Origin of the sequence: Solwaraspora sp. WMMB762, assembly GCF_049179115.1 — a bacterium.
Lineage (GTDB): Bacteria > Actinomycetota > Actinomycetes > Mycobacteriales > Micromonosporaceae > Micromonospora_E.
In genome coordinates this window covers 4713422-4828764 of record NZ_JBMHMD010000001.1, presented here as the reverse complement: position 1 = coordinate 4828764, position 115343 = coordinate 4713422, and the positions used below count along the sequence as shown (strand labels likewise).

Genomic DNA, 115343 nt, shown 5'->3' with positions numbered 1-115343 from the left:
AAAACAGGATCATGATGCCGCCGACGGCGGCGCCGAAGCGGATTCCATGACGCTTCGGATTGTTGCGGGCCCGGGTGTGCACCGACGGCACGACCGGAGGACTCGTCTCCGTCCTGGTCACCATCAGCTCACCTCCCGGGTGTCTCGCCTTTCAAGACGTCATCTTGTAATTGGCAGGAGCGACTGTCAAGGGTAGGACACACACTTGTTACACCCCGGTACGAGCCGTTTTCCCTGCTCACGGGTCGGTGACCCGCCCCGCCCGTACGGTCCGCTTCGCCGCAACCCGGGTACGGGCGCCTGCCGGCCGGGTTACGCTCCGGATCGTCCGCGCCTGCAGGGGGGAGGTCCGCGTCCCGTGCGCCCGATCCGCCGTGACGATCAGGGTCCCGCCGTGGCCGAGATCCGCTCCATCCTGGTCAACCTGGAGCTGCTCGAGCCAACCCCGGGGGCCGACGTCTTCGACGCCCGCACCGAGCACGCCGTACGCGCCTTCCAGCAGCTCCGTGGCCTGAGCATCGACGGCCGGGTGGGCGCGGAGACCTGGCGGGCGCTGGACGCCGCCCGCTGGCGGCTCGGTGACCGGGCGCTCTACCACTCGATACCGCAGCCGCTTGTCGGCGAGGACGTCCGGGCGTTGCAGGAACGACTGCTGGAGATGGGCTACGACGTGGGCCGCGCCGACGGGGTGTACGGCGGGCGCACCGCCCGCTCGGTCACCCAGTTCCAGCGGGAGGTGGGACTGACCGCCGACGGCAGCTGCGGGCCGTACACCATGCATGCGATGCGTCGGCTGGGCCGCAAGGTGGTCGGCGGGCGCCCGCAGTGGCTGCGGGAAGCGGACGCGTTCCGCGAGTCCGGCCCCAACCTGGTGGGCAAGACGATCGTCATCGACCCTGGTCACGGGGGACCCGATCCCGGTGTGGTGGTCACCGACAGCGGCCGGCGCTGGTCCGAGGCGGAGCTGGCGTACGACCTCGCCGCCCGGTTGGAGGGGCGGCTGGCGGCAGCCGGGATGCGGGTGCATCTCACCCGGGGTCCGGCCACCACCACGGTGCTCAGCGACCCGGCGCGCACCCAGCTGGCCAACGACATCGGCGCGGACCTGTTCATCTCGCTGCACGTCGACGGGCACGCCAACCCGGCCGCCGACGGGGTGGCCACCTACCATTACGGCACCGGCAACGGGGTCACCTCGACGGTCGGCGAGCGGCTCGCCGGGCTGGTGCAGCGGGAGATCGCGGTGCGTACCGGCCTGCGCGACTGCCGCATCCACGCGAAGAGCTGGGAGTTGCTACGGCTGACCCGGATGCCGGCGGTACGGGTGGACGTTGGCTATCTGACCTGCTCGGCCGACCGGGCCCGGCTGATCCGGCCCGGGTTCCGTGACCAGGTGGCCGAGGCGCTGGTCGCCGCGGTGCAGCGGATGTACTACCCGGTGGAGCTGGACGTGCCGACCGGGTCGATCGACGTGCACACGCTACGGGCGGTGGTCGACGCGACGGCGGAGGCCTGAACCTCGACGGTCAGTTCGTCACCGCGCGGGTGGCCGGGCGCAGCAGGCTCTCCGGAGTCATCGAGCCGAGCAGCTTCTCCAGGGCGTACTCGACGTCCGACTTCCACGACAACGCGGTCCGCAACTCCAGCCGCAGCCGGGGGAACCGGGGGTGCTGCCGGACCGTCTTGAAGCCGACCGACAGGTAGAAGTCGGCTGGGGCGAGACAGCCCCGACCGGCCGTCTCCTCCGGGTCGGCGGTGGCGTCACCGAACGCCTCGATCGCCTTGATGCCCCGTTTGGTGAGATCCCGGGCCACGCCCTGCACCAGCATCCGCCCGAGGCCACCGCCAGCGAACGGCTGCACCACGTGCGCCGTGGTCAGCAGGACCGCGTCGGCGGAGACCGGGGACGTCGGGAACGCCATCGACCTCGGCAGGTAGGCCGGCGGCGCGTACATCACGAAGCCGGCCGGCATGCCGTCGACGTAGGCGAGCTTGCCGCAGGAACCCCACTCCAGGAGGGTCTGGGAGACCCACGCCTCCTTCTCCAGCGCCGGGTCGCCGGAGGTGCGGGCGCGGTCGGCCGCCACCGGATCGAGCTCCCAGAAGACACACCGCCGGCAGGATCTGGGTAGCTCCTCCAGCGTGTCCAGCGTCAGACTGACCAGACGTCGCGACATTGGCGATCCCCCACCACCGAACCGGTCAAGCGTTGAAACCCGCCGAGCTTCACCACGCGCCGTCTCCTGTCCCCAACGAGCGATCGTACGCCGCAACCTCGCGTCAGGGGAGAGGTCGGGCGTCCGGTCGCTGTCTTCGCAGGCCAATCCGGGTTCGCTGGTCCGACATGTGGTCGGTGTGGTAATGCCCACGCCGGGCGGCGACACGCCGGACTACCATCAGACGATCAGTGCGTGTCGCGGCCCGACCCGGCACCACCGGTGCGACGCATCTCGAGGTGAGGGCATGACCGGCACGACGCTCGACGACTACACCGACCGCTATGCCCGCCGGGTCCGGGGGATGACCGCCTCGGAGATCCGGGCGCTGTTCGCCGTCGCCAGTCGGCCGGAGGTGGTGTCGCTCGCTGGCGGAGCCCCGTACGTCGCCGCGCTGCCGCTGGACGCGGTCGGTGAGATGCTCGGCCGACTCGCCGCCGAGACCGGGACCTCGACCCTGCAGTACGGCATCGGCCAGGGCACCCTCGACCTGCGGGAACGGATCTGCGAAGTGATGTCGCTGTCCGGGATCGACGTCTCGTCCGGGGCCTCCCCCGAGGACGTGGTGGTGACCGTCGGCGGGCAGCAGGCCCTCGATCTGGTCGCCCGGCTCTTCCTGGACCCGGGCGACGTGGTCCTCGCCGAGGGCCCCACCTACGTCGGCGCCCTCGGCGTGTTCCAGGCGGCGCAGGCCCAGGTGGTGCACGTGCCGATGGACGCCGACGGGCTGATCCCCGAGGCGCTGGAGCAGGCGATCACCGACGTGGCCCGGTCCGGCCGACGGGCGAAGTTCCTCTACACCATTCCGACGTTCCAGAACCCGGCCGGCGTGACGCTGACCGACGAGCGCCGCGACCGGGTACTCGACATCTGCGAACGCGCCGGCCTGCTGGTCGTCGAGGACGACCCGTACGGCCAGTTGAGCTTCGACGGTGAAGCGCCGGCGCCGCTGCGGGCCCGGCGCCGGCACGGTGTCTTCTACCTGAGCACCTTCTCCAAGACCTTCGCGCCAGGGCTGCGGGTCGGTTGGATTCTCGCTCCGCACGCGGTACGCGAGAAGCTGGTCATCGCGAGTGAGGCGCAGATCCTCTGCCCCAGTGCCTACGCCCAGGCCGCAGTCGCCACCTACCTGGCCACCATGCCGTGGCGGGAGCAGCTCAAGACGTACCGGGAGGTCTACCGGGAGCGGCGGGACGCGCTGCTGTCCGCGCTGACCGACCTGATGCCGGCCGGGACGACCTGGACCCGACCGAGCGGCGGCCTGTTCGTCTGGGCGTCGCTGCCGGACGGGTTGGACGCCAAAGCCATGGTCCCCCGGGCCATCGCCGCCCGGGTGGCCTACGTTCCCGGCACCGGCTTCTACGCTGACGGCTCCGGGGCCGGCAACATGCGGCTCAACTTCTCCTACCCCCCGCCGGAGCGGATCCGGGAAGGCGTCCGGCGGCTGGCCGGTGTGATGGAGCGGGAGTCGGCGATGCGTGAGGTCTTCGGACCGGTCACCGGCGGATCCGGCCGACGTCAGCGCCCCGGCGCTGACGCGCCCGGGCCTGACTTGGCATGATTCGGGCATGAGCCCAGCGCTGGACCCCACCGCAACCGCATCCTCGTCGTCGTCCGCCGCCCCGGATCTGCGCGTGCTCGTGCTCGCCGGCGGGTTGTCGTACGAGCGGGACGTCTCGCTGAAGTCCGGTCGCCGGGTGCTGGACGCGCTCCGCTCGGTCGGCGTCGAGGCCGAGATGCGCGACGCCGACGTCTCGCTGATTCCAGCACTGCGCTCCGATCCGCCGGACGCGGTGGTCATCGCGCTGCACGGGGCGACCGGTGAGGACGGCTCGCTGCGCGGCGTACTGGATCTTTGCGGCGTGCCGTACATCGGCTGCGACGCCCGCGCCGCCCGCCTGGCCTGGGACAAGCCGTCGGCCAAGGCGGTGCTGCGCGAGGCGGGCATCCCGACCCCGGACTGGGTCGCGCTGCCCCACGACCGGTTCTCCGAACTGGGTGCGGTCGCCGTGCTGGAGCGGATCGTCGAACGGCTCGGCCTGCCGCTGATGGTCAAGCCGGCGCAGGGCGGCTCCGGGCTGGGCGCGGCGGTGGTACGCGAGGCGGCGGAACTCTCCGCAGCGATGGTCGGCTGCTTCGCGTACGACTCGACGGCGTTGGTGGAGCGGTACGTCACCGGGATGGACGTCGCCGTATCGGTCGTCGACCGGGGCGCCGGACCGGAGGCGCTACCGGCCGTCGAGATCGTGCCACGCAACGGCGTCTACGACTATGCTGCCCGCTACACCGCCGGACTGACGACCTGGCACGCGCCGGCCCGGCTGGACGAGCCTGCTGCCGAGCAGGTGGCGGCGACCGCCGTTGCCGCTCACCGGGCACTCGGGCTGCGGGACCTCTCCCGCGTCGACATGATCGTCGACCCCGACGGCCGGCCGCACGTCCTGGAGGTCAACGTCTCACCCGGGATGACCGAGACCTCGCTCTTGCCGCTGGCGGTCCAGGCTGGCGGACTGGACCTCGGCGAACTGCTCGCCACGCTGGTGGTCCGGGCCGCGGCCCGACCGTACGACCCGGCAAACTGATCACCTGGCGCTGCCGGTCGGCGACGCCGTCGCCGAATCGCCCGCAGCCGGGACTTCGGGCCCGTCCTGGTCCGTAGCGCCCTCCGGGTCCGGGTCGTCGTCCTTCTTCGCCTCGGTACCGGCCCCCGCGGCGGCGCTGTCGTCGGCGGGGGCAGCGGCATCCTCGGCGTCGGCCGGGTCGGCAGCAAGAGGTTCCCCCGGCTGGGTCGTAGCGACGTCGCTGGCGAGTTCGCCGAGATCAGCAGCTGGTTCGATGCTCTCCATCGGCACCACGAGCTCGGCCACGCCCGGTCCTGCATCGTCGACCTCGTCGAAGTCGTCGACGCTGACCGGATGGCTCGCCTGCTCGGTGAGGTTCGACGGTGCCCGCCACTGAATCCGCGGCGGCTCAGCGAGCTGACGACCGCCGAACTCCGCCAGCCACGCGGCGACCAGCGCCAGGTTCTCCCGCCAGCGTGACTCGGAGATCGGCGGCAGGATGCTGTCCCACAGGGAGAGGAACGTGCCACGCAGCTGCAGCTGCCCGTACGGCCGAGCCAGGAACCACAGGTGCAGGTGCGCCGAGCCGTCCCCCCATCGGTTCACGTGAACCCGGGCCACGCCGTCGAGCGACCGGATCGCCCGCTCGAGCCGGACGGTCATCACGCCAAGTTCGGCCGCGAGCAGGTTCGGCAGATCGCCGAGGTCGAAGTGGGACCGGGACTCCAGGATGAGGACCATCGGTAGCCCGGTCGGGCGGTCCATCGCGCGGACCCGCCAGCGTTCGCTGACCCAGATGTACGCGTCGTCCGGGGCGGAGCAGGACGAGCACTCCGCCGTGCCCTCACCCTTGCGAGGCGGTTCGACGTCAACCGGGTCGTCGAGTCGCTTGACCCGCAGGTCGCCCTCGAAGGGGAAGGATGGCCATCGCGCGAAGTCGGGAACCGAGGCAGGGGTGTCTGGCACGACGCTGACCCTAACCGAGTCTGCGCCGCCTGTCGTTCCCCGTTTCGGCCGGCCCGCAACTCTCATCCGGAGGGACGACCGGTCTCTGGTCAGCAGCCGGCCACGGCCCGCCGTCCCCGTTTTCCACAGGAGTTATCCACAGGGCGACAGCCCGGTCTACCCGCTGTTTCACGTGAAACGAGGCACCCTGTGGAAAACGCCTGTGGAAAACGCCCGGCCCCGTACCGGATCGATCCCGGGACACCCGGGACCCGCCCGGTCGGCGGCGGATTCACCTTGGTGCCTCCGGTGGCCCGGTCTTCTCAACGATCCATCGGCCGAGTGGTAACCGGGCTCGGCGAGCCGTTTGGCGCCGCCCGAAACAGCCGTAGGTCGGCCCTCGGGGCGGGCCGGGCGAGACCGTCGTTCCGGTTCCACGTGGAACATCTCCACCGGGCGGGTGCCTCCACCGGCCCCACCGGGCAGCTACCGGGCCGGGTGGCGGCCCCCACCGGCCCACCGTTTCACGTGAAACGAACCGCGCGGTCGCCTCCGCCCGGCCGACCGGCGAGAAGCGGGTGCCGGCTCCGGGTGGACTGCCGGCGAGGGTGGACCGGCCGGCAAGGGCGGGGTCCGGGGCGTTGCAGCGGCGCGGGCAGGGACCGCAGGAACAAGGGCTGGTGTTTCACGTGAAACACCAGCCCTTGCGAGGACATGCCATCTGCCGGGCCGGCGGACCGGCCCGGCAGATCAGTCGACGGCCCCAGAGGAGTCATCCCCGTCGCCCACTCCGATGATCCCGACGATCCGCTCCAGGTCGTCTACCGTGGCGAACTCGATCGTGATCTTGCCCTTGCTCCGCCCGATGTCGACCTTGACCCGGGTGTCGAATCGGTCGGACAAGCGATCGGCGAGATCGGTGAGGGCCGGGGCGTGGGCCTTCGGGCGTCGCTGCGGACTGGCCGTACGCTTCGCCGAGTCCTCGGTTCCGGCGAGTGCCACCAGTTCCTCGGTGGCCCGGACCGAGAGCCCTTCGGCGACGATGCGTAGCGCTAGGGCGTCCTGGGCGTCGGAATCGTCGAGGCTGAGCAGCGCCCGGGCGTGACCGGCCGACAGCACTCCGGCGGCCACCCTCCGCTGCACCTGAGCCGGCAGATTCAACAGCCGGATCGTGTTGGAGATCTGCGGCCGGCTCCGGCCGATGCGCCTGGCGAGTTCTTCGTGGGTCGCCCCGAACTCGTCGAGCAACTGCTGGTACGCGGCCGCCTCCTCGAGCGGGTTGAGGTTGGCCCGGTGGATGTTCTCCAGCAGCGCGTCCCGGAGCATCGCGTCGTCCCTGGTGTCCCGGACGATCGCGGGGATGGACTCCCGGCCGATCGCCTGCGCGGCACGCCAGCGGCGTTCCCCCATCACCAGCTCGTACTGCTCACCGTCGTCCAGCTGTCGTACGACGATCGGCTGCAGGAACCCGACCTGCTCGATCGAGACCTTCAGCTCCTCGAGCGCCTCGTCGTCGAAGACCTGCCGGGGCTGCTTCGGGTTCGGCACGATCGCGGCGACCGGCAGCTCCGCGAACCGGGCACCGGGCACCGGCGACAGATCGGCGGGCAGCGGCGCAGCCGGTTCCGTCGCGACGGCAGCAGAGGTGCCGACGCTGCCGGAGACGGCTGCGGTGGCCGGTGACGGGGTCACCGGCGCCGAGGCCGGCTGTGCGGCACCCGGCTGAACCGGAGCGGTGGTGGGGATGAGGGCACCGAGCCCGCGCCCAAGCCCGCCCTTCGGACGGTTCTTCATGCCCTGCCTCCCGCTCCAACCACCGTGTCAGACATTGCGACCGACCCGAGCGACACCGCGCTCGGCGATTTCCTGGGCCGCCTCGAAGTAGCTTGTTGCACCCCGCGATCCGGGATCGTAGGTCATCACCGACTGGCCGTAGCTCGGTGCCTCCGAGACCCGGACGTTGCGGGGGATGACCGACTGGAGCACCTTGTCCCCGAAGTGGTTGCGCACGTCCTGCTCGACGGCGTCAGCCAGCCGGGTCCGGCGGTCGTACATCGTGAGCAGGATGGTGGAGACGTCCAGCGTCGGGTTGAGATGCTGCCGGACCAGGTTGATGTTGTTGATCAACTGGTTTAGTCCTTCCAGCGCGTAGTACTCGCACTGGATCGGGATCAGCACCTCTTGCGCGGCGACCAGCGCGTTGACCGTCAGCAGACCCAACGACGGTGGGCAGTCGATGAACACGTAGTCCAGCTCGACCGGGTACGCCGTGATGGCTCGGGACAGCCGGGACTCCCGGGCCACCACGGAGACCAGCTCGATCTCGGCCCCGGCCAGATCGATCGTCGCGGGAACGCACCAGAGGTCTGGTATCCCCTCGACCGGCTGCGCCACCTCGGTCAGCGGGACGTTGTCGATCAGGCAGTCGTAGACGTCCGGTACGCCTGCGTGGTGCGGGACGTTGAGTCCGGTCGAGGCGTTGCCCTGTGGGTCGAGGTCGACAACCATCACCCGGTTCCCGTGCAGCGCCAGGGCCACCGCGAGATTCACCGTAGTGGTCGTCTTACCGACGCCCCCCTTCTGGTTGGCCACGCACATCACCCGGGTCCGGTCCGGCCGGGGCATGGTCACCTCGCCGCTGGGGTTCAGAATCTGCACGGCGCGCAAAGCCTCCATTGCCAAGGGGGGATCATCCTCTTCCCGATTCGGTGTTTCACGTGAAACGTACGGCTCGTCGGCGGCCGGGGAGGTCGGGTTGGGCGCCGGTTGCTCCGGCGTCGGGGGTGCGGCACCGACCGACGTGTCCGCTACGAGCGGCACGCCGGCCCGGGTCGGGTCGCCCGGCGTTGCGGGCACCGGCGTTGTGGGCACCGGCACCGTCGTGGGCGGCTGAGGTGCCCCACTGACCGGCACCGCCCCGCCCTCCGGCCAACCCGGGTGGTACGCCGTTTCACGTGAAACCAACGTGGGGTCGCCGACACCGTGGCGCTCGCCGGTCAACCGCGGATCCTCGTAACTACCGTTGTCATGCACCGTGTCATCCCTGCCCGCGTTGGATGGATCGGCACCGCCAGCGCTCACGACCGCGCTTCGGGCGTGGCGTGCGGACCGGCACGGGGCGGCAGGAGTCGTGCAACTTCGCGTTGCCGCCCGGTCCAGACTATCGACGCGCGGTCAGCCTACGGGGATCAGGGCCGGTGTGGCCACGGCCGACTGTCCGACGTGTCGCAGCCTTCACGTCGTTCCACTCCGCCATCAGGGCGGGTTCGGCAGTCACCCCCGGGTCCGCCGCGACGAACGCGGCCGTACTCGGTCGCCGCGTTCCGAGCGGCGTCGACCACCCGCCCCGGGCACCGGAGCGGACCGCTCGATCTCCACCACGGTGGTCGGCGGGTCGAGCCATCGTTCGCCGCAGCGACGCAGCACCGGATCACCGCCACCCGACCGAACCACCGCCGATCGGTGCTCGGTGATCTCCGCCCCGGCCGAATCGCCCTTCATGGCGAGTAGCCGCCCACCGGGCTCGACCAGCGGTAGACACCAGCCGGCCAGCCGGTCGAGTGGGGCCACCGCCCGCGCGGTGACCACCGGTGCCGCACCGTCGGGGAAATCCCGGCGCAGTTCCTCGGCCCGGCCACGCAGCACGTCGACCCGGTCGGTGAGGCCAAGGACCGACACCGCCTCGACGAGAAAAGCGGTACGCCGGGCCAACGGCTCAACCAGGATGACGCTGAGATCCGGCCGCGCCACGGCCAGGACCAGCCCGGGTAGACCGGCCCCGGATCCGACGTCCAGCACCGTCGCTCCGTCGGGCACGAGTTCGCCGACGACCGCGCAGTTCAGCAGGTGCCGTTCCCAGAGCCGGGGCACCTCGCGCGGCCCGATGAGTCCACGGAGCAGTCCTTCCGAGGCCAGCAGGCCGGCGTACCGGACCGCTAGCCGCAGCTGCTCGGCACCGAAAATCTCGCGGGCGGACTCGGGGGGCGACGCCAGCGTGGCCGGTCCTGACGGAACGGGCGCTCCCGACGGAACCGGCCCGGACGGGTTCCCGTCCGGGCCGGTAGCCACCCGATCAGTCTGCTCGGGCAGATCGGTCATCGTGCTCAGTCGGCCGGCCGGACGACAATGCGCCGGGTCGGTTCGACACCCTCGGACTCGCTCAGCACGCCGTCGAGCGCATTCACCACGTCGTGTACGCACTTGCGCTCGAAGGCGGACATCGGCTCCAGCCGCACCGGCTCGCCGTACTCCTTGACCTTCTCCACCGCGTTCTTCGCCACCGCGGCCAACTCCTTGCGCCGGTTGTTCCGGTAACCGCCGACGTCCAGCAGTAGCCGGCTGGGCGATCCGGTCTGCCGGAAGACCGCGAGCCTGGTCAGCTCCTGGAGCGCCTCCAGGGTCGCACCCCGCTGCCCGACCAGGGCACTGAGCTGCCCGCCGACCACCTCCACCACGGGACGGCCGCCGGAGACCAGCTCGTCGATGTCGCCGTCGTAGTCGAGGATGTCCAGCAGTCCCTCGACGTAGTCGGCGGCGATTTCGCTCTGCTGGAACAGGTCGTTGTCGGTGGCGGCGGAAGCGGGCGCTGACGCGTCCTTGCCGGCCGCGTCCTCGTCAGCCTCGTCGGTGCCCGCGTCGTCGGCGTCACCGGGACGGTCGTCGGCGCTGTCGGCGGCCCGGGCCGGGACAACCTCCTCGTCGACAGACGGGTCGGCACTGGGCAGGCTGGTATCGGTCACGGTGTCATCTCCGTACTCGCTCGGCGGAACCGGTCGGTCCGCTGGTTACCGAGGACCGGCGGACGGGCGCCGTGCCCTCGGGAGGTCTACGTTGCCGCCGTTGCGGCTGTGCGGGACGCCCCGCCGGCCACCGGGAAACGCCCGCCAGCAGGAGCCGGCCGCCGGGACGCCTGCCCGGTCAACCCGGACGCTTCGCCGGCCGCCGCTTCTTCGGGTTGACCGGCTTGGCACCAGGCTTGGGCTTGAGACCCTCGCGGACCGGGGCCGGCTCCGGGGCAGCGGCCTCGGCACCGTTGCCGCGTCGGGCGAAGACACCGGCCGACTTGGGCTTGGCGTCGGTCGTGCCGGGCTTGCGTGACTGGCCGGCACCGGACTTCGCCGCCGGCCGGCCGGCCGATTTCGACGTCGAGGTCGACTTCGTAGCGGGCTTCCCCTTGCCGGCCGGCATCGGCGGCGGCGGGAACTTGCGCAGTACCCACTGCTGCTGGCCGAGGGTGACCATGTTGTTCACCACCCAGTAGATGATGACGCCGATCGGGAAGATCGCGCCGGAGATGAGCAGCGAGGCCGGGATGCCGTAGAGCATCAGCCGCTGGATCATCTTCTGCTGCGGGTCCTCCGCCCAGCCGGTCTTGAGGATCATCTGTCGGCTGGTCAGGTAGGTGGTCACGATCATGACGATCACCAGGATCCCGGCGATCACCTTGACCGTGGTGCCGCTGGCACCCATCGCCGCCAGCTCGTCGGCCGTCGAGCCGAACCGCCCGGCGATCGGCGCGGTGAACAGACTGGCCCGGGAGGCATCGTAGAACTGGTCCGCGGTCCAGCCGTACAGGTCGACGTTGCGGGTCTGCTCCGGGTTGAGCCGGCGCAGGATGTGGAACAGGCCGAGGAAGACCGGGATCTGCAGGAACATCGGAAGGCAACCCATCAGCGGGTTGGCCTTCTCCTTCCGGTACAGCTCCATCATTTCCTTCTGGAGCGTCTCCCGGTCACCCTTGTGCTTCTCCTGCAGCTCCTTGACCTTCGGCTGCAGCGCCTGCATGGCCCGCTGTGACTTGATCTGCTTGACGAAGACCGGGAAGAGGATCACCCGGACCGTGACCACCAGGAAGATGATGGCCAGGATCCACGACCAGTTGGTGCCGAGCACCTCGGTCGACGGCACACCGATCCGGTCCCAGGCCGAGTGCCAGAACAGGAGGATCCACGAGATGGCCCAGTAGATCCAGTCGAGACTCAATTCGGGACTCCAGTCGCATCGGCACGGCGGCCGCCCGGCATCGGTACCGGGTCATATCCACCGGGGTGGAAGGGATGACAGCGCAGCAGGCGCCAACCCGCCAACAGCACCCCCCGAAGTGCTCCGCGCCGGGCGATCGCCTCCTGGGCGTACGCGCTGCACGACGGGTAGAACCGACAGCGGGCCGGCAGAGCCGGGCTTATCCAACGACGGTACGCGACGATCGCACCTGTCAGCAGGCGGCCACCCGGTGTCGCGGGGCGAGGTAGGTCGTCGGAGGCGGTCATCGGGCGTCCCCCGCTCTGGCCCGGGTCCGGGGTCCGGTGCGCGGCACGCCGGACGGGCGATCACCGGAGGTGCCGCGGGAACGGCGGTCGGCGGCGCGGACCGCGGCGGACAGCGCGGCGTCAAGGTCGACGGCCAGCCCTGCCGAGGAGGCTCCGGCGGCCGGCGGGAGGGCCCGGACGACCAGCAGGGCACCGCCCGGTAACGCTGCCAGCCGGGACCGGACAAGGTGTCGGAGCCGACGACGCACCCGGTTGCGGGTCACCGCGTTGCCGACCGCCTTGGAGACGATGAAGCCGGCCCGGGCACCGGAGCCACCGGTCGGCCCCGGTTGGTCGCCCGGCACCGCAGACGGCAGCAACAGGTGTACGACGAGCGAGCCACGGCCGGCCCGCCGACCCATGCGTACGACCTCGGTGAAGTCGGCACGATTCCGTACGCGCTCAGCGGCGGCCAGCATGGCGGTTAGATCTCCACGACGCCCGCGAAGACCATCAGGCGGACAGGCGGGCGCGGCCCTTGGCGCGGCGGGTGGAGAGGATGGCACGGCCGGCACGCGTACGCATCCGCAGCCGGAAGCCGTGGGTCTTGGCACGCCGGCGGTTGTTCGGCTGGAAGGTGCGCTTGCTCACGTCAGACTCTCCGTCAGGTGTGGCTCCCGGCCGGCGGCCCGGAGTCAGATGATCAGACCGGCTGTCGGTCAGGCCGGCGGTTGGTCAGATCCGGCCGTTGGTCGGGCCGGCGGTTGGTCAGAACCGGCGGTGCAGATCTGATCCGGCCCGTTGGTCAGGCGACGGTGCAGGTCTGCGCCAGCGCGTCGTGAGGGCACAACGCACCCGACTAGCTTATCAGAGGGGACCAGCGCCGACGGCTGGCCCGCCGCCGGCCACCGCCGGTGATCCGGCCGTGGAGCGACGCGGCCAGTGCCGCTACACGGTTTTCACCGGAACCGACAACGGGGACCGGCGACCGCCGGTTGAACGGTTGTGGACAACGCTGTTAGCGTGCCCGATTGCCGGTCAAGCATCAGGCAGCACCTGGCACCGCTTCATCGGTACGAACCAGGCAGCCGGGCCGGTCGCCCGCGACGGTGATCGACACCGGGCGCCGAGCCGGCAGGGGGCAGGTTCGGCGGACGACGGGGAGCCGCGGTCAGCAGTACACACAGGTTGTGGATAACTTGTGGATGACGGTCAGTTCAGCGGCCCGCAGCATGGCTCGTCGTACCTGTTCGAGAGCGGGACCGATCCCGACCGGCGGCCGACACAGAGACAGTGCCGGCGGCCGGGTACTCGGATGCGATGGGGGTGGCGCTACGGTGGCCGAGACGATAGACCTCGGCGCGGTCTGGTTGGCGACCACGGACGAGCTGGCGGACGAGATCGTCTCCGCCCAGCAGCGGGCCTATCTGCGGCTCACCCGGCTGCGCGCCATCGTCGAGGACACCGCGCTGTTGTCCGTACCCGACGCGTTCACCCGCGACGTCATCGAATCGCGACTGCGCCCGGCGATCACCGAGGCGCTGTCGCGGCGGCTCGGCCGACCGATCCAGGTGGCGGTCACCGTCCGTCCGCCGGAGGACGGTCAGGGTCGACCGGTCGGCACGGTGTACGGCACCGCGACCGTCGAGACCCGGCTGCACCACCCGGACGAGCCCGACCCACGGCTGGGCCCGCCCCCGCCCGGACCGGACCATCGCGACACCGACAACCACCGCTGGGACCGCGAGGGCATTGCCGGACCCGAGGCGCCGGAGCCGGTCAGCGGCGTGCCGGACACGCCCGACGGACCCCGTGCGCCGGAGCACCGCGTCGGCGTACCCGAGGCATTGGACGGCGCCACCGGCCGGCTGCCGGTGGTGCCGGCGGCCCGGACCGGCGACCAGGGCGCGCTCTTCGGTGACGACTACGCCGCCGGACCGCCAGGTCCGCAACGGCTCGACCACGACCTCGAACCGCCCGCGCAGCAACGCCCGGCCCGGCCGCCGACCGACTACCGCCCACCGGACCAACGGTACGGCGGCGTCGGCGACAGCCTGCCGACCAGCCCGCCCGACAGCGGCCCGGGGCGGGGTGGGCTGGACCACCGCGGCACCGGCCGGGACGACCGCCGGCTGACCGGACCGGGGGTGGACACCGGCGGAAACCGGCTCAACCCGAAGTACATGTTCGAGACGTTCGTCATCGGCTCCTCGAACCGGTTCGCGCACGCCGCGTCGGTCGCGGTGGCCGAGTCACCGGCGAAGGCGTACAACCCACTGTTCATCTACGGCAGCTCGGGGCTGGGCAAGACTCACCTGCTACACGCCATCGGTCACTACGCCACCACCCTCGGACACGCCCGGTCGGTGCGGTACGTGTCGACCGAAGAGTTCACCAACGACTTCATCAACTCGCTGCGTGATGACAAGACCAGCGCCTTCCAGCGCCGCTACCGTGACGTGGACATCCTCCTGATCGACGACATCCAGTTCCTGGAGAACCGGGAGCGGACCCAGGAGGAGTTCTTCCACACCTTCAACACGCTGCACAACGCGAACAAGCAGATCGTGATCACCTCGGACCGGTCACCGAAGCAGCTCGCCACCCTGGAGGATCGGCTGCGGACCCGCTTCGAGTGGGGGCTGCTCGCCGACATCCAGCCGCCCGACCTGGAGACCCGGATCGCCATCCTGCAGAAGAAGGCGGCCCAGGAGCGGCTGTACGCGCCCCCGGACGTGCTGGAGTTCATCGCGTCCCGGATCGCCAACTCGATCCGGGAGCTGGAGGGCGCGTTGATCCGGGTCACCGCATTCGCCAGTCTCACCCGGTCACCGGTCGAGCTGAGCCTGGCCGAGGAGGTCCTGCGGGACTTCATCCCGGACGGCGCCGGCCCGGAGATCACCGCCGACCAGATCATGGTGGCCACCGCCGACTACTTCGGGGTCAGCCTGGAGGACCTGCGCGGTCACTCACGTTCCCGGGTGCTGGTCAACGCCCGCCAGGTCGCCATGTACCTGTGTCGCGAGCTGACCGACCTGTCGCTGCCCCGGATCGGACAGGCGTTCGGTGGCCGGGACCACACCACGGTGATGCACGCCGACCGCAAGATCCGGCAGCAGATGGCGGAACGCCGGTCCCTCTACAACCAGATCGCCGAGCTGACCAACCGGATCAAGCAGATCGCCTGACGGCCCGCCGATCCGGCGGCCGGGCCGTGCGCCAAGCCGTGCGCCGGTCCGTGCGCCCTTTCGTGCGCCGTTGATCCGGCGGATCACTCACAGGTTCATCCACAGGTTTTCCACCGCGGCCGCTGCCGGACGGTGGATGACACCTGCATCCCGCCCGCCCGGTTGTCCACAGGCTGTGGACAACTATTGGGGAAACCGCTGTGGACAATCACTCTCAGTCACAGCTTGTCCACAGGCCCGCCACCTCCTGTGGGGATCCTGTTGAAGGTTCTGGGGACGACGGACCGGCATGGTGCCGGCACCTTGTCCACAGCTGGGGACGAACCCTCGGGATAACCGGTGGACAACCGGTGGATAACTCGGCACGGCTGTGGGCAGCCGGGCAGCCTGTGGATAACAACCCCGGTTGTACCCAGCCCTCTCCACAGGTAATCCACCGCCATCGAACCCACCTGACCTGCGTAAACGCGAGATGTCCACAGAGTGCACAGCCCCGATGAAGACGATGAGATTTATCTTCTAGACAACAAAAACCAATCACCGGCGTTGGGGATAGGTGTGGATGCAGCCGACCCGCCGCACCTGCCGGTCCGGTCAACCGGCAGAAGTCCGGGGCCGGACGCACGGGCCCGGCGGTCTGGCCTATCGTTCGGTGAGGTCCGTCGACCGATGACGGTCGAGCCGCCCAGGGACCGCCTCGGGTCCGGCACCACCGAAGATCGTTCGATCGAGTCGACGCGGAGGCACGGCATGAAGTGCGGAGGCATGGGATGAAGTTCCGGGTGGAGCGCGATGCGCTCGCCGACGCGGTGGCCTGGACGGCCAAGAGCCTGCCGAACCGGCCGTCGGTGCCGGTGCTGGCCGGCGCGATGCTCCGGGTCACCGACGGTTCCCTGCAGGTCTCAGGATTCGACTACGAGGTTTCCAGCCAGGTGACCGTCGACGTGCAGGGTGATGCCGACGGCTCGGCCCTGGTCTCCGGTCGGCTGCTCGCCGAGATCACCAAGTCGCTTCCGGCCAAGCCGGTCGACATCGCGGCGGTCGGTGCGCATCTGGAGCTGGTCTGCGGCAGCGCCCGGTTCACCCTGCCGACCATGCCGGTGGAGGACTATCCGACCCTGCCCGAGATGCCGGCCAGCGCCGGCCGGGTCGACGCCCCGACGTTCGCCGCCGCGGTCGCCCAGGTCGCGGTGGCCGCTGGCCGCGACGAGACGCTGCCGATGATGACCGGGGTCCGGGTCGAGCTGGAGGGCAGCCGGCTCGCCATGCTCGCCACCGACCGGTACCGGCTGGCCATCCGGGAGATCGACTGGCAGCCGGACGATCCGGAGATCAGCCTGAACGCGCTGGTGCCCGCCCGCACCCTGGCCGACACAGCCAAGACGCTCGGGCCGATCGGCGGCGAGGTCACCATCGCGTTGGCGCACGGCGGGGCCGGCGAAGGCATGATCGGGTTTGCCGGCGGCACCCGCCGGACCACCAGCCGGCTGCTGGACGGTGCCAACTACCCGCCGGTCCGGTCGCTCTTCCCGAGCAGCCACAACGCCGAGGCCCGGGTGGCCGTGAGCACTCTCGTCGAGGTGGTACGCCGGGTCGCCCTGGTCGCCGAGCGCACCACCCCGGTGCTGCTCAGTTTCAGCGCGGACGGGCTCGTGGTGGAGGCCGGCAACACCGAGGAGGCGCGGGCCAGCGAGGCGATGGAGGCCGCGTTCACCGGTGAGCCGCTGACCATCGGGTTCAACCCGCAGTACCTGATCGACGGCCTGCAGAACCTCGGCTCGGCCACGGCGGTGTTCACCTTCGTCGACGCGTTCAAGCCCGCGGTGATCTCACCGGCCGGCGAGGACGATCAGATCATCCCCGGCTACCGCTATCTGATCATGCCGATCCGGGTAACCCGGTAACACCGGGACACCCGGTGGGCGACGATCGGGCAGCGACGAAGGGGGCACACCGTGCAGTTGGGCATCATCGGCCTGGGCCGGATGGGCGGCAACATGCGGGACCGGCTACGCGACGCCGGTCACCAGGCGTACGGCTATGACCGGGACCCGGCGGTCAGCGACGTTGCCAGCCTCGCCGAGCTGGTCGACCGGCTCGGCGCCCCGCGGGCCGTCTGGATGATGGTCCCGGCCCAGGTGACGTCGTCGGTCGTCGATGAGCTGTGCGGCCTGCTCGACGCCGGCGATCTGGTGATCGACGGCGGCAACTCGCGGTTCAGCGACGACGGGCCGCGCGCGGCCCGGCTGGCCGAGCACGGCGTCGGCTACCTCGACGTCGGGGTGTCCGGCGGGGTGTGGGGCCGGCAGGCCGGGTACGGGCTGATGGTCGGCGGCGACGCCGAGCACGTCCAGCGGATGATGCCGATCTTCGAGACGCTCAAGCCGCCGGCGGAGCACGGCTTCGTGCACGCCGGCCCGGTCGGTGCCGGACACTACGCGAAGATGGTGCACAACGGCGTGGAGTACGCGTTGATGCACGCCTACGCCGAGGGCTACGAGCTGATGCTGCAGAGCGAGTTGATCACCGACGTGCCCGGGGTGATCAAGTCCTGGCGCGACGGCACCGTGGTCCGGTCCTGGCTGCTGGATCTGCTGGACGCCGCGCTCGACGAGGACCCGCAACTGGCGGCGCTGCGGGGGTACGCCGAGGACACCGGCGAAGGGCGCTGGACGGTCGACGAGGCGATCCGGCTCGGGGTGCCGATGAACGTGATCGCGGCCTCGCTGTTCGCCCGGTTCACCTCACGGCAGGACGACTCCCCGGCGATGAAGGCGGTCGCCGCCCTGCGCAACCAGTTCGGCGGACACGCCGTGCAGTCCAGCCCCTGACCTCCGTGTACGTCCGCCGTCTCGAACTGATCGATTTCCGCTCGTACCAGCGGGTCGAGCTTACCTTCGAACCGGGTGGCAGCGTGCTGGTCGGGCCGAACGGGGTCGGCAAGACCAACCTCGTCGAGGCGCTCGGCTACCTGGCGACGCTGGGTAGCCACCGGGTCGCCACCGACGCGCCGCTGGTCCGGGTCGGCGCCGACTCGGCGATCATCCGCTGCCTGGTCGTGCACGACCAACGGGAGCTGCTGGTCGAACTGGAGATCGTGCCGGGTCGGGCCAACCGGGCCAGGCTGGGCCGGTCGCCGACCCGCCGGGCGCGGGAGGTCATCGGTGCGCTGCGGCTGGTGCTGTTCGCCCCCGAGGATCTGGAGATCGTCCGGGGCGACCCGGCCGAACGCCGCCGCTACCTGGACGAGCTGCTGGTCACCCGGCTGCCCCGGTTCGCCGGCGTACGGGCCGACTACGACCGGGTGGTCAAGCAGCGCAACGCGTTGCTGCGCAGCGCGTACCTGGCCCGCAAGACCGGAGGTGACCGGGGCGGTGACCTGAGCACGCTGGACGTCTGGGACGCCCATCTGGCCCGGCACGGAGCCGAGCTGCTCGCCGGCCGGTTGGAGCTGGTCACCGCACTGGCCCCGCACGTGGCCAAGGCGTACGACGCGGTGGCGGCCACCAGCGCGGCGGCCGGCATCAGCTACCGGCCGTCGATCGATCTGCCGGATGCCGGGACGGTGCCGCCGGCGGCGGACCGGTCCGCGCTGGAGTCAGCGCTGCTGGCCGCGCTCGGCGAGGCCCGCCGCAGTGAGGTCGACCGCGGCGTCACCCTGGTCGGCCCGCACCGCGACGACCTGCATCTGACGATCGGCAGCCTGCCGGTGAAGGGGTACGCCAGCCACGGCGAATCCTGGTCCTGCGCGCTGGCGCTGCGGCTGGCCGCGTACGACCTGCTCCGCACGGAAGGCATCGAGCCGGTCCTGGTCCTCGACGACGTGTTCGCCGAACTGGACAGCGGCCGCCGGGAACGACTCGCCGAGTTGGTCGCCGGGGCCAGCCAACTGCTGGTGACCTGCGCGGTGGCCGAGGACGTCCCGGTAGCGTTGCGCGGGGCACGCTTCGAGGTCAGCCGTGGGGAGGTACGCCATGTCGGATGAGCCGCAGCACGGTGAGCCGGCGCAGGCTGCCGACCAGCCGCCGATCCTGCCCCCGCCGTCGACCGGTCCGCAGCTGGCCAGGGCGGTGCTGGACGCGGCCCGCGCCCGTCGGGAGGCGAACCGGCCCCGCCGCCGGACCGGTGGCGGCAGCGACGCGGGGGGAGCCGGGTCGGGCGGCCGACGACTGCGCGGCTACTCGGGCCCAGGGCCGGACCCCCGCGATCCCCAACTGTTCGGCGACGTGCTGGCCCGGCTGGTCAAGGCGCGCGGCTGGCAACGGCCGGCCGCCGAGGCGACCGTCTTCGGTGCCTGGGAACGGGTGGTCGGGCCGGAGGTGGCCAAGCACAGCCGCCCGGTCAAGTTGGAGAACGGCGAGTTGACGGTCGAGGCGGAGTCGACCGCGTGGGCGACCCAGCTACGTCTGCTCGCCCGCTCGTTGCTGCGCCAGATCGCCGCCGAGGTCGGGCACAACGTGGTGACGAAACTGCACATCCACGGCCCGGCCGCGCCGTCCTGGTCGAAGGGTCCGCGGCGGGTCCGCGGTCGTGGCCCGCGCGACACGTACGGTTGATCCCACCCGGCCGGCCCGCTCCCTGGCCGCCGCCGGCCGCCCGGAAGACGCCGGCCGCCCGGGATCAGGCTTCCGCGTCGGCGTAGACGGCGAAGCCGCGGTCGGCGCAGCGGCGGTAGAAGCGGGACAGCACCGCCAGCTCCGACCGGGGGAAGCTCCACTGCGGCGCGTCACCGGCGTCGTCGCGTAGCGCGTCGAGCCGGCTGTCCAGCCAGCGCAGCTGCTGTTCGGCGAGCCGGGCCCCGGCGAGGGCGTCACGCAGCACCGCCCCGACCGTGTCGAAGGTGACGGTGTCGCCGTACCGGTCGTGGCCGTCGACGAACCGCTCCAGGCCGCCGGCGATCCAGGCACAGCCGTCCGGGTCGATCACCGGGTCCTCGTCCTCGGCGGCCGCCTCGGTGGCGTACAGCACTCCGGTCAGCCCCAGCAGCAGGTCCACCAGCTCGGTGTAGGCGGTGGCCCGGACACTGCCGGTCTTCGCGATGTAACCGGCGAGCGCGGCGGTCGGCGCCGCGACGTCGGCCTGCTCCGCCAGCTTGTCGAAGTCGACGAACTCGGCCGGTGCGACCGGTTCGTAGAACTCGCCGACCCGTGGCCATTGCACCGCGACGTTGTCCAGCCCCATCGCAAGCGTCACCCTTCTCCAGCTGGTGGCCCGGGTCGGGTGCGCATCCGCGATGCTGCTGCCCGGTGCGAGCCTGTGCGGTAGCGGCACTGTAGCGGCATCCGGGTAGTCGTTTCACCTTCAGGTGGCCCGGCGGGCCGCGTGACCGACGGCGCGGTGCCCCGTGGCCGTCCGAATGACGGATCTGGTGCGTGTGGGGGTGGTCGCGGTGGGTGGGGTGCGGCCGGCTACGAACCTCTCAGCCGCTTTACGGGGGTGCCGCGTCCCGGTTATGTCGGCTCGGCACAGTAGGATCGGAGACAGAGACGAGGGAGACCCGCGCGGCGCGACGATCCGGAGCCCGCCCGGCAGGATCACCGACGAGGTGACCGCCGGCAGCCGTGATCGCCGGACCGTACGGGGCCCAGCCGTTCGTGATCCGCGGGTCCGCTGCGGCGTACGGCGCGTTTCGCCACCCGTCGGCGATCCACCCGGAAGATGCGGGTTGTCGGCCATGGTGCCGGTTCGCGTCCGCCCGCCGTCGGAAGATCCGCCGAACCCCGCGTCCCTGTGCCGTCGCGGCCCAGGTGTGCGAGAAAGTGGCTGAGGGTGTCAGCGCAGAACAACCAGGAGTACGGCGCCGAGTCGATCACCGTGCTGGAGGGTCTCGAGGCGGTCCGCAAGCGACCGGGCATGTACATCGGTTCGACCGGTGAGCGCGGCCTGCACCACCTGGTCTGGGAGGTCGTGGACAACGCGGTCGACGAGGCGCTGGCCGGGCACTGCGACACCATCGAGGTGGTGCTGCTCGCCGACGGCGGGGTGCGGGTCACCGACAACGGCCGCGGTTTCCCGGTGGACCTGCATCCGAAGCTGAAAAAGCCGGGTGTCGAGGTCGCCCTGACCGTGCTGCACGCCGGCGGCAAGTTCGACGGTAAGGCGTACGCGGTCTCCGGTGGCCTGCACGGGGTCGGCGTCTCGGTGGTCAACGCGCTCTCCGTGAAGATGGAGGTCGAGATCCACAAGGCCGGCCACGTCTGGCGGCAGCAGTACGCCAACTCGAAGCCGACGCCGCTGGACAAGGGCGAGACGACGAACCGGACCGGGTCCGCGGTCGCCTTCTGGCCGGATCCGTCGATCTTCGAGACCACCGAGTACGCGTTCGAGACGATCTACCGCCGCCTGCAGGAGATGGCCTTCCTCAACCGTGGGCTGACCATTCAGCTGCGCGACGAGCGGGTGGCCGACGACGACGGAAAGCACCGCGAGGTCACTTTCTGCTACAAGGGTGGTATTTCGGACTTCGTCCGCCACCTCAACGCCTCGAAGAACCCGATCCACAAGAGCGTGGTCGAGTTCGGCGCGGAGGAGGAGGGCATGTCGGTCGAGATCGCCATGCAGTGGAACGAATCGTACGGCGAGTCGGTCTACACCTTCGCCAACACCATCAACACCCACGAGGGCGGCACCCACGAGGAGGGCTTCCGGTCCGCGTTGACCAGCGTGGTCAACAAGTACGCCATGGACAAGAAGCTGCTCAAGGGCGACGAGAAGCTCTCCGGCGAGGACATCCGGGAAGGGCTCGCCGCGATTATCTCGGTCAAGCTGGCCAACCCGCAGTTCGAGGGCCAGACCAAGACCAAGCTGGGCAACACCCCGGTGAAGAGCTTCGTGCAGCGGGTCTGCAACGAGTGGCTCGTCGACTGGCTGGACCGTAACCCGGCCGAGGGCAAGATGATCATCACGAAGGCCACCCAGGCGGCCCGTGCCCGGATCGCCGCCCAGCAGGCCCGCAAGCTGGCTCGGCGCAAGTCGTTGCTGGAGTCCGGGTCGATGCCGGGCAAGCTGGCCGACTGCCAGTCCACCGACCCGCGCGAGTCGGAGGTCTTCATCGTCGAGGGCGACTCGGCCGGCGGCTCGGCCAAGCAGGGGCGGGATCCGCGTACCCAGGCGATCCTGCCGATCCGGGGCAAGATCCTCAACGTGGAGAAGGCCCGGATCGACCGGGTGCTGAAGAACAACGAGGTCCAGGCGCTGATCACCGCGCTGGGCACCGGCATCCACGACGATTTCGACATCGAGAAGCTGCGCTACCACAAGATCGTGCTGATGGCCGACGCGGACGTGGACGGCCAGCACATCCAGACGCTGCTGCTGACCCTGCTGTTCCGGTTCATGCGTCCGCTGGTCGAGTTGGGCCACGTCTACCTCGCAGCCCCGCCGCTGTACAAGATCAAGTGGAACCGGAAGGGCGACGACGCCCAGTACGCGTACTCCGACCGGGAACGCGACGGACTGATCGTGCTGCGCCAGCAGAAGAAGCCGAACGCCAAGCCGGACGACATCCAGCGCTTCAAGGGCCTGGGCGAGATGAACTACCCCGAGCTGTGGGAGACGACGATGAACCCGGCGACGCGTACGCTGCGTCAGGTGACTCTGGACGACGCAGCAACCGCCGACGAGCTGTTCAGCGTTCTGATGGGTGAGGACGTCGAGGCGAGGCGCTCCTTCATCCAGCGCAACGCCAAGGACGTCCGCTTCCTGGACATCTAGCCCCCCGCGCGGCCGGGCGACCCCCGAACCGGGGCCGGCCCGGCCGCGTCATCAGCAACTTCGCCAGCTTCCACAGCCGTTGTCCAGCACCGGTATGACGGTTTTAAAGGTTGATAAGGGTTAACTGTGACGGATACTCCCGAGTCCTTCGGCAGCGAGCCGGATCCCGTGGCAGCCGCCGCGGCCGCGGTCGCCCGCCACGATCGCATCGAGCCGGTCGGGCTGGAAGTCGAGATGCAGCGTTCGTACCTCGACTACGCGATGAGCGTGATCGTCGGGCGCGCGTTGCCGGACGTACGGGACGGGCTCAAGCCCGTACACCGCAAGATCCTCTACGCCATGTTCGACTCGGGCTACCGGCCGGACCGGGGCTACGTCAAGTGCTCCCGGGTCGTCGGTGACGTGATGGGCCAGTTCCACCCGCACGGCGACTCGGCCATCTACGACGCGCTGGTCCGGATGGCGCAGCCCTGGTCGCTGCGGTACCCGCTGGTCGACGGCAACGGCAACTTCGGCTCCCCGGGCAACGATCCGGCAGCCGCGATGCGCTACACAGAGTGCAAGCTCGACCCGCTGGCGATGGAGATGCTCCGGGACATCGACGAGGATACCGTCGACTTCCAGGACAACTACGACGGGCGGGCCAAGGAACCGGTGATCCTGCCGGCCCGGATCCCCAACCTGCTGATAAACGGCTCCGAGGGCATCGCCGTCGGCATGGCCACCAAGATCCCGCCGCACAACCTGCGGGAGATCGCGGCGGCGGTGCAGTGGTGCCTGGAGAATCCGGAGGTCGACGAGGCCACCACGCTCGAGGCGTTGATCGAGATCGTCAAGGGCCCGGACTTCCCGACCGCCGGTCTGATCGTCGGCACCACCCCGATCCAGGACGCCTACCGCACCGGTCGCGGGTCGATCCGGATGCGGGCCGTGGTCGAGGTCGAGGAGGACAAGAAGGGCCGGACCTCGCTGGTCGTCACCGAACTGCCGTACCAGGTCAACCCGGACAACCTCGCCGAGCGGGTCGCCGAGCTGATCAAGGAAGGCAAGATCGGCGGGATCGCCGACATCCGCGACGAGTCGTCCGGGCGTACCGGCATGCGGCTGGTGCTGGTGCTCAAGCGCGACGCCGTCGCCAAGGTGGTGCTCAACAACCTCTACAAGCACACCCAGTTGCAGGAGACGTTCGGCGCCAACATGCTGGCCCTGGTCGACGGGGTGCCGCGCACGCTGAACCTGGCGCAGTTCATCCGGTTCTACGTCGAGCACCAGATCGACGTGATCCGGCGGCGCACCGCGTACCGGCTGCGCAAGGCCGAGGAGCGGGCGCACATCCTGCGCGGTCTGGTCAAGGCGCTGGACATGCTCGACGAGGTGATCGCCCTGATCCGGCGGTCGCCGACGGTCGAGGACTCCCGGCAGGGCCTGATGCGGCTGCTCGACGTCGACGAGATCCAGGCCACCGCGATCCTGGACATGCAGCTGCGCCGGCTGGCCGCCCTCGAACGGCAGAAGATCATCGACGAGCTCGCCCGGATCGAGTTGGAGATCACCGACCTCAAGGACATTCTGGCCAAGCCCGAGCGGCAGCGGCGGATCGTCTCGGAGGAGCTCGGCGAAATCGTCGCCAAGTGGGGCGACGAGCGGCGGACGAAGATCGTGCCGTTCGACGGCGAGGTCTCGATGGAGGACCTGATCGCCCGCGAGGACGTGGTGGTCACCATCACCCGCACCGGGTACGCCAAGCGGACCAAGGTCGACCTCTACCGCTCGCAGCGCCGGGGCGGCAAGGGCGTCAGCGGTGCGACGCTGCGCCAGGACGACATCGTCAGCCACTTCTTCATCGCGTCCACCCATGACTGGATGCTGTTCTTCACCAACAAGGGCCGGGTCTACCGGGCGAAGGCGTACGAGTTGCCGGAGGCGTCGCGTACCGCCCGGGGCCAGCACGTGGCCAACCTGCTGGCCTTCCAGCCGGACGAACACATCGCCCAGGTCATCCGGATCCCGAACTACCAGGTGGCGCCCTACCTGGTGCTGGCGACCCGCAACGGCCTGGTCAAGAAGACCCGGCTGGAGGAGTTCGACTCCAACCGCTCCGGTGGCATCATCGGCATCAACCTGCGGGACGCCGACGAACTGGTCGGGGCGGCTCTCGCTGGCGGGGCCGACGACCTGCTGCTGGTCTCCAAGAACGCCCAGGCGATCCGGTTCACCGCGACCGACGAGGCGCTGCGTCCGATGGGGCGGGCTACGTCGGGGGTGATCGGGATGCGGTTCACCGATACCGACGAGCTGCTCGCCATGGCGGTCGTCCGGGAGGGGATGGACCTGGATGTTTTGGTCGCCACCAATGGCGGGTACGCGAAACGTACTCCGATCGAGGAGTATCCGGTGCAGGGCCGGGGAGGCAAGGGCGTGCTGACTGCCAAGATCACCGAGCGCCGTGGTGGTCTTGTCGGCGCGGTCGTCATCAGTCCGGACGACGAGCTCTTCGCGATCACCAGCAACGGTGGCGTGATCCGGACTCCGGTGAAGCCTGTACGACGTACCCGGGACCGGAACACAATGGGGGTCAAGCTCATGGACCTCCCAGACGGCGTGACCATCGTGGCCATTGCTCGCAATGCCGACGAGCCTGACGAACAGGACTAGTTGATGACGGAGACCCAGGCGAAGTCGGGGGGAACAGGATCCTCGGCGGCTCCGGTCGACGAGGAATCCGCCGCCGGAGGCACATCAACGGCCACCGGCCGCGCCGCTGTCGGCCGGGCCAGCGTGCCCGGTGATTCGCCGTCGCCTAAGTTCACCCGGGCGCCAGGGATGCCTCCCCCGCCCGACAGACCCGCCGACGACTCAGCCGGTGGCACCGGCGACTCCGCCGACGGTTCGACCCGCGCCGGCGGCACCGGCGACAGCGCCACTCAGCTCGGCGGCATCTCCGCCTCTTCCGGAAGGTCGGCACCTCCTGTGACGTCGGCACCTCCTGTTTCATCCGCTCCGCCGGCCAGCTCCGGCAGCGGATTCACCGGTGGAGCGCTCGGCGCCACCGCGGCAAGTGGCACCCGACCGGGCGGTGGGCTCGGACCCACCGGGCAGTTCGGCACCATCGGCGGCACGGCCCGGGTGGGTACGGCCACCCCCGGCTCGCGGACCGGGTTGGGTTCACCGACCGTACGCACGATCGGTGGTGCCGGTGCCGGCGTTGGCGCGGTCGGCGCGGCGCGGGTCGGCCCGGACGGTGCCCGGACCGCACGACCCGGGGTCAGCTCGGCTGCCTCGCGAGGGCCGCGTCGAGCTCGACTGAACCTGAAGCGGATCGACCCCTGGTCGGTCATGAAGTTCTCGTTCGCGGTCTCGCTGGTGCTGTTCATCGTGGTGATCGTCGCGACCTCGGTGCTCTACCTGGCGCTCGACGCGATGGGCGTGTTCCAGAGCGTCAACGCCAGCCTCGGTGACCTGATCGGCACCGGTGCCGGGGACGGTCCGAGCCTGCGGATCACCGCCCAGGGCGTGATCGGCACGGCGGCGCTGTTCGGGCTGATCAACGTGGTGCTCTACACCGCGCTGGCGACGCTCGGCGCGTTCATCTACAACGTCTGCGCCGACCTGGTCGGTGGGATCGAACTGACCCTGGCCGAGCGGGACTGACCTGGCCCACGCAGGGAAGTGGAGGACGGCCGGGCGGGTCGATACCCATTGGCCCCGGCCGTCCGCGATCCGGTAGTCTCCCCCATGGTCCGGCGCTCCGTTCGCCGGACGCCGGTGGCTTTCGCCCCGAGTTGGGGTGTAGGGCACGGGTGCGGTAACCTTGCTCGTCGCGTACGGGGCTATAGCTCAGTCGGTTAGAGCGCAGAGCTGATAACTCTGAGGTCGCTGGTTCGATTCCAGCTAGCCCCACTCCACGACAGTCGAGCGTAAGGGGACACGCCCCATGGTCAAGAAGATCCTCATCATCGCCGGCGTCATCGGCGTAGCCGCGCTGATCGCCAAGAAGGTCAAGGAAACCAGCGACGAGCGTGCCCTCTGGCATGAGGCGACCACCGCTCCTGACCTCCGCTGATCCACTCCTTTTCCCCGGACTGCGGTCGGCACCGCTGCGACGGGGACCGCTCGGGGCCATAGCTCAACTGGCAGAGCACTGCCTTTGCAAGGCAGGGGTTAGGGGTTCGAGTCCCCTTGGCTCCACACCTCGGTCGCCAGCATTGCAAGCAGGCGATCGCACCAGGCGGCGAATGGGGCACGAGCGTCGCGCCGTGGATGGACACGGTTACTCAAGATGACCACGCCGTAGCCACGGCTGGGCTCGAGCCACACCCGGTTGCCGACGAAACCAGAGCAGCCGTAGCCGTCCGCTCCGGCGACCGGCCCGCCCAGGCCTCTGGTCGGAGTGAGCCACCAGCCCAAGCCGAACCGCTCGGTGTCCCGGCCGGCAGCCCAGCACGACCGGGCCGCCGCATGCAGGTCCGGGCTTACGGCCTGCCCGGCCAGCCAGCTCCGCGCCGCCGAACTGACCAGCTGCAGCGTGCCGAACGCGCCGGCGTGCCCGGCGACACCGCCCATCGTCCAGGCGTTCTCGTCGTGGACCTCTCCGACGATGAGTCGCCGACGCCACGGGCAGTGTTCGGTGGCGGCGGCGCGGCCGGGGGCCCGCCCCATGTGCAGCCCGGTCCGGCGTCGGGCAAGCACGGTCAGCGATTCGTCAGCGAGATCCTCGACCATCGCACCGAGCAGTAGAAAGCCCAGGTCGCTGTAGACCACTCCCGGCTGGTCCGCCAGTTCGGTGCGTAGCGCCGCGTCCACGACCGCCGCGCGTCCGGTGAGGGTCCGGAAGAAGGGAACGGCGGCGGGTAGTCCGGACCGGTGACTGAGCAGGTCAGCGACGGTGGCCCCGCCGACCGGTCGGCCGACCGCCCGGTGCCAGCATTCAGCGAGCGGCTGTTCCAGTGCCAACCGACCGTCGGCCACCAGACTGAGAACTTCAGGCAGCGTGACCAGCGTCTTGGTGAGGCTCGCCAGGTCCCACCACTCGTCGGCAGCCGCCGGCCGGCCGACCGACAGGTCGGCGACGCCGTGCACCGCTCGGGCCAGTACGCCCTGCCGGTCGAAGACGCACACCGCGACGGCGGGCATCGGAGCGGCCCGCGCCAGCGCGGTTACCTGCTCCGCGAGGGACGTCACGGCGCTATGTTATTCACTGCCGAGGCGTCCCGACTGTGGTCGTCTGGCGTCTCGGTACTGTGACAGCCCTAGTCGCCGGTTTCTGGTGGCATCCGAGGAGCGCCCGTGCATCTGGAGGACTTGACAGGTCGGCAGGTCGCCGTCTGGGGTACTGGCCGGGAGGCGATCGCCGCCGCCGAGGCCATCGCCCCGTACGGTCCCGCACGGATGATCGCGGTACAGGACCGGACGACCTTCCTCGCCACCGGTTGGGACGGCCGACTCGCCGAGATCGCGCCGCTGTACGAGGGAGAGGCGGCCCACGACCAGCTCCGCTCGATCGACGTGATCGTCCGGTCGCCGATCATCGGCCAGACGCATCCCTGGATCGTGGAGCACCGTGCCCGGGGCGGGGTGGTGACCGGCGGCACCGCTCTGTGGATGGCCGACCACGCCACGCGTACCGTCGGGGTCACCGGTAGCAAGGGCAAGAGCACGACGACGACGCTGATCCACCAGATGTTGGCGGCGGTCGGTCGGCAGGCCACCCTCGGCGGAAACATCGGAGTGGCGGCGCTCGCCCTGCCCGAGTCGGAGCGGTACGTGCTGGAACTGAGCGTCTACCAGTGTGCCGACCTTGAGGACTCGCCCCGGGTGGTCGCGTTGACTTCGCTGTTTCAGGAGCATCTCGACTGGTCGGGCAGTGAGAGTGGCTACTACCGCGACAAGCTCAACGTGGCGATGCACGGTGCCGAGGTGGTCGTCTACAACGGCCAGGACGAGCGGCTGGCCGCCGAGCTGCACCAGTTGGGTGCCGGTCTCGAGCTGCCGCTGGTCGCTGGAAACCGGCCGGACTCGTTCCATGTGACCGAGCATCCCGACGGCCGGCGCTGGGTTTTCCTGGCCGGCGAGCCGCTGTTCCCACGCGACTTGTTCGCGCCGGTCGGGCGGCACAACGAGGGCAACCTCTGCGTGGCACTGGCCGCGGTGCAGGGGGAAGGCGTCGACTGCCTGACCCACCGCGACGACCTGGCCCGTGCCGTCGGGGAGTATGCGCCGCTGACGTACCGGATGACCGAACTGCCTGACCCGTCCGGGCTCACTTTTGTGGACGACTCACTGTCGACCATTCCGCAGTCGGCGATGTACGCGATCGAGGCATACGCGGACCGCCCGCTGACCGTGATCGTCGGCGGAAGTCTGGACCGGGCGGTGGACTACACCCCGCTGCGGGACTACCTGGAGCAGCGCAAGATCACGGCGACGTTGATCGGCCTGCCGGACAACGGTGACGTGATCCTCGACCTGCTGCGCGACCTGCCGGGCATCACCACATTGTCCACCGGCGATCTGGTGCACGCCGTGCGGTTGAGCCGCGAGGTCACCCCGGCGGGCGGCGTGGTGCTGCTGTCCCCCGCAGCACCCAGCTACGGACGGTACGACAACTGGGAACACAAGTCGCGGGTGTTCCGCGAGGCGATTCAGTCCACGGCGGCGTAGAGCAGTTGCATGGAGCGGATCGCCGAGCGGACCTCCTGCAGCACCTCGAACGTGTCGGCGGGCTGCACCCACCGGCTGGTCGCGGTCGCGAACCCGATCGTCTCGATCGTGGCACCGTAGCCGAGGCCGAGCACCCGTACCGCGTCACAGTGCTGGAAAGGCACGAACATGTCGGTCGTGACCAGCAGCAGCCGGGCGTCGCGGGCGGCTCCGGGCAGGAGTTCGGCCCACCCGACGAACGTGTCGGCCGTGTTGGCGCGCATCCCCGGCCGGGTCGACGGCGCGGCGAGTACCGACACCGGCGGCCGAACGTCGACATGCTCCCGTACCCACCAGCCGTCGCCGTCCCGGCAACTGGTTGGTTCACCGAGGCCGAACTCGCGGCGTAGCGATTCCGCCACCGCGTCGCCTTCGGTGGGACACGGCCGCAGCCCCAGCTCGCGGGTTGTCTCGGCCTGACCCACGAGCGGCCGGGTGCTGCCCAGCCCGGCCACGGCCGACACGCCGATTCCATCCCGCAGGACCGTCGTCGCGGCCAGGTGGGCCCGGGCCAGCATGGTACGGACTCCGCCGCCGAGGACGAGGACGTGGTCGTACCGTCGCTCCGCAGGCGTCGCGCAGTCGGCCAGGCCGAGGGCGGCGGTGGTCCGCCTGATCAGCGCGTCGAGTTCCGGCTCGAACTTCTCGCCGACCGCCTGGTGCCGTTCCTTCCCCTTGCGGTAGTCCCATCGGCTGGAGAAACGCGCGGCGTCGGCGAGCCGGTCGCCGAGCGGGGCGGCAGCCGGCAGCCGAAATCCGAACGCGGCCAGCAGGGCGGTCATCGCGGCCGAGCCCAGCCACCCGGCGATTCCCTCGGCCACACTGGCCCGGTCGTCGCCCGACCGGCACGACGGCAGAGGCGCGCGGGCGAAGTCGCTGGTCATCGTACGGCTGCGGGCGCGGAGACGGCCTGGTACAGCCGCATCATGGACAGCAGCCCGGAGCGGATCTCCTGCAGGTAGCGGTCCGGGTTGGTGGCGCCGGGCGCGAGCGGCACGCTCACCGCGCCAGGGTCGAAGCCGATGGTGTCGATTCCGCAGCCGTACCGCAGTGCCAGCATGCGCAGGGCGTCGGCGTGTTGAAACGGCACGTAGATCGGGGAGGTGACCACCAAGATCCGGTCGGTGGCGCGTAGGTCGACCCGCCGGGCCCAGAACTCGTAGGTGTCCGGGGTGTTGGCCCGGCGGGTGGCCGGTTCGCTGGACGGTGCGGCGAGCACCCGGACCGCCGTACCGGCCGGTGACCGGTAGGTGCGCATCGACCAGGAGCTGTGGTCGACCGGGCCGTCCGACGATTCGCGCTGCCCGGGTCCGTCGAGGCGGAACGCGGACCGCACCCCGGCGTCCATCGCGTCCACCTCGTACCCGCTGTCCGCGAGTCCGGGCAGTTCCCGTTCCGCCGTGGTCAGCGGCCGGAAACTGCCCAGCGCGGCCAGTTCGGCAACGGCGACCGCACCCTGATGGATCAGCCGCGCGGCGTACTCGGTGCGCTGCAGGCAGGCCCGGCCCAGGCCGCCGAGGACGAGCAGATGGTCGTACTCCCGGTGGGCCGGCAGCCGCGGCTCGACCAGTTGGAGGGCGGTTGCCGCGTCGGTCACCAACTGGGCGGTCGCCCGGTTGAAGTGGGGGGGTCTGACCTGGTCGCGTTCCACCCCGGCGGCCTTCTTCCGAAAGTCCCAGTGCTTACCGGAGAAGCCGTCCAACCAGGTCAGCAGCGGGCCGACGGCGGCGGCCGGCAGGGTGCCGCCGAACCTGTCGACGAGTGCCCGTATCGGCTCAGCGGACACCCAGGTCTCGATCTCGGCGGCGACCGTATCCGGCTGGAAGTTTGGCTCGCAGGCGGGAAGTGGGACGGGTGCGAAGCCGGACATGAATCCTCCACGCGGCATCGGGCGAGGCGCTCGGTCGCCACCGATAATAGGTGTCCCAGGGCGGCGTCTGGCCGCAGCCGAATCGCCGCGTCCGGAAGGTGAACTCAGTGGACATCGACCGGCGACTGAGCCGGTTCGGCTGATCGCCGGTCCGTCAGTAGACGTTGAACGTAGACGTCACCTGGGAGGTCGGCGGTCCATGACCGAGATCGATGTTCTCCGTGAACTCTGCTCCGACGTCCGTCGGAAGAGGATCCCCGTCAACGAGGCGTTGGTCGCTCGGATCGAGCATGACGTGGCGGCGTACCGCGACCGCCTGCGCGTCGCGCCAACCCAGTTGCCGCCGGCGGAGCTGAGGACGGCTCTGCGGCTGACCGGCTGGTTGATCTACGAGACGTCGCTGATGCTGCTGTGGAACGTTCCAGCCGAGATCGATGGGCTGTCGGAGCAGGCGCGGCGGGCGGCTGAGGCTGACGCGGCGCTGATCATCCGGCTCGCTACCGCCGCCAGATCGCTGCCGTGGCCGGAGTTCGCCCCCCGTGCCCTGGGCGCCATCCGGGCCCTGGCGCTGGTCAGGTCGAAGTGGAACGACTATGACGGCGCGTGGCTGCTGCACGAGGAAGTACGAACAAAGCATCAGTCGTACCGGGACAGTCTCGGCGCCGACCCGGCGGATGCGCGCCTGGTCCTCGACCTCGACGAAGTCCTGCTGCAACTGGCTCTCGCCGAGACCGGCACCGCCTGCCGGACCGCTGAACAGACGATCGGCCGTTGGCTCGAGAACTGGGGCGGCGCGGACGTGGCGACCGAGCGGCGGGAGGCCGACCGCTGGGTGCCCCGGATGTTCCGGCAGCTCTCCGACGGTGCCGAGGTCGGGAGGCGGGCGTTGGACATCGCCGACCGGATCTACCAGGAGTACGGATTCGTGGAGACGATCACCGAGGACCGGCTCATTCTGCGCACCGGGTTCCGCAACCCGGCGATCATGACGTGCCGGGCGTTGCTGTTGATGTACTCGCTCTGTCCGGCGATGCAGCGTCTCGGCATGCGGCCGCGCGGCTACGACACCTGGCCGGACTTCATGTCCTCGGTACGCCAGCGGTTCCACGAGACACTGGCGTACCTGGTTCGCCCGGCCATGCAGGCCGACGGCACCCTCGCCCCGCTGCTCGACGACCACGCCCGCACGATCGTGCAGTTCTGCCTGCACTTGGCGCTGTTGACCGCTTCGGAGACGCTCGAGGAGCCGCTGGTCGTGGATGACACGCTGACGCTGCACCGGCTCGACGACGAGGCCGCCCTGGCCATGTCGCGCTGGCTGGCGGAACCGGCCGGCGGCGACGGCAGGGTACGCGGCGACGCGAGCGTCGTCGGCTCCGCGTCGATGCCTCATTTCATCCGCTCGGTCGAGGCGTGCCGGGACGACGCCGGCGCGACCGCCAACTATCAACAGTGGCGACGGGACTGGACCGTGCTCGACCGGTACGGCCCGGGCCGCTGGACCAGCGTCGAAGCGCTGCTGGACCGGGATCCGGACGGCGGAATCTGGTGAACCGGCTTGCCCTGCTGATCGGCTCCGACCATGGCGGCCTGCGCGGTGTGCGGCACGATCTCGCCGCGATGACGCAGGCTCTGCGGGTACGCGGGTTCGACGTGCGTGAGTGCCCGCCGGCAGCGGCGACGAGGGCCGGGATCCTCGCCGCGTACGAAGGGATCATCGCCGACGCCGGGCCGGGCGACGCGGTCGTCGTCTACTACTCCGGCCACGGCGGCTCGACCGAGCCACCACAGACCGAGCCACCACAGCCCGAGCCACCACAGCCCGGGCCATCACGAACCAGACCTTCCCAGACCGAGCCGTCGTGGCCGGCCGATCTGCAGTACATCGTGCCGACCGACTACGACCAGTCGACCGCCGACGACTTCCGGGGCGTGACCGCCGCAGAGTTGTCCGTCCTGCAGTCCCGGCTGGTCGCGGTGACCCGCAACGTCACGGTGATCCTCGACTGCTGCCACTCCGGGCTGATGTCCCGCGACGTGAACCTGCGGCTGCGGGCGCTGCGCGGACCGGCACCGTACGCCTGGGTCCGCGCCCACCTCGACCGGATCCAGCTGCGTACCGATCTGCTGCCCGTCGAGAGCAACCCGCACGCGGTCCGCATCGTGGCCTGCGCACCCGGTCAGCGCGCGTTCGAACGTCCGGACAACGACGGGCTCTGGCGTGGCGTCCTTACCGCACAGCTGTGCCGGGCCCTCGCCGAGGCCGGCGACGCGCCGGTGACCTGGTCCGGGCTGCTCGACCAGATTCGCTACCGGGTGACCGGGCTGATGTTCGAGCAGCGTCCCGAGGCGGAGGGTCCGGCCGACCGGTTGCTGTTCAGCACCGAGCGCGCGGACCTGCTGAATTCCCTGCCGGTGACGCCGCTGGACGTGCCCGGCCGGGTCCGGCTGGACGCCGCCGCCCTGCTGCGGGTCCAGCACGGCGACGAGTTCATGATCATGCCGCCAGGTCGGGCAGCCGACGACCGGGCGCACCGGGTCGGCGATCTGACGATCGACCACGTGGCGCAGACGTCGGTCGCGGGCACGGTGAGCTTCGCCGCCGACTGGTCGGCGGTGCCGGCGGGGGCGCGGGCGGTACGCACCAGGGTGACCGCGCCGCAGATCACGGTGCGGGTGCCGACCGGCGACCCGCGCGGCGGGCAGGTGCTGGCGGCGCTGGAGTCGACGGTGCTGGCCCGCCCGGCCCGGCGCGGCGCCGAGTGGACGGCCGAGATCCGGTTCGACGACTCCGGCGGGGTGGTGCTCCGTGACCGGATCGGGCCGCTGCATCCGCCGTACCCGGATGACGCCCGGGGGTACGCCGACCTCGCCCGCGCGGTGCTGATCCACGCCCAGGCGACCCAGCTGCGGCGACTGATCGGTGACCCGTCCTACCCGCTGGGCACCGAGGTCACGGTGGACTGGGGCCTGGTCGTGGACGGTGCCGAGCACCCGCCGCCGCCCGCCGGTAGTCCGCTGACCCCGGCCAGCCGGATCTACGTGACCGTCCACAACCGGGGTGACCTGCCGGTGTACGTGTCGATGCTGGACATCGGGCTGTCCGGACGGGTCTCGCTGCTGATGCGGGGCACCCCGAGTGGCCGTCTGCTACCGCCACGATCCGGCTACACGTACGGCCGCGACGACGTTCGGCGGGAGCTGACCGGGGTAGGGCTGGCCTGGCCGACCGGACTTGACCCGGCGCATGCCCGGACCGAAACGATCCTGGTGGTGCTCAGCTCCGCGCCGCAGAGCCTCGCCGCGCTGGAGCAGCCCGAGATCGTCCAGACCCGGGAACCCGATCGCGGTCCCCGCCCGCCCGACCGTGATCACCGCGCACCCGTTGGCGGTTCCCGGCTGCGGGACCTGATCGACCAGATCGCCACCGGCGGCTCCCGCGAGATCGATCCGAATTGGCCGGACGGGGTGCGGTACGAGATCCACGGCATCGACTTCGAGATGACACCGAGTGTGGAGGAGCGCCCACGATGATGACCCCGCAGGAGCTGCGCGACCTGTGCACCGCGCTGCGAGCCAAGAAGCGCCGCACCGACAGCGAGCTGGTCGACCGGATCGAGGCGGACGTCCAGGCGTACCGCGACATCCTGGCCGCCCGGGCGACCCAGCTGCCGCCCGCCGAGCTGGCCGAGCGGCTCCCGCTGATGGGCTGGCTGATCTACGAGACGAGTTGGGACTGCGTCCAGCGGATCGAGGCGTCGTTCGACAGCGACGTCACCGCGCCGGATGTCCGACGACGGAGCGAGGCGGAGTTCGCCCTGGTCCGACGGATCACGGACGGTGCCCGTGGACTCCCGTGGCCGGAGTTCGCCCCACGGGCTCTCGGTGCGCTGCGCGCCCTCGCGCTGGCCGAGTCCAAGCGGGACACGGAGCGCGGCTACGACGTAGCCTGGACGTTGCACGCCGAGGCCCAGAAGAGGTACGTCGAGTTCCGCGACAGTCTCGGCGCCGGCGAGGACACCCAGCTGTTGCGGCTCCAGTTGGACGAGGTGTTCCTCCAGCTGGCGCTCGCCGAGACCGGCACGGCCTGCCGTACCGCCGAGCGGGTGATCGCCCGCTGGTCGGATCCGTCCGACGAGCCGGCGGCGTCGGGCCGGTCACCCGCCGAGGAGCGGCGGTGGATTCAGCGAATGTTCCGCGAGCTGACCGACGGCGTCGCCGTCGGGGAGCGGGCGATCGAGACGGCCGACCAGATCCGGAAAGAGTTCGGGTTCGCCGAGCAGGTCGACGAGCACCGGCTCACCCGGCACACCGCGTTGCAGAACCCGGGGATCATGACGGCCCGGGCGGCGTCGCTGCTGCTGGCGATCCGGCCGGCGATGCAGCGCTACGGCCGCAGCCAGCCACCGGAGTTCGCTTCCTGGGAGCTGTGGGAGAAGGACCTGCTGGACCGGTTCACCCGGGCGTACGCGGCCATCGAGAAGGACGTGCCGGGTGAATCGAAGATGGACGAAGGCTTCCAGCGGCAGCTGGTGCACGTCCGACTCAACCTGGCGCTGCTCAAACCCGGGTTCGACCTTCCGTCACGGCGGACCGACGGCCCGGCCTGTCTCGCGCTCAACCCGCTCGACGACGCAGCCGTGGAGGCCATGTCCAGCTGGCTCGGTGGCCCGAGCGGGTCCGGTCGCGAACGGGCGCTCGGCGCGGCGACCATGCCGATGTTCATCTGGTCGTTGATCCGGTGTCGGGGACTGGGACCGGCCGACCAGGGCTATCAGACCTGGCGGATCCGGTGGTTCTCGCTGGATCAGCACGCCAAGGAGCCGGGTCGCCTCGACCGGGTGCGCTGGGCGCTGGAGCAGGCCCGACGGCTGGCGGACGACGAGGACAGCTGAGAAACGTTCATTGCACGTACGCGCTGAGCAGCGCCCAGCCGGACTCCGGGGTGCCCGCCCGGATCTCGGCCAGCTGGGCGTCGCGCAGCGCGACGTCGATGGAGACCGGTTCGGGGGATCGAGCGGCGCGCACCATCGCGGCGGCGATCCGGCCGGTGCCGGCGTCGTCGACGCTGTCGATCCCGGCCACCACGCACCGGGCACCCCCGGTCAGCAGCGCCATCACCAGGCTCAGCGGCTCGGCGCGTTGATCGTTGCGGACCAGTCCGACGTGGCACGACGCCATCAGGACCGACTCCGGCCAGCGCAGCCCGAGCGCCCGGGCCGCCGACAGCCGCTCGCCGGGCAGGGCCAGATACTGGCCGAAGCCCTGGCCGCCGCCGTGCGCGGCGATGTGCAGGAACTGCCAGCGGCCGCGCCGTCGCAACGCGTCCGCGAACCGGCCGCCGTACGGGGCCGGGACGCCGCCGTCGTCCAGATTGCAGCTGCTGAGCGCGACGCCGACAGTCTCCGGCGGCGGCAGACCCCACGCCGCCCGCTCCTGTGCAATGTCGAGGTCGGAAAGGCGCTGTCCGTCGATCTCCACCGGCTCGTCGGAGCCGACCAGGCGGACCAGAGCGGCACCGGAGACCGGCGGTGGCAGCTCACGGGACAGGCAGGTGAGCACCGGGCTCTGCGAGATGACGGCGCGCTCGACCAGCCGGGTGCCGGGGCCGGTCCACAGAGCGGCCCACGGGACGAGGCTCAGCCACGAGTGCGCCGAGATCAGCAGCTGGGCGGGCGCGTCGACGGTGCAGCCGGGCAGGATCTCCTCGGTCAACCGTGGCGGCAGGACCTTGCCGGCCAGTGCCCGGAAGTCGAGCAGACCGTCGTCGCGCAGACCCGCCACCGGCGGGTCGACGACGTCCCGGCCACCGGTCAGCTGGCCGACCCGGGCGTGCTCGAACAGGACCCGAAAATCGTCTCCCGGATCGAACCGGTCGAAAGTCATCCGGCCACCCGGCTCGATGAGCGTGCGGAAGAACGCCGGGACCGCCAGATTGTCGGTCAGCTCGACATAGTCGAGGGCGTACCGCGGCCCGATCTCGCGGACGACTTCGTCCAGGTCGGTGGGCGGCGGGAACACGGTGTCGGCGAGCATCGGCGAGACGGCGTCCTCCAGGTCCTTACGCAGCGCGTCCAGCTGCGTCTGGCGGCGGTACGCCGTGCTGGTCATGACACCGGGGCTGGGGTTTTCGACATCGAGGATCTGGGTCAGCAGGTTTTTGATCAGCGGATTGTCGTCGAAGGTCAGCCCGTCGCGGACCCGCGCGGCGAAACCGGTCGACTTCGCGGACAGCGCCGCCCGGAGCCCGAGCCCGGCGGCCCGATCGGTGCCTATCCGGTGGGCCAGCAGACAGACGTCGGCGTAGACCCGGTGGAACGCCTCGGCCAGCGGTGCCCGGGACCGGGCGATGACCCGCCAGCGCGCCCGGACCCGCTCGGCGGCGTCCAGCGCCCGCAACGCCAGGTCCGCCGCCCGGTCGAGGTCGCCACCGGGGCGGACGAGGTGCTCGGCGGCGGCGAGCAGCAGCGACAGTTCGCGTACGCTCTGGTGGTCCACGCCGTCGTGGCTGCTGACGTCTGCGGCGTCGCGTCCGGCGTCCAGCAGGTCGATGGCGGCGGCGAAGCACTCGCCGGCCCGGTCGCTGCCAGGATCGGCGTACCAGGAGACCAACGCCTCGATGAACTCGAACCGGTAGCGGGTGGGGAACGCCTTGGCCCGGTCACCTTCCCAGTACGGGCGCAGCTCCCTCAGTTGGCGCAGGAACGGCCGGGGGTCGCCCTGCTCGATGTGGGTCGCGCCGAGTTCGTACTGGTAGTGCGCGATGTGCGGCTCGGCGCCGGTGCCGTACAGGTCCTGCGGTGAGCGGCGGGCCAGGTCGCGGGCCGCCTGGATGCGGCCGTCCAGTCGTAGGTCGCGGGCGGCGTGGTAGCGGTTGAACGCGCCCAGGGTCAGGTCCCGGTCGAGCCGGCGCAGACCGGGCCGGGTCTGGTTTTCCTCGAGCAGGCTAAGCGATCGGGCGTGCATGTCGACTGCGGTGAACTCGCTGGTCAGTGCGGTGCCGACCAGCTCGCAGTACCGGACGAGAACCGCGGCGTGATCCCAGGCCTGTGCCCGCTCCGCCCAGCCTGCGTCCCCGGTCGCCAACTTGATGTGCCGGTGCAGCGCGAGGTCGAACAGGGTGCTGCCGTCGACCCCGGTCAGCGCCTCCGCCTCGCGCATCCGGACGATGCCCACGGCGGTGTCGGCGGCGGCGGCGAGCGTCAGCAGGTCGTCACGTCGCATGATCCGCCGCACCGCGACGTCGTGTCCTTCGAGGTCACGCATTGGTGACGACCTTCGCCAGGTTTCGCAGCGCCAGGTAGTCGTGGCAGCCCACCACCCGGGTGGCCGACTGCTGCGCCTGGGCGATGCGGTGGTCCTTCGAACGCTCGCCGTCGGTGTGGCAGTCGGGACTGGCCCAGATCAGCACCTTGGCGAGGGCTGCGAGCCGCTGGACCTGCCGGATCAGCGGTGCCATCTCGGCGTGTTCGAGCCCGTCCGAGCCGAAGACCACGATCGCCGAGCGGACGACGTCGGTGCCACCCCAGCGTCGCAGGAAACCGTTCAGCGCGTCGCCGAGCGTCGTGCCGCCGGACCAGCCGGTGCGCACCCGCCCGGCGGCGGGCAACGCGTCCCGGGGGCGGAGCCCGCGCATCGACCGGGTGAGGCGGGTGTGGTCGGTGCCGACAGCGAAGACCTCGGTGGTACGCGGATTCGCAGCCAGCGCGGCGGCCGCGAACCGCAGCAGCATGTCACTGTACGGACTCATCGACGCGCTGACGTCGACGAGCAGGAGCAGCCGGCGGGTGCGTGCCGCCGGGCGGCGATGGCGTAGCCGTACCAGCTCGCCGCCGGTGCGTAGCATGAGCCGCATCGTCCGGGCCGGATCGATCGGGCCGGTCCGGGTCGAGCGGCGGTGCATAGTGCGTCGGGTGGGCATCGGCCGCAGCAGGTCGACCCAGGTCGCCACCTCCCGCAGCTCATCCTTGGTCAGGTCGTCGAAGTCACGGCTGGCCAGCCGACTGGTGTTGCCGGCCCCGCCGCCAGCGGCCCGCGGCGACGGTACGTCGGCCCTCTGTGGTGCCGGTTCGCTGGTAGCCGGCCGGCCGTCGGTTGGGCGGGACTGGGCTGGGACCAGCGCCGGTCGAGTGTGACCGACGCCGTCCGGCGGGGTGCCGAACCAATCGCGGTACACGATGTCGAAGACGGGTACGTCGGTCCGGTCGCGGCACAGAGCCACCCGCAGCGGCCAGTACGGTTGCGCGTCGGCGGCGACCCCCCAGTGCCCCAGCGCCTCGGCGGCGGCGACGACCCGGTCGACGCTGACGGCCAACCCGGCGGTTCGCAGCGCCTCGGCGAACCGGACCAGGAGGGCCAGCGGGTCGGCGGTCATCGGACGTTCCGTTGACTCGCCAGCACCCGACGTACCTGCGCTTCGTCGTCGTGGTGCTTGACCAGTGTGCAGATCGCCGCGTCCGCTGCCGGGTCGTCCGGCGTGGCGGCGCCGAGCCGGTGTATCGCCCGCGCGTAGTCGATCGTCTCGGCCAGGCTGGGCTGCTTGGCCAGGTCCAGCCGACGGAGCTGGGCCATGATCTCGGTGATGGCGATGGCCAGGTCCGGCGCGAGTCCTGCTACGTGCCGGTGGAGGATACGAGCCTCCAGCTCGGGACCGGGATGGTCGATCCAGTGGTAGAAGCAGCGCCGTTTGATGGCGTCGTGCGGCTCCCGGGTGCGGTTGGAGGTGAGGACCACGAACGGCGCGACCTCCGCGCGGACCGTCCCCAGCTCCGGGATGGTGACCTCGTACTTGTCCAGCACCTGGAGCAGCAGGGCCTCGAAGTCCTCCTCGGCCCGGTCGACCTCGTCGATGAGCAGCACCGCCGGTCCGTTCCGCAACGCCCGCAGGATCGGTCGCGCGACCAGGTACTTCTCGTCCCACAGCTCGGGCAGCCGGTCGGTGTGGTCACCGGTCCCGGCCGCGCGCAGCGCCAGCATCTGGGCCGCGAAGTTCCAGTCGTAGAGGACCTGGCTGGCGTCCAGACCCGGATAACACTGGACTCGTTCGATCGGTCGATCGAGGACGGCAGCCATCGCCTCGGCGAACGCGGTCTTCCCGACCCCCGGCGCACCTTCTAGCAGCAGCGGCCGGTTTCCGTGAAAAGCGAGGAAGGCGGCTGCCGCCAACCCGGTGCCGGCCAGATAGCCGGCGCGTTGGTCCAACTGCGCGACGAGATGCGTAGCGTCTCCGAACGTCATTCGGTCCCCATTTCCACGCAGCCGAGTCCGGTCGATGTCCAACACTGACGGACGGGGCGGGTGTCGGTGGCTGGGCGGTACCGCCCAGCCACCGACACCCGCTGGCTGCCGCCTGCGGCAGCCAGTCCACGAACGGATCAGTCGACGACGACCTCGCATTCGTTCGGGTGGCCGGTCAGCCAGGATCGGATGGTGTCGTTGCCGGTGTTGCCGTAGCAGGCGTCGAGCTGCGCGCCGCTGGTCTCGGCCATGTTGATCCCGCCGAAGATGGTGTCGGGTCCGTCCCCGCCGTAGATGTCGTCGTTGTCCTCGTTGCCGCGCAGGGTGTCGCCCCCGACCTGGCCGTAGATGGTGTCGTCGCCGGTGCCACCCCAGATCTCGTCGGCACCGCCGGTCACCACGACGCCAAGGCCCTCACCCCACAGGAAGTCGTCCCCGCCCTCCCCGAAGATGCGGTCCGCGCCCTGACCACCGTAGACCGCGTCCACCCCGCCACCGGCGCAGATGACGTCGTTGCCGCCCCGGCCGTCGATGATGTCGCTGCCGGACGAGCCACGGATCACGTCCCGTCCGCTCGTCCCGTTGATCGTGCCGGAGCCGCTGACGGTCACCGGCTCGCCGTCACAGGTGTGGGTGGCGGCGGCCGGCCCGACCGGACCGACCACCGCGACCGCCGTTCCTCCTTCTGCTCTGCCGGTCGCGCCGTCCGGGACCGGCGTCATCAGGATCGGAACGGCGGTCACGGTTGGCTCAGCGCCGTGTCACGGCCGGATTGCCGACAGAGGTCTTGCCGCCGGCGGCGGTCCCGCGCAGCCTGTTCCTGCCGGAGAGGGACGAGCCCGTTTCTGCCGGAGAGGCAGGTGAGCAGCGGTGCGTTCGTCAGGGCCGGGGCGGCAAGGTCCGGATTGCCGGATCGTGGTAGCCGCCGCCGGTTACGGCAAGACCACCGCGCTGCGCCGCTGGGTTCCGCCGTCGGGCGCCCACTGGTGGCGTGGGCCGGAGGCGACGCCGCAACGGCTGGCCGACGAGATCCGGGCGGTCGTCGACGACCGCCCGCTGATCGTCGACGACCTGCCCCGGCTGTCCGCCGGGGCGGTGCAGGCCCTGGCCGCGGACGAGGCGGCCCGGGTGGCGGGGGCGCAGCGGGACCGCGCCGGGCTGGCCGACGCGTTGGAGTTGCGCGCCGCCGCAGAGACCGATCCCGCCCGGGTACGCGACGCGCTGCGCGAGGCGTACGCGATCTGGACCGGTGCCGGGGCGGAGGTGGAGGCGGCCCGCCTCCTTGTCGCCCTCGGTCAGCTGCCGGCCGCCAGCACCGACGACCGGCTCGGCGGGCTGTTGGCGGCGGAGCGGCTGGCAGCGGCCGGCGCTCGGGCGGACCGGCCGGCGAGCCTGGCCGCGACCTACGCCCGGCCGACCTCCGGTGCCGGCCCGACCGCCGCCGGTGAAGTCGTCGTCCGGGCACTGGGCCGGTTCGAGGTCCGGCTCTCCGGACGACCCGTGCCGGTTTCGCAGTGGCAGTCCCGCAAGGCCCGGGACCTGCTCCGGATCCTGGTGGCTAGACGCGGCCGACCGGTACCCCGCAGCGAGTTGAGTGAGCTGCTGTGGCCGGCGGACGACCCGGAACGCACCGGACACCGGCTGTCGGTGCTGCTGTCCATCGTCCGCGCCGTCCTTGACCCGGCGAAGGACTTCGGTCCCGACTGGTTCATCGTCGCTGATCAGGGCAGCATCGCCCTGGACCTGACGACGGTGCGGGTCGACGTGGAGGATTTCCTGGCACAGGTGGCCCACGGCCGCCGGCTCCTGGAGCGGGGGATGACGGTGCCGGCACGGGCGATGTTCCTCGCCGCCGACCGGGAGTACCGCGCGGACGTGTTCGAGGACGAACCGTACGACGACTGGTCCCGTCCGATGCGGGAGGAGGTGCGGGCGGCGTACCTGAGTCTGCTGCGCATGCTGGCCCGGACCAGTCGGACTGTAGCCGGACCGGCCGCCGCGACCGGCTACCTGCTGCGGGTGCTGGAGCGGGACCCGTACGACGAGCCGGCCCACTGCGCGCTGGTCCGTGCCCTGGTCGCGGCGGGCCAGCACGGCGAGGCCCGCCGCGCCTTCGACCGGTACGCCGAGGCGATGCGGGCGATCGGGGTACGGCCACCGGACCGGACCCTGCTGGTGCCGGCCCGGCCGCAGCCCCGCGTCGCTCACTGAGAATGTGGGACGGACTCAGTGGAACGTGGGATGAAGCAGGATGCCGTAGCTGGTCAGTTCGCCTTTCCCGTCGTCCTCGTGCCCGTCGTCGTACCTGTCGTGCCGTAGCGGATCCGTTCCGGCGCCCCGATCGGCCCGTCCCCCGGCGAGGTTCAGCAGCGGGTCGGGGACGAGCGCGGTGAGGAACAGTACGCGCCCTGGCCGCGGACTGAGGCACCGACGCCGTACACCCGCTGGTCGGTGCCGGAGCCGTCGACGATGGCCGTCTTCGGCCAGGCGTCGTCGGTCGCGGTAGTCGCGGTCAGTCGGGCACCGAGCGAGCCGTCGACCGCGGTCGGCCGTTTGCAGATCGCGTACGCGACGACCCGGGTCGGCGTGTTGCCGCCGGCGTGCACCCGGACCCGGCGCAGATCCCGGTCGGGTGCCACCTCGTCGACGTACGACAGGTCGACGTCGGCGTCGACCCGGAAACCGGTGCCGGTGACCTGCGTCCGGTCGGGGCAGGTGGCGGTGGCGGTGGTGCCGTCGACGGCGGTGGCCACCGTACGTTGCGGCGGGTCGGACGAGACGTCGCAGACGGCGTACGCGGACACCGACCAGGCGCTGTCGTGACCGGTTCGGGCGGCGGCCGAGACGGTAACCGACGACAGCGTCTGGTCAGGGGCCATCGCGGTAAGGACGACGCCACCGGCACCACCGATGATCCGGGCACCCGCCCCGTAGACCGACTGCCCGGGGTCAGGGCAGTGCACGGTCACGGTCTTCACCCCGCTGTGGTCGTGGCTGCTGGCGAGCACGGCCAGGTCCGGCAGCCCGCCCGGCCGGGCCGCTGCCGCCGGGTTTCCAGTCCCGCCGGTCACCGCCGTGCCGGTCAGCGTGACCGCCGTGGCTGACAGGGCGGCCATCCGCCGCCGCCACACCCTGCTGATCATGTTGCGCTCCTCGTGATCGGATCTCCGCTCGGGCGTGCCCATGGTGCGGAAATCCGTCACGGTGGCGTCATGGTGAATGACCGGTCCCTGATCCGGCCGTGACCCTGTGCTGCCAACCTGCTCGCCACCGCCGGCATCCCGGCGATACACAGAGGAGAGCAGTCATGAGGAAGCGACGTGCCCCGATCATCGCGGTGCTGGTCCTGCTGGCGTTCGGCGGTGTGCTGCTGAAGCAGCTGCCGGCGACCGCACGGTCCGCAGCCCAGCCGCTGAAGGTGGACGCAGCCGCAGAAGTGGACGCAGCCTACGCGGCCGACGGCGACGGTCCGGCGGCCTGCAACGGGGGTGCCCAGATCGCGAGCCTGGTCCGCCTGAACGACACACCGGTATCCGTCGCGGAGACCGCCAATCCGGTGCCGTTGCCCGGCGCGGCGGTGCCGTTCGTGGTGCCGGCCGGAAACAGCGCCCAGGTCCTGGTGACCTTCGACGCCGAGGCGCGTCTGACCGGGCAGCCCAACGCCACCCAGGCCTGCCGGCGGGTGGGCCAGGGGAACCACGTGGTGTCCGTGGTCTGGCAGGTGGTCGACCAGGCAGGGGCGAGCGTACTGACCGGGTTGATCGACGACTACCAGTTGACGGTCCAGCTCAGCGCCTGAGCCGTGCGGCCCGACGACGACCTGGGACGGGACAGCTGTGCCCACCGCGCGGTTGAGCGCAGTGGGCACAGCTGTGCGGTGTGGGAGTTTGTTGACCGTCAGCGCTCCCGGTTCGGGTAGCGGCGACGTTGGGTCAGGTGGACGAGAATCACTCCGCCGACAATCAGCACCAGGCCGACGACCAGGAAGTTCATCGTGTTAGCACCGGTCAGTGCCAGCGGACTGTCTGACTCGTCAGTGTTGACGTCGTTGGCAAGGTTGTCCACGGCTGGTGCATTGATTCCACCGCCGGCGGCAGTCGGGCTCGGGTCCGCGCTCGGCTGTGCGGTCGGCTCCGGGGTCGGATCGGCTTCCTTTTCCTCTTCGGCAGCGGTCTCAGTCGGCTCCGGCGTGGGCTCGGCGTCCTGCGTCGGCGGTGCCGGATCGTCGGTGACCTCCGCCTCGGGGCTGGCCGGCGCCGGTGGTTCCTCGGCTGGGGGCTCCTCGGCCGGGGGCTCCTCCGCTGGGGGTTCGTCGGCCGGTGGTTCCTCAGCCGGTGGTTCCTCGGCCGGCGGTTCCTCAGCGGGTGGTTCCTCAGCTGGAGGCTCTTCGGCTGGGGGCTCCTCGGCCGGTGGTTCCTCGGCCGGGGGCTCCTCCGCTGGGGGTTCCTCGGCTCCGCCGGCTCGCACCTCGATACGGACGGCGTCGATCGCCGGAGTCTGGTTGGCCCGCTGCATCATCGGGATCCGGTGCGATCCGTCACCGGCCCACGATGCGCACTGGGCGATTCCCTCCTGAGGCAGCCCGGGCACCTGGATGGTGACCACGTCCGGCTCGGCACCGCCGCCACCGTCCTCGGTCGCGACGAAGAAGGCCGGCACCGGCTCCGGGTCGAGTGCCTCGGTGGTACTGGTCAGCATTCGGCAGGCGGTGTGGAAGTGGCCGCGGGTCAGCCCGTCTCCGGTCAGCAGTGCGGACTCCACGTAGTACCCGCCCTGAGCCGCCGGCAGGAAGCGGTCCCGGACCAGATTGCGGGTGCTGACCCGTAGTTGGAACGGTTCGCCGACGCCGACCGATTCCGGCGACTCGGTGATCAGCAGCGTCGGGTTCTGCTCTGCCGCACCGACCTCGCCGAACGCCGTCGAGACGCAGCGGCTGCCCACCTGGAAACCGTCGTGCGGCTCCAACGAGCTGTCGTCACATCCGGTACCGAGCACATCGAGTCCGTTGACCTGCTCGCTGGCCTTGCGATCCGTTCCAGCACTGGAGATCTGGCTGACAGCGATCAGGACCCCGAAGGCGGACAGGGTCGCGACCGCGATGACGGCGCGGCGCGCCCGTCCGCCCTTCGCAGGTCTGGCGGCGCGTCTGTGAGCCGGTTGTCCCATGTGCACACCTTCCGAATGCTCACCGTACTGGGATGTCTGTATTAGGCTCGGGCACGACGGTGCCGGCGGGGGGGTTACCGGGAGCGGACGACTGGTCGTCCCGGGCCATACGCATACGTTAGGGAGCGGTTCAATCAAGAATCAACTTCAGCGCCAGAAATGATGATTTCTTGAGCCGCAAGTAAAGAAAACTTATGGCACCGGCCTTGAACGCTCGACATCAGCCGTTCGGCTGATGTCGATGTAGTGACTGTCGGTAGTGGCCGGATGTCACCGGCGGTCGTCATGCAGTAGCTTCTTCTGCACCTTACCCATCGCGTTGCGTGGCAGGTCGTCCACGATGCGCACTTCGCGTGGCCGCTTGTGGGTGGAGAGTTCGGTGGCCACGAAGTCGATCAGCGACTGCGGGGACACACCCTCGGCAACCACGTACGCGACGACCCGTTGCCCGAGGTCGGCGTCGGGTGCGCCGATGACCGCCGCCTCGCGTACCGCCGGATGGGTCAGCAGCACGTTCTCCACCTCGCCGGCACCGATCCGGTAACCACCGCTCTTGATCAGGTCGGTGGAGGCGCGGCCGACGATACGGTGCCAGCCGGTCCGGTCGATCGCCGCGACGTCGCCGGTGCGGAACCAGCCGTCCGGGGTGAAGTCGCCGCGCCCGGCGGCGCCGAGGTAGCCGTCGAACACCATCGGGCCGCGAACCTGCAGCTCGCCGATGGTCTCGCCGTCCGCCGGCAACTGCTCGCCGTCCTCACTGGCCAGCCGGGTGTGTACGCCGGCGAGCGGCGTACCGACCCAGCCGGGTCGCCGCTCGCCGTCGGCGCGGCTGCTGACCGTGATCAATGTTTCGGTCATTCCGTACCGTTCGACCGGTGCCTGCCCGGTGAGCTCGGCCAGGGTGTGGAAGACCGGGGCGGGCAGGGCCGCCGAACCGGAGACGAGGAGCCGGGCGGCGCGCAACGCCCGGGCGGAGGGCCGGTCGGCGCAGATCCGGGACCAGATCGTCGGTACGCCGAAGTACAGCGTGCCACCGGCGGCGGCGTACGCCCCAGGGGTGGGCCGGCCGGTGTGCACCAGCCGGCAGCCGACGCGTAGCGCGCCGATGACGCCGAGCACCAGGCCGTGTACGTGGAACAGCGGCAGGCCGTGGACCAGGGTGTCGTCCGGCGTCCATGCCCAGGCCTCGGCGAGGGCGTCGAGGTCGGCGGCGATGTTGGCGCTGGTCACCGGTACACCTTTCGGCGCGCCGGTGGTGCCGCTGGTGTAGAGGATCAGCGCGGGGGTGTCGGGTCCGCCGGCCAGACGCTGGCCGGGCCCGCCCCGGGCGGAGCCACCCTGGCCGGAGCCGGCCAGGTCCGAGTCGCCCCGGTCGGGGCCGCCCCCGACCGGCCTCGTCGGGTCGGGGCCAAGCAGGAGCTGAGCGCCGGAGTCGCGCAGGATGTGACCGCGTTCGACCGGACCGGCGTCCGGCGGTACGGGGACCAGTGTGGTGCCGGCCAGCAGGCAACCGGTGAGCGCGACGACCGTGTCGAGGCTGGCCGTGGCGTCGACCGCGACGGTGTCGGCGCCGGCGATCTGCCTGGCGACGGCGGTCGCGGCTTCGAGCAGGTCGTCGCCGGACATCGACTGGTCGCCGACGGTGACCGCCGCCGGCCGGCCGGTCAGTCGCGTGGGGTTCAGCAACGCCATCTTCCCGACTCTCCTCCTGCCGGTGGGCGGACCGGCTCCGGACCATTGTCGGCTCTGTGGTTGCGCGGTGCCGAACCACGGTGGCCCGGAGTCTGCCGACGCTGGATCGAGCTGGCCGTCCCCCTCCTCAGCCCCGGTGGCCCAGCCAAACAAGCGGTTGACCAAACGGATGACTGATGCGTAAGCGGTTCGTGTGGGTCGGCCGCCGATTGTTCGTGATCTTTGGCCCGTTCGGTGTTGGTCTTTGTGATCCGGGTCACCATGCCGTCGAATGCTCTTGTTTCAGGGCGGTACGGTGACGGGCCGGGGTTCTTGAGGAGCTGGGATTCCCGGTGACAGGGCGATTCGTGGGGGTCGGAAAATATGCGTTCCAGCAAGCAGTTGTGTGCTATTTCTGCGATATCAATAGGGTTGTCCCTGACCGGCTGTGGCCTCATCGGTGCTGGTGGAGTCAACAGCGAAGCGGAGCGCGACGAGTTTGTGCAGGCGTTGACCGACGCGGGCTACGCGGGTCTCGGCGAGCCGGTCGATGTGGACGGGCAGTGGAAGGTGCAGGCCGACATGGCCTTCACGAAGTGCTATCTCTGGCTGGAATGGGACGGGGAGGCTTTCTTCGTTTCGCACGCGACGGGAAACGGGGCCCCGGTGACTCCTGAAGGACGCGACGACCTGCCGAACCCGGAGCCCACCGCCGCACTGGACCTGGTGAACGAGAGCCCTGCCGGCCAGGACCGTGGATCGCGGGTCTGCTGATGGAGACGACCGCGAATCCATCAAGGACTGCGATCCGATACCGGGCGGCGGCCGTACTCGCCGCGGCCGCGCTCGGTCTGCTCGCCGGCTGCGGCGGCGGCCCGGCCGACGACGAAGGCCAGGCCGCGCCGACGGAGGCCGCTGCGGACGCCACCGTGACCGCGTCGGCGGAGCCGTCACCGTCCGCATCGCCCGAGCCGGTGTCGTTCGCCGAGGGCGACGCGGCGGTCGCCCGCAGCACCCTCGCCCCCGGCGCGGTGTTCGCCCAAACTTTGACCGATGAGGAGATCGTCGTCTACAGCGTCACCATCGACGGCGCGGTGACCGAGAACTGGCGGTTCACCCCCAAGGTGTACGCCGACCATCCTGTCCAGGACGTGCTGAGCAGCCTGCTGCGGCAGGAGGACTTCACCCCCGACTACCGGCAGCTGGTGGTGGTCCGCAAGGAACGCGCCGAACCGATCGGCTTCGAAACCCGGGTAGGGCTGCACTCGCTGGACGGATCCTTCACCGACCTGTCCGGCTACGGCGAGTCCGTACCGGACAAGGCCGTGCAGTCCCAGCCGGCCGTACACCACGGCACCGGGCGGCTCTGGTACTGGCAGTACCAGAACCGTGCGACCCGACTGATGTCGGTCGGGCTGGACGGTGAGGACCGTCGCCACGAGGAGCAGATCCAGGCGAAGATGCCCCGTACGGTCGTCGGCCAGCCGTTCTACTTCCCCGACTCGGACGTGCCGGTGCCCACCTACGAGGACGGCAAGGTTCTGGTGGTCACCCCGGACGGGACCGTCGGCGCCAAGTACGTCCTGGCCGGGGCCGGTGCGCAGATCGGCGACCCGTACCAGATCGCCGAGGCGCCCAAGTTCGAGTCGCCCGGCTACGAGTTGGTCAGCTGGATCGACGATGAGACCCTGCTGGCCACCGGCCAGGACCAGATCTACCGGCTCACCATCACCGGCCAGCGGCTCGCCGAGCAGCCCTTGATCGCCGAGCAGACGCCGCCCTGGCGGCGGGCGATCGGGCAGCTCGGGTTGGACCCGTCGGCGGAGCGGATCCTGTTCACCACCGGGTCCGCCGAGGACCCGGACGTGACCGAGTTCCACGTTGTCGCCTCGACCGGTGGTGACCCGGAACCGGTCGCCCTGGTTGGCCAGGGCGCCGGGCAGTTCGGCGACCAGCTGATCGGATGGGCACCTTGACCGGTGGAGATCAACGTGAGCTGCGGGAGATCTACGTGAGCTGCGGCGGGAGGGTCAGGCAGTGAATCCTCGGCCGTTCTTCATCCGACTCGGCCCGAGCCGCTGGTGGTACGTTGCCGGGCTGGCGCTCTGGGTGGCCGGCTTCGTCGGACTGTTCGGGTACGGGTACACGGCGAAGTCGCAGCGCGACGCCGCCGCCGTGGACCTGTCCCGGGCAGCGATCGACGACACCGTCACCGTCCAGGTCGCCGACGGCGGCGAGTACGGCGTCTGGCTGGAGACCATCGCCGGGGCCGACCGCCCCGACGCGGTCCAGCGGCTGATCGACGCCGCCCCGCCCCGGCTGATCGAGGTAGAGGTGACGACGGCCGACGGCGAGCCGGTGCTGGTCGGGCCGGCCTACGGTTACGACCACCGGGTGACGACCGGGGCGGCGCAGTTGCTCGGCTGGAGCGTCGGCGAGATGGCGCTCGCCCCGGGCGAGTACCGGGTGGCGCTGGCTGACGCCGAGCGGTACGCCGGTGACGGCGTGGCCGGGTTCGCGGTCGGCCCACTGCCGCCCGAGCCGGATGGACGGGCCGCCGTCGCAGGGTTGGTCGGCCCGGCTGCCGGACTGCTGGTCTGCCTCGTCACCCTGATCCTCCGGCAGCGGGCGACCAGCCGGGCGGCCCGACCATGACCGTGAGTGCATGACCCGTGAGTGACCAGATGGGTAGGGGGCGACGTCGATGGACCCGGACAAGCCGCTTCAGTCGTTGAGCGAGTCCGAGCTCAGCAGCGCCCGGTGGGGCGGGCGGGCCGGTGCCGAGCAGGAGACGTACCGGCGTGAGCAGGAACGCCAGCGGCATGAAGATCAACGGCGGCTGGAGGAGAGACAGCGGTCCAGCGGCGGACGCCGGCTGGGTGCCGGCCCGGCCAGCGGCATCGGCATCGGCTGGCTGTGGGATCTGTTCCTGCTGGCGTTGCCGGTGATCGTGCTGGTCGCGGTCGTCGTGGGGCTGGCCCGGGGCACCACCTGGCTGGCTGAGGAGTCGTTGCTGGCACCACTGTTCCCCGCACCGGGTGACAGCCCGGCCCGCTACCTGCTGTCGGTGGTGACCCTGCTGATCCTGGTCCCGGGCAGCTTGGGCGTGCTGGCCGCGCGGCTGCAGCCGACCCCGCTGCGACTGCCGGCGCGGATCATCCTGATGCCGGCGGCGGTGCTGCTGGTGCCGGTGGTCTGCTACGTCACTCAGGTGACCGCCACCGCCGACCTGATCCGGCTGCCGTCATGACGAGCGCCGTACTGAATCTCGTCAACCGGGTACGCCTACCGCTGCGCGGGCTGCTCACCGCCGGATCGGCGGCCGGCGGTGGACTGCTGCTGGTGCTCGGGTCGGTGCTGCCCTGGGTCGCCGGTCCGGACGCTGGCGCGGTCACCTATGGCGCGGTGGAGACCGCCACCGAGGGGTCGGCGCTGGGCTCGCGGGCCGGACTCTCCGGCGGGGACGCGTTCGTGACCCTGCTGGCCGGGCTCGTCGCGCTGGTCGTCGCCGGGTGGTACGGCCTGGGCCGGGCGCGCAGGTGGCAGCAGGTGACGGTGGCCGGGGCGGGCCTGCTGGCCCTCGCCTGGGCAGTGCTGAACCACGCCGAGATCGGCGATGTCGCCGGACCGGACGGTGACCGACTGGACATCGGCCCGGGTGTCGGCGTCTACGTCGCGCTGTTCGGGGCGTTGCTCGTCCTCGTCGCGGCCGGGACGGCACCCCGCGACGTCGAGCACGACCTGCGGGTACTGGCCCGCCGTGCTGAGCGGTTGGCTCAGCGCGGCCTGGGCTTCGAGGCGATCGAGAAGCAGCAGCAGCTGTTGCGTCGGGCCCGCCGTCGTCCGGGCTGGCAGGATCCGCGGCTCACCTTCGAGGCGTTGTTCCTGGCCCGGCTGTATCTGGCCGTCGGCCATGTGGACCGGGCGGTCCAGCTGGTGCACGACGTGATGGGTGACGCGCAGCGCCGGTTCGCCGACGACGAGGAGGGCCTGGCGGCGGCGACGGCGGAGGCGTCCGACCTCATCGGGGAGGCGAATGCCCAGCTCGCCGCCGTGCAACAGTTCGCCCACCAGCAGTACGGCTACCCGCCGCCCCGGTGAGGCGTGGTCGACCAGTCATGTTGACCTGTTCGTGGCAGTCTGGTCGGTGATCGGGATCAGTTCGTCGAAGCGGGGAGGCCGGCAGTGCGGCAGCAGGTTCACTTCATCACTGTGGCCACCGCCGACCTGGCCGCCGCGCGGCGCTTCTACCGGGACGGGTTGGGCTGGCGTCCGACGCTCGACGTACCCGGCGAGATCATCTTCTTTCAGATCGGTCCGGGCCTGATGCTCGGCCTGTTCGATGCGGACGCCTTCGGCCGGGACATCGGCCCGGCTGCGGCGGTGGTGACCCGGCCGGGCGGCTTCACGCTGGCGCACAACGTGCCGACGCCGGACGACGTCGACCGGGTGCTGGCCGAGGCGCGGGCGGCTGGCGGGACGGTCCTCAAGCCGGGCCAGCGGGCCGAGTTCGGTGGGTACCACGGGCACTTCGCCGACCCGAACGGCACGGTCTGGGAGGTCGCCTGCAACCCGGGCTGGTGGGTAGAGCCGGATGGCACCGTCGTGCTCGGCCCGGTCGCCCCGGACAACCCGGTCGCCCCGGACAACCCGGTCGACCAGATCAACTAGCTAGGGCTCTCTTCTGACTGCTACCGGTCAGTTCTGAAACACGCTGTCTGATTCCTGCCACAAATGTTCGGCGCTGGGTCCGGAAACTCGCGTGGCTTGTATTTCGGATGTATTTCGCGATGCTATGGGATAAATGAGACGTAAAATCTCTGATTCTCTGTGGCGCTCCCTGCTCACATGATGTCGAAGCGTTTGGTGAAGTTGGATCCAATGATTCTGGTGGACAGCTACCCAGCTCAAGCGGCGGGTTTCGCGAGTGTCCGTGATCAGTCATTTTACTTCCGTTGTGATCAATGGAAATTTGCCAATACGCTGCTAGCGCCCAGATGGGTACCAAGACAAGGGAGGGTCTCTTGAAATCCACACTGCGCTGGTCGGCAATGGCCGGCCTGGCACTCACGCTGGTGGTCACCGGCGCGCCGGCCGCCCAGGCGGAGTCGTCGCCGTTCAAGTCGGACGGCAACACGAGCGCCATCGCCCGCACCCTCGACGGCCGGGCGATCACCAACGCGAAGATCGCGAAGGAGGTCAGCGACTACTGGACCGAGGAGCGGATGGCGTCTGCCGTCGATCTGACGTTCGCGAGGTCGGCGAAGGGCACCGAGTCGACTGAGCGGGTGGCCAAGCCCGACGGGCCGGCGGGTGCGGTGGCACCGGTCGCGCCGAGCATCGGCACCGGCGGCGACGTCGGGATGCTGCTCAACGAGTCGCAGGCCGTCGGCAAGGTCTACTTCACCACCCCCACCGGGGGCAGGGCTTCCTGCTCGGCGAGCACCGTCGCCAGCGGCAAGCGGCGGCTGGTGGTGACCGCCGGTCACTGCGTGCACCAGGGCCCCGGCGGGCAGTGGTACAGCAACTGGCAGTTCGTCCCGCGGTACCGCAACGGCTCGCGGCCGTACGGCACCTTCGTGGCGTACAGCCTCAACACCCGTACCGCCTGGATCAACAGCGGCAGCTACGCCGAGGACATGGGCATCGCCATCATGAACAACGGTGGCACCTACGGCCTGAAGGTCGTCGACACCGTCGGCGGCCACGGACTGCGCTGGAACTACAGCTACAGCGTTTCGGTCACCGCCCTCGGCTACCCGTCCAACCTGGGCGGTGGTGAGAGCCAGTACTACTGCCAGGGCACCACGTGGAACGCCGGTGGCCAGCAGATTCGGATGTACTGCAACATGACGTACGGTTCCAGCGGTGGACCCTGGCTGCAGGAGTACAACGACTCGACCGGCTACGGGTACATCAACAGCGTGGTCAGCCACGGTGACAACCCGGGCAACGGTCAGTTCGACGGCCCGTACTTCGACAACGACATCAAGAGCCTGTACGACTACGCCGAAGGCCTTTCACCGGCCTGATCCGTCCCGTCCACCTGATCTGTCCCGCCAAAAGGTAGCCTCGGCCGATCCGGCCGGGGCTACCTGCACTGTCAGTTTGCGGGCCGCTGTCAATTCGCTGATTGCATACCCGCCTCGACATTCGCCGCGAGGGAGCGTGGAAGACGATCCTGACCTGTCCAGGATCAGCCCGTGTCGTGGGCGCTCCGTAACATGGGTGGCTGACCAACCCCCCGAGCGTGAGGACAGCCGTGGAGTTCGACGACCTGGAGTGGTTGCGACGCAACGACCCGGGCTGGCGGTTGCTCCGGGCCGACCATGCTGCGCTGGTACTGGCATTTCTCGGCCGGGTGTTCGTCGAGGAGAACATCCGGTCGATCTCCGCCACAGAGCTGGCCGGCCGACTCACCGACGATCTGCAGGCGCTCAACGACCGGCTCGGCGAAGGCACCTTCCCCCGCAGCGCGAAGGCGTACCTGGACGACTGGGCCCAGCCTGAGGTCGGCTGGCTGCGCAAGTACTACCCGCCCGGCTCCGACGAGGTCTTCTTTGACGCCACCCCGGCGGTCGAGCGGGCCCTGGCCTGGGTGCAGTCGCTGCGTGGGCGGGCCTTCGTCGGCACCGAGTCGCGCCTCAACATCGTGCTGGAGTTGCTGCGCCAGATGGTTTTCGGCGCCGAGACCGACCCGGACGTACGGCTGACCGAGCTGTACGCCCGGCGCGCCGAGATCGACGCCGAGATCGAGCGGGTCAATGCCGGCGAGGTGGAGTTGCTGGAGCCGGCTGCCCAGCGCGACCGATACCAGCAGTTCGTCACTACCGCCCGTGGCCTGCTCGGTGACTTCCGCGAGGTGGAGGCGAACTTCCGGGCACTGGACCGGTCGCTGCGCGAGCAGATCGCCACCTGGAACGGGTCGAAGGGTGACCTGCTGGACGAGGTGGTCGGCAGCCGGCACAGCATCGCCGAATCCGACCAGGGTCGCACCTTCCACGCCTTCTACGACTTCCTGCTCTCCCCGCAGCGGCAGGAGGAGTTCAGCGACCTGCTGGCCAAGGTGCAGCAGCTCGACGCGATCGGTGATCCGGATCCCCGGATGCGGCGCATCCACTACGACTGGCTGGACGCGGCCGAACGCACCCAGGCCACCGTACGGATGCTCTCCGAGCAGCTGCGTCGGTTCCTCGACGACCAGGTCTGGCTGGAGAACCGCCGGGTGATGGATCTCCTGCGCAGCATCGAGTCGCACGCGATCGCGCTGCGCGACCAGCCACTCGGCGGGTTGCGCCACGACATCGACGCCAACGCGCCGCAGATCACCCTGCCGATGGAACGGCCGCTCTACCGGCCCCGGGCCAAGCAGGCGCTGCGCAGCGACGCGGACGGCGACACCGGCCCGGTCACCCTCGACGTCTCGGCGCTGTTCGACCAGGTGTACGTCGACCCGACCCGGCTGCGTGGCACGGTACGCGGGGAACTGGCCGGCGCGTCCCAGGTCTCGTTGCCCGACCTGCTGGCCCGGCACCCGCTGGAGCAGGGCCTGGCCGAGCTGGTCACCTACCTGTCGTTGCGGGATCCGGAGTTCGACGTGCTCTTCGACGAGCAGCGGCAGGAACAGGTGCGCTGGCGTGACGACGACGGCCGGTTGCGGTCGGCCGTACTGCCGGCGGTGTCCTTTGTCCGCGGCGGTGCCGGCCCCGTCGCCAGGGAGGTGATCGAGCGTTGACCGCCGCTACCAGACCGACCGAGCCGAACCTGTCGCTGGCCGTCACCCAGCTGATGAAGGGGGTGCTCTACCGCGACGCCCACCCGGTGCCCTGGCAGCACCTGACGCAACTGCAGGCCCAGGTGCGTGACTACGTTGCGGTGATCGGGCTGACCGTCGTCGTCGACGAGGCCGAGGGGTACGCGTACCTGCGCTCCCGCGACGAGGACCCGGACGACGCGCAGGCGTCGGCGATCCCCCGGCTGATCCCCCGGCGGTCGCTGTCGTTCCACGTCAGCCTGCTGCTGGCGCTGCTGCGCAAGAAGCTCGCCGAGTTCGACGCCGACAACGCCGACACCCGGCTGGTGTTGACCCGCCAGCAGATCATCGACATGCTCGCGACGTTCCTGCCGACGTCGGTGAGCGAGGCCCGGCTGGTCGATCAGATCGATGCCCATCTGGGCAAGGTGGTCGATCTGGGCTTCCTGCGGAAGGTCAAGGACGGCGACGCCAGCTACGAGGTGCGGCGCATTCTGAAGGCGTACGTGGACGGGCAGTGGCTGGCCGACTTCGACGCCCGGCTGGCCGAGTACGCCGCCGAACTCACCGGCGCTCGGTCTGACGCGCCGGGTGGCGACGCGCCTGGTGCCGGCTCCGGTGCGGAGGAAGAGAGATGACCGACACCACGGCAGACGACGCTTCGGCACCGCCGCCCGTCGGGTTCCGGCTGCAGCGGCTGGAGGTCCGCAACTGGGGCACCTTTGACGGCCGGGTCTGGACGTTGCGGCCCGGCGGTGCGAACGCGCTGCTCACCGGCGACATCGGCTCCGGCAAGTCGACCATCGTGGACGCGATCACCACCCTGCTGCTGCCGGCGCACAAGATCTCGTACAACAAGGCGGCCGGGGCGGAGATGCGGGAGCGGTCGCTGCGCTCGTACATGCTCGGCTACTACAAGTCGGAGCGTGACGAGGCCACCGGGGCGTCCCGGCCGGTCGGGCTGCGCGGCACCGACAGCTATTCGGTGCTGCTGGGGGTCTTCGCCGATCAGAGCACCGGGGCGACAGTGACACTGGCCCAGGTGTTCTGGATGCGGGAGGGCAACGCCGGCCAGCCGGACCGGTTCTTCGTCGTCGCCAACGTCGATCTCACCGTCGCGGAGCATTTCGTCAACTTCGGCCCGGAGATCACCGCGTTGCGCAAGCGGCTGCGCGCCGCCGGGGCCAAGCTCTACGACCACTTCCCCGAGTACGGCAAGGACTTCCGCCGCCGCCTCGGCATCGCCTCCGACCAGGCGATGGACCTGTTCCACCAGACGGTGTCGATGAAGGCGGTCGGTGACCTCAACGATTTCGTCCGCAACCACATGCTGGAGCCGTTCGACGCCGGGGACTGGATCCGGCGGCTGGTCGCCCACTTCGAGGATCTGACCAGGGCACACTCGGCCGTGGTCCGGGCCCGTGAGCAGTTGGCCGACCTGCGTCCGCTGCTGGACGCCTGCGACCAGTACGACTCGCACGGCCGACAGGTCGACAAGTTGGCGGCGCACCGGGCGGCCCTGCCGTACTTCTGCGCCCGCGGCAAGGTCGAGCTGCTCGACACCCGGATCGCCACCCACGGCAAGGAGCGCGACGAGCAGCAGGCGGCGCTGACCGGGGTGATCGACGAGTTGGCGGAACGCCGCGCCGAGCACCGCCGCCTCGACCTGGAGCGGGCCGGGCACGGCGGCGACCGGATCGCCGATCTGCAACGCCAGATCGGCGAGCAGGAGCGGGTACGCGGCGAGCGCCGCAAGCGGTTCGACCGGTACAACCTGCTGCTGACCGAGGCCGGGCTGCCGGAGATCGACGCGATCGAGCAGTTCACCGCCCGCCGCGATCAGGTCGCCGAGGCGTCGACCGTCGGCGATCGGGCCCAGGCCGATGCGCAGAACGCGTTCACCGACGCCGAGGTACGGGTGCGGGAGCTGGGCGGGCAGGCCGAGGAGGTCAACGCCGAGCTGCGCAGCCTGCGTGAGCGGCGCAGCAACATTCCGCGCCGCAACCTGGAGCTGCGGTCGGCGATCTGCACGGCGCTGCGGCTGCCCGAGTCGGAGTTGCCGTTCGCCGGCGAGCTGATCCAGGTGCGGGCGGCGGAGACCCAATGGGAGGGCGCCGCCGAGCGGGTGTTGCGCGGGTTCGCGTTGTCGTTGCTGGTGCCGGACGTGCACTATCCGGCGGTCGCCGACTGGGTGGACAACCATCACCTGTCCGGCCGGCTGGTCTACTACCGGGTGCCGGCGTCCGTGCCACGTCAGCCGCAGCAGCCGTACGGTGACCGGCCGCTGTCGGCGAAGCTGGAGGTCAAGGAGTCGCCGCTGCGCGGCTGGCTGACCCGGGAACTGCAGCGGCGGGCCGGCTACGAGTGCGTCGACTCGGTGACCGAGTTCCGCCGGGCCGAACGAGCGGTGACCAGGGCGGGGCAGATCAAGGACACCGGTGGCCGGCATGAGAAGGACGACCGGTCCCGGATCGACGACCGCAGCACGTACGTTCTTGGCTGGAGCGTGCAGCAGAAGATCGAGGCGCTGCTGGCCAAGGCGTTGCAGGTCACCCAGGAGCACCGGGCGGCGGCAGCGGAGCGGGATCAGCTGCGCGGCCAGCTCGACCGGCTGTCCCGCCAGCGTGACACGCTGAGCAAACTGGTCGAGTTCGTCGACGCCACCGAGATCGACTGGCAGTCGGCGGCAACCCGGATCGGGCAGCTGACCCGGGAAAAGCAGCGGCTGGAGTCCGCCTCGGGTGAGCTGGCCCGGCTGACCGCCGAGCTGGACCGGGTCGACGCCCGGATCACGGTCCTGGAATCGGACCGCCAGACACTGAACAGCCGGATCGGCAAGATCGGCGGGCAGATCGAGCGCGACGAGTTGGCCCGACGGCAGGCCGCCGAGCTGCTGGCCGAGCCGGGTTACGCCGCCGCCACGCCGGTGTTCGACGCGCTGACCGTCCTGGTCGGATCGTCGGTGCCGGGCAGTCCGGAGGAGTACGACAGGCTCGGTGCCGAGCTGGATCGCGACCTGGCCGGACGCAGGGACGACGCCGCCCGTCGTCAGCAGCAGGCCAGCACCCGGGCGGCCAGCCGGATGGCCGACTTCCGCAGCAAGTATCCGTTGGACACCGCGGAGCTGGACAACTCGATCGAGTCGGCCGGCGAGTACCGGGCGATGCGGGACCGGCTGGTGCAGGACGACCTGCCGCGCTTCGAGGCCGAGTTCAAGACGTACCTGAACACCAACACCATCCGCGACATCGCCAGCTTCCACTCGCAGTTGCGCAAGCAGGCCGACCTGATCCAGGAGCGGATCGACACCATCAACAAGTCGCTGGTGGGCATCGACTACAACGCCGGCCGCTACATCAAGCTGGGCGGCAACCCGACGCCGAACGTGGAGATCCGGCAGTTCCGCACCGACCTGCGGGCCTGCACCGACAACTCGCTCGGCGCGGACGACTCCGACCAGTACTCGGAGCAGAAGTTCCTGCAGGTCAAGCAGATCATCGAGCGGTTCCAGGGGCGGGAGGGCCTGACCGAGGTCGACAAGGTGTGGGCGCGGCGGGTCACTGACGTGCGTAACTGGTTCGTCTTCTCGGCGACTGAACGCTACCGCGAGGACGACAGCGAGTACGAGACGTACACCGACTCGGGTGGCAAGTCCGGCGGGCAGAAGGAGAAACTGGCGTACACGATCCTCGCCGCGTCCCTGGCGTACCAGTTCAAACTGGACACGGCGGGCGGGACCGGCGCGGGCACCTTCCGGTTCGTGGTGATCGACGAAGCGTTCGGACGCGGCTCCGACGAGTCCACGCGGTTCGCCCTGATGCTGTTCGACCGGATCGGGTTGCAGCTGCTCATCGTCACCCCGTTGCAGAAGATCCACGTCATCGAGCCGCACGTGTCGGCGGTTGGTTTCGTCGACAACCCGAAGGGCAGCTACTCGCGGCTGCAGAGCCTGACCATCGACGAATATCATGCACGCCGGCAGGATCACGAGCGGGTCGGCGGGTGAGCCGGCGAGCGGCGGCGGCCTGGAGCAGCTTCGACGACGTACGGCAGAAGCTGCGTCGGCGCTGGACGGCGGGCGAGTTCCTGCGGGCGCTGGCCCGGGGCGAGCCGTGGCAGCCGGTGGCGCTGCCGCTGCGGGCACCGACCTCGGCGGAGCTGGCGGCCGACTTCGGTGCCGCGCAGGACTGGCTCAGCCGGTGGCGGCAAATCGACGACACGCTGGTCCGGCTGGAGTGGAAGACCATCGGCGGTCGGGTGATCGGCACCAACACGGTGCCCGCCAAGGTGGTGATCGAGCGGGCGGAGCAGCTGTGGCGGCTGCTGCGAGTGGCCGGCGAGGTCGAGCGGTTCACGGTGCTGCTCGACCGGACCCACCGGGCCGCGCCCGCGCTCGCCGGTTGGGTCGCGGACCATCCGATGAAGGCGTTGGCGCAGGCCGACCGGTGGGACCGGCTGGTCGACACGGTGCGTTGGATCGAGCGGTACGGCGGACCGGACCGCTACCTGCGGCAGGTCGACGTGCCCGGAGTGGACACCAAGTTCATCGAGCAGCATCGCGGGGTGCTGGCCGAGTTGCTGGACCGGCAGCTGCCGCCGGAGCGGGTGGCTGCCGAGCATCCACCGAGCCGGTTCGTGCAGCGCTACCGGCTGCGCGGCAAACCGGCGTACGTGCGGCTCCGCTCGCTCGACGCGACCCCGCCGGCCGGGCTGGCGCCGTACCGGGAGCTGACCGTGCGGGCCGAGGAGTTGGCCGCCGTCCCGATCGCCGCGACCCGGGTGTTCGTCGTGGAGAACGAGATCACGTACCTGGCGTTGCCGCCGGTCGACGGCGCTCTCGCCATCCTCGGCGGCGGGTACGCGGCGAGCGCGCTGGGCGCGGTGCCCTGGCTGGCCGATCGTGAGCTGGTCTACTGGGGTGACATCGACACCCACGGCTTCGCGATCCTGGACCGGCTGCGGGCGGTGTTTCCGCAGGCGCGCTCGATGTTGATGGACCGGGCGACCCTGCTGGCGCACCGGCCGCACTGGGGCCGGGAGGCGAGTCCGGTCAACGCCGTCCTGCCGGCGTTGACACCGGACGAGTCGGCGCTGTACGCCGATCTGGTCGCCGACGCCTTCGGCCCGGCGGTACGCCTGGAGCAGGAACGGATCCGCTTCGGCCAGGTCGAGCAGGCACTGCTGTCCGAAGCAGACTGAACAGGGGGCACCTCGGCGGCCTGGGCCAGCCTGGTCCCGGTTGAGCTGGACCCTCAGTCGACGACCCCGAGCCACCGTAGCTCAGCGGCGATCGCATCGACCTCGTGCAGACTGCCGTCGGCAACCGCGAGCATGAACGCCTCGGCCCGGTCGACATCGACGTCCGGGATCGGGGTCCCGGTGTTGAGGTTGATGAAGACCAGCGCGGCGGCCCACGCCAGGCGTTTGTTGCCGTCGACGAGTGCGTGGTTGCCGCAGATCGAGTGCAGCAGGCTGGCCGCTTTGCCCGCGAGGTCGGGGTAGGCCTCCTGCCCGAAGACGATCGTGCTCGGTCGGGCGGCGGCGGAGGCGAGCAGCCCGTAGTCGCGGACCTTGGCTGGGGTGCCGAAGACGATCGAGCCGATCTCCAGCAGGTCTTCGACGTCGAGGTAGACGGTCACTGGGCCAGTCGGTCGAGCAGCTCCCGGTGGCGCTCGGCTACATCTGCGGCCAACCCACGCACCTTGGACCGCTTGCTGTGCCTGGCGACGTACTCCTCGATCGCGACGACGATGGTGGCGTTGGCCGACCGGTGCTCGGTCTCAGCGATCTGCTTGAGCTGCGCGTGCAGCTCGTCCGGCAGGTTGACTGTGGTAACCATAGGAAAATCATACGACTTCCAAGTGCCACCCGGTCACGCTCTGGCCGGTGACCTGGAGTGGATCAACCGGGTGGTGTGGTCGAGTCGGATGATCGGGTCGGAAATGCACCAGATGGCGGGACTTACCGTGCGTACCCGGCCGGTGATTGAATCGACGGACTGTCAGTGGTGCCGGGCCGGGGAGCAGTGGTGGACGTCTTCGATGTACGCGACAAGCTCATCGAGGACTACAAGGAGTTCACGTCCAGCTTCGTCGACCCCCGCGACCCGAAGATCGCCGAACACATCGCGGAGTTGACCGCCCAGGGCTACCAGTGGCCGGCACCGTTCCTGTCGCTCAATCCCAACTTCGCCTCCGGTGGCAGGGTCGACGAGCTGGTCCGGCAGGGCCTGCTGCACCCCGACAACGAGCGGATCTTCCGGATCAAGCGCCAGCCGGACGACCCGGGGGCGCGGCCGCTGCGGCTGCACCAGCACCAGCGGGAAGCGATCGAGATCGCCCGGGACCGGCACAGCTACGTGCTGACTACCGGCACCGGTTCCGGCAAGAGCCTGTCGTACATCGTGCCGATCGTCGACCGGGTGCTGCGGGCCAAGGCCGACGGCACCTACCGGCCCGGGGTGAAGGCGATCATCGTCTATCCGATGAACGCGCTGGCCAACAGCCAGCTCAACGAGCTGACGAAGTTTCTCAGCTGGGGCCTGCCGGGCGGGACCCCGCCGGTGCGGTTCGCCCGCTACACCGGGCAGGAGAACACCGAGGAGCGGCGGCGGATCCTCGCCGACCCGCCGGACATCCTGCTCACCAACTACGTGATGCTGGAGCTGGTGCTGACCCGGCACGCCGAACGCGGCCCGTTGACCCGGGCCGCCCGGGGCCTGTGGTTCCTGGTCCTCGACGAGCTGCACACCTATCGCGGCCGGCAGGGTGCCGACGTGGCGTTCCTGGTCCGCCGGGCCCGGGACGCCTTCGCCGCACCGCAGGTGCAGTGCGTCGGCACCTCGGCGACGATGGCCTCCGACACCACCGGCGCCGACCAGCGGATCAAGGTGGCCGAGGTGGCGAGCCGGCTGTTCGGCACCACCGTCGAACCCGGCCACGTGATCGTCGAGACGCTGGAGCGGGCCACCGGAGCACCGGCCGGCAGCGGACCGGCCACCGGAGCGCCGGCAGGCACCGGCGCGGACCCCGCCGGTCTGCGTGACCGGGTCCTGCGGTGGGCCGCCGTCGAGCCGCCACGGCCGGACGTCGACGGGTTGCGCAACGATCCGTTGGCGGCGTGGGTCGAGGGTGCGTTCGGGGTGGAGCCCGACCCGGTCACCGGCCGGCCGGTGCGGCTGCGCCGGCCCCGGACGGTGCCGCAGGCCGCGGACCTGCTCGCCGAGCTGACCGGGGTGCCGGGCCGGGAGTGCGCCACCGCGATCGAGGCGGTACTGGCCGCCGGTGCGGGGCTCGACGACCCGGGGACCGGGCGGCCGTTCTTCGCGTTCCGGCTGCACCAGTTCTTGTCAAAGGGCGACAACGTCTACACCACGATCGAGCCGCCGTCGGTGCGGCATGTGACCAGCCGCTACCAGGCGCTCTCCCCGACCAGCATGGTCGACCAGTCGAAGGCGCTGGTGCCGTTGGCCTTCTGCCGCGAATGCGGCCAGGACTATCTGATCGTCCGGCGCGCCGACCACGGCTTCGAGGCGGGCAGCGAGGTGGAGTCGGCCACCGGTGACGCCGGCTACCTCTACATCAGCGACGATCAGCCGTGGCCGGCGGATCTCGACACGGTGCTCAGCGACGCCCGGCTGCCGTACTCGTGGACGCTGCTGGCCGACGACGGGCGCACCATCGTGGCCCCGACGAAGGAACGCCACCTGCCGGAGCTGGTGCATCTCGACCCGATGGGCACCGAGCAGGCACCGGGGCAGGGGGTGCCGGCGGCCTGGATCTCGTCGCCGTTCCGGTTCTGCCTGCGCTGCCAGGTGTCCTACGAACGCCAGCGCGGCAAGGACTTCGCCCAGCTGGCGAAGCTGTCCGTGGAGGGCCGCAGTTCGGCGTTGTCGGTGGTCGGGGCGAGCGTGGTACGCGCGTTGCGGGCCGCCCCGCAGTTGCCGGCGGAGGCCCGCAAGCTGCTCGCCTTCGTCGACAACCGGCAGGACGCCTCGCTGCAGGCCGGGCACTTCAACGACTTCGTCCAGGTGGTGCAGTTGCGCGGTGCGCTGTACCGGGCGGTGGCGGCGGCCCCGGACGGGTTGACCCACGAGCGGGTGGCGCAGCAGGTCACCGAGGCGCTGCGGCTGGAGCTGGGGCAGTTTGCCCGGACCCCGGAGGTGCGGTACGGCAAGGACGAGATTTGGCGGGCGCTGCGCGAGGTGGTCAACTACCGGCTCTACCTCGATCTGGAACGCGGCTGGCGGGTCACCATGCCGAACCTGGAGCAGACCGGTCTGCTGCGGATCGGCTACCGCTACCTCGACGAGGTTGCCGTCGACGAGGAGATCTGGTCGCGCAGCCACCATCTGCTGCGCGACGACAAACCGGAACGCCGCCACGACGTGGCTTCGACGCTGCTCGACGAACTGCGCCGCAACCTGGCGATCGACGTACGGTGCCTGACTCAGGACGGTTTCGACGAGATCGACCGGTTGTCCCGCCAGCAGCTGGCCGAGCCGTGGAAGCTGGGTGAACGGGAGCGGGCGGTCGTCGCGGGGGTCGCCTACCCGAAGCCGAGCGGCAAGGGCGAGCGGCGCAAACTGCTGCATCTGTCCGGCCGGGGCGCGTTCGGCAAGTACCTGATCCGCCAGTACGGCAAGGACGGCTGCACGGTCGCCGACGCGCAGGACATGATCCGCGACCTGTTGGCGGTGCTGGCCGAGGCGACCCTGGTGATCGAGGTGCCACCGGAGGGCGACGACCTGGTCAGCGGCTACCGGCTGAAGTCGGACGCGCTGATCTGGCAGGCCGGGGACGGCACGGTGGGCGCGGAGGACCGGGTCCGCAAGGTGCTCTCCGGTGAGGCGGGTGCCCGGGTCAACACCTTCTTCCGGGACCTGTACCGGGACACCTCGCATCTGCTGGCCGGGCTGCAGGCGAAGGAACACACCGCCCAGGTGGAGGCGGCGGACCGGCAGAAGCGGGAGAAGCAGTTCCAGGAGGCGGCGCTGCCGCTGCTGTTCTGCTCGCCGACGATGGAGCTGGGCGTCGACATCAAGGATCTCAACGCGGTGGCGATGCGCAACGTGCCGCCGACGCCGGCCAACTACGCCCAGCGGGCCGGGCGGGCCGGCCGGTCCGGGCAGCCGGCGCTGGTGGTCACCTACTGTTCGACGGGCAACGCACACGACCAGTTCTATTTCCGACGCCCGCAGCTGATGGTCGGCGGTGCGGTGCAGGCGCCCCGGCTCGATCTGGCCAACGAGGATCTGGTGCGGTCGCACGTGCAGGCGATCTGGCTGGCCGAGACCGGGGCCGAGCTGCCCAGTTCACTGGTGCGGCTGTTGGAGACCGGCGGGGAGGCGCCGTCGCTGCGGATTTCGCCGGAGTTCGTCCGCAAGCTGCGCGACGACGACGCCCGTAAGCGGGCGTTGGCCCGTGCGGAAGCCGTCCTGGCCGGCGACGTCGACGGGGCGTTCGGCGGGGCTCCCTGGTGGCGGGCCAGCTGGGTCGCCGACACGGTGGAGCAGGCGTACGACGAGTTCGACGCGGCGTTGGGCCGCTGGCGGCAGCTCTACCAGGCGGCGCGGCGCGAGTACGAGGTGCAGAACCGCCGGGCGGTGGACACCAACGTGACCGGCAAGGCACGGGACGAGGCGAGCCGGCGGGCCAACGACGCCCGGGTGCAGCTGAACCTGCTGGCCAACGAGGACTCCGATGAGCCGCAGACCGACTTTTACACGTTCCGCTACCTGGCGTCGGAGGGTTTCCTGCCCGGCTACTCGTTTCCCCGGTTGCCGCTGGCCGCGTACGTGCCGGGGCTGGCCGGTGGCCGCAAGGGCGACTACATCCACCGGCCCCGGTTCATCGGGATCAGCGAGTTCGGCCCCGGTGCGTTGATCTACCACGAGGGTGCCCGCTACCTGGTGCGCGGCGTTCAGCTGCATCAGGTGGCGTCGAACGCCGACGGGGTGTTGACCTCGTCTGCGCGGCGGTGCGCCGAGTGCGGGCATCTGCACGACGACGAGGTCGGCTGGGACGTGTGTGTGAACTGCGGGCAAGGGCTGGGTGCGACGGACACCAATCTGCTGCGCCTGTACACGGTCCGCACGCAGCGGCGGGAGCGGATCTCGTCGGACGAGGAGGAGCGGCGTCGGTCGCTGTTCGAGATCGAGACGTCGTACCGCTTCCATGATCATGGTCGGCGGCCGGGCCGGTTGACGGCGGCGGTGACCACCGCCGACGGCAGTCCGCTGGCGGAGCTGGTCTACGGCGACGCGGCGACGGTGCGGCGGGCCAATCTGGGGTTGCGCCGCCGCAAGGAGGCCAGTGTCCGGGGCTTCTTCCTGGATCCGGCGACCGGTGACTGGCTGTCCGAGCGTAAGGCGACGGAGAAGAACCGGGCCGACGACGAGGAGCTGACCTCGGACGAGGCGGCGATCACGGCGATCGACAAGGTGGCCGCGCCGGAGCGGGTGATCCCGTACGTGCAGGACCGGCGCAACATCCTGGTGCTGCGGTTGGCCGAGCGGGTGCCCGACGACATGGCGGTGACCCTGCTGTACGCGGTGGAACGCGGCATCGAGGCGCATTTCCAGCTGGAGGACTCGGAGCTGACCGGTGAGCTGCTGCCGGATCCGGATGATCGTGGCCGGATGCTGTTCATCGAGAGCGCCGAGGGCGGGGCGGGGGTGCTGCGTCGGCTGGTCGAGGAGCCGGACGCGGTCGCGCGGGTGGCGGCGAAGGCGTTGGAGATCGCGCACTTCGACCCGACCGGTGTCGACGTGGACCAGCCGGACGCCGGCGCCGACCGCTGCGTCCAGGGCTGCTACGACTGTCTGTTGTCGTACTCGAATCAGGGGTTTCACCGGCGGATCAACCGGCACCTGGTGGCGCAGCTGCTGGTGTCGTTCGCTGCGGCGACGGCGACGGCGACGGCGACGGCTGAGCGACCGGCGACCGACCAGCCGGCGACCGAGCAGCTGGCGGCCGGCCGGCCGCCGGGCGGCGACTGCCCACCAGTGGGCAGCGACGGGTCGGCGGGTGCCGGTAGCGTCGACGGGCCGGTGGCCGAGTTCGTGGCCTGGCTGGCGCGCGAGTCGTACCGGGGGCCGGATCCGGTGGCGGAGCCGGTGGCCGGGGTCAGCCCGGATCTGACCTACCGGCAGCAGCGGGCGGTGGTCTTCGTCGACGAGCCGGGCGCGCAGCCGGGGGCCGGGCGGGACGTGGACGCCGAGGAGAGTGTGATCGACGCCGGCTGGACCCCGATCCGGGTGACCGCCGGTGACTGGCAGAGCGTGGTGGACCGGTATCCCGGCGTGTTCGGGCGGCGGCAGGGAGGCAGTGCGTGACGGTGGCGGCGCAGCGGTTCGAGCCGGGGACGTTGGTCACGGCCCGGGGCCGGGAGTGGGTGGTGCTGCCCGAGTCGGAGCCGGAGGTGCTGGTGCTGCGCCCGCTCGGCGGGGCGGACGACGAACGCGCTGCGGTGCTGCCGGAGGTGGAGGAGGTCCGGTCGGCGACGTTCGCGTACCCGGATCCGACCGATGCCGGCAACGCCAGCCGGGCCGGCCTGCTGCGGACGGCGCTGCGGATCGGGTTCCGCTCCTCCGGCGGGCCGTTCCGGTCGTTGGGCGCGGTGGCGGTGGAGCCCCGGCCGTACCAGCTGGTGCCGCTGCTGATGGCGTTGCGCCAGGACCCGGTGCGGATGCTGATCGCCGATGACGTCGGCATCGGCAAGACCGTCGAGAGTGGGTTGATCGCGGCCGAGTTGCTGGCCCAGGGCGACGCGGACGGGTTGGCGGTGCTGTGCAGTCCGGCGTTGGCCGAGCAGTGGCAGCGGGAGTTGGCGGCCAAGTTCGGCATCGCCGCCGAGCTGGTGCTGCCGGGCACCGTACGCCGGTTGCAGGCGTCGCTGGTCGGCTCGACCGATTCGGTGTTCGACCGTTACCGGCACGTGGTGGTCTCCACCGATTTCATCAAGCGGCCGGAGCTGCGCGAGCAGTTCGTCCGCGGCTGCCCCAACCTGGTGATCGTCGACGAGGCGCACGGCTGCGTGCCGGACGACGACCGGCGGGCCGGCAAGTCCCGGATGTTGCGCTACGAGCTGGTACGCCGGTTGGCCGCCGACCCGGCCCGGCAGTTGATCCTGGTGACGGCGACGCCGCACAGCGGCAAGGACACCGGGTTCCGCAACCTGCTGGGCCTGCTGGATCCGGAGCTGGCCACGGTGGATCTCAACCAGGTGGCCGGCCGGGAGCGGCTGGCCCGGCATTTCGTGCAGCGCAGGCGCGCCGACATCCGGGGCTTCCTGGAGGACACCCCGTTTCCGGAGGACCGGCACACCACCGAGCGCGCCTACCGGCTGTCCGGCGAGTACCGCGACCTGTTCGACGACGTGGTGGCGTACGCCCGGCAGGTGGTGCGGGATCCGCTCGGCGGGCAGGTGCGCCAGCGGGTGCGCTACTGGTCGGCGTTGGCGCTGCTGCGGGCGTTGGCGTCGTCGCCGGCCGCGGCGGCGGCGACGCTGCGGACCCGGGCGGCGAACGCCGACGCCGACAGCGCCGAGGACGCGGACACTCTGGGCCGGGCGGCGGTGCTGGACCTGCCCGACGACGAGACCCAGGAGTCGGCCGACGCGACCCCGGGCGCGGACCCAGGGGCGGACGGTGGCGGCGGCAGCGCCGAGCAGCGCCGGCTGCGGGAGTTCGCCCGGCGCGCCGAGGCGCTGGCCGGGGCCGGCGACGCCAAACTGACCTTGCTGGTCAAGGAGGTCAAGACGCTGCTCGGCGACGGGTTCAACCCGGTGGTGTTCTGCCGCTACATCGACACCGCCGAGTACGTCGCGCAGCGGCTGGAGGCGGCGTTGGGCCGTAACTTCGCGGTCGGCTGCGTCACCGGGGCGTTGCCGCCGGAGGAGCGGGCGGCCCGGATCGCCGAGTTGACCGCCGACACCAGCCGCCGCCCGGTGCTGGTCGCCACCGACTGCCTGTCCGAGGGGGTCAACCTGCAGGAACGGTTCCAGGCGGTGGTGCACTACGACCTGGCGTGGAACCCGACCCGGCACGAGCAGCGGGAAGGCCGGGTCGACCGGTTCGGCCAGGTCGCCCCGACGGTACGCGCGGTGATGATCTACGGCGCGGACAACCGGATCGACGAGATCGTGTTGAAGGTGCTGCTGCGCAAGCACAACCGGATCCGCGAGACGTTGGGCATCTCGGTGCCGGTGCCGGACGCCAGCGACGACGTGCTGCAGACGATCGCCCACGAGCTGCTGGTGGCGCCGGAGCAGCCGGAGCAGTTGACCATCGACGCGCTGGCCGTCGGCCCGCGTGAGGAGCTGCACCGGCAGTGGGATTCGGCGGCCGAGCGGGAGAAGGAGTCCCGCACCAAGTACGCCCAGCGGGCGATCAAACCGGCCGAGGTGGCCGACGAGTTGGCCGAGATCCGGGCCAGTCTGGGCACTCCGGCCGAGGTGGCCGAGTTCGCGGCGACCGCGCTGGCCGCGTTCGGTGCCGACGTGGTCGAGCGGCCGTACGGGTTCGACGCCGACTTGGCCGGGCTGCCCGGCCAGGTCACCGACGCCTTCCCGCCCCGGCCGACGAAGGCGGGGCAGGCAAAGGCCGGGGTGTTGCAGCTGCGCCGCGAGCTGCCGACGCCGCCGGGCGCGGCGCATCTGGACCGGACCGACCCGTACGTGTCGGCGCTGGCCCGGCAGGTGCTGGAGTCGGCGCTGGATCCGTCGCTGCCAGGGGACAAACTGTCGGCGGAGAAGCGGCCGGCGCGGCGGGCCGGGGTGATGCGTACGGCTGCGGTGTCGAAACGCACGACGCTGCTGCTGGTGCGGTTCCGGCTGCATCTGACGTTGCCGGCCGGCGCGGCGGCGGGCGGTGAGCCGCGTCCGATGGTCGCCGAGGAGGCGCGGGTGTTGGCGTTCCGGGGTGCCCCGCAGGCGGCCGAGTGGCTGACCGAGGAGGAGACGGCGGCGCTGCTGTCGGCGACCCCGACCGGCAACGTGCTGCCGGACACGGCGACGCCGCTGCTGGCCCGGGTCGTCGGCCAGCTCGACGCGGTCACCGACCATCTGTCGACCACCGCCGACGAGCTCGCCGACCGGTTGCGGGCCGCGCATCTGCGGGTCCGGGAAGCGGTCGGGCAGCGGGTCCGCCGGCAGGTCACGGTGACCGCGCAGAAACCGGCCGACGTGCTCGGCGTCTACCTCTACCTTCCCGAAGGGCAGCAGTGATGAGCGGCGCGGTGATCTATCCGGCGGTACGGGTCGACGGCGGCCTGCTGCCCGGCGGTCTGCTGCAGCGCATCGGCCACGGCGACCGGGAGCTGCCGGGGATGGACCCGGCCGCGTACGGCCTGCAGTCGGGTGAGTCGGTGCGCCGCTACGCCAACCGGTCGTTCGCCTACCTGCAGGAGGTGTGGCGGGACTTCAGCCGGCAGCGGGAGCGGGCCGGCGACGGCGCACCGGCCCGGCTGACCCGGGAACGCTGGCTGCTGGTGCTGCTGCGGGAGCTGGGCTTCGACCCGTTGACGCCGGTGACCGGTGGGATCGCCGTCGACGAGTTGACGTTCCCGGTGTCGCACCGGTGGGACGCCGTACCGGTGCATCTGCTCGGCTGGGGGGTGGACCTGGACCGGCGGACGGCGCGGGTGCGCGGCGCGGCCGGCGCCGCCCCGCATTCGATGGTGCAGCAGCTGCTGAACCGCAGCGACCGGCACCTGTGGGCGGTGCTGTCGAATGGGCAGAAGCTGCGGCTGCTGCGGGATTCGACGACGCTGGTCGGTTCGGCGTCGATCGAGTTCGACCTGGAAGCGATCTTCGACGGGGAGCTGTTCGCCGATTTCGTCCTGCTGTACCGGCTGGCGCACGCGTCCCGGATGCGTCCGGCCGATCCGGCGGCCGGGCCGGCGTCGTGTGTGCTGGAGCAGTGGCGGGCGGCCGGCGCCAAGCAGGGCGAACGCGCGTTGGAGCAGCTGCGCGACGGGGTGGAACGGGCGCTGGAGATTCTCGGCACCGGGCTGCTGACCCATCCGGAGAACGCCGCGCTGCGCGGCCAGGTCGCCGACGCGACGCTGCGTCTGGAGGACGTGAAACGCTCCCTGCTGCGGGTGATCTACCGGCTGCTGTTCTGGTTCGTCGCCGAGGACCGGGATTCGCTGTTGGACCCGCAGGCGGACGCGGCGACCCGGCGGCGCTATGCGACGTTCTTCTCGGCGGCCCGGCTGCGGGACCTGGCGGTGCGGCGGCGGCATTCCCGCCACGGCGACCTGTGGGAGGCGGTCCGCCTGGTCTTCGACTCGCTGGGCCGGGAGGCGGGCCAGCCCCGGCTGGGCCTGCCGGGCATCGGCGGGCTGTTCGAGCCGGGTCCGCTGGACCGGCCGTTGGCGGCGGCGAAGCTGTCCAACCGGCATCTGCTGGAGGCGGTGGAGGCGCTGGCGGTGCTGCCGCAGCGGCGCGGCGGCGGCCGGCAGCGGGTCGACTTCCGGCACCTGGGCGCGGAGGAGCTGGGCAGCGTCTACGAGTCGCTGCTGGAGCTGCGGCCCCGCTGGGACGCGTCGGCGTGGCGGTTCGGCACGGAACGGCTGGCCGGCAACGAACGCAAGACCACCGGCTCCTACTACACCCCGTCGTCGCTGGTGGAGTCGCTGCTGGAGTCGGCGCTGGATCCGCTGATTGACGAGGCGTGCGACCGGCCGACCGCGCCGGAGCGGGTGGCGGCGCTGCTGGAGTTGACGGTCTGCGACCCGGCGTGTGGGTCGGGGCATTTCCTGATCGCGGCGGCCCGGCGGATCGCGAAGCGGGTCGCCGCGGAGGAGACCGACGAGTTGGAGCCGACGCCGCTGGCGGTCCGCTCAGCGCTGCGCCGGGTGATCGGCCGCTGCATCTACGGCGTCGACGTCAACGAAATGGCCGCCGAGTTGGCGAAGGTGTCGCTGTGGCTGGAGGCGATGGAGCCGGGCCGACCGCTGGGCTACCTGGACGCCAACATCCGGGTCGGCAACTCACTGCTCGGGGTGACGCCCCGGCTGCTGGCCGACGGCATTCCGGACGCGGCGTTCACCGCGTTGACCGGCGACGACAAGAAGGTCGCCACCGCGTTGAAGAAGCAGAACGCGGAGGAGGCCGGCGGCCAGACGGAGCTGTTGTGGAGCGGCGGCGTCCAGGTCGGCAACGCCACGCTCGCCGAGGAGGCCGCCCAGCTCACCCGGGTCGAGCCGGGTGATCTGGCCGACGTGCACGTGCAGGCGAAACGGGCGCAGGTCCTGGAGCAGGAGCGACGCCACGCCCGGCTGGTCGCGGACGCCTGGTGCGCCGCGTTCGTGCAGGCCAAAACCCCAGATTCCCGGGGTACGGCGATCACGCAGGCGGTGTTGGAGCGGCTCGGCAAGGGTGAGGCGTCGCTGGAGCTGGCCGCGGTCGAGGAGCAGGTGGAGCGGCTGCACCGGCAGTTCCGCTTCTTCCACTGGCACATCGAGTTCCCGCACATCTTCCGGGTGCCCGACCACGGCCCGGTCAACGACGCCACCGGCTGGCAGGGCGGCTTCTCCTGCGTCCTCGGCAACCCGCCGTGGGAGAAAATCGAGTTCAAAGAGCAGGAGTTCTTCGCGGCACCAGCGCCACACATCGCGAACGCGGCTCACGCCTCAGCGCGGAAAAAGGCGATCGCCGCACTTGAGCACGCCGAGGAGTTCTCGTATCAGTCGCTCTATCGGGACTACCAAACCGCTGTCCGCGAGGTCGAGGCGATCAGCCACATGATCCGCAGCTCCGGACGTTATCCACTGACCGGCCAGGGCCGGCTCAACACCTACGCGATGTTCGCGGAGTCATCTCGCATCATCCTTGCACCTGCCGGCCAGCTCGGCATGATCGTCCCGACCGGGATCGCCACCGATGCGACCACCCAGGACTTCTTCAAGGACCTGGTACGTCGTCGGAGTCTGGTGTCGCTGTTCGACTTCGAGAACGAGGACCGGGTCTTTCCGGGAGTGCATCACTCGTTTCGGTTTTCGTTGTTGACGGTGGCGGGTGTGCGGCGGCCGGTTGATCAGGTGTCGTTGGTGTTCCGGGTGCGGCAGGTGGATCAGATCGCGCGGCGGGCGTACGTGTTGTCGCCGGAGGAGATCAGTCTGTTGAACCCGAACACGGGGACGTGTCCGGTGTTTCTGTCTCGGCGGGATGCGGAGATCACGTTGGGGATCTACCGGCGGGTTCCGGTCCTGTGGGACGAGGCCAAAGTGGGCGGCAACCCGTGGGGTGTCTCGTTCAGTCAAGGCCTGTTCAACATGGCCACGGACTCGGGGCTTTTCCGGACGAGGGAGGCCCTGGAACCAGGCGGCTGGACGTTGGAGGGCAACCACTTCGTCCGGGGCGACGAGCGGATGCTGCCGTTGTACGAGGCGAAGATGGCCCACTTCTACGACCACCGGCTGGGTACGTACGAGGGGGCGACGCAGGCGCAGTTGAACGTCGGGACGCTGCCCCGTTTCACCGACGCCGAGCATGACGATCCGGCGCGGCTGCCACTGCCACGCTACTGGGTGCCGAAACGGGCTGTCGATGAGCGGCTGGCTGGCCGCTGGTCGCATGACTGGCTGCTGGGTTGGCGCGACATCGCCCGCAGCACCGACGAACGCACCCTGATCTCAACCGTGATCCCGTTCGCGGCCGTCGGGGACACCTACCTTCTCGCGATGCCCAGCACCGTTTCGGCTGGCCTGCAGGCCAACATGAGTTCGTTTGTCTTGGACTACGTGGTGCGCCAGAAGGCATCCGGGACTCACCTGAAGTACTACGTCATCAAGCAGCTACCCGTCCTCGCGCCCGGTGGCTACCGCGACGGTGGTCCGCTGGCCTCTTGCCTCGGATCGTTGGATTCGTGGATCGCTGACCGCGTTGTCGAGTTGGCCTACACCGCTGACGACTTGGCTAGTTATGCCAAGAGCCTCGGCTGCGACGGCCCGCCGTTTCGGTGGGACCCGCAGCGACGTGAACTCATCCGTGCCGAACTCGAAGCCGCCTACTTCCACCTGTACAGGGTGAATCGGGATGACGTCGGCTACATCATAGAGACCTTCAAGGTGGTCCGAGAGAAGGACGAGAGGGCGCACGGCGAGTACCGCACCAAACGCCTGATCCTGGAGCGCTACGACGCGATGGCCGATGCCATCCGCACCGGCCAGCCGTACCAAACCCCGCTCGACCCCCCACCTGGCCAAGGCCCGCGCCACTCGCTAGCCAATAGCGGTAGGGACCCGGGATGAATTTCAGTGAGGCGTGAGTTGCTGGTTGTTTGCAACCCGTGGGTTGACTGTGGTCCTTGATGTCCGTCCGAAATGATCTAGATTGCGATGCTATCTTGAGCCTCCCTAACACACAGTTTATCTGTGGCATCTGTGGTGTCATTTGCGTGGTTGAAGACGGTCGCGTCCTTCATCCTGAACCCTGGCTGACGATCAAGAAGAACAGGGTCTGTCAGTCGCCGGTTGTGTGGCGTGAGGCGAAGGACCGGGAGATCAAGTCGGGTAGCGGGAAAGCAATCAGTCGAGACTCATACCAGTGGGAGAGGCAGTTGGCGCAGCCTAGGGTTCAAGAGAGAGCTCATGTCGAGGTAGCTGTGGTTGGCTGCTACGCCCGTCATGAAGAACGTGCTCAGCACCCGCGCGGATGGGGCTACTTGGCGAGTGATGGCCACTTCGGTTTCGGTGCGACGACAACGTTTCGTAAATATGACGGCGACGGCGAACTTGCTGCGGAGTGCCGGGCACTTTTTTGGGCGATCAAGAAGCTCGTTCCTTACCGGCGCATTGAGATTCTGACCGATTATCCGGAGATCGTGCATATGGTCGATGCATGGCGCCAAGGTGACATAACGGCTGCGCCTCCCGGATACAACCATGACCGGCGTCCTTCTGGGCGTGAACCAAAGCTCCATATCGCTGGGCGGATCGTTGGCAACCATGCAGATGCCGTGACTACTAAACTACTCAGTGACTATTCGGAAAGCGGCCTAGGCCTCGGCGCGGACAAGCTCTCCGTCCTCGGATGGCGTTGGTGTGCCGGCGATCTCGACAAGGAATCTGCGACAGCGATGGCTTTAGCTGCTGCTGCCGATTCTCTCGGAGTGTCTCCCGATCTTGTGCAGACACCCAGTGCTGGCGATCGGCAGGAAGCCGACCAAACCGTAGTCTGATTGCTGTTTTATGTGTTCTTTTTCTGGCTTGGCCAGATTGCATGATGGGGGTCCCACCATAGTGCGTAGAAGTATGGGTCACGTCTGAATCCGTACAAGCGAGATTCGCCGGTGATTCGTAGCCTGCTGATCTGGGTCTCGTCGGAGAACCCCAGAGTTTCCAGCCTTTTGCGTGCATCTCTGTTTGGAATTGCTTCGATCGCATAATTCTTGCCCGGCTCGCCACCGTTGTTGAAGACCTGATCCGGTGTCATGGTTTCCATGGACTGTAGCCGGCGCATCATGTTGACGATGGTCAGCGAGTCTGATTTCGACAAACACCATGGGCCGTCGAGATCGAACCTAGACCAACTGATCGAAAGGAGGCCGTCGGCTGGCGGCTTGAATTTTGCCGCGCGAACAGCGGAAGCTGGAACGGCCTTGCGGGCAACAAGCCCAACCGCTCCAGCTTTCGGCGTAATTCTCTTTGGCTTGGCCATCCTTGGCCTAGTCTAGTCGTCGGTCGAGGTGAGCCCATCATAGTACTCGAACATGGCAGCATGGGTGATGCGCGCGGTGCCGCGTTCCATCGGGGCCAGACCGGCGTTCGACCGAGCGTCACGCCACGGCGCTTCTCGATGAGTCAGCTCGCTTAGCTGGTGCGCTGTCAGCTCCCCGTAGAATTCGAGTACTACATCAATGCTCTCCCGCTCACCAGCGGTCAGCGCGTCGGCGTGACCGGGCAACTCGCCCGGAGCAACCTGGAGGCGGCCCCGGTGGTGCAGGTAAAGGTCGGGGACCACTGGACCGTTGGCCCAAGCCTGAATCTCGTTGTCGAAGAGCGGACGATCCTCCCAGACGAGGTGCCAAGCTTGCGCGTAGTAGCACAGCTTCTGCAGTTTCATGGCCGTCATCGGGCCACGCCGGTCTAGTATGTAAGCTGCGACGTCTTCGATACGTGCCACGGTTGCTGCCTTTCGTTGGCGCACCCGAACCCCCCTCGAATGCGTCAGAAGGTGCCCCCCAGGTCCAGTGCTACCCCAACAACCTCGGGTAACACCTGCAACCAGATCATGAGGGCTACTCGTAGTGTCCTCGTGAACCCTCATGAGTTGGTCTTGTGTAAGTATGACCACTTACGAAAAGAACTTCCTGGTCACAACAACACATAAGGTGTTGTGATAAGAATCACAACTCGCTGGGGCTACTTGCTAAGAGACTCAGTCGGTGCGAGGGCTTGCGTTCTTTGTCGGGTCCGCGTCGTGATCGCGTTCAGCCCTGCTACGGGCGGATGAGGACGTCGTAGGTGGGGGAGTTGTCCCAGTTGGGGCGGAGCTGGGCGACGGTGCGCCAGCCCCAGGAGGCGTATGCGGCCTGCGCCGGGGCGTTCTTTGGGTCGGCGAGCAGGGTTGCTCTGGGCTCCTCCCGGTTGCCGAGCAACGCGTCGTGCAGCGCGCGGGCGATCCCCTGCCGCCGCCACGACTCGCGGACCATGAGTTCGCTGATCGCGAAGGTGCGCCGCCCATCCTCTGAGGTGAATCCGTCCGGTACGGGCGTGAGCAGCCCGGTCCACCAGCGGCCTGATGAGAGCGGGAAGCCATAGGTGTAGCCGACGAGTTCGTTGCCGACCGTGCCGGTGACGAGCTTCCAGCCGGGCAGCGTCATGTGCCCGTTGATCTGCCTGCGGTAGCGGTCCTCGCCGTGGAACGCGTCGGCCGGCTCGTCGTAGATCTCGATGTAGACGGCGACCAGGTCTTCAAGGATTGCCTTCGCCTGGTCAGCGTCGTAGACGTCGAGCTTGAGACCGTCGACCGCCATCAGGCGACCTTTGCGGCGTCGTACGCCTCGATGAAGTCACGAGCCGCCGGCACGTGAGGAGCCGTCCGCCCGAGGTCGGCTCGCAGGGTTGCCAGACGCTTCCGGGTTCGACGGGATTCAATCGAGGCCACGGCCGGCACGACGTCGTTCGCGACTCTGCCGGCTTCGACGTAATCGCCCTGCTGGTACAGGGCATCTGCGACGTCAACCCTGGTAAGGACGAGGTTCCGTCGAAAGAGGGGATCGGGATCCACGAGACCTTCAGCGAAGAGGCTGGATGCACGGTCTGGTCGGTTGAGGGCGAGATGACCGGCGCCCTCGATACCAGTCATCTCCAACGTGTTGACGAACTGGAGGTATGGCGGGTCGTCGAGTGCCGTCCCTCGGTCGAACTGAGTCTTGGCCTTGACCAGCTCGCGTCCGAAGCCGGATGCATCGCCGGCCTTGGCGTGGGCCAGCGTAGAGCGCAAGTGCAGCAGAGTCTTTAGACGGGGCGTAGCCCAGGGCGCGGCGATCCGCTGGGCAGCGTCAGCGAAGCGCAACGCCTCCGATGGATTGGCATCCCGTACCAGCATCGAGAGTTGTTGGAGGGCACGCACCTCAAGCCGGGGGTCGTCGCGGAGCCGGGCGCGGACGAAGGCTTCGTGTAGGAAGTGGCGGGACTCCTGACGGCGTTCGGCGTCGAGGGCGAGCCAGCCGGTCTGGACCTCCAGGTCACCGAGGCAGTCCTGCAGGGCCTCGCCGACCTGGCGGCTGTAGCTCGTCTCGCGCTCCCAGCGGGTGAGGCGGCGGTGCATGGCGATAGCGACGTCGCACAGGCTGTCACCGCCGACCGCCGCGTCGGCACGGCGGAAGGCCAGGATCGTCTCGGAGACCTGCTGCATGTGCTCCATGCCGAGGTGCTGCGGCACCTGCGGCGATGTGATCCAGTCGCGCAGCGGTGTGGCGATGCCGAGGCCGGCGAGAGCAGTGTTGATTGCGAAAGCACGGCGGTTCACAAGATCACCTCCATCGGTATCCCCAAATGCCACCGTACCGCCGGAATCGGTGCTGTCCAGAGCGAGATTCGTCGGCTCGGCGCTGAACAGTGCGTCGAGCTGATCAATTGCCAGGTCAAGGGCTTCGGCGAGTCGTGCCCGTACCGCTGGGTGTGGGTCTGTGTCACCGCGCTCCCACCGGGCGATCGTCGTGCGATCGACCTGTAGGAGCCTGGCCAGTCCTTCCTGGCTGAAGCCTGCCGTCCTACGCTGCCTGACCAGGTCGTGCCGCCGTGCCGTCACCTGGACGCCCTCCCGTCGCGTCGGACCAATGTCCACGGTGCACGTAGTACACACAGATCTACAAGATCAATGCAATGGGCTGTGGATAACTCTTCCGCTAGACTTGGCGTGGAAATTCCACGGCGATGCGGGTAAGTTGTCGCACACCTGTTTGTGCAGGTCAGCGAGCGATGCAACAGAAGTGCACCAGGAATGCCGCAGAAATGCACCTGCCGGCGGGCCGCGTGCGCCCGGCATTGTGGTGGCACGGCCCGGGGCGGGTGCCCGGCAACGCGGCTCCCAGGTCTGCAAACTCGGTTGGCGTGATCCCGCCCGCCCCGGCGCCTCTCCACGATTCTCTCCCCCAAGGAGGCACGGCGTGTTCAGGCGCAACGCGGCGACCGTACGGCACCGGCTGACGGCGGCGACCGGCGGCGACTACCAGAGCAACAGCGGACGCAACGGCGTACGGCGATCGCGGCTGACCGGGCCGGCGGTGCGCGCCATGCGGTTCCTGCCGCGCCGCTGGCGCGGCGGCCTCGACCCCGACGAGGTGTACGGCTACCTGGAACGGGTCGCCGACGAGGTCGACGAGCTGCGCCGTGAGCTGCGGATGGCCTGGGGCGAGGCGGACCGGGTGCGCAACGCGCTGCGCGCATGGCAGACCGAGCAGTTCGAGGCTCGGTTCGACCCGCAGCGGCAGGCCAACGGCCAGCACCACTACTACGCGGGTGCGCGGTGAGCAGCGGGCCGTCCGTCGGGGAGGCGGTGCCGGTCCGCGAGGACCTCGTCGCCGTCTACCGGGACATGCTGGCCGCCCACACCGACTCGCCGACGCTCAAGGTCTGCGTGTCCTGCCTGCGGAGCCGCTGCGACGACTGGCGCTGGGCGTACGAGCGGCTTGCCGCCGCCGGCCGGCTCCCCGACGGAGTCACCGACGACAGACCCGTACTTCCTCTTCTCTACGAGGAGGAGTAGCTCCCATGAGCTTGTACGACGGCGCGAAGTACCCCGGCATCCTGCTGCGCGACGGGCCGACCGGGCAGCGGGCCGCGCTGGCCGGCGGCCCCGACGTGTGGGAGGTCATCGCCGCGCGACACGCCATCAAGGCCGCCTCCCCGGAGCTGGACGGCGACGAGCTGGTCACCGAGATGATGGCGAGCACCGAGCTGACCCGGCACAGCGTCGACGTCGCGCTGCACTACTACGCCGACCACCGGGCCGAGATCGACGAATGGATCGCCGCCAACGAGGCAGCCGCCGAGCAGGGCGAACTGCTGTGGCGAGCCGAACAGGCCCGACGAACCGTCAGATGAGTCGGCCGGTCCCAACCAGCAGCGCCGTCGCCGTTCATCGGCTTGAGATAGTCACGCAGGATCTGCCACCCTGCCGCGTCGTCGACCGAGCCGGTGTGCGGGCGGCGTCCCGCGCGTACGGCCCGGTCTGCGGGCGTCAACACCCCGCCCACGGTAGAGCTCCCACCCACCCCGGCAACCGAATTCGGCTCGTCGTCGGTCGGTCAGGGGACCACGACCCTGCGTGGTTCCTTCTAGACTGCATGGCGAGGCACCAGGTCCTCGACGACAGGGATCAGATGTAGGAGTCGCGGCTCATGAGGATCGTCCGGGCGAAGCTGGAAGGCGTCAACGCCGAGCCCGGCCGCGTCGCGGCGGCCGACGTCGCCCGCATGATCCTTGGTCTTGAACGTGCCATAGCCCACGCGGCGTACCTGGTCCTCGGAAAGGCCCGGCGTGGGACCGGTCGGCACGTCCAGGCTATCGAAAGCGCGGCGCGCCTTCGCATGGTAGATATCCAGAGCGGAAGCTTTGTCGGAGTCTTCGCCTTGCCGGAAGCGGCAGAGCCAAACGACGACGAGCTGCCTATCTCCGTCGCGGACCTGAGTTCTCTTGCTTTTGATCGGCTGCTAGCCGTGATCACCGGCGGTGGCCCGGAAACAGACGCGGAGCTGGCCGCCGCGGTCGCTCGGTTAGCCGCAGATCTAGGGATCGGCGACCGAAACACAGCGATGACCTTGATCGATGACTCCCCGATGTCGACGGGACAGGCTTCACGCCAAGCGACTATCGATGCTGCAGTTCGGGAACGCCTGCAGCGCATCGGTGACCGGGTGCCCACGAGCAGGGATGAGACCCTGACCGGGGTGCTTTTCGAGGCAGATTTCGAAAGCCACACCGCTCGGTTGCGTCTTGCCAGCGGCGACGCTGTAGCAGTCAACTTCTCCTCCGAGCTTGCTGACCAGATTCAGGAGGCACTGCGCTCCCGCGCGAATCTTGAGGGCTACGTGCGTTACCACCCTCGGACAGCGCAGGCTACCAGCGTCGACCTGCGCGCAGTCTCCCGAAGCACCCAACTGGAGCTTGACGTTGACTCGTTCTGGGAGCCCCAGACCTTTGCTGGACTCCAGACAGCACAAGGAACGGACGGCTGGGTCAACGCGGCCGAGCTAGGGATGACCGATTTGACGGACGATGAGCGAGCCGCATTCCTCGCGGCTCTCGCCGAATGAGGCCGGAGGACGTCCCCAATGGGCCACTGCTCATTGACACGGACGTCGTGAGCTACTGGCTGATGGGAGCCGATCATGGCAGGGCGTTCATTAGCCTCACCGCAGGTCACGAGCAGGCCGTGAGTTTCGCTACGTACGGTGAGCTGCTCGCCAACGCCCACCGTCGACGGTGGGGTGCTCGTCGCATAGAGGATCTGCGCAGGCGGCTCAAGTCCTTCGTCGTGGTTCCCTACACGTCCCAGGTCGTAGAGCTTTGGGCAGAGATGCACGCGAAGCTCTCCGGGCACCTACAGAAGGGCGGCACGAACGACCTTTGGACCGCTGCGTGTGCCCTGGCGCTTCGCCCGCAACTGCCGGTCGCCACGAACAACCTGAGCGACTTCGGGACGATCTCGAAATCTTTCCCTGACCTGAGACTCATTCACCCTGATTTGTGAGGTCGCGATCTCCGGACGGTCTGTGTGGGGTGTGGCAGGGTCAGCAAGGACTGTGAGACTTGTTCGTTTTAGCCACCGCTCCCTGCTGCAAAATTTCGCTGCCTTCTGCAATATTAGTCGTACAGGCAAGTTTTGCAGTAGCTGAGCCAAATATTGCAGCCCTCGCGGTGGCTGTGCCGCCATGTTCACGCCTGAGCTAACCTGGATGTTACTAACATCGGTGTTACTAACATGGGAGTTAGCGTGGCGAGCTTCGTTGGGCGTACCCGGGAACTCGGCACCCTCGCCGCCGAGCTGGACCGCATCGCCTCGGCCCGGGACGACCGGCCCGGCCGCTGCCTGCTCATCCGAGGGCGGCGGCGGGTCGGCAAGTCCCGCCTGGTCGAGCGGTTCGTCGACGACGCGCAGGTGCCGTACCTCTACTTCACCGCCGCCGGTGCCGGCACCGCCACCGAACTGCGGCAACTCGTCGCCGACGCGGCCGAGTCGGCCCTGCCCGGCCGGGACCTGATCGCCGCCGCCAACCCGTCGGACTGGGACGCCGCGTTCCGGCTGCTGGCAGCGGCGCTGCCCGACGACACTCCCAGCGTCGTCGTCCTCGACGAAGTGCCCTATCTGATGGATCCCGAGCAGCAGTTCGAAGGCATCCTGCAGCGGGCCTGGGACCGGCTGCTGTCCCGCAAGCCGGTGCTGCTCGTCCTCATCGGCTCCGACCTGGCGATGATGGAGGCGCTCAACGACTACCGTCGGCCGTTCCACCAGCGTGGCCGCGAGATGGTGCTCGGCCCGCTCCACCCGGCCGACCTCGCCACCATGCTCGACCTGCCACCCGCCGACGCGATCGACGCCGCCCTGCTCACCGGCGGGCTGCCGCTGGTCGCCGCGCAATGGCCGCCCGGCGCCAGCGTCTGGGACTTCCTCGGCGCGGCACTGGCCGACCCGACATCGGCGCTGCTGGTCTCCGCGGAACGGTCACTCGCCGCCGAGTTCCCCGCCCAACTCCAGGCTCGCGAGGTGCTGACCGCGATCGGCTCCGGCGAACGGACGTTCACCAACATCGCCCGTACGGCCGGCGAACTGTCGGCTACGTCGCTGCACCGGTCCCTGGGAACCCTGCAGGCCAAGCGGCTCGTCACCGGTGAACTGCCGCTGTCGACCCGCCCGTCGAAGGACCGCCGCTACCGGATCGTCGACCCGTACCTGCGCTTCTGGCTGCGGTTTCTCGCCCCCGCGATGCCGGAGATCGAACGCGGCCGGGGTGACCTGACCCTGGCCCGCATCCGAACGAGCTTCCCGAGTTGGCGGGGCCGGGCGGTCGAGCCACTGATCCGCGACGCGCTCGCCCGGCTGCTGCCCGACGACTCGCTGCCGGCGGCACCCGCCATCGGCGCGTACTGGACGAGATCCAACGACGTCGAGATCGACATCGTCGGTGCCGACCGGGCACCGGTCGCCCGCGAACTGTACTTCGTCGGCTCGATCAAATGGCACGACCAGGCGCCGTTCGACGGGCACGACCTGTCCGCGCTGTTCCGGCACCGGGCAGCGCTGACCGACGAGCCGGTGCCGACCGTCGCCGTCTCCCGCAGTGGCGCGTCCTGCCGTGGCCTCGACGTGCTCTACCAGCCCGCCGACCTGCTTGCCGCCTGGCAGGACCGGTAGCGCGCGGTGATCTGTCGGCTACTCGACAGCGATCGATCCCGGATCGTGACTGAATGATCGCCACATGTAGACGCGGGGGCTCGGCCTGGGGAGGACGAGCATGGCGGTGGCGCACTCGGCGGTCAACCTGGTCGGCAGCCTGCTGCCCGGCGGCGTCCTGGGCCGCATCCGCGACGGCGACCCGACCGTGCCCGCCATCGACGCCCGCTCCTACCACCTGACCGCCGGCGAATCCGTCCGCCGGATCGCCAACCGCGACTTCGGCTACCTGCGCGACGAATTCAACCGGTACGCCGACCAGCAGGCCGGCACCGGCAGCCGCCGAAATCGGCGGCGCGCCGCCGACGACTGGCGGCACACCCTGCTGCGTACCCTCGACTTCGACGGCATCGAACGCCTACCCGGCGGCATCGTCGTCGACGAACAGCCGTTCCCGGTCAGCCACCGATGGCAGCAGGCCCTGCCGGTGCACCTGGCCCCCTGGGGTGCCGACCTCGACCGGCGGGCCGCCGGAGCGCCGCGCGGTACCCGCTCCCCGGCCGACGCCGCACCGCACGTGATGGTGCAACGGCTGCTCAACCAGAGCGACAAGCACCTGTGGGCGGTGCTGTGCAACGGGCCGCAGCTGCGGCTGCTGCGCGACTCCACCAACCTCGCCGGCAGCGCGTACCTCGAATTCGACCTGGCGGCGATCTTCCAGGGCGAACTGTTCGCCGACTTCCTGCTGTTCTACCGGATCGCCCACGCCAGCCGGTTCGAGATCATCGACCCGCAGGCCGGCGCCGCCTCCTGCCCGCTGGAAGAGTGGCGCACCTACGGCGCTCGGCAGGGCGAACGCGCCCTCACCAGCCTGCGGTACGGCGTACACGAAGCGTTGGAAACCCTCGGACAGGGCTTCCTCAGCCACCCGCACAACCGGCAACTGCGCGACGACGTCGCCGCCGGCCGGCTGACCCTGGCCGACCTGAAACGCTCCCTGCTGCGGCTCGTCTACAAGCTGATCTTCTGGATGGTCGTCGAGGACCGCGGCGTCCTGCTCGACCCGCACGCCAGCCGGGCCGCCCGCGACCGCTACGACACCTACTTCTCGTCCCGCCGGTTGCGCCGCCTCGCCGACACCCGCCGCCACTCCTGGCACGGCGACCTGTGGCAGAGCACCGCCCTGGTGTTCCAGCTGCTCGGCTCGGAAGCCGGCGGCCCGGTGATCGCCCTGCCCGCCCTCGGTGGCGTCTTCGAAACCAGCGAACTCGACCTGCCGCTGCGCCGCGCCCAGCTCACCAACTCGGCGCTGCTCACCGCCGTCACCCAGCTCAGCGTCCTCACCGGCCGGCGGGCCGACCGCCGGCAGTGGGTCGACTGGGCGCGGCTCGGCGCGGAAGAACTTGGCAGCGTGTACGAGGCACTGCTGGAGCTGCACCCCTGCTGGGACGCCCACACCGGTACGTTCTGCTTCGTCAAGGTCAAAGGCAGCGACCGGAAGAAAACCGGCGCCTACTACACCCCGCCGTCCCTCGTCGACGAACTCCTCGACTCCACGTTGGAGCCGCTGCTCGACGAGGCCTGCGACGCCGACACCCCCGCCGAACGCGTCGCCGCCCTGGAGCGCATCACCGTCTGCGACCCGGCCTGCGGATCCGGGCACTTCCTCATCGGCGCGGCCCGCCGCATCGCCCGTCGCGTCGCCATCGAGGAAACCGACGACCTGGAACCCCACCCCGACGCCGTCCAGGCCGCGATGCGCAAGGTCACCACCCGCTGCCTGTACGGCGTCGACAGTAATGAAATGGCAGTCGAGCTGGCCAAACTCTCCCTCTGGCTGGAAGCGGTCGAACCCGGCAAACCCCTCGGCTACCTCGACGCGCACCTGCGGGTCGGCAACTCGCTGCTCGGTGCCACCCCGGCGCAACTCGCCGCCGGCATCCCCGACGCCGCGTACACCGCCCTCGACGGCGACAGCCGCGCCGTCGTCACCGCCCTACGCCGGGAAAACGCCAGCCAGTCACCCGGTGTCCGACCACTGACCACCGACAGCGTCGGCAACCTCGACCTCGCCGCCGAAGCCGCCGCCATCGCCCACCTGGCACCCTGCGAAACCCTCGCTGACGTGCACATCCAGGCCCAACGCGACAAGACCCTCGACCCGCACCGGCGTCGACTGCGGCAGATCGCTGACGCCTGGTGCGCCGCGTTCGTCGCCCCGAAGATCCCCAGGAACCGGGCGTACGGCCTCACCAACGCGATGCTGGCCCGCATCGCCGCCGACGAGCGCAGCGACGACGTCGAGCGCGCCCGGCAGCTCGTCGACACGATGGTCCGGCAGTACGGCTTCTTCCACTGGCACATCGAGTTCCCGCACATCTTCGAAGTCCCCGCCGACGGGGATCACGCCGACAAGGCCGGCGTCGACCCGGCCACCGGCTGGCGCGGCGGCTTCAGCTGCGTACTGACCAACCCGCCCTGGGAGCGGGTCAAACTCCAGGAGCAGGAGTTCTTCGACGGCCAGCACGAAGCGGTCGCCGGTGCGCCGAACGCCGCCGCCCGCAAGAAGCTGATCGCCGCACTCGCCGACAGCGCGCAGCCCGCCGAGCGTGACCTGCACCTGAGCTGGACAAAGGCGCTACGCACCGCCAGCGGTGTCAGCCACCTGCTGCGGACCGCCGGCCGGCACCGGCTCACCGGGCGCGGCGACATCAACACGTACGCCGTCTTCGCCGAAACCAGCCGGACGCTGCTCGCCACCACCGGCCAGCTCGGCATGATCGTGCCGACGGGTATCGCCACCGATGCGACCACCCAGGACTTCTTCAAGGACCTGGTGCGTCGTCGGAGTCTGGTGTCGTTGTTCGACTTCGAGAACGAGGACCGGGTCTTTCCGGGAGTGCATCACTCGTTTCGGTTTTCGCTGTTGACGGTGGCGGGTGTGCGGCGGCCGGTTGATCAGGTGTCGTTGGTGTTCCGGGTGCGGCAGGTGGATCAGATCGCGCGGCGGGCGTACGCGTTGACGCCGGAGGAGATCAGTCTGTTGAATCCGAACACGGGGACGTGTCCGGTGTTTCTGTCGCGGCGGGATGCGGAGATCACGTTGGGGATCTACCGTCGGGTGCCGGTGTTGTGGCGCGAGGACAGTCCGGACGGTAACCCGTGGGGTGTGTCGTTCCTGCGGATGTTCGACATGGCGAGCGACTCGGGGTCGTTCCGTGGCTATGACGACCTGGTTGGCGACGGCTGGTCCCTGGAAGGCAACCACTTCGTCCGGGGCGACGAGCGCATGCTGCCGTTGTACGAGGCAAAGATGGTCCACTTCTACGACCACCGGTTCGGTACGTACGAGGGTGCGACGCAGGCGCAGTTGAACGTCGGGACGCTACCCCGGTTCACCGACGCCGATCACGATGATCCAGCGCGGTTGCCGCTGCCGCGTTACTGGGTGCCGAAGCGGGCGATGGATGAGCGGCTGGCCGGTCGTTGGTCGCACGACTGGTTCCTCGGTTGGCGCGACATCGCCCGCAGCACCGACGAACGCACTCTGATCCCCGCAGTCGTACCTCGGATAGCGGTCAACCACAAGTTTCCACTCATGACCGTCGGGCCACAGGCGTGCGAGATCCAGGCGGCTTTGTCATCGATGGTGGTTGACTACGTGCTTCGACAGAAGCATGTCGGTACGTCGCTGGCGTACTTCCTGTTGAAGCAGCTGCCCGTGCTGCCGCCATGGCGGTACGCCGAACCGGTGCCCTGGGATTCGGATGTGGTCGATCTGTCGACGTGGATCCGGCCCCGGGTGCTGGAGCTGACCTACACCGCGCACGACCTCGCACCGTACGCCCGTGACCTCGGCGACGACGGCCCGCCGTTCCGGTGGGACCCGCGGCGACGCGATCTCATCCGCGCCGAACTCGACGCCGCCTACTTCCACCTGTACGGGGTGGACCGGGATGACGTCGACCACATCATGGAGACCTTCACGGTCGTCCGGGACAAGGACGAGGGGACCCACGGCGAGTACCGCACCAAACGTCTGATCCTGGAGCTCTACGACGCGATGGCCACTGCCATCCGCACCGGTACGACGTACCGTTCCCCGCTCGACGCGGCTCGCAGACAGCACCGAGACCACGCCACGTCCGTCAGCAGCGAAGCCTAGCCGGGCAGGGACGAAATGCCGCTCATCTACTACGCGCGGGCGATCGACGGCCTGGACCGTGCGACAGTACTTGCTGAAGGTGCCCTGGTCGGCGAAGTCGGATGTCGTTCTGATGGACTTCTCGATATCTGGCAGGAGCTACATCGGCTGCATCTGTGAGTTGGTCTATTCCTATATGTGGAAAATACCCGTTGTCGTGATCGTTGGTGATACCGGACATGAGGCGCGACCGTGGCTTCGCTATCATGCCTCCTATATCGTTACGGGGCGGCAGGCCGCAATAGATATTGTGTCGGAGATTCTAGCGACCTGACCTTCCGCGGGTCATGGCAATCTGAAGGAGAAGCAGGCTGACTGGGACACCGACGCCAAGAGCGACGTCCTTGGCGGGAAGTGTCTCGGTTGCTACTACGGTGGAACCCAGGGCGATGGTCAAAAGTAGAACGGCTGGCGCCCAATTTCGTCGCAGGGTTGAGAGGGTAGAGCGGAAAAGCCTCGATAGAATTATCAGTTGCAGTGGGACTGAGGAGTCTGAGCCTCCCCTCATGACAGCTGTACCGGGCGAGAGGGCAGTTATGCTGTCGCAATTTCGGAGGATGGCATCCTTGAAATCCGACAGTGCTTCAAGAAATGGCCAAACGGTCCACATCGAAAGCGCGGTGGAGCCGTCGACGCCGGGCCACTTTCCATCGTCGTCCTGGCTCTCTAGGATCGTTATAGCCGCTCTTGCTGTCAAGCTGTAGTTCGTAGAGTTTGGCTGCCGAACAAGTGCACTTAGTACGTAGGGTAGACCGTGGTGCCAGATTGAGTTCTGCCAGGTTTGGTTGGTTCCGTCGGGACCCATCCGCGTGATGTTGTAGTTCTCTAGGCGTGCGTCGTCGTCATAGATGGTGCTCGTATCCGCCGATTCGTTTAGCCATCGGTATGCATTTTCTACGGCGTCGGACAAGACCTTGTCGTTTCGATGAATATTGCTTTCAACGAGCGCCACCAGGACGATCGCGGTGTGCGTCACGGTGGGAGCTTGGCCGCTACGTTCGCCCCAGCCACGAGCCTTGCTGTCCCGAGCCCCTATCAGCCAGTCTGCGGCTGCACGGAGCGCCGGAGCGGTCCGATCGAGCACTCCCAGGGCGCGGACCGCCATGGCCGTAAGCCACACTCGCGACGCTTGACCCTTGAACGCGCCCCAGCCGCCATCATCGTTCTGGTTGTGGATTAGCCAAAATGCGGCGCGTCGAATATCTGGTGCATTGGTCGCGAACGCGAGACCTGTTTTCTGCATGAGATGACAGATCATTGCGGTTGCCTCTGTCACCGGTTGACCGAAACTGGTATTGGTTGCCCACCCGCCGTCGAGCAAGGGGTCCTCGGAGGAGATCTGACGGTGGCTGAGAAATTGGAGACAGTGGTCTTGGTGCTCAAATTTCGATTCGTGTAGGAGAAAACTGCTCAACGCGGTTATTGTTGCGGACGGGCCAGGGGTGGGGATATCCAATAGGTGGTACCAGCCGCCCTGTGTCTTCTCGACACCGTGGTACGTGCGGCGCAGCAGGTCCAGTGACTTCCCGACCCGGGAGTCAATATTCCTGCGATCGATTTTTTCCACGGCCATCCCGGGGGGTGAACGCCGATGATATACGGCGGCTAGACTTCCTTGTATGCGACTGCGCTGATGAAGGCGCTCTCCTTGGTGGACGCGTACTTACCAAAGTGTGTTTCAATCGTTTCAATCTGCCAGTCGTGGAGGAGGTCCTTGACATATCCTTCATCGAAAAAGTGCCGTATATGTCCGCATCGATTGAAGATGTGCTCGCCGAGCTTTTCGCCATCGCCGTAGTAAGGATCTTCCGTCGATTTTACACAGAAGACCAAAACGCCCTGTGGCTTGAGCACTCGATGAATTTCGGAAAAAATTCGGCGTGTCGCATTGTCTCTAAAGTAGTGTAGTGCGAGATGGGAAAATACTCCGTCGAATGATTCGTCACCGAATGGCAGCAGCTCCGATATGTCCCATACTTGGAGGCTGCTCTTTACCTTCCTTAGCATCCTTGTTCGGTGTGGGACAATTGTGTGTGCCTGTTCAATGGCAACCGCCGAAAAATCTATGCCCCACACGTTGCATCCGGCTAGCGCCATTGCGCGAAGGTCGTGTCCTTGCCCGCATCCGAGATCGAGTACATCGGGGTTCTTATTGGTGTCTGGTAGCTTCCGAAGGAACGTGTTGCGAACTTTTCGGTGTATCGAGTCCTTGCCCGTGGCCCCACGCCTGCGGTGCCAGCCATCCCAAAAATTCAGTTGATCCGGAAGCTTCTGATCTTTTGTACTAGGCATCTTCTCGACCGTCTGATAGAAGTTGTGGTTGCCTTGGCTGAGGGTGGCTCGGGTATCCTCGCAGTCGTTCTTGTGTCTGTTCAATATTCTCCCACTGTGGGTAGAGGGCGTAGTCCCATTCGTCTGGGCGCCCAATGACTTTGGCGATGTGCCTTCTAAAAAACTGGGAGACTCCAACGTCGCGTGCGTAATGTGCACTCTTGCCGGACTCCCGGTACATCAGGTATCCGTCTCTCCTCAATGACGCCGGGATGTCATCGACGCGGGACAGGGATCCTACGAAGTCGACATCCAGTTTCAAGAGATTCAACGAGTAAGTGCCTGGAATGATGTGAATGTGAGAATGTGTTATGCATGCGGACCTGCGGCGTTCGGCATCGCGGCATGACCCGTGTTCGAATGCGGTTGCCGGTCCGTAGGCGTCCTCGATCATTTCCAATGCTCGCCTGACGAACGCGAGGAAGCCTTCGGCCAGGTCCAGGGGCATGCCCCATACTGAGTTGTGGTGCTGCGCGGGTGCGACGAGGACGTATCCGGGGACGAAGGCACCGACTGCGCAGACTGCGGCTCCGACACCCGGTTCTCTCAGCAAAGGTCGGTCGTACCAGGGAAGATCGAATTCTGAGTCTTCATTGATCCGACAGAACAGGCAAGCGTCCCGGCTACCCTCGGCGGCGGCAAGCATGGCGACAGGTCTCCTTCTGAAGCCGTACGGTAACCGAAAGTGTGACTGGATAGGTGCGTGGGACCTTGGAATACCGCAAGCGCGCGAGGTGGGTTAGGCGGTTGTGGGGATCCAGGGGCTGCCGGCGGCGGCTCGGGTGAGTGCGTCGAGCATGTTGATGCCGTGTCGGGTGGCGGTGGCGGTGTAGCTGCGGATCGCGGCGAAGTGTTCGGCTCCGGTCATGGTGCGCATGCTGCCGGAGACCTTGATCCGGAGTTTCGGCATGCGGATGGTCCGCTCGGCCGGGTTGTTGTCGAACGGCACGGCCGGGTCGGTGAGGAACCGCAGGTAGTCGGCACGTCGGTCCCGTAGCCGCACGAACAGGGCGTGGTACTTGCGGTGCAGTTTGTCGGTTCGGGCGGCGGTGGCTGCGGCGCCGAGCACGACGGCCGAGCGCAGCAGGTGGGTCTGTTCGGCGAGGTCGGCCGGGTCGGGTTCGCAGCCGTCGGCGCGGGCCGTGACCGTCAGGCGGTTCAGGTGCCGCAGGGCGTCGATGGCCTGGCCGGCGAGGTCGGCGACCTGCCCGGTGGCGGTGTCGACCACGTAGACCAGTTCCCGCAGCACGTGGGCGTTGCACAGGGCGTGGACCGCGTCGGTGTAGGTGTCGTACGGGGCCCACGCGTCGTGCACGGCGACGCCGGTGTATCCGGGTAGCACGCCGGCGTCGTCCATTCCGGCGGTGCCGCGCCGGCGGTGCGCGGTGAGGAGCACGTCGGTGGGTGTGGAGGCGGAGTGCAGCCAGGCGAGGCGGCCGTCGACGCGTATGCCGGTCTCGTCGAAGTGCGCGACCGGGGCGTGGCGGACGCGGTCACGGATCACGGGGAGCACCGTGTCGATGACGCCGAGGGCGGTGCGGGTGACCCAGGCGGTGATGGTGGCCGCCGCGACGGGCAGGCCGAACAGGTCACGGATCGCGTCGGCGGTGCGGCCGATGGACAGGAACTGTCCGTGCAGCAGGTAGACGCCGATCGCGGCGATCCGTGGTCCGTAGACGGCGGGCGCGGTGGACCCCGCCGGTGTCGCGGCGGTGGTGTGGTGCCCGCACGGGCAGGCGACGGTGACGATCTGGTGCTCGGTCACCACGACCCGGGGCTGGGGGATGTCGAACACCTGCCGGCGGGTGACCGTCACCTCGGCCGGGTCGGTCAGGCCGTCACCGCAGCCGCCACAGATGTCCGGCACGTGCCGGACGACCACGTCCGGATCCGCTACCTGGGACAGGGTGGTGCCCTCGCCCCCGGCCGGGCGGCCCGGCCGGCGACCCGAACGGCCCCGCAGCGACTTCGGCGCCGGTTTAGCCAGCCCGTCGCTCGACGGCGGTTTCGACGAGTTGCTCGACGACTGCTTCAACCGGGCCTCAAGCTCAGCGATCCGCGTCAGCGCCTGCTCCAGCCGTGCGGCCAGCCCGGCGTTCAACGCCAACAACTCGTCATACGACGGCGGCGGATCGGCGGGCATGGCTGGTCAACCTACCAGCCTCCACAGCAGACAGCATCACCGGGATCAGGAACCTATCCAGTCACCCGAAAGTAACATCAATTTCCCATTGGTGCAGTCCTCCAACCGGCTGATTCATGTCAATGAGGACCTCCGTGGGCAGGTCTGCATGCTCGCACAGACGAGAGCACGATCCACTCGTGGCTAGGTGGGCCCCGAGTTGGCTGCCGAACTGCGCGCCCTACGCTGCTTGCGAAGTCGACCGAGAGGTGACGTCTGTGGCTGACGGTGTGAGGTACGGCCTGCTGGTGCGTACCTGCCTGGAAGTTCTTCGCGACAGCGGGCAGCGGCTGCATGGCCAGAAGGTGCTGCACCAGGTGGCCGACCGGATCGAGCTGAACGAGGCTGAGCTTCGCCCCCACCGTAACGGTGCGCCGGCCTGGGTGGTCGCGGCCCGCTTTCACGCAGGCGACGCCGCCACCATCGGTTGGTTGATCAAGCGGGACGCGCTGTGGTGGATCACCGACGACGGCCGGGATGCGCTCGAAACGTACCCCGACGCGGACTCTCTCTACGCCGAGATCACCCGGCGCTACCGGGAGATCTTTCGCGACCGCAAACGGATTCGCCGGCAGTACGACGACCGGCTCGAGAAGATCACCAGCACCCTGGAGCTTGTACCGGCCGGCTCCTGGACGGCGTACGACGATCTGGCCGAGCTGGTCGACGGCACGCCAGAGGACATCGCCCACCTACTGGCCGACACCTATGTCGACAACGCGCACCGCGTACTTGACGCTTCCGGGCGGGTCCCCGACGCCAAGCACCAGCATGCCCGGCTACGCGGTAGCGACCTGGCGGCCCGGCTCAGCGAGGAAGGTGTCGAGTTCGTCGACGGCCGGGCGAACGCCGAACAACGGATCACCGCCGACTTTCTCGCCGAGCGACTCGCCGAAACCGCCACTCTCGCGGCTGAACCCGTCGCGCGGCGGGCCTGGCTGGTCCGGGGCAGCAACGTCGACGGCGTCGACCTGGTGCCGCAGTGGCTCGCCGAAGGCTGGGTGTCGCTGGCCGCCTCCCAACTGCCGCAACTCGGCCCCGGCATCGACGAGCAGCAGCTGACCCAGGCCGTCGCCGACGCCTACCGGCACAAGAGCTACTCGGTACGGGAGAAGCTGACCGGCGAGTTCAACGCCTTCCTGCGGTTGATGCGCGACGGGGACTTCGTGGCGACCGCACACCACGGCGACGTGCACCTCGGGTTGGTCACCGGCCCGCCCACCTTTACCACCACCGGAGAACTGCCGTCCCACCTGCGCCGGCCGGTGCGCTGGCTGGAGCTCGACCCGCCGGTGGACCTGTCGGCGCTGCCCGCCGCCCTGTCCAACCTGTTGCAGAGCCAGGACGACGTGGTCGACCTGACCGACGGGCTGGCCGCGCTGGAACACCTCGCCGCGCCGTTGTTGCGCGAACCGGCACCGACTGCGGCACCGGCCACCCCCGCGACGCCGACACCGGTCGCGATGGCGACCCCGACCCCGCCGCCGGCGGCCGAAGCGCGACTCGGTGACGTCCCCGCCGACCTGGCCGACTCGCTGCTGCTCGACCTCGACTGGCTGCGGGAGCTGCGGGAGCTGCTGGCCAGGCGGCGGCAGATCATCCTGTACGGCCCGCCCGGGACCGGCAAGACGTACGTCGCCCGCGCCCTCGCCGCCCGGCTCACCGAACCCCACGCGGTACGGCTGATCCAGTTTCACCCGTCGTACACCTACGAGGACTTCTTCGAAGGATTCCGGCCCGAGGCCGGCGACGACGGCACCCTGCGGTTCAAACTCACCTCTGGGCCGCTGCGCCGGCTCGCCGACGCCGCCAGGGAACACCCGTCCACGGCGTACGTGCTGATCATCGACGAGATCAACCGGGGGAACCTGGCGAAGGTCTTCGGTGAGCTGTACTTCCTGCTCGAATACCGTGACCAGCCGATCGCGCTGCAGTACTCGGCGAAGGATTTCACCCTGCCGGCCAACCTCTACCTGATCGGCACGATGAACACCGCCGACCGGTCGATCGCCCAGATCGACGCCGCGATGCGCCGCCGCTTCGCGTTCGTCGAGATGCACCCGGACCGGTCGCCGGTCGCCGGGCTGCTGCGTCGCTGGCTCACCGCCCGCGACCTGCCCACCGAGGCCGCCGACCTGCTCGACGCGCTCAACGCCCGGCTCGCCGACGCCGACTACGCCGTCGGGCCGACGTACCTGCTGGAGGAGGCCGACCACCGCGACCCGGACGGGCTCGACCGGGTCTGGCGCCATGACATCCTGCCGCTGCTCGCCGACCACCACTACGCCGACGACCTGGACGTACCCGGCCGGTACGGGCTCGACGCGCTGCGTACCGCCCTGGCTGATCGGCAGCCCCGACCGTGATCCGGGTGATCCAGTTGCGGGAGGCCGGACCGGCGCTGGACGTGGCACTGACCGGCGAGCAGGCCCGGCAGCTGGCGGCGGCCCGCGCGGGCCGGCAACCGGTCGTCGAGGTACGTCCGGGCCCGTCGGCCGGGCGTTGGCTGCTGCGCGCGACCCGGCTCGTCGGCGCTGCCCGGATCGGCGACCTCGACGTGTACGTCGCCCCGAAGGTGCCGGTGGCGCGGCTGTTGTTCCTGCTCGGCTACGCGCGGGACCCGCATGGGTGGCAGTCGGTGAGCCTGCCGTTGGGGGCCACCGACGAGCTGGCTCCGGCGCTCGCCGAGGCGCTGTGCCGGCAGGTCGACCGGGCGATCCGGGGCGGGCTGCGGCACGGCTACCAGGAGGTCGACGTCGCATCGACGGTTCTGCGCGGGCGGATGATGCCGGCCCGGCAGTTGACCCGTCGGCTCGGCCAGCCGCTGCCGCTGGAAGTCCGCTACGACGAGTTCACCGCCGACACGCCGGAGAACCGCATCCTGGTCAGCGCGGTCGAACGGATGCTGCGCGTTCCCGGGCTGGTGCCGTCGGTACGTCGCCGGCTCGGCCAGCTGGCTGAGCGGTTCCCCGGTGTCGCCCGGCTGCGTCCCGGCGCTCCGGTGCCGATCTGGCGACCGGGCCGCAGCAACGCCCAGCTGCACACCGCCCTGTGGCTGGCCGAGCTGGTCCTCGCCGGATCGTCGCTCGACGCCCGCGCCGGTGACCGGGTCGCGAACGGCCTGCTGCTCGACATGGCGCGGGTCTTCGAGTCGTTCGTCGCCGCCGCGCTGCGGGCCGTGCTGCCCGCCGGCCAGCTGCGCACCCAGACGACCGATCACCTCGACGAGGCCGGCCTGATCGACATTCGCCCCGATCTGACCTGGTGGGACGAGGGCCGGGTGGCTGCGGTGGCCGACACCAAGTACAAGACCCGGACGCCCGTCGACGACTTGTATCAGATGCTGGCCTACTGCGTCGCGTACGGTCTGGACAGTGGTCATCTCATCTACGCCGGGGAGGGCGGTCCGACCGCGCACGTGGTCCGCCGGACCGGGATCCGGATTGTCTGCCACCGGATCGACCTGGACGGGTCCACTGGCGACCTGCTGGAGCAGGTACGGCGGGTCGGCGCCGGGATGACGCTGGGCCGACGCCCGGGACGCGGGTCGATAGAGTCAGCGGCGTGAACGCGGCGTACCTGGTGGTCCTCGGTGAGCGGGCAGCGATCCGCTGGGTGCTGGAGCAGCAGCGGATGGCGTTCCCGGCGACCCCGCGGGCCGAGGTGGCCGCCCTGGCCACCGGGGACCGGCTGCTGCTGTACGCGACCCGGGGCGCCTGGCACAACCCGACCCGTGACCGGGGCCGGGTGATCGGTACGGCGACCGCCACCAGCGCGGTCCGTGCCTTCGACGAGCCGGTCGAGATCGCCGGGATGCGGTTCGTCTCCGGCTGCACATTGGACGTCGACGGGGTGGTGCCGTACCCGGGCGGGGTGGAGTTGCAGCCGCTGGTGCACCAGTTGGCGGCGTTCCCGAAGCCGCATGCGTGGAGCATCTACCTGCGCCGCCCGCTGCTGCGGCTCACCGACGCCGACGTCGGGTTGCTGGTCGGCGCGCTCCGGCCGATGCTGGCCGCCCGGCCGGCGGCGTTGTCGACCTACCCGACGCCGCCGAGCTGAGCCGCCGAGCTGACACCGCCTTCTCGGGCGGCCGCCAGCCAGCGGGCCCTGGCCGACCCGGTCGGGCTGGCTGGGTTCGTGCTGCGCCGCCGGTCAGCCGGCAGCCGCCCTTGTCGATCTTGTCGCGACAACAGGGCCGATGCCGGGTTTGCGGCTGACATCGCCTACTTAACGGCAAAGATGACAACGAGTCGTTGTTACGCCCGGAGGACTTCCCGAAACTATTACCGGGCTTTCTCAACGTAATCCGTAAACGCGAAAGATCTCCAACTTCATTACCGTACGTAATGTGGCAGGAAAGTGTTCCAACGATCTGCGGAACCCGGTCTTGAGAACCTTCCAACACTTCAGATGGGCGATCGCGCGTTCGACGGCGGCGCGGAGCCGGTTGAGTGCGGTGTTGCACGCGCGTCGGACCCCGGTCAACTCCCGACCCCGAGGCTTCTTGTACGGACTCACGATGCCGGCACCCTGGTACCCCTTGTCACCGATCATCCCGGGCCCGCCGGGGGCGTAGTGGCCGGCCCACCCGGCGGCGATCCCGGACACGTCGAACGCCTTCCGGTCGTGCATGCCACCCGGACACGGGTCACCCACATCGACCACCCGCCCGGCGAGATTGGCCACCACCTGCACGTTCTGCCCACAGAAGCCCTTCTTCTCGGAGAACAGCCCGTCGACGTCGTCGCGTTCCCCGACCGGCGCGACCAGACCATCGACCAGGACCGCGTCCCGGCGGGCCTGGTCACGGACCTGCTCGTACAGCGGGGTCAACACCACGTCCACCAGCGGCTCCAGCTCCTCCTGATACCGCTCCACGGTCGTCGAACCGCAGCCGAAAACCTCACCGATCACGTCCGGCGCCAGATTGTGCCGCAGCCCGAACAACACCAGCACCAACGCCGTGTACAGCGGCAACGCCCGAGGGCGCCCCACCGGCAGGTCCCAGTCGACCAGCGCGTCCACCTGCTCGTACAGCCAGTCCAGTTGATCGGAGTCCAGTCCGGTCATACGCTCACAGCGCGGCGGCCGGCCGTCGATCGTTTGAGTCCACACAACCCAGATGATCCAGACGTCGCCGGCCGCCGTTTCCACAAACGACACGCCCACCTTGGTCACACCACAGGCCGTCACCCCACGTAATATCGACGAACCTCGGTGCCAATCGGCTCGAAGCCTATTGGGAAGTCCTCCCGGGTAGGGCGGTAATAATTCGGCATGTGGGCATAGCTTCATTTGCGGGACGATTATCCTCAAGTTCGGATTGAACGAGCCGCTGGTTGCTCCTGGGCTAACTTGAAGTATTGACATGCTTGCGCTCCGGTTGGGGCGCTGTTAGCCTTCTGTCCGTGGCCCGATCAGGGGCCGGTAGGTCGATTTATTTCACCTGAGTTACGCCCGCCAAGACAGTCTCAATCAACCACCCCTTGGGACGTTCATGTCGACGATGTGGCCGAAGTGATGACCGCTGCCTCAACCGCTGATTCAACGCCGACTGATGGAAATCGTAAGAGGGATTTCCGGCTGTACTGGATAGCCGGGGCCGTCGACCAACTCGGGTCGCAGACCTCCGGCATCGTCTTTCCGCTGGTCACCCTCGCGATAACCGGTTCACCGGCCGCCGCCGGTCTGGTGGGCGCGCTGGCCCTGGCCGGTCGACTTGTCGCCGCGCCGGCGGCCGGCGTACTGGCCGATCGGTTGCCCCGCAAGCGGATGATGGTGGCGTCACTGCTGCTGGCCGCCGCCACGATGGCGGTGCTTTTCGTTTCGGTCGCCAGCGGTACGGCGACCCTGGTGGTGCTCGCTGCCGCGGCCTTCATCGAAGGGCTCGCCCAGAGCGGCTACGAGGCGGCCGGCGCGGGCTCGATCCGTCGGGTGCTGCCGGCCGACGACAAGAAGGCGCTGTCCCGGCTGGAGGCGCGCAATCACGCCGTACAGATCGTCGGTCCGGTTTTCGGTGGCGCGCTCTACCAGATAGGCCGGTGGGTGCCATTTCTGGTGGACGCTGTGTCATATGTGGTGTCCGCGTTCCTGGTCAGCGCGATCCGCACCGATCTCACCCCGGACCGTGCCGAACGCACGTCGTTCCTCACCGATCTGCGGGACGGCCTGCGCTTCGTGTGGCGGCAGCCGTTTCTACGATTCGTGACCATCTGGGCTGCCGGGATCAATTTTACCTTCGGCGCACTCATCTACTACGCGATTCTGACCGCCGGGCAGCAGGGCGCGGCCGCGTCGTCGATCGGCCTGGTGCTGACCGTGGCCAGCGTCGGCGGGTTGACCGGCGCGTTGTTGGCGCCCGCCGTGTTCAGCCGGGTCCGGCCGATGACCGTCATCGTCGTCGCCTCCTGGGCGATGGTCGCCCTGGTCGCGGCCATGTCGCAGGCCCGGCAGACCTGGACGTACGGCCTGCTCTTCGGCCTGGTCTTCCTGCTCAGCCCGTTGCTCGGGGTCATCTTCCAGTCGCGGGTCATCGCGTTGACGCCGGACGAGCTACAGGGCCGGGTCGGCACCGTGATGGGCACCGCCGGCGAGGTGCTGCAGACCCCGGCGCCGCTGCTCGCCGGCCTGCTCGTCGCCTGGTACAGCCCGACCGCCGTCGCGTTGATCTTCGCCGCCGCACTGGCCGGGCTGGCCGTCTACACGACCGTCAACCTGCGCCAGCTGCGCGCCGGGGCGGAAGACCCACCAGATGACGCGACGCCGACCGAACCCGACGCGACAGCGACGGAGTCCGACGCGACGCCGACCGAACCCGTGGCAGAGGAGGCACGCCGATGAGCCGTGAATACCGACTGTTCTATCCGGCGCTTCCGGTGGTCGCCGAGCACGCGCCGCACCGGGTGGTCTACGTCGGCGACGCCGACGGCCGATGCCAGATTCTGGCCTGGGACCGCCGGACGGACACGGTCACCCAGCTCACCGACCGGGCGACCGGGACGATCCGGGCCGCGTTGGACCCGGACGGCGAGACGGTGTGGTGGTTCGACGACGACCTCGCCGGGGTGGGTGTCTGGCGTACCCGCGACTTCCCGACCAGCGCCACCGGCCAGGTCACCTCGCCGGTCTCGGCTCCGGCGCTGCCCGGGGTGACGCCGGCGCGGCACGCCGGGATCGCGATGGCCGACGACGGAACCGCCCTGGTCGGGCTCGCCGACGACGACGGCCTGACCCTGCACCGGCGCGACCCGCACGGGCGGATCACCGAGGTCACCCGGACCGCCGGGTACGCGTACCTGGTCGACCTGGACCCGACCGGTGAGCTGGCGGCGGTCGGCACCGACCCGGCCGCGGCCGACGCCGTGACCGTCGTCGGCCGCGACGGGACCACCGTGGGGGTGGTGCCCGGCCGGCCGGATCGGCGGGTCTGGGCGCTCGGCTTCGCCCCCGGCGGCGGCGAACCCCGGCTGCTGCTCGTGCTGGAGCAGGACGACCGGTACTTCCCGGCGACCTGGACCCGGGCCGACGGACTGCAGCCGCACAGCTGGTGCTGGTTCGACACCGAGATCACCGCGAGCTGGTACCCGGACGGCCGGCGGATCCTGATCCGTCAGGACCGGCACGCCCAGACGATCCTGCACGAGGCCGACCTGACGGTGCGGGCCAGCGCGGTGCTGCCGACCCCGCCGGGCAGTGTGCTGGACGCGGCGGTCTGGCCGGACGGCGACGTCGTCTACATCTGGACCGACTCGTTGACCCCGCCGCAGCTACGGTCGGGCCGCGACGTCCGGCTGCCGGACAGTGGTGCCGGTCCGGATCCGGCGGCGTCCGCCACGGTTGACGACTACCAGCGGCAGGAGCTGTGGGTGCCGGGGCCGGGCGGGCCGATCCACGTGCTGCTGACCACACCGAACGACGACCGGCGTACCCGTCCCGCCGTGTTCCTGGTTCACGGCGGACCGTCGCAGCACGCGCGGGACGCGTACGACCCGCTGGTGGAGATCCTGGCCAGCACCGGCTGCGCGGTGGTGCGGGTCAACTACCGGGGGTCCAGCGGCTACGGCTCCGCCTGGCGTAACGACTTCAGCTCCGGCGTCGGGCTGACCCAGGTCGCCGACCTGGCGGCGGTCCGCGAGCAGCTGGTAACCGAAGGGCTGATCGAGGCGGGACGGGTCGCCCTGTGGGGCACCTCGTGGGGTGGCTACCTGACCCTGCTCGCCCTCGGTGTGCAGCCCCGGCTGTGGCGTCTCGGGGTGGCGATCAGCCCGATCGCCGACTACGCCGCCGCGTTCCATGCGGCGTCCCCGGCGGTCCAGGCGCTCGACGTGATGCTGTTCGGCGGCACCCCGGACCAGGTTCCCGAAACGTACGCCCGGTCGTCGCCGGCCAGCTACGTCGACCAGGTGACCGCGCCGGTGCTGCTCGCCGTCTCCAGCGACGACGTGCGTTGCCCGCCGGCCCCGGTGGAGCGGTACGCCGGTCTGCTGGCCGCCCGCCGCGTTCCGCATCAGCTGGTCCGCCGCCGGGCCGGGCACGACGACTTCGACGCCCGCAGTCATCTGTCGCTGATGCAGACCGTGCTGCTGTTCATGCAGCGGCACTTCGACGGCGTGCAGGAGGAGGGTACGGCGGTCGCGCTCGCCATGGCGCGACCGGTGGCCTGACCCGATTCCCCGCACGTTGGCAGGTTCGGTCCGATCGGGAGAGGAGGTGAACGGCATGCGGAAGAACGTTGTCGAGAACGACCCGATCAACGGCAACCGCGACCAGCTTCGCAGCGCGAACATCACGGTCACGGTTTCGGTCAAGATCAAGTTCTGATCTGGGTCGTACGGGGTGGAGGCGGGCGGGTCGCGCCCTGGCCGGCATCGCCTGACCGCCTCCATCCCATCGGCGCCGACCTCACCATCGCACCGGGAATCCTGTCCACCTCCGACACCCGCGCTGACCGGGATCGTCGGTCGCGGCTCGCATAGAAGGGAAGGGCACATGCGGATCCTGCTGGTCAACATGCCGTGGTCATCGATCGATGTCCCGTCGCTGGCACTGGGCATCCTCACCAACAGCGTCCGCCAGAAAATGCCGGACGCCGAGGTCGAGGTGATGCACGCCAACCTCGATTTCGTCGACTGGGTGGTCGATCGGCGCGAGTTCGGCCTCGGTGACTACTACTACTATTCGCTGTTCACCTACTTCTCCGGCTGCGGTGACTGGGTCTTCTCCTCCGCCCTCTACGACGACCCTGAGTGGCGGGTCAGTGAATTCAGCAGCCGGGTACAGGGCCAGATGTCCGAGCGGGACCTGAGCCGCAACGTGGACCTGCACCGGTCCGCGCCGGAGTTCATCGACGAGATCGCCGCCCGAATCGTCGACCGGGCACCCGACCTCGTCGGATTCACCTCGACGTTCCAGCAGAACACCGCGGCGCTGGCGACCGCTCGGGCGGTGAAGAAACTCGACCCCCGGATCCGTACCGCCCTCGGTGGGGCGAACTGCGACGGCGAGCAGGGCGCGGCGCTGCACCGCAACTTCTCCTTCATCGACTTCGTGGTACGCGGCGAAGGCGAGGCGGCGTTCCCCCAGCTGCTCGCCGCGCTGGAGGCCGCACCGGCGGACAGCCAGGCCGACTTCTCCAGCATCGAGGGCCTGTGCTGGGCCACCCCGGACGGCCGGCACGTGGCCAACCCGATGAGCACCGCACCGCTGCCACCGGCACAGATCGTCAGCCCGGACTACACCGGCTACTTCGAGCGCCTGGCCCGCTCCAAGGCGAACAACTGGGTCGAGCCCCGACTGGTGGTGGAAGGCGCCCGCGGCTGCTGGTGGGGCGAGAAGCACCACTGCACCTTCTGCGGGCTCAACGGCTCGTTCATGCAGTTCCGCAGCAAGCATCCCGGCCGGTTCTACGACGAGATCATCGGGCTGGTCGAGCGCCACCAGGTGCTGGACATGTTCGTCGTCGACAACATCCTCGACATGAGCTACGTCAACTCGCTGCTGCCCCGGCTGGCCGAAGCCGACTACGACCTGCGGCTGCAGTACGAGATCAAGTCGAACATGCGCGGCCCGCAGGTGCAGGCCCTGGCCGACGCCGGCCTGGTCAGCGTCCAGCCGGGCATCGAGAACCTGAACAGCCGGGTCCTGAAGATCATGGACAAGGGGGTGACCGGCTGCCTCAACGTGCGGATGCTGCGCGACGCGGAGACCAGCGGCATCACCATCGCCTGGAACTATCTGTACGGCTTCCCCGGCGAGACCGACGCCGACTACCAGTCGATCATCGACCAGATGCCGGCCCTGCACCACCTCTGCCCGCCCGACGGCAGCACCCGGATCGCCATCGAACGGTTCAGCCCGTACTTCGTCAAGCCGGAACTCGGCTTCACCGACCTGCGGCCGGCCGCCCAGTACCGGCTCATCTACGACCTGCCCGAGTCGGAGCTGATGGACCTGGCGTACATCTTCGACACCCCGACCCAGGGCATCGACGAGGACCTCGCCGAGACGCTCGACCGGGCCGTCACCGGCTGGCAGCACGAGTACGCCCGCAGCCGGCTGACCCACCACGACCTCGGCACCGAAATCGTGCTGGTCAGCGAGCGGCGGCAGTTCGACTGGCACGTGCTGCGGTTGACGGATCCGACCGAGGTCGCCGCCTTCCGGCAGCTTGACCAGCCGCACAGCGTCGCCTCACTGGCCCGGCGGATCTCCGCGTCGGAGGAGACGGTGGCCACGCTGCTCGCCCGCTGGAGCGACCTCGGCCTGCTGTTCAGCGACGCCGACCAGTTCATCCAGATCGCACCGCAGGCGATGAACCAGGACCTGCTCCGCATCGACCACCTGCACCAGGAGCGGGCCGCCGCGCAGGCGGAAGCCGCGTCGGCGGACCCGGCCACGTCCGCCGGGCACCCCACGCCCGAGCCCGCGCTCACCGCCGTCTGACAGGAGCACCGCGTTGATCAGCACCGACATCGAGGCGCCGCCGACCGGGCCGGTCGTGGTCCGGCTGCACCGGGACCACGATCCGGCGGTCGCCGACATTCCCGGCATCGATCTGGGCACGGCCGAGTTCACCGGGTCCGCCGCCGACACCGTCGCGGACTGGCTCGACCGGGGGGTACGCAAGGTGGCACTGCCCGGCACCGTCGACCTCACCGCTGCCGACTCGGTGGCGGCGGCCGACGCGGTCCGCCGGCTCGTCCTGGTCCGCGAGCTGACCAGCTACGCCATCGAGGTGGACTGGTCGATACGGCTGCCGGGCGGCGACGGAGACCTGTGGCGGGTGTACGGGCATCTGCGTCCGCCGACGACGGTCGAGATCGCCGGCGCGGCGGGCGCCGCTGACGCCGCTGGCTCCGCCGGCGCCGACCCTGATTCCGACCCGGGGACGGTGGCCGCGGCCGCCTGGCGGGACGCGTTCTACTTCGACAAGTGCACCTACCGGCGTGGCCCCGGGTTCGTCCAGGTCCGGGACCGGCGGGCCGGTCGGCTCAACCTGTTGACCATCGACGACCCGACCTACCTGGCGGTGCTGGAGCAGCTGCTCGACGGTGCCGAGATGACCACTGTCGACCTGGACATCGCCCGCGAGTTCGGCGAGGAAGGGCTGGTCACGAAGGTGGGCGACCGGCTGGTCTGGTTGCCGCACCGGCTGCGCCGCTGGCCGCTGCCGTCGATGGTGGTGTGACCTCGTCGCCCATCGCCTCCGGCGGGACGCCGGTCCAGCGGGCGTACGAACTGTCCACGAAGTACGCCTCACCCGGATCCCAGGTGTGCCCGGTGGGCCGCCGATGGTAGAGGTAGCCGAGCGGATGGGTGCGGTAGATGGTGGCGCCTTCCGCCCGGAGCCGCTCGATCAGCCCGAGGTCGACCGAGCGTGGTACGGGGCGCCAGCCGCCGACGGCCTCCAGATCGCTCTTGGCGAGCAGCATCGTGCCACCGGCGACCACTCCGCCGTACGCCTCCGGGATGCCGGACCGTCGGCGGAGGGTGACGCCCTGATCGTCCAGGTGGACGAACTCGGCACCCTTGCCGACCAGGGTGGCCCCGGAGTAGTGCCGGGCCAGCACCAGGTCCCAGACGTGTTCGACGCCGTAGCTGTCGTCGTCGTCGAACTTGGTGATCAGGGTGCCACGGGCACGCCGGGTGGCCACTGCGAGCCCGGCGCCGAAGTCGACCGACTCCGGCAGGTGCAGCACCTCGAACGGGCGGCCCGCGTCGGACAACGCCCGGCGGGCCGACTCCGGCAACTCGATGCCGTGCAGGCCCAGGATGATCTCCATCTCCGGATACGTCTGCGCGATGATCGCGGCCAGCGCGGTGGTGACCAGCTCCGGCCGCCGGGTGATCAGGATCGCGCTGACCGATGGCGGCCGACCGAGTGCCGGCAGCCCGCCGTCGGCGAGGCCGGGCAGCCGCAGCCCTGCGGCGTGGCCGCGCATCGCGGCCCGGCGCTGCCGTACGCTGCGCGCCTCGACAGCCAACGACCCGTCCGGCCCGGCTGATCCGGCTGATCCGTCCGGCCCGGCTGATCCGTCCGACCCGTCCGGCCCGGCTGATCCGGGCGGCTGTCCGGTGACGAGCACGCGTAGCTGCGGGTCGAGTAGGTCGGCCACGGCCGGCGGCAGGATCGGGGCGTGCACGAGCACCCCGGTCGCGGCGAGCTGGACCAGCAGCCCGGCGGTCTGCTCGGGATGTTCACCGGGCACCAGCCGACAGTGCACCGCGCGGACCTGCCGCAGCGCGGCCAGCGCCGCCGCGTCCAGCCCGGGGCCGGTCAGCGACCCGTACCGGGTCGATCCGCTGGTCGGTCCGCGGAACCTGGCCCCGGACCGGTCGGCGCGGGCGAACTCCAGGGAGATTTCTGCCGCCTCCGGCCGGTACGCGGCAGCCAGCCGGCCACGCGGGTTGATCCGTTCGGCGTCGATCAGGACGAGCCGCTCGCCAGCGGGCGTGGTGACCGCATGCCCGGAGCCGGCCGACCGGACACCGTACGCAGCGCTGCGCTCGCCCAGCGGGCCGGTGGCATCCCGGCCGGGATCCTGCGGGCCGGTGGCATCCCGGCCGTCCAGCACCAGGTCGTGGGCGCGGATCTCGTCACGCTCCGGCAGCGGTCCGGCGGTCAGCACGGTCGCCCCCGCCGGCAGGTACGCAGGTGGGGCACCAACGGCGGTGACGTCGGCGGTGCCGGGGGACGGCATCGGCCGAGAACCGTCCAACGCGCGCAGCGCCGCCCGTACCGCCGACCGCAGCGGCACCGGGGCGGCGAGCGCCAGCCGGACGGTGGCCGCGCCCCGGCGCAGCCTGGGCAGCCCGACCCGGTGCCGACGCAGCTGCGGCAACGTGCCGACGTTGCCGGACCAGCCAAGCCCCGGGTACCGCCACCAGACGACGACCACGGTGGCAGCGCGTACCGGCTGACCGGCCGACGGGTGGTGGGGCAGGTCGCGTAGCCGGTCCACGGTGCCGGCGATCACCAACGCGCGCCGGATGCCGGGTATCCGCAGCACCCGCAACCCCACCGCGCGGCCGAGCCGTTCGGCGGGGTGGGGTGCCGGTAGTCCGGTGAGGCGCCAGGTGATCCGGCTGCCGGCCGGCGCGGAGGCGTCGGAGCCGGCGTCGCGCCTCACCTGATCGCCCCCTCCTCGGCTTCGTCGTCGACCGCACCACCTCGGGCGGGTACGGTGCCGGGCCGCGCCGCCGCTGGCGGCGGTGTCCGACCGGCTGTGGTCGGCTGCCCACCGGCTCCAGCAGCTTCACCGGCTCTGCTGGCCTGACTGGTCCGGTCGGCCCGGCCGGGCACCCGTTTGCGCAGTGACCAGACGGCCATCAGCGTCTGATAGAGAGAATAGGCGTTCGCCGCGACGAGGCGGTGCTTGACCGTCTCGTTGCCGTTGCCCGGCACCGGGTACCCGCCGGCCGGCCGATGCCGGCGGTAGAGCTCGCAGGTGCGCCGGAAGTAGCGCCGCCGGTGGGACCTGGGGACCCGGTGCGGGTGCCCGAGTACCTGCAGGCAGTGCCAGATCATCCGACCGAAGATCAGCGGGCGCAGGGCGGCGGCCCGGTCCGGGTGGGCGTCGAGGTAGGTGAAGACCCGCTGCCACTGGTCGAAGACCTCGAAGTGCCGGTCGCTCACCGTCCGGGTGATCGCGCCGTCGTCATGCTGCCGGTACGCGTAGCAGTCGCGATCCAGCACGGCGATCCGGTCCATGGCGACCAGCAGCGGGATCACGAACGAGACGTCTTCGTACCAGCCGGACTGGAAGGTGATCCCGGTGTCGATCAACCGGTCCCGCTTGATGACCTTGTTGCAGGCGATCCACAGCACGTCGAGCAGCCCCGGCTCGTCGGCGAAGCGGAAGACCTCCGGAAGTTGGCGGCCCGGGGCGATGCCGGTGACCGGATGTTCCTCGGCCCGGCCGTCGGGATGGACCCGGGAGTACCCGGTGATCAAGATGTCCGGGTCGGTGTGGTCGAGCCGGTCTGCGACCGCGTCCAGCGAGCCGTCCGGCAACCAGTCGTCGCTGTCCACACACCATACGTAGCGACCGCTGGCGTGGGCGATACCCGCGTTGCGGGCGGCGCCCAGCCCGCTGTTGCGGTCCAGGGTGACCACGGTGATCTCGGGGTGTCGCTGTGCGTAGCTGGCCAGAATGGCGCTGGACCCGTCGTCGGAGGCGTCGTCCACCGCCACGATCTCCACGTCCGCCCGACGCTGCGCCAGGACCGAGTCGAGGCACGCTGCCAGGTACTTCTCGACCCGGAACACCGGGATGATCAAGCTCAGCAGTGCCATCGGTGCAGCGCGCCTTCCACGTACGTCGGTGCGTCGGTCCGGCGGCGGGGGTCAACCGTCGGTCCGACATCGTCCGTCGGGTAGGGGAAGGGGGCCCTGTCGAAAGGCTAACAGTTGGTGACCAGTTGGCGAACGTCCGGGACTTTCCGCCCATGTCACCGATCGTCGCCCATGCGACGTCTATCTCAGCAGGGGTCGGACACCGGCAGGTCCACACCGGGGAGGGTGCCCAGGCATGGGAGTGCAGTGTGTACGGCGCGGCTGAGATCATCCTGCCCGGGCATGTGGTGGGCAAGCCGCGACCCGCCGTCGACCAGGCGGTATCCGCGTCCACGGCCCTGGACGGGTCGAGGGCGGCGGACCGGGCTCCGTCCGGGGCGGTGGAGGAGGAGTTCGTCGCGTTCGCCTCGGCTGCCGCGCCACGGTTGCGCCGCACCGCCTACCTGATGTGCCGCGACTGGCATCTGGCCCAGGATTTCACCCAGACGGCGCTGGCCAAGATGTACGCCGCGTGGCAGCGGGTGTCCCGGTTCGACAATCTGGAGGCGTACAGCCGCAAGGTGCTGTTACGGGTGGTGCTCGACCACCGCCGCCGGCTGAGCGCGCGGGAACTGCCGATCGCCAGCCCTCGTGAGGACGGGGATCCGGCCCGATCCGCCCGGCCCGATCTGCGAATCACCATGATCGACGCGCTCGGCTGTCTGCCGCCCCGCGACCGGGCGATCGTGGTGCTGCGCTACTGGGAGGACCAGAGCGTCGAAACCGTCGCCGAGACGCTCGGCGTCTCGGTGTCGGTGGTCAAGACCCAGAGCCGGCGTTCCCTGGCTCGGCTGCGGGAACTGCTCGGCGACAGCCGCGCCGACCTGCTGGCCGAGGACCCCTGACCGGCCGCCGGACAGTCGACGCCAGTCGACGTCAGTGCTCGGTCGGTATCAGCGGGCGGCTAGGCGGCGCAGCCGTTGGCGGCCCTGGCGGGCCACTCGGACCCCGCGCCGCGCCGCGCGGCCGGCCTGGTAGCGGGCCATCCGGCTCCACCTTGCCGGCGTCGCGGCGGCGGTGACCAGCGGGTCCGAGACCACCAGACGCAGCCCACGGCGGCCGGGTGCGACCCACACGGCACGCCCCCGGGCGGTCAGCGCCGCCCGGGTGCCGGGCGCGCCCGGTGCCGGCGGGAGCACCAGTTCGGCGCCGCCGTCGCGGGCGACGATCCGCAGCGCGTACCGGCCGCGGGGCAGCGTGGCCAGCGGTACGTCGACCCGCCAACGGAGCCGGCCGCCGCTGCCGTCGGCCACGGTCAGCGGCAGCCGCAACCGGGTGTCGCCGATCTCCAGTACCAGGTCGTCCCGCTGGTCGCCGGGCGCGCCGCCGGGGCCGGGCAGGCCGCACCACCCGGTCAACCGGACCACCTCGTCGCCGGCCGGGCCACTGCGGCGGACGGTGTGCACACCGACGGTCGGCGCGGGTACCCGCAGCAGGTCCCGGTAGCGGTCCCAGCGCGGATGGTCGAGGTAGAGCTGCCCACCGCAAAGCCGGACCGGGCCGGTGTGCCGGGGCTGGCGTACTCCGTCCGGGTCCTGCTCGTAGAGGGCGACCGCGCGTAGCCCGGCGTGCGGGTTGCGGCTGAACTCGGCGGCGACCGGCACCGGTACGTCGGCCAGCAGCGCCGCCATCCGGCGGGTGAAATCGGCCAGCTGCCCGTCGTCGAGGGCGTCGGCGGCCCGCCCGGCGTAGTGCAGCTGCATGTACGCGACCCACCGTCCGATCGCCCCGGCCACCTCGGGCGCGACGTCGGAGCTTCCGGCGACCAGCCGCTCGATGATGTTCAGATGCTGCATGATCTTCGCCGGCCGAAACCGGCCCTCCATGATCGACGAGCCGTTGCCGCGCTGCCGGTAGAGGTAGACCAGTCGCGGGCTGAGCGCGGTCAGCGGGGAGCGGACCAGCAGCGGGACGGTGAACAGGACATCCTCGAACGCGCTGCCCTCGGTGAACTCGGCCCCGACCTGGTCGACCAGGTCGCGGGCGAACACCTTGTTGCAGGCCGACGGGTTGCCGATCAGCAGCGGGGCCTCGGCGACGGACCCGATGGTGCGGGCCGGGCCGACGATCTCCGCCCGCCAGGGCGGGCTGGGCCGGGGTGGGAAGCCGTGCATGTCGCCGACCGCCACCGGCGCCCCGGCCCGCTCGGCGATGTCGACCAGGTGGTCCAGCCCGCCGTCGGGGTAGAGGTCGTCGGAGTCCAGGAAACCTAGGTAGTTGCCGGTGGCCAGGCGTACCCCGTGGTTGCGGGCGGCACCGAGACCGGCGTTGTCCTGCCGGACGTAGCGGACCCCCGGCGCCCGCCGGGCGTAGTCGCGGGCGATCTCGCTCGACGCGTCGGTGGAGCCGTCGTCGACGACGACGACCTCGATCTCGGTCCGCCGCGGCTGACGGTCGATCGACGCCAGGGCCGCGCCGAGCCAGGCCTCGGTGTTGTAGACGGGTACGACGACGCTCGCCCTCGGGGCAGCCACGATCACCTCTCGGCGGGTTGTCCGGCGGTGCCGCGCCGCTCCCGGCGGCGGGCCGGGTACACGGTGGCGGCGGCGGTCAATCTACCGCGCCCGGGTGGCCGGTGCCCCTCGGCACGGCTCGCCGGCCGCCGGGTGCATGATGGCGGACGTGCTGGGGAAACTGCAGACCGAACCGGTCCGGAGCCGACTCGACCTGGTGGCCGCGCCGGTGGCCGCCGCCGTCGAGCAGTGGTCGGCCGAGGTGCCGGTCGACGTGGATGACGTGTCGGTGGCGCCGATCGATCCCGAACTCGCCGACACGGCAGCCTTCTGCGCCGCGTACGGGGTCGCGCTCGACGAGTCGGCCAACTGCGTGGTGATCGCCGGCAAGCGGGGCGGTGTCGTCCGGTACGCCGCCTGCATGGTGCTGGCCACCACCCGGGCGGACGTCAACGGGACGGTCCGCCGGCTGCTCGACGCCCGTAAGGCGAGCTTCGCCCCGATGGCCGACGCGGTGCAGGCGACCGGGATGGAGTACGGCGGGATCACCCCGATCGGGCTGCCGCCGGAGTGGCCCATCCTGGTCGACGCGCGGGTGGTGGCGGTGCCGCACGTGGTGATCGGTTCCGGGGTGCGGGGCAGCAAGATCGTGCTTCCCGGTCCGGCGCTGGGGGTACTGCCCAACGCGCGGGTCGTCGACGGGCTCGCGGTCCCAGCCGGCACCTGACGGGCCCGCGGTCCCAGCCGGCACCTGACGCTCCGCCGGGGGTGAGACTCGGCGTCGGTGACGGTACGGTGATCGGCGGGCGTCGGGTCAGCGTGGACACCGGTGAATCAGTCGACGGCATTCCGGTGACTGAACGGTCGTTCAATTCGGCTCGACACACGGTTAGGCTGGCCAGGTGACGGTAGATCAGCAGGCGGCAACGACGGACGGGGCGGAGCCGGGCGCGCCACGGCGACGCTCACGTCGCGACGAGATTCTCCAGATCGCGGTCGGGCTCTTCGCGGCCCGCGGCTACCACGGCGTGTCGATGGACGACATCGGTGCCGCCGCAGGGGTCACCGGTCCCGCTCTTTACCACCACTTCGCCGGCAAGGAGGCGATGCTCGCCGCTGCGCTCATCCCGGTGAGCGAGGAGCTGCTCGACGGCGGACGCGCCCGGGTCGCGGCGCGGCCCGGCGACGCCACCGCCGCGCTCGCCTCGCTGATCGAGTTCCACGTCGAGTTCGCCCTGGCCAACCCGGCGGTCATCGCGCTGCACCTGCACGAGCTCGACCGGTTGCCGGAGGAGCCGCGTCGGCGGATCCGGCGGCTGCAGCGGCTCTACGTCGAGGAGTGGGTGGCGGTGCTCACCGCGCTGCGCCACGATCTCGACGCGGCCGAGGCCCGGGTGCTGGCGCACGCCGCGTTCGGCCTGATGAACTCCACCCCCTTCCTCGGCGGCGAGGTCGACCGGGAACGACGGGCCACCCTGCTGCGAGCCGCCACCCTCGCCGCCCTGCACGGCTGAGCAGCAAACCGGGCCCATCCCCGCGCCCGGCAGCCGCACCCCCCCGCGCCCGGCAGCGGGCGCCGCACCCTCCGCGCCCGGCAGCGGGCGCCGCACCCCGCGAGGAGAGGCATGATCGAGTCGTTGCTGGTGGCCAACCGGGGCGAGATCGCCCGGCGAATCATCCGTACCGCCCGACGGTTGGGGGTCCGGACCGTCGCCGTGCACTCCGAGGCCGACGCCGGCATGCCCTTCGTCACCGAGGCCGACCAGGCGATCTGCGTCGGACCCGCGCAGCCGGCGCAGAGCTACCGTGACACCGAGGCGATCCTGGCCGCCGCCAAGAGCAGCGGCGCGCAGGCGATCCACCCCGGCTACGGGTTTCTGTCGGAGAACGCCGACTTCGCTCGCGCGGTCGAGTCCGCCGGCCTCATCTGGGTCGGTCCGGGTGGTGACGCGATCGAGGCGATGGGCGACAAGATCAACGCGCGGAACCTGATGTCCGCCGCCGGGGTACCGGTGGCCGCCGGCACCACCGAGCCTGCCGAGACCGTTGACGCCGCACTCGACGCCGCCGCGACCATCGGCTACCCGGTGATGGTCAAGGCCGCCGCCGGCGGCGGCGGGATGGGCATGGGCGTCGCGGCCGACGACGCCGCGCTGCGGACCGAGTACGACAAGGTCCGGGCGTTCGCCGCGCGCATGTTCGGCGACGGGTCCGTGCTGATCGAGCGCTACTTCCCCCGGGTACGCCACGTCGAGGTGCAGATCCTCGGCTGGCATACGGCCGACGGCACCGACCGGGTCGTCGCCCTCGGTGAGCGGGAGTGTTCGGTGCAGCGGCGTAACCAGAAACTCGCCGAGGAGTCGCCGTCGCCAGCGGTGACCGACGAGATCCGGGCCGGGTTGCTCGCCGCCGCCGTACGGGCCGGGGAGGCGGTCGGCTACCGCAACGCCGGCACGGTCGAGTGTCTGCTCGACCCGACCACCGGCGAGTTCTTCTTCCTGGAGATGAACACCCGGCTGCAGGTCGAGCACCCGGTCACCGAGCTGGTCTACGGCGTCGACCTGGTCGAGGAGCAGCTGCGGGTGGCCGCCGGGCTGGAGCCGACGTTCGACCCGGCCGCCCTCGCGCCGCGCGGGCACGCGATCGAGCTGCGGATCAACGCCGAGGACCCGAAACGCTTTCTGCCCGGACCGGGCGCGATCACCGCCTGGTCGGAGCCGACCGGCGACGGGGTCCGGGTCGATTCCGGGTACGCCGCCGGCACCACCGTCACGCCGTTCTACGACTCGCTGATGGCCAAGCTGATCGTTTCCGGCACCGACCGGGCCGAGGCGATCGCCCGGGCCCGGGCCGCGGTCGCCGCCTTCGAGGTGGCCGGGCCGAAGTGCAACCTGCCGTTCTTCGCCGAGCTGCTGGAGCACCCGGAGTTCGTCTCCGGCGACTACGACACCGGCATCGTCGGCCGGATGCGGTGAGGTCAGGCCGGCCATCGTCCGGCACCGACGCCGTCCGGTACCGACGCCGTCCGGCGCGCAACGCTGCGGTGACCTTTGTCGGATCCCATTGAGTGGACGGCACGGGCGCGGGATGCTGGACGGATGGCAGCGACGCCCCTTCCCGAGTCCGTGTCGATCCGCGAGGTCGGGCCGCGTGACGGCCTGCAGAACGAGCAGCCGATCCCGACCGAGGGTAAGGTCCGCCTGCTGGACGCGCTGTCCGGCACCGGCGTACGCCGGATCGAGGCGGTCTCGTTCGTCCATCCGAAAGCGATCCCGCAGATGGCCGACGCCGACGAGGTGTGGCAGCGGGCCCGGCGGGTGCCCGGGGTGCGCTACTCGGCGCTGGTGCCGAACCTGCGGGGTGCCCGTCGGGCGCTCGACGCCGGCTTCTCCGAGATCGAAGTGGTGGTGTCGGCCAGCGACACGCACAACCGGCGCAACGTCAACCGGTCCACCGCCGAGTCGCTGGACGACATCGCCGAGCTGATTCCGCTGCTGCACGCCGCCGGGGCGCACGTCGAGGTGATCGTGGCGACCAGCTTCGGCTGCCCGTACGAAGGGGACGTCGACCCACACCGGGTCGCTGACATCGTCGACCGGGTGGTGGCCGACGGGGCGGACCGGGTGGCGTTCGGCGACACCACCGGGATGGCCACCCCGCGCCGGGTCCGCGAGCTGGTCACGGCGGTGCGTGACCGGCAGGCGGCGGTACCGGTGCTGCTGCATTTCCACGACACCCGGGGTACGGCGTTGGCGAACCTGCTGGCCGCGCTGGAGCTGGGGGTCACCGAGTTCGACGCCAGCGTCGGCGGGCTGGGTGGCTGCCCGTACGCGCCGGGGGCCAGCGGCAACGTGGCTACCGAGGAGGTGGTGCACATGTTGCACGACATGGGCGTCGAGACCGGGATCGACCTGGATGCCCTGCTGGCCGCCGCCGAGTTGGCCGAGGAGCTGGTCGGCCGGCAGCTTCCCTCCGGGGTGCTGCGCGCCGGCCCCCGTACCCGGCTCACCCCGACCAGCTGACCCGCCGACGGGCTGACCGGCCGCCGCCTCGCCCCCGTTGATCCAGTGCGCTTCATCGACGCGACACGCCGGACACCGGTCAGCTGGAGCGCATCCGATCCACGCCGGTCCCGCTTGCATGCCTGGGCGATGCGTACGGACGACTAGGACGCGTGCGTTGGTGTCGGGGCTCGCGAGGGTGACCGTCGTGCGGTAGCCTAACGATCGTTTAGTACGGGCTGGCGCGAGGGGGCGGCGTGACACTGGACGGTGAGGCGCTGGATCGGCTCGACAAGCGGATCCGAGCCGGCGGTGCGGAGAAGTACCACGCGGCCAACGCCGACCGGGGCAAGCTGTTCGCCCGGGAACGGGTCGACCGGCTGGTCGACGCGGGCTCGTTCGTGGAGGACGGCCGGTACGCCAACGCCCTCGCCGACGGGCTGCCCGCCGACGGCGTGGTCACCGGCACCGCCACCATCGACGGCCGCCAGGTCTGCCTGATGGCCAACGACTCCACGGTCAAGGCCGGCTCGTGGGGCGCCCGTACCGTCGAGAAGATCATCCGGATCATCGAGCGGGCGTACGACGCCGGCCTGCCGATGGTCTACCTGGTCGACTCCGCCGGGGCCCGGATCACCGACCAGGTCGACCTGTTCCCCGGCCGGCGCGGCGCGGGCAAGATCTTCTGGAACCAGGTCCGGGCCTCCGGGGCGATCCCGCAGGTCTGCGCCCTGTTCGGGCCATCGGCCGCCGGCGGTGCCTACATTCCGGCGTTCTGCGACGTGGTGGCGATGGTCGAGGGCAACGCCAGCATGTACCTCGGCTCGGACCGGATGGTCGAGATGGTCACCGGCGAGAAGACCACGCTGGAGGCGATGGGCGGTGCCCGGGTGCACTGCGCCGAGTCCGGCGTCGGGCACTTCCTGTGCAAGACCGAGGACGACGCGCTCGACGTGGTCCGCCGCTACCTGTCCTACCTGCCGGCCAACTGGCGGCAGCCGCCACCGGCGACGGCGGCGGTCGAGCCGCCGGCCGGGGTCGACCTGGCCGCGCTGGTGCCGGCGAGCGAACGGCAGGCGTTCGACATGCGCCGGTTCGTCAAAGGACTGCTCGACGAGGGCAGCTTCCTGGAGATCCAGGCGTTGTGGGCCCGCGAGCTGACCGTCGGCTTCGGTCGGCTGGCCGGCCAGGTGGTCGGCGTGGTCGCCAACAACTCGATGTTCAAGGGCGGGGTGCTGTTCGTCGACTCCGCCGACAAGGCGACCCGGTTCGTGCAGCTCTGCGACGCGTTCAACGTACCGCTGCTGTTCCTGGCCGACGTGCCCGGCTTCATGGTCGGCAGCGCCGTGGAGAAACAGGGCATCATCCGGCACGGCGCGAAGATGATCAGCGCGATCTCGGAGGCCACCGTACCGAAGATCTGCGTCGTGGTCCGCAAGGCGTACGGTGCCGGGCTGTACGCGATGGCCGGCCCCGGGTTCGAGCCGGACGCCACCCTGGCCCTGCCCACCGCGAAGATCGCGGTGATGGGCGCGGAGGCCGCGGTCAACGCGGTCTACGCCAACAAGATCGCGGCGATCGACGATCCCGACGAGCGGGCCGGCTTCGTCGCCGCCCGCCGCGCCGAGTACGAGCGCGACATCGATCTCACCCGGCTCGCCAGCGAACTCGTCGTCGACGACATCGTCCGGCCCGAACAGTTGCGCGCCGAACTGGTCCGGCGGTACGCGGCGGCCACCGGCCGGGACCGGCAGTTCTCCCACCGCCGGCACGGCGTCACCCCGGTCTAGCGGCACCGCAGGTGCGGCGGCCGGTGTAGTGGCAGCCGATCGGCCGCAGATTCCTCCAGAAAGGACCTGGACATGGACTTCAGGCTGACCGACGAGCAGGAGGCGCTGCGGGAGAGCGTCCGCGAGTTCGCCCGCGAGGCGATCGCGCCGGTGATCGGTGACTACTACCGGCGGCACGCCTTCCCGTACGACATCGTCCGCCAGATGGGCAAGATGGGGCTGTTCGGGTTGCCGTTCCCGGAGGAGTACGGCGGGATGGGCGGCGACTACTTCGCGCTCTGTCTGGTGCTGGAGGAGCTGGCCCGGGTCGATTCCAGTGTGGCAATCACGCTGGAGGCGGCGGTCTCGCTCGGCGCGATGCCGATCTACCGGTTCGGCACCCCCGAGCAGCGCGAGCGGTGGCTGCCGGAGTTGGTCAGCGGGGCGGCGCTGGCCGGATTCGGGTTGACCGAGCCGGGGTTCGGTTCCGACGCCGGCGGCACCGCCACCCGGGCGGTGCTCGACGGCGACCACTGGGTGATCAACGGTTCGAAGGCGTTCATCACCAACTCGGGTACCGACATCACCTCGCTGGTCACGGTCACCGCGGTGACCGGGACCAGACCGGACGGTTCGAAGGAACTGTCCACCATCATCGTGCCGGCCGGGACGCCGGGGTTCACCGTCGCGCCCGGCTACTCGAAGGTCGGCTGGTGCGCCTCGGACACCCACGAGTTGACGTTCGACGATTGTCGGGTTCCGGCCGATAATCTGCTGGGTGAGCGGGGTCGGGGGTTCGCGCAATTCCTCCGGATCCTCGACGAGGGGCGGATCGCGATCGCCGCCCTCGCGGTCGGCCTCGCGCAGGGGTGTGTCGACGAGTCCGTCCGGTACGCGGGTCAGCGCCGCGCATTCGGCCAGCTCATCGGCGGGTATCAGGCGATCCAATTCAAGATCGCGGACATGGAGGTACGGGCGCACACCGCTCGGCTGGCCTACTACGACGCGGCCGCCCGGATGCTCGCCGGGGACCAGTTCAAACGCCAGGCCGCGGTGGCGAAGCTGCACGCCAGCGAGTGCGCCGTGCAGAACGCCCGGGAGGCCACCCAGATCCACGGTGGTTACGGCTTCATGAACGAGTTCCCGGTCGCGCGTTTCTGGCGCGACGCGAAGATCCTGGAGATCGGCGAGGGCACCTCGGAGATCCAGCGAATGATCATCGCTCGTGATCTTGGACTTGCCGACGCTTGATGATCTTGTAAGGGTGCCTCGGGCGGCGCCGCACCTCCCCGGTTGTGTCGGAAATCCGTTCCTTTCGGGTCGTCAGCCTGACGGAAAGCTGACCCGGGCACCCCGCAATGCGTACCCTCTCCTGCCATGAGTCCGGATCATGCTCCTGACCAGAGCAGGGTCGGGTTCGACGAACTACTCCGCAGCCGACGGCTGGCCGTCGGCC

89 protein-coding genes, 2 tRNA genes and 1 pseudogene (2 of these 92 running past the window's edge) are annotated in these 115343 nt (G+C 69.8%); 57 read left to right on the top strand and 35 right to left on the bottom strand.

Annotated elements, in window-relative coordinates:
- Nucleotides 1–124, bottom strand: the 5' portion of a protein-coding gene (locus tag ACN27J_RS21465; protein WP_421368904.1) for a hypothetical protein. Its footprint begins 2 nt before the window's first position; 124 of the gene's 126 nt are visible here — the first part of the coding sequence; it begins with the start codon at nt 122–124; its stop codon straddles the left edge of the window (only 1 of its three bases is visible, at nt 1).
- Nucleotides 125–358: 234 nt separating this feature from the next.
- On the opposite strand from ACN27J_RS21465, the gene ACN27J_RS21460 reads away from it, so the two are divergent.
- Nucleotides 359–1516 carry an N-acetylmuramoyl-L-alanine amidase gene (locus tag ACN27J_RS21460; RefSeq protein WP_421368902.1) on the top strand — a complete coding sequence of 386 codons (1158 nt, stop codon included), beginning with the start codon at nt 359–361 and terminating at the stop codon, nt 1514–1516.
- 10 nt (nt 1517–1526) lie between these two features.
- On the opposite strand, the gene ACN27J_RS21455 is transcribed toward ACN27J_RS21460, so the two are convergent.
- Nucleotides 1527–2177 (bottom strand): GNAT family N-acetyltransferase, encoded by a 651-nt coding sequence (locus ACN27J_RS21455; RefSeq protein ID WP_421368900.1) that lies wholly within the window; start codon nt 2175–2177, stop codon nt 1527–1529.
- Nucleotides 2178–2463: 286 nt separating this feature from the next.
- Between ACN27J_RS21455 and ACN27J_RS21450 the strand changes: the two genes are divergently transcribed.
- Both ACN27J_RS21450 and ACN27J_RS21445 read left to right on the top strand, forming a co-directional pair.
- Nucleotides 2464–3777 carry a PLP-dependent aminotransferase family protein gene (locus ACN27J_RS21450; protein ID WP_123606651.1) on the top strand — a complete coding sequence of 438 codons (1314 nt, stop codon included), beginning with the start codon at nt 2464–2466 and terminating at the stop codon, nt 3775–3777.
- A gap of 7 nt (nt 3778–3784) precedes the next feature.
- A complete protein-coding gene (locus ACN27J_RS21445; RefSeq protein WP_421368897.1) occupies nt 3785–4798 on the top strand; it encodes a D-alanine--D-alanine ligase family protein in 1014 nt (337 codons plus the stop codon).
- Here the strand turns inward: ACN27J_RS21445 and ACN27J_RS21440 are convergent, their stop codons facing one another.
- The 9 genes and pseudogenes from ACN27J_RS21440 to rpmH form a co-directional block, all read right to left on the bottom strand.
- Nucleotides 4799–5743, bottom strand: a complete 945-nt coding sequence (locus tag ACN27J_RS21440) for a hypothetical protein (protein WP_421368895.1) — start codon at nt 5741–5743, stop codon at nt 4799–4801.
- Between the two features lie 729 nt (nt 5744–6472).
- Complete coding sequence (locus ACN27J_RS21435; protein WP_421368892.1) at nt 6473–7516, bottom strand: ParB/RepB/Spo0J family partition protein; 1044 nt, start codon at nt 7514–7516, stop codon at nt 6473–6475.
- A 27-nt stretch (nt 7517–7543) separates the two neighbouring features.
- Nucleotides 7544–8755, bottom strand: a complete 1212-nt coding sequence (locus ACN27J_RS21430) for a ParA family protein (RefSeq protein ID WP_421368890.1) — start codon at nt 8753–8755, stop codon at nt 7544–7546.
- Nucleotides 8756–8995: 240 nt separating this feature from the next.
- Complete coding sequence (gene rsmG, locus ACN27J_RS21425) at nt 8996–9820, bottom strand: 16S rRNA (guanine(527)-N(7))-methyltransferase RsmG (protein ID WP_421368888.1); 825 nt, start codon at nt 9818–9820, stop codon at nt 8996–8998.
- Between the two features lie 5 nt (nt 9821–9825).
- Entirely contained in the window at nt 9826–10461 is a 636-nt protein-coding gene (locus ACN27J_RS21420) for a protein jag (protein WP_416593417.1), read from the bottom strand.
- 178 nt (nt 10462–10639) lie between these two features.
- Nucleotides 10640–11704 (bottom strand): membrane protein insertase YidC, encoded by a 1065-nt coding sequence (yidC, locus tag ACN27J_RS21415; RefSeq protein WP_421368886.1) that lies wholly within the window; start codon nt 11702–11704, stop codon nt 10640–10642.
- Complete coding sequence (gene yidD / locus ACN27J_RS21410) at nt 11701–11991, bottom strand: membrane protein insertion efficiency factor YidD (RefSeq protein ID WP_421368884.1); 291 nt, start codon at nt 11989–11991, stop codon at nt 11701–11703. Before yidD ends, yidC begins: the two co-directional genes overlap by 4 nt.
- 74 nt (nt 11992–12065) lie before the next feature.
- Nucleotides 12066–12449, bottom strand: a pseudogene (gene rnpA / locus ACN27J_RS21405) (ribonuclease P protein component); the annotation flags it as partial.
- 34 nt (nt 12450–12483) lie between these two features.
- The gene (rpmH, locus tag ACN27J_RS21400; RefSeq protein ID WP_123606641.1) at nt 12484–12621 is read right to left on the bottom strand and encodes a 50S ribosomal protein L34; all 138 of its coding nucleotides are present in this window, start codon (nt 12619–12621) and stop codon (nt 12484–12486) included.
- A 686-nt stretch (nt 12622–13307) separates the two neighbouring features.
- Between rpmH and dnaA the strand changes: the two genes are divergently transcribed.
- The 5 genes from dnaA (at nt 13308) to ACN27J_RS21375 (ending at nt 19714) form a co-directional block, all read left to right on the top strand.
- Nucleotides 13308–15158, top strand: a complete 1851-nt coding sequence (gene dnaA / locus ACN27J_RS21395; RefSeq protein WP_421368881.1) for a chromosomal replication initiator protein DnaA — start codon at nt 13308–13310, stop codon at nt 15156–15158.
- Nucleotides 15159–15928: 770 nt separating this feature from the next.
- Entirely contained in the window at nt 15929–17062 is a 1134-nt protein-coding gene (gene dnaN, locus ACN27J_RS21390) for a DNA polymerase III subunit beta (RefSeq protein ID WP_282233044.1), read from the top strand.
- 51 nt (nt 17063–17113) lie between these two features.
- Complete coding sequence (gnd, locus tag ACN27J_RS21385) at nt 17114–17989, top strand: phosphogluconate dehydrogenase (NAD(+)-dependent, decarboxylating) (RefSeq protein WP_421368879.1); 876 nt, start codon at nt 17114–17116, stop codon at nt 17987–17989.
- Between the two features lie 5 nt (nt 17990–17994).
- Nucleotides 17995–19143: a DNA replication/repair protein RecF gene (gene recF / locus ACN27J_RS21380; protein ID WP_421368876.1), complete on the top strand. Its 1149-nt coding sequence runs from the start codon at nt 17995–17997 to the stop codon at nt 19141–19143.
- On the top strand, nt 19133–19714 hold the full coding sequence (locus tag ACN27J_RS21375; RefSeq protein ID WP_123606636.1) for a DUF721 domain-containing protein: 582 nt from the start codon (nt 19133–19135) through the stop codon (nt 19712–19714). Before recF ends, ACN27J_RS21375 begins: the two co-directional genes overlap by 11 nt.
- Before the next feature lie 64 nt (nt 19715–19778).
- On the opposite strand, the gene ACN27J_RS21370 is transcribed toward ACN27J_RS21375, so the two are convergent.
- Nucleotides 19779–20339, bottom strand: a complete 561-nt coding sequence (locus tag ACN27J_RS21370) for a hypothetical protein (RefSeq protein WP_123606635.1) — start codon at nt 20337–20339, stop codon at nt 19779–19781.
- A 588-nt stretch (nt 20340–20927) separates the two neighbouring features.
- On the opposite strand from ACN27J_RS21370, the gene gyrB reads away from it, so the two are divergent.
- The 6 genes from gyrB (at nt 20928) to ACN27J_RS21340 (ending at nt 27059) form a co-directional block, all read left to right on the top strand.
- The gene (gene gyrB / locus ACN27J_RS21365; RefSeq protein WP_421368874.1) at nt 20928–22871 is read left to right on the top strand and encodes a DNA topoisomerase (ATP-hydrolyzing) subunit B; all 1944 of its coding nucleotides are present in this window, start codon (nt 20928–20930) and stop codon (nt 22869–22871) included.
- Between the two features lie 126 nt (nt 22872–22997).
- On the top strand, nt 22998–25526 hold the full coding sequence (gyrA, locus tag ACN27J_RS21360) for a DNA gyrase subunit A (RefSeq protein ID WP_289211717.1): 2529 nt from the start codon (nt 22998–23000) through the stop codon (nt 25524–25526).
- 3 nt (nt 25527–25529) lie between these two features.
- Complete coding sequence (locus ACN27J_RS21355; protein ID WP_421368871.1) at nt 25530–26522, top strand: DUF3566 domain-containing protein; 993 nt, start codon at nt 25530–25532, stop codon at nt 26520–26522.
- A 175-nt stretch (nt 26523–26697) separates the two neighbouring features.
- Nucleotides 26698–26771, top strand: a tRNA-Ile gene (locus ACN27J_RS21350).
- A 34-nt stretch (nt 26772–26805) separates the two neighbouring features.
- The gene (locus ACN27J_RS21345) at nt 26806–26934 is read left to right on the top strand and encodes a DLW-39 family protein (RefSeq protein WP_233606623.1); all 129 of its coding nucleotides are present in this window, start codon (nt 26806–26808) and stop codon (nt 26932–26934) included.
- A gap of 52 nt (nt 26935–26986) precedes the next feature.
- Nucleotides 26987–27059 (top strand) — tRNA-Ala (locus ACN27J_RS21340).
- Here ACN27J_RS21340 and ACN27J_RS21335 read toward each other — a convergent pair.
- A complete protein-coding gene (locus ACN27J_RS21335) occupies nt 27033–28052 on the bottom strand; it encodes a serine hydrolase domain-containing protein (protein WP_421368869.1) in 1020 nt (339 codons plus the stop codon). The genes ACN27J_RS21340 and ACN27J_RS21335 overlap by 27 nt on opposite strands.
- 105 nt (nt 28053–28157) lie before the next feature.
- Here ACN27J_RS21335 and murD point away from each other — a divergent pair, with 105 nt between their 5' ends.
- A complete protein-coding gene (gene murD, locus ACN27J_RS21330; protein ID WP_421368867.1) occupies nt 28158–29531 on the top strand; it encodes a UDP-N-acetylmuramoyl-L-alanine--D-glutamate ligase in 1374 nt (457 codons plus the stop codon).
- Here murD and ACN27J_RS21325 read toward each other — a convergent pair.
- Nucleotides 29513–30454 (bottom strand): hypothetical protein, encoded by a 942-nt coding sequence (locus ACN27J_RS21325; protein ID WP_421368866.1) that lies wholly within the window; start codon nt 30452–30454, stop codon nt 29513–29515. The two genes, murD and ACN27J_RS21325, sit on opposite strands and share 19 nt — an antisense overlap.
- The gene (locus ACN27J_RS21320; RefSeq protein ID WP_421368864.1) at nt 30451–31440 is read right to left on the bottom strand and encodes a hypothetical protein; all 990 of its coding nucleotides are present in this window, start codon (nt 31438–31440) and stop codon (nt 30451–30453) included. The genes ACN27J_RS21325 and ACN27J_RS21320 overlap by 4 nt, the downstream gene beginning before the upstream one ends.
- Nucleotides 31441–31639: 199 nt before the next feature.
- Between ACN27J_RS21320 and ACN27J_RS21315 the strand changes: the two genes are divergently transcribed.
- The 3 genes from ACN27J_RS21315 to ACN27J_RS21305 are packed head-to-tail and all read left to right on the top strand — an operon-like array spanning nt 31640 to nt 36335.
- Nucleotides 31640–32992 carry a hypothetical protein gene (locus ACN27J_RS21315; RefSeq protein ID WP_421368863.1) on the top strand — a complete coding sequence of 451 codons (1353 nt, stop codon included), beginning with the start codon at nt 31640–31642 and terminating at the stop codon, nt 32990–32992.
- Complete coding sequence (locus ACN27J_RS21310; protein WP_421368861.1) at nt 32989–34974, top strand: caspase family protein; 1986 nt, start codon at nt 32989–32991, stop codon at nt 34972–34974. Before ACN27J_RS21315 ends, ACN27J_RS21310 begins: the two co-directional genes overlap by 4 nt.
- Entirely contained in the window at nt 34971–36335 is a 1365-nt protein-coding gene (locus tag ACN27J_RS21305) for a hypothetical protein (RefSeq protein ID WP_421368859.1), read from the top strand. Before ACN27J_RS21310 ends, ACN27J_RS21305 begins: the two co-directional genes overlap by 4 nt.
- 7 nt (nt 36336–36342) lie before the next feature.
- Here the strand turns inward: ACN27J_RS21305 and ACN27J_RS21300 are convergent, their stop codons facing one another.
- From ACN27J_RS21300 to ACN27J_RS21285, 4 genes are all read right to left on the bottom strand, one after another.
- The gene (locus tag ACN27J_RS21300; protein WP_421368857.1) at nt 36343–38706 is read right to left on the bottom strand and encodes a CHAT domain-containing protein; all 2364 of its coding nucleotides are present in this window, start codon (nt 38704–38706) and stop codon (nt 36343–36345) included.
- On the bottom strand, nt 38699–39814 hold the full coding sequence (locus tag ACN27J_RS21295) for a vWA domain-containing protein (protein WP_421368855.1): 1116 nt from the start codon (nt 39812–39814) through the stop codon (nt 38699–38701). Before ACN27J_RS21295 ends, ACN27J_RS21300 begins: the two co-directional genes overlap by 8 nt.
- Nucleotides 39811–40677, bottom strand: coding sequence for an AAA family ATPase (locus ACN27J_RS21290; RefSeq protein ID WP_421368853.1), 867 nt, complete (start codon nt 40675–40677; stop codon nt 39811–39813). Before ACN27J_RS21290 ends, ACN27J_RS21295 begins: the two co-directional genes overlap by 4 nt.
- Nucleotides 40678–40814: 137 nt before the next feature.
- Nucleotides 40815–41420 (bottom strand): calcium-binding protein, encoded by a 606-nt coding sequence (locus ACN27J_RS21285; protein ID WP_421368851.1) that lies wholly within the window; start codon nt 41418–41420, stop codon nt 40815–40817.
- Nucleotides 41421–41592: 172 nt separating this feature from the next.
- Between ACN27J_RS21285 and ACN27J_RS21280 the strand changes: the two genes are divergently transcribed.
- Nucleotides 41593–42888 (top strand): AfsR/SARP family transcriptional regulator, encoded by a 1296-nt coding sequence (locus ACN27J_RS21280; protein WP_421368850.1) that lies wholly within the window; start codon nt 41593–41595, stop codon nt 42886–42888.
- Nucleotides 42889–43040: 152 nt separating this feature from the next.
- Here ACN27J_RS21280 and ACN27J_RS21275 read toward each other — a convergent pair whose 3' ends face one another.
- Complete coding sequence (locus ACN27J_RS21275) at nt 43041–43820, bottom strand: hypothetical protein (protein WP_421368849.1); 780 nt, start codon at nt 43818–43820, stop codon at nt 43041–43043.
- A gap of 164 nt (nt 43821–43984) precedes the next feature.
- Between ACN27J_RS21275 and ACN27J_RS21270 the strand changes: the two genes are divergently transcribed.
- Nucleotides 43985–44476 carry a hypothetical protein gene (locus tag ACN27J_RS21270; RefSeq protein ID WP_421368846.1) on the top strand — a complete coding sequence of 164 codons (492 nt, stop codon included), beginning with the start codon at nt 43985–43987 and terminating at the stop codon, nt 44474–44476.
- Between the two features lie 98 nt (nt 44477–44574).
- Here the strand turns inward: ACN27J_RS21270 and ACN27J_RS21265 are convergent, their stop codons facing one another.
- Together ACN27J_RS21265 and ACN27J_RS21260 are read right to left on the bottom strand one after the other, a co-directional pair.
- On the bottom strand, nt 44575–45843 hold the full coding sequence (locus tag ACN27J_RS21265) for a hypothetical protein (RefSeq protein ID WP_421368844.1): 1269 nt from the start codon (nt 45841–45843) through the stop codon (nt 44575–44577).
- A 270-nt stretch (nt 45844–46113) separates the two neighbouring features.
- Nucleotides 46114–47535, bottom strand: a complete 1422-nt coding sequence (locus ACN27J_RS21260) for an acyl-CoA synthetase (protein ID WP_421368843.1) — start codon at nt 47533–47535, stop codon at nt 46114–46116.
- A gap of 363 nt (nt 47536–47898) precedes the next feature.
- Between ACN27J_RS21260 and ACN27J_RS21255 the strand changes: the two genes are divergently transcribed.
- The 11 genes from ACN27J_RS21255 to ACN27J_RS21205 all read left to right on the top strand — a co-directional run bounded on the left by ACN27J_RS21255 (nt 47899) and on the right by ACN27J_RS21205 (nt 60466).
- The gene (locus ACN27J_RS21255) at nt 47899–48288 is read left to right on the top strand and encodes a hypothetical protein (RefSeq protein ID WP_421368841.1); all 390 of its coding nucleotides are present in this window, start codon (nt 47899–47901) and stop codon (nt 48286–48288) included.
- Entirely contained in the window at nt 48288–49490 is a 1203-nt protein-coding gene (locus tag ACN27J_RS21250; RefSeq protein ID WP_421368839.1) for a hypothetical protein, read from the top strand. The genes ACN27J_RS21255 and ACN27J_RS21250 overlap by 1 nt, the downstream gene beginning before the upstream one ends.
- A gap of 61 nt (nt 49491–49551) precedes the next feature.
- Complete coding sequence (locus ACN27J_RS21245) at nt 49552–50169, top strand: hypothetical protein (RefSeq protein ID WP_421368838.1); 618 nt, start codon at nt 49552–49554, stop codon at nt 50167–50169.
- Nucleotides 50170–50245: 76 nt separating this feature from the next.
- Complete coding sequence (locus ACN27J_RS21240; RefSeq protein WP_421368835.1) at nt 50246–50764, top strand: hypothetical protein; 519 nt, start codon at nt 50246–50248, stop codon at nt 50762–50764.
- Nucleotides 50761–51615, top strand: coding sequence for a hypothetical protein (locus ACN27J_RS21235; RefSeq protein WP_421368833.1), 855 nt, complete (start codon nt 50761–50763; stop codon nt 51613–51615). Before ACN27J_RS21240 ends, ACN27J_RS21235 begins: the two co-directional genes overlap by 4 nt.
- 84 nt (nt 51616–51699) lie before the next feature.
- Nucleotides 51700–52185 carry a VOC family protein gene (locus tag ACN27J_RS21230; protein ID WP_421368831.1) on the top strand — a complete coding sequence of 162 codons (486 nt, stop codon included), beginning with the start codon at nt 51700–51702 and terminating at the stop codon, nt 52183–52185.
- A 326-nt stretch (nt 52186–52511) separates the two neighbouring features.
- Complete coding sequence (locus tag ACN27J_RS21225) at nt 52512–53546, top strand: hypothetical protein (protein WP_347403696.1); 1035 nt, start codon at nt 52512–52514, stop codon at nt 53544–53546.
- 218 nt (nt 53547–53764) lie between these two features.
- Nucleotides 53765–55249: a DUF3375 domain-containing protein gene (locus ACN27J_RS21220; RefSeq protein WP_421368828.1), complete on the top strand. Its 1485-nt coding sequence runs from the start codon at nt 53765–53767 to the stop codon at nt 55247–55249.
- Entirely contained in the window at nt 55246–55905 is a 660-nt protein-coding gene (locus tag ACN27J_RS21215; RefSeq protein ID WP_421368826.1) for a DUF4194 domain-containing protein, read from the top strand. The genes ACN27J_RS21220 and ACN27J_RS21215 overlap by 4 nt, the downstream gene beginning before the upstream one ends.
- A complete protein-coding gene (locus tag ACN27J_RS21210) occupies nt 55902–59273 on the top strand; it encodes an ATP-binding protein (protein ID WP_421368824.1) in 3372 nt (1123 codons plus the stop codon). The genes ACN27J_RS21215 and ACN27J_RS21210 overlap by 4 nt, the downstream gene beginning before the upstream one ends.
- Complete coding sequence (locus ACN27J_RS21205; RefSeq protein WP_421368823.1) at nt 59270–60466, top strand: Wadjet anti-phage system protein JetD domain-containing protein; 1197 nt, start codon at nt 59270–59272, stop codon at nt 60464–60466. The genes ACN27J_RS21210 and ACN27J_RS21205 overlap by 4 nt, the downstream gene beginning before the upstream one ends.
- 53 nt (nt 60467–60519) lie before the next feature.
- Here the strand turns inward: ACN27J_RS21205 and ACN27J_RS21200 are convergent, their stop codons facing one another.
- Both ACN27J_RS21200 and ACN27J_RS21195 read right to left on the bottom strand, forming a co-directional pair.
- A complete protein-coding gene (locus ACN27J_RS21200; RefSeq protein WP_421368821.1) occupies nt 60520–60906 on the bottom strand; it encodes a type II toxin-antitoxin system death-on-curing family toxin in 387 nt (128 codons plus the stop codon).
- Nucleotides 60903–61106, bottom strand: a complete 204-nt coding sequence (locus ACN27J_RS21195) for a CopG family ribbon-helix-helix protein (protein WP_421368819.1) — start codon at nt 61104–61106, stop codon at nt 60903–60905. The genes ACN27J_RS21200 and ACN27J_RS21195 overlap by 4 nt, the downstream gene beginning before the upstream one ends.
- A 189-nt stretch (nt 61107–61295) precedes the next feature.
- Here ACN27J_RS21195 and ACN27J_RS21190 point away from each other — a divergent pair, with 189 nt between their 5' ends.
- From ACN27J_RS21190 to ACN27J_RS21175, 4 genes are all read left to right on the top strand, one after another.
- Nucleotides 61296–66602, top strand: coding sequence for a DEAD/DEAH box helicase (locus ACN27J_RS21190; protein WP_421368818.1), 5307 nt, complete (start codon nt 61296–61298; stop codon nt 66600–66602).
- On the top strand, nt 66599–69493 hold the full coding sequence (locus ACN27J_RS21185) for a helicase-related protein (protein ID WP_421368816.1): 2895 nt from the start codon (nt 66599–66601) through the stop codon (nt 69491–69493). The genes ACN27J_RS21190 and ACN27J_RS21185 overlap by 4 nt, the downstream gene beginning before the upstream one ends.
- Nucleotides 69493–73524 (top strand): Eco57I restriction-modification methylase domain-containing protein, encoded by a 4032-nt coding sequence (locus ACN27J_RS21180; RefSeq protein ID WP_421368814.1) that lies wholly within the window; start codon nt 69493–69495, stop codon nt 73522–73524. Before ACN27J_RS21185 ends, ACN27J_RS21180 begins: the two co-directional genes overlap by 1 nt.
- Before the next feature lie 146 nt (nt 73525–73670).
- The gene (locus ACN27J_RS21175) at nt 73671–74453 is read left to right on the top strand and encodes a hypothetical protein (protein ID WP_421368812.1); all 783 of its coding nucleotides are present in this window, start codon (nt 73671–73673) and stop codon (nt 74451–74453) included.
- An 8-nt stretch (nt 74454–74461) separates the two neighbouring features.
- On the opposite strand, the gene ACN27J_RS21170 is transcribed toward ACN27J_RS21175, so the two are convergent.
- The 4 genes from ACN27J_RS21170 to ACN27J_RS21155 form a co-directional block, all read right to left on the bottom strand.
- A complete protein-coding gene (locus tag ACN27J_RS21170; protein ID WP_421368810.1) occupies nt 74462–74932 on the bottom strand; it encodes a hypothetical protein in 471 nt (156 codons plus the stop codon).
- A gap of 12 nt (nt 74933–74944) precedes the next feature.
- Entirely contained in the window at nt 74945–75337 is a 393-nt protein-coding gene (locus ACN27J_RS21165) for a Panacea domain-containing protein (RefSeq protein ID WP_421368807.1), read from the bottom strand.
- A gap of 376 nt (nt 75338–75713) precedes the next feature.
- Entirely contained in the window at nt 75714–76250 is a 537-nt protein-coding gene (locus ACN27J_RS21160; RefSeq protein ID WP_421368806.1) for a GNAT family N-acetyltransferase, read from the bottom strand.
- Nucleotides 76250–77530: a helix-turn-helix transcriptional regulator gene (locus ACN27J_RS21155; RefSeq protein ID WP_421368804.1), complete on the bottom strand. Its 1281-nt coding sequence runs from the start codon at nt 77528–77530 to the stop codon at nt 76250–76252. The genes ACN27J_RS21160 and ACN27J_RS21155 overlap by 1 nt, the downstream gene beginning before the upstream one ends.
- 358 nt (nt 77531–77888) lie before the next feature.
- Between ACN27J_RS21155 and ACN27J_RS21150 the strand changes: the two genes are divergently transcribed.
- The 7 genes from ACN27J_RS21150 to ACN27J_RS21120 all read left to right on the top strand — a co-directional run bounded on the left by ACN27J_RS21150 (nt 77889) and on the right by ACN27J_RS21120 (nt 86279).
- A complete protein-coding gene (locus ACN27J_RS21150) occupies nt 77889–78251 on the top strand; it encodes a hypothetical protein (protein ID WP_421368801.1) in 363 nt (120 codons plus the stop codon).
- Nucleotides 78248–78487, top strand: coding sequence for a hypothetical protein (locus ACN27J_RS21145; RefSeq protein ID WP_421368799.1), 240 nt, complete (start codon nt 78248–78250; stop codon nt 78485–78487). The genes ACN27J_RS21150 and ACN27J_RS21145 overlap by 4 nt, the downstream gene beginning before the upstream one ends.
- 5 nt (nt 78488–78492) lie before the next feature.
- The gene (locus ACN27J_RS21140; protein WP_421368798.1) at nt 78493–78825 is read left to right on the top strand and encodes a hypothetical protein; all 333 of its coding nucleotides are present in this window, start codon (nt 78493–78495) and stop codon (nt 78823–78825) included.
- Nucleotides 78826–79121: 296 nt separating this feature from the next.
- Nucleotides 79122–80036, top strand: a complete 915-nt coding sequence (locus ACN27J_RS21135; protein WP_416550928.1) for a hypothetical protein — start codon at nt 79122–79124, stop codon at nt 80034–80036.
- Nucleotides 80033–80473, top strand: coding sequence for a PIN domain-containing protein (locus tag ACN27J_RS21130; RefSeq protein WP_416550929.1), 441 nt, complete (start codon nt 80033–80035; stop codon nt 80471–80473). The genes ACN27J_RS21135 and ACN27J_RS21130 overlap by 4 nt, the downstream gene beginning before the upstream one ends.
- A gap of 243 nt (nt 80474–80716) precedes the next feature.
- Nucleotides 80717–82135: an ATP-binding protein gene (locus ACN27J_RS21125; RefSeq protein ID WP_421368796.1), complete on the top strand. Its 1419-nt coding sequence runs from the start codon at nt 80717–80719 to the stop codon at nt 82133–82135.
- A 100-nt stretch (nt 82136–82235) separates the two neighbouring features.
- On the top strand, nt 82236–86279 hold the full coding sequence (locus ACN27J_RS21120; RefSeq protein WP_421368794.1) for an Eco57I restriction-modification methylase domain-containing protein: 4044 nt from the start codon (nt 82236–82238) through the stop codon (nt 86277–86279).
- Between the two features lie 301 nt (nt 86280–86580).
- On the opposite strand, the gene ACN27J_RS21115 is transcribed toward ACN27J_RS21120, so the two are convergent.
- The 3 genes from ACN27J_RS21115 to tnpC all read right to left on the bottom strand — a co-directional run bounded on the left by ACN27J_RS21115 (nt 86581) and on the right by tnpC (nt 90792).
- The gene (locus ACN27J_RS21115) at nt 86581–87885 is read right to left on the bottom strand and encodes a prenyltransferase/squalene oxidase repeat-containing protein (protein WP_421368792.1); all 1305 of its coding nucleotides are present in this window, start codon (nt 87883–87885) and stop codon (nt 86581–86583) included.
- A gap of 38 nt (nt 87886–87923) precedes the next feature.
- Nucleotides 87924–88694 carry a class I SAM-dependent methyltransferase gene (locus ACN27J_RS21110; RefSeq protein WP_421368790.1) on the bottom strand — a complete coding sequence of 257 codons (771 nt, stop codon included), beginning with the start codon at nt 88692–88694 and terminating at the stop codon, nt 87924–87926.
- Between the two features lie 694 nt (nt 88695–89388).
- Entirely contained in the window at nt 89389–90792 is a 1404-nt protein-coding gene (tnpC, locus tag ACN27J_RS21105; protein ID WP_421368788.1) for an IS66 family transposase, read from the bottom strand.
- A 257-nt stretch (nt 90793–91049) separates the two neighbouring features.
- Here tnpC and ACN27J_RS21100 point away from each other — a divergent pair, with 257 nt between their 5' ends.
- The 3 genes from ACN27J_RS21100 to ACN27J_RS21090 are packed head-to-tail and all read left to right on the top strand — an operon-like array spanning nt 91050 to nt 94890.
- The gene (locus tag ACN27J_RS21100; protein ID WP_421368786.1) at nt 91050–93197 is read left to right on the top strand and encodes an AAA family ATPase; all 2148 of its coding nucleotides are present in this window, start codon (nt 91050–91052) and stop codon (nt 93195–93197) included.
- A gap of 5 nt (nt 93198–93202) precedes the next feature.
- On the top strand, nt 93203–94399 hold the full coding sequence (locus tag ACN27J_RS21095) for an McrC family protein (protein ID WP_421368784.1): 1197 nt from the start codon (nt 93203–93205) through the stop codon (nt 94397–94399).
- Nucleotides 94396–94890 (top strand): hypothetical protein, encoded by a 495-nt coding sequence (locus tag ACN27J_RS21090; RefSeq protein ID WP_421368782.1) that lies wholly within the window; start codon nt 94396–94398, stop codon nt 94888–94890. Before ACN27J_RS21095 ends, ACN27J_RS21090 begins: the two co-directional genes overlap by 4 nt.
- A 237-nt stretch (nt 94891–95127) precedes the next feature.
- On the opposite strand, the gene ACN27J_RS21085 is transcribed toward ACN27J_RS21090, so the two are convergent.
- Nucleotides 95128–95994 (bottom strand): transposase family protein, encoded by an 867-nt coding sequence (locus tag ACN27J_RS21085; protein WP_421362034.1) that lies wholly within the window; start codon nt 95992–95994, stop codon nt 95128–95130.
- Between the two features lie 357 nt (nt 95995–96351).
- On the opposite strand from ACN27J_RS21085, the gene ACN27J_RS21080 reads away from it, so the two are divergent.
- The 4 genes from ACN27J_RS21080 to ACN27J_RS21065 all read left to right on the top strand — a co-directional run bounded on the left by ACN27J_RS21080 (nt 96352) and on the right by ACN27J_RS21065 (nt 102517).
- Nucleotides 96352–97671 (top strand): MFS transporter, encoded by a 1320-nt coding sequence (locus tag ACN27J_RS21080; protein ID WP_421368779.1) that lies wholly within the window; start codon nt 96352–96354, stop codon nt 97669–97671.
- Nucleotides 97668–99494, top strand: a complete 1827-nt coding sequence (locus ACN27J_RS21075; RefSeq protein WP_421368777.1) for a S9 family peptidase — start codon at nt 97668–97670, stop codon at nt 99492–99494. The genes ACN27J_RS21080 and ACN27J_RS21075 overlap by 4 nt, the downstream gene beginning before the upstream one ends.
- 325 nt (nt 99495–99819) lie before the next feature.
- Complete coding sequence (locus ACN27J_RS21070) at nt 99820–101772, top strand: RiPP maturation radical SAM C-methyltransferase (protein ID WP_421368775.1); 1953 nt, start codon at nt 99820–99822, stop codon at nt 101770–101772.
- Between the two features lie 13 nt (nt 101773–101785).
- On the top strand, nt 101786–102517 hold the full coding sequence (locus ACN27J_RS21065) for a DUF5825 family protein (protein WP_421368772.1): 732 nt from the start codon (nt 101786–101788) through the stop codon (nt 102515–102517).
- On the opposite strand, the gene ACN27J_RS21060 is transcribed toward ACN27J_RS21065, so the two are convergent.
- Nucleotides 102441–104459 (bottom strand): glycosyltransferase, encoded by a 2019-nt coding sequence (locus tag ACN27J_RS21060; protein ID WP_421368770.1) that lies wholly within the window; start codon nt 104457–104459, stop codon nt 102441–102443. The two genes, ACN27J_RS21065 and ACN27J_RS21060, sit on opposite strands and share 77 nt — an antisense overlap.
- Nucleotides 104456–105625: a glycosyltransferase family 2 protein gene (locus ACN27J_RS21055; RefSeq protein ID WP_421368769.1), complete on the bottom strand. Its 1170-nt coding sequence runs from the start codon at nt 105623–105625 to the stop codon at nt 104456–104458. The genes ACN27J_RS21060 and ACN27J_RS21055 overlap by 4 nt, the downstream gene beginning before the upstream one ends.
- Nucleotides 105626–105873: 248 nt before the next feature.
- Here ACN27J_RS21055 and ACN27J_RS21050 point away from each other — a divergent pair, with 248 nt between their 5' ends.
- A complete protein-coding gene (locus tag ACN27J_RS21050; protein ID WP_421368767.1) occupies nt 105874–106509 on the top strand; it encodes a SigE family RNA polymerase sigma factor in 636 nt (211 codons plus the stop codon).
- Nucleotides 106510–106557: 48 nt separating this feature from the next.
- Here the strand turns inward: ACN27J_RS21050 and ACN27J_RS21045 are convergent, their stop codons facing one another.
- Nucleotides 106558–108138 (bottom strand): glycosyltransferase family 2 protein, encoded by a 1581-nt coding sequence (locus tag ACN27J_RS21045; RefSeq protein ID WP_421368765.1) that lies wholly within the window; start codon nt 108136–108138, stop codon nt 106558–106560.
- A 151-nt stretch (nt 108139–108289) separates the two neighbouring features.
- Here ACN27J_RS21045 and ACN27J_RS21040 point away from each other — a divergent pair, with 151 nt between their 5' ends.
- The 7 genes from ACN27J_RS21040 to ACN27J_RS21010 all read left to right on the top strand — a co-directional run.
- A complete protein-coding gene (locus ACN27J_RS21040) occupies nt 108290–108844 on the top strand; it encodes a YbaK/EbsC family protein (protein ID WP_421372364.1) in 555 nt (184 codons plus the stop codon).
- A gap of 175 nt (nt 108845–109019) precedes the next feature.
- Nucleotides 109020–109631 carry a TetR/AcrR family transcriptional regulator gene (locus tag ACN27J_RS21035; protein WP_421368763.1) on the top strand — a complete coding sequence of 204 codons (612 nt, stop codon included), beginning with the start codon at nt 109020–109022 and terminating at the stop codon, nt 109629–109631.
- Between the two features lie 111 nt (nt 109632–109742).
- Nucleotides 109743–111092, top strand: coding sequence for an acetyl-CoA carboxylase biotin carboxylase subunit (locus ACN27J_RS21030; protein ID WP_421368760.1), 1350 nt, complete (start codon nt 109743–109745; stop codon nt 111090–111092).
- Between the two features lie 123 nt (nt 111093–111215).
- Nucleotides 111216–112139: a hydroxymethylglutaryl-CoA lyase gene (locus ACN27J_RS21025; protein ID WP_278172775.1), complete on the top strand. Its 924-nt coding sequence runs from the start codon at nt 111216–111218 to the stop codon at nt 112137–112139.
- 236 nt (nt 112140–112375) lie between these two features.
- Nucleotides 112376–113908: an acyl-CoA carboxylase subunit beta gene (locus tag ACN27J_RS21020; protein ID WP_421368758.1), complete on the top strand. Its 1533-nt coding sequence runs from the start codon at nt 112376–112378 to the stop codon at nt 113906–113908.
- 72 nt (nt 113909–113980) lie between these two features.
- Complete coding sequence (locus ACN27J_RS21015) at nt 113981–115138, top strand: acyl-CoA dehydrogenase family protein (protein ID WP_421368757.1); 1158 nt, start codon at nt 113981–113983, stop codon at nt 115136–115138.
- 126 nt (nt 115139–115264) lie between these two features.
- Nucleotides 115265–115343: the 5' portion of an ATP-binding protein gene (locus tag ACN27J_RS21010; protein WP_421368755.1), read on the top strand. 2567 nt of this gene lie beyond the right edge of the window; 79 of the gene's 2646 nt are visible here — the first part of the coding sequence; the start codon lies at nt 115265–115267; its stop codon lies beyond the right edge, outside the window.

What these genes read in the sequence shown, in the direction of transcription:
- ACN27J_RS21455 (WP_421368900.1), bottom strand. Translation starts at nt 2,177, where the DNA reads ATGTCGCGACGTCTGGTCAGTCTGACGCTGGACACGCTGGAGGAGCTA.
- ACN27J_RS21450 (WP_123606651.1), top strand. Translation starts at nt 2,464, where the DNA reads ATGACCGGCACGACGCTCGACGACTACACCGACCGCTATGCCCGCCGG.
- ACN27J_RS21445 (WP_421368897.1), top strand. Translation starts at nt 3,785, where the DNA reads ATGAGCCCAGCGCTGGACCCCACCGCAACCGCATCCTCGTCGTCGTCC.
- ACN27J_RS21435 (WP_421368892.1), bottom strand. Translation starts at nt 7,516, where the DNA reads ATGAAGAACCGTCCGAAGGGCGGGCTTGGGCGCGGGCTCGGTGCCCTC.
- rsmG (WP_421368888.1), bottom strand. Translation starts at nt 9,820, where the DNA reads ATGACCGATCTGCCCGAGCAGACTGATCGGGTGGCTACCGGCCCGGAC.
- yidD (WP_421368884.1), bottom strand. Translation starts at nt 11,991, where the DNA reads ATGACCGCCTCCGACGACCTACCTCGCCCCGCGACACCGGGTGGCCGC.
- dnaN (WP_282233044.1), top strand. Translation starts at nt 15,929, where the DNA reads ATGAAGTTCCGGGTGGAGCGCGATGCGCTCGCCGACGCGGTGGCCTGG.
- ACN27J_RS21375 (WP_123606636.1), top strand. Translation starts at nt 19,133, where the DNA reads ATGTCGGATGAGCCGCAGCACGGTGAGCCGGCGCAGGCTGCCGACCAG.
- ACN27J_RS21370 (WP_123606635.1), bottom strand. Translation starts at nt 20,339, where the DNA reads ATGGGGCTGGACAACGTCGCGGTGCAATGGCCACGGGTCGGCGAGTTC.
- ACN27J_RS21355 (WP_421368871.1), top strand. Translation starts at nt 25,530, where the DNA reads ATGACGGAGACCCAGGCGAAGTCGGGGGGAACAGGATCCTCGGCGGCT.
- ACN27J_RS21345 (WP_233606623.1), top strand. Translation starts at nt 26,806, where the DNA reads ATGGTCAAGAAGATCCTCATCATCGCCGGCGTCATCGGCGTAGCCGCG.
- ACN27J_RS21325 (WP_421368866.1), bottom strand. Translation starts at nt 30,454, where the DNA reads ATGACCAGCGACTTCGCCCGCGCGCCTCTGCCGTCGTGCCGGTCGGGC.
- ACN27J_RS21320 (WP_421368864.1), bottom strand. Translation starts at nt 31,440, where the DNA reads ATGTCCGGCTTCGCACCCGTCCCACTTCCCGCCTGCGAGCCAAACTTC.
- ACN27J_RS21315 (WP_421368863.1), top strand. Translation starts at nt 31,640, where the DNA reads ATGACCGAGATCGATGTTCTCCGTGAACTCTGCTCCGACGTCCGTCGG.
- ACN27J_RS21305 (WP_421368859.1), top strand. Translation starts at nt 34,971, where the DNA reads ATGATGACCCCGCAGGAGCTGCGCGACCTGTGCACCGCGCTGCGAGCC.
- ACN27J_RS21300 (WP_421368857.1), bottom strand. Translation starts at nt 38,706, where the DNA reads ATGCGTGACCTCGAAGGACACGACGTCGCGGTGCGGCGGATCATGCGA.
- ACN27J_RS21295 (WP_421368855.1), bottom strand. Translation starts at nt 39,814, where the DNA reads ATGACCGCCGACCCGCTGGCCCTCCTGGTCCGGTTCGCCGAGGCGCTG.
- ACN27J_RS21290 (WP_421368853.1), bottom strand. Translation starts at nt 40,677, where the DNA reads ATGACGTTCGGAGACGCTACGCATCTCGTCGCGCAGTTGGACCAACGC.
- ACN27J_RS21275 (WP_421368849.1), bottom strand. Translation starts at nt 43,820, where the DNA reads ATGATCAGCAGGGTGTGGCGGCGGCGGATGGCCGCCCTGTCAGCCACG.
- ACN27J_RS21270 (WP_421368846.1), top strand. Translation starts at nt 43,985, where the DNA reads ATGAGGAAGCGACGTGCCCCGATCATCGCGGTGCTGGTCCTGCTGGCG.
- ACN27J_RS21265 (WP_421368844.1), bottom strand. Translation starts at nt 45,843, where the DNA reads ATGGGACAACCGGCTCACAGACGCGCCGCCAGACCTGCGAAGGGCGGA.
- ACN27J_RS21260 (WP_421368843.1), bottom strand. Translation starts at nt 47,535, where the DNA reads ATGGCGTTGCTGAACCCCACGCGACTGACCGGCCGGCCGGCGGCGGTC.
- ACN27J_RS21255 (WP_421368841.1), top strand. Translation starts at nt 47,899, where the DNA reads ATGCGTTCCAGCAAGCAGTTGTGTGCTATTTCTGCGATATCAATAGGG.
- ACN27J_RS21250 (WP_421368839.1), top strand. Translation starts at nt 48,288, where the DNA reads ATGGAGACGACCGCGAATCCATCAAGGACTGCGATCCGATACCGGGCG.
- ACN27J_RS21235 (WP_421368833.1), top strand. Translation starts at nt 50,761, where the DNA reads ATGACGAGCGCCGTACTGAATCTCGTCAACCGGGTACGCCTACCGCTG.
- ACN27J_RS21225 (WP_347403696.1), top strand. Translation starts at nt 52,512, where the DNA reads ATGGGTACCAAGACAAGGGAGGGTCTCTTGAAATCCACACTGCGCTGG.
- ACN27J_RS21210 (WP_421368824.1), top strand. Translation starts at nt 55,902, where the DNA reads ATGACCGACACCACGGCAGACGACGCTTCGGCACCGCCGCCCGTCGGG.
- ACN27J_RS21195 (WP_421368819.1), bottom strand. Translation starts at nt 61,106, where the DNA reads ATGGTTACCACAGTCAACCTGCCGGACGAGCTGCACGCGCAGCTCAAG.
- ACN27J_RS21180 (WP_421368814.1), top strand. Translation starts at nt 69,493, where the DNA reads ATGAGCGGCGCGGTGATCTATCCGGCGGTACGGGTCGACGGCGGCCTG.
- ACN27J_RS21170 (WP_421368810.1), bottom strand. Translation starts at nt 74,932, where the DNA reads ATGGCCAAGCCAAAGAGAATTACGCCGAAAGCTGGAGCGGTTGGGCTT.
- ACN27J_RS21165 (WP_421368807.1), bottom strand. Translation starts at nt 75,337, where the DNA reads ATGAAACTGCAGAAGCTGTGCTACTACGCGCAAGCTTGGCACCTCGTC.
- ACN27J_RS21160 (WP_421368806.1), bottom strand. Translation starts at nt 76,250, where the DNA reads ATGGCGGTCGACGGTCTCAAGCTCGACGTCTACGACGCTGACCAGGCG.
- ACN27J_RS21140 (WP_421368798.1), top strand. Translation starts at nt 78,493, where the DNA reads ATGAGCTTGTACGACGGCGCGAAGTACCCCGGCATCCTGCTGCGCGAC.
- ACN27J_RS21135 (WP_416550928.1), top strand. Translation starts at nt 79,122, where the DNA reads ATGAGGATCGTCCGGGCGAAGCTGGAAGGCGTCAACGCCGAGCCCGGC.
- ACN27J_RS21130 (WP_416550929.1), top strand. Translation starts at nt 80,033, where the DNA reads ATGAGGCCGGAGGACGTCCCCAATGGGCCACTGCTCATTGACACGGAC.
- ACN27J_RS21120 (WP_421368794.1), top strand. Translation starts at nt 82,236, where the DNA reads ATGGCGGTGGCGCACTCGGCGGTCAACCTGGTCGGCAGCCTGCTGCCC.
- tnpC (WP_421368788.1), bottom strand. Translation starts at nt 90,792, where the DNA reads ATGCCCGCCGATCCGCCGCCGTCGTATGACGAGTTGTTGGCGTTGAAC.
- ACN27J_RS21080 (WP_421368779.1), top strand. Translation starts at nt 96,352, where the DNA reads ATGACCGCTGCCTCAACCGCTGATTCAACGCCGACTGATGGAAATCGT.
- ACN27J_RS21075 (WP_421368777.1), top strand. Translation starts at nt 97,668, where the DNA reads ATGAGCCGTGAATACCGACTGTTCTATCCGGCGCTTCCGGTGGTCGCC.
- ACN27J_RS21070 (WP_421368775.1), top strand. Translation starts at nt 99,820, where the DNA reads ATGCGGATCCTGCTGGTCAACATGCCGTGGTCATCGATCGATGTCCCG.
- ACN27J_RS21055 (WP_421368769.1), bottom strand. Translation starts at nt 105,625, where the DNA reads ATGGCACTGCTGAGCTTGATCATCCCGGTGTTCCGGGTCGAGAAGTAC.
- ACN27J_RS21030 (WP_421368760.1), top strand. Translation starts at nt 109,743, where the DNA reads ATGATCGAGTCGTTGCTGGTGGCCAACCGGGGCGAGATCGCCCGGCGA.
- ACN27J_RS21025 (WP_278172775.1), top strand. Translation starts at nt 111,216, where the DNA reads ATGGCAGCGACGCCCCTTCCCGAGTCCGTGTCGATCCGCGAGGTCGGG.
- ACN27J_RS21015 (WP_421368757.1), top strand. Translation starts at nt 113,981, where the DNA reads ATGGACTTCAGGCTGACCGACGAGCAGGAGGCGCTGCGGGAGAGCGTC.